This is a genomic window from Ectothiorhodosinus mongolicus (assembly GCF_022406875.1).
Taxonomy (GTDB): domain Bacteria; phylum Pseudomonadota; class Gammaproteobacteria; order Ectothiorhodospirales; family Ectothiorhodospiraceae; genus Ectothiorhodospira; species Ectothiorhodospira mongolica.
In genome coordinates, this window is the sequence record NZ_CP023018.1 from 1597967 (window position 1) to 1711644 (window position 113678).

Sequence of the window (113678 nt, forward strand, 5' to 3'; positions counted from 1 at the left end):
GGTATTTAAAGACGTGATGATTTACGAGTCTTTGCCACAAACCTTTGTCGGTCTGCGGACCGCCATCTCGTTGGCCTTAGTGGTGATTATCGTCGCGGAGATGTTCATCGGGTCTAGCGATGGTCTGGGTCGTCGGATTATCGATGCCCAGCAAGTCTATGACCTACGCGAAATGTACGCCTCCATCATCGCCACCGGCGTGATGGGGTACTCCCTAAATCTTCTTTTCATCGCTGTAGAGCGACGTGTTGTTCGCTGGATTAACTGATTTCCCAACCCGAATCTGAACGAGGAAAACATCATGAAATTCGCCTTCCTGAAAAAGACATTCGCCGCCTCGGCGCTCGCCGCTCTGATGGCATTACCCGTGCAGGTCAATGCCCAACAGCTGGAGAGAGTCACAGCCTCATGGTTGCCGATTATGCAAACCATGGCCTTTTACGTGGCACTCGAAGAGGGGCTATTCGAGAAAGCCGGCATCGATATCAACCCGGTACGTTTCCAAAACCCCAACCAAATCATCGACTCACTGGTTTCTGGTCAAGCAGACTTTGGCCCTCCGGGCGCTGCTGCTGGTATCACCGTATTGGCCGAATCACGCTTTCCCGGCACCTTCAAAGTATTTGGTCTGCAGGGCGGCTCCATCAAATACGGCTTTGATAATGATGCTTTGATCGTTGGCACCAACTCCGAGATCCAGAACTTCGCCGATCTGCGCGGTAAGTCGATTGGCACAATCCCCGGAGTACAGTGGCGCACCATCACCAGCCACATTCTTCGCCAAAACGGCCTAGAGCCAGGACGTGATGTGCGCTTATCGGAAATCGCGGTGCCTCAGCAGTTCGCTGCGGTGGCCAGTGGCGCGGTGGATGCAACGCTTTCGCTTGAGCCGGTCGGGTCCATCACCGATAACAGCGATGACGTGCGTAAGGCGATGAACAACCCCGTTGCTCAGTTTATCTCCGATCCGTTCTACTCCGGAGCGGCGATTTTAACCACGGACTTCATCAGAAATCGTCCTGAGGTGGCCCGCAGAGTGGTTGAGGTGTTGGATGAGGCCACGCGCCTAGCGAACGAGAACTTCGATCATTATCGGCCGATCATTGCCAAGTACACGGCGGTTCGTCCGGAACAGGCAGAGTTCGTTGCACAGCCCTACCTGCGCGCATGGTCCGAGCTCAATGACGAGGATCTGAATTCCTATCAGGCATTCGTGGATGTGTTTCATTCCGAGGGCGTTTTGTCCGAGCGCATGGATATTCGCAACCTCATTCTGACGCCCGAAGATTTCCAATAAGTCGTTTGTTACCGACCCAGAGGTATTGATCATGATCCCATCGCAACCCTCATTTCGCGCCGCTGTGGTGCAAACGCTTGCCAGCTTGGGTGATGTACAAGAAAACATCCGCCTGCTGGAGCATTACACCCTTGAAGCCAAGCGCCAAGGCGCCAAGCTCATCGTCTTCCCAGAGTGCATGAACAGCGGTTATCTGTTTGACGATATCGCCCATGCAAGGCAGATCGCTGAGCCTTTGGATGGCCCATTTGCCACTGCCATGCAACGGCTTTGTCGTGAGCATGATCTCTACATCGCCAGCGGATTCACCGAGCTGGGTGAGAATGCCAAGATCTATAACTCGGGTCTTTTCTATGGGCCCGATGGCCAGCTGCTGTTGCATTACCAAAAACAATTTCTCGCCACCCACGATCAGAACTGGTTTGATTGCGGCATCAAGGGCAATCCAGTGGTTGAGACTCCTTTGGGGAATATTGGGCTGCTTATCTGCTTTGACGGACGTATTCCGGAGATCGCTCGCAGCATCGCCTTACAAGGAGCGGATGTGGTGTTGGATATGGCAAATTTCTTCGCCATGGATCAGGCCGATCTTTGGGTGCCGGCGCGCGCCATGGAAAATGGTATCTGGATTGTCGCTGCCACCAAGGCGGGGGTGGAGCGCAGTATCCACTACCCAGGCGGCAGCATGATCGTGGCCCCCGATGGGGATGTGAAAGCCTATGTGCCCAAGGAGACCCATGGTGTGGTGTCGTGGACGATTGATGTGGCTGCCGCCAGAGACAAGCGATGGCTGGCTGGCGGTGATCGGTTTGCAGACCGCGCCCCTGAGACCTATGGCTGTTTGACCAAGGCGTTTGAGAACACGCCCTTGGCGGCCATTCTTGAGCAGCCACTGATTCCCGAGAAGGCCACGACTAAGCTGGCCGTGGTGCAAGATCATGCCGTGGTGTCAGAGGGCGTTGAATCAGCTCTTGATATGGTGGAACACGCAGCGCGCTTGGGCGCTAAATTGATCGTCACCCCGGCATTTTTTGCCTGCCCTAGCTGGCTTCCTGATGCGCAACAGGCGCGGGATCTGGCCAGTCAGCAGAGCATGCTGCTGCATCAGGCGGCCGGCATTGCACAACGCTGGCAAACGCATATCGTGCTGGATACGGTTGAAGAGCAGGACGGTGCGCTTTACCACACCGCCTTATTGGTGGGCCCCAGCGGCCAGGTTCTCAGCCGTTATCGCCAAGTCCATGTTGAACCCGAGATTCGTGACTGGTGCACGCCGGGTCAAAGCTGGACGGTGACAGAGACTCAGGTGGGCCGCGTTGGCATGATGCTGGGCTACGACGGACGATTCCCCGAGTCCAGCCGTGAGCTGGCATTGCTGGGCGCCGATATCATCGCTTGGCCCACTGCTTTGCGAGAAAAGCGTGAGCGTGATCTGCTCGCGGTGCCTAAGGCCGAAGACAACCGCATCTATTTGGCGATGGCCAATCGTACGGATGCGCCCTTTGCCGGTGGGTCGCTGGTTGTGCCGCCCAACGGTTTTCCACTTTGGGAGCTGGATCAGGTGTCGCCAGTGGTGACGCGTAAAGGCGCGGTGATACCGACGTTCGCCAATCTCGCGCTTAGCCGCCAAAAGTTTATGATTCCTCGCGTCAATATGTTGCGCAACCGCTTGGTAGAGACCTATGAGAGTCTCAGAAGCCAAGCAGCAGCTTAGAAGGGGTCTGCTATGAAGGCTTTTACTCCCGTATCCGAGCGGATTTATAACGCGATTAAGGCGGAGCTTTATCTGCAGCTTAGACCGCTAGAAAAGGTGACCGAGGCCAATCTGAGTGAGCGCTTTGGGGTGAGTCGTATTCCGGTGCGCGAAGCTCTGCAAAGACTGGTTCGCGAGGGCTTTTTGATGGCGCATTTTCGCAGTGGCTACAGCATCGCTATCGCGAGTCAGAGAGAAGTGGATGAGCTCAATGTGCTCCGGGCCCTGTTTGAAGAGCAGGGGGTTTTGGCAGCTACTCGCGGTTCGAAGCCACCTAAGAGTCTGGATGCTTTATGGGAGTTCTGGCGCGACGATAAGAATGGCGACGGTCTCGATCCCATCGGACTCAGCGAAAAAAACCGGGACTTTCACTCGGCAATCGTCGCTCAGACGGGGAATCGCGAAATGGTGCGCCAGCATGGCTTGGTTTTTGATCGGATTGAGGTCGTGCAGCGCTTGGATTTTACCGAGGTGGATCGCGTAGCCATTACCTTTGCTGAGCACCGCCGCATTCTCGAGCACCTGATGCGCGGAGATGGCGCTACGGCATGGGCCGCGCTCAAGCTACACCTTCAAGAGAGTAATGAGCATGTGCGTCAGCTGGCTGAAGTGCTGGCTGCGGAGGCGCAAGCCAATGATGCAATAGCCAGCGTCGCGGGGGGTGATATCCGTGCCATCGGTCCATTAAGGGGGAACCATGAATGAGCCGAGGACCAAGCCGATATCGATATCGCAGCTGCGGGAGGGTTATCGATCAGGGCGTATCACTCCGCGCCAATTTATTTTGTCGTGCGTTGCCCGCATCCGCGAAACCCAAGGCAACCCTATCTGGATTCGCATCTTAAGCGATGAGGAGTTGATTCCCTATTTGGATCAACTGGAATCACGGGGTCAGGAGGATTTGCCGCTCTATGGCATTCCTTTTGCGATTAAGGACAATATTGATCTGGCGGGCATTCCCACGACAGTGGCCTGCCCAGAGTTTGCCTACACACCAACCGAGTCGGCCTTCGTGGTCGAACAGTTGATTGCTGCCGGGGCCATCCCCATGGGGAAAACCAATTTGGATCAGTTTGCCACCGGTCTGGTGGGCACCCGATCACCTTTTGGCGCCTGCGCAAATCCTTTTAATGCTGAGTTTATCGCTGGCGGGTCGAGTTCGGGTTCAGCGGTCGCGGTGGCATTTGGGATGGTGAGCTTTGCGCTGGGCACGGATACAGCGGGATCGGGCCGTGTGCCTGCTGCATTGAATAACATCATTGGTTACAAACCCACTCGAGGTCTATTGAGCAATCGTGGGGTAGTTCCTGCCTGTCGTTCTTTGGACACGATCTCGATTTTCGCGCTCAATATCGATGATGCACGCTTGGTTCATCAATGCGCCGCGCAATGGGACTCACAAGACAGTTATTCTCGATTACCCGCGCACCGAACCCCTTGGGAGCCGCCACTGGGGGATCGATTTACGTTTGGGGTGCCCCCACGACATCAGTGGCAGTTTTTCGATGACAATGGTTGCGATGCCTTGTTTGAACAGAGTATCGCGGCTTTAGAATCTCTGGGTGGCGAAGCGGTCGAGTTGGATTTGTCGCCTTTTTTTGCCGCGGCCAAACTGCTTTATGACGGACCTTGGATTGCAGAGCGCTATTTGGCTATTCAGTCTTTTATTGAGTCCCGTCCCGAGGCGTTACTTCCGGTCACCCGAGATATCATCAACCAAGGTAAACACTATTCCGCCTTGGATGTATTCCATGCGCAGTATGAGTTGGAGGATTTACGCCGCCACAGCGCTTCTGTTTTTACTGAGTTGGATTTTGTGTTAACGCCAACCATTGGCGGTGCAGTGCGCCTTAGTGAGGTTTACGAAAATCCCATCCAGCAGAATGATCGCCTGGGTCAATACAATAATTTCGCGAATTTGCTGGATCTTTGTGCAGTGACTGTGCCCGTTGGATTCAACAGCCATGGCCTGTCTTTTGGCGTCAATCTTTTCTCATCTGCGCTTCGCGACGGTCAGGTGCTGCAGGTGGCTGATGGCTTGCATCGTCTTTTGGCTAAGCGCTTTGGTGTGGGTTATGAAGCCTGCTGGGAGGCTCCGCAAGCGCGTGTTGATTCGAGTGCTTGGGTGAGGGTGATCGTGTGCGGGGCCCACATGAGTGGTCTACCTTTGAATGCTCAGCTCACTGAGCGTGGGGGACGTTTGGAGCGAAAAACAAAAACCGCCGCCCAATACAAACTCTATGTCATTAAGGGGCGCGATCTTGATCGCCCTGGACTATTGCAGGTAGCTGAAGGTGGTTGTTCCATTTCTGTTGAGGTTTGGAATCTACCGATCAGTTGCTTTGGATCATTTGTAGCGCAGATCAAAAAGCCGCTGGGCATCGGTTCTGTGGCCTTAGACGATGGTAGCGTTTACCCAGGTTTCCTTTGTGAATCCTATGCCACTGAAGGTTCTCAGGAAATCAGTCATCTTGGTGGTTGGCGTGAATACCTTTCGTTTACCAATGATGCGAAGGGCTGTTTGCTCGATTAGCGATTCCCTTTGCATTTGCATGGTCATCATCATGGTTAGGGAAATCCGTGATCTTGAGGGGAGGTATGTATGTCTAAATCTATTACGAGTCTCAGTGCAAAAGAGCTATTTGAACTGGCTAGGCGGCGCGAGGGCGAGGAGCGGGAAAGAAAGCAGATTGAGAATAGACGGACTATTCAGAGTTTAAGGATGCAACGTAAAGCCCTAGTCAAACAAAATACCAAGGCGCTCAAACAGCTACAAAAACAGCAGGACTTGGCGCTGCGTGAGATTGATCAGCAAATGGCTGCGCTATCTCGTTCGGCGCGCAGCATCGGCAGTATTTCAGGCGGCCGAGACGAGCCATCTACCCAAAAAGTTATGGACTATCTCAGTACGGTTCCAGAGGCCAGCTCAAAGGAGCTCAAGGCAGCGCTAGAGGAACGCGCCGCGAGCGTTCCACACCTCGCGCAGACCCTCGCTTACCTCGTGCGCCAAGGTCGCGTCGAAAGAGTACGCCGCGGCATCTATCGCCGCACCCCCTAAAAATGGGGACGGATTTATTTTTTTAGTGAAAAAATAAATCCGTCCCCATTTTTGTCCCATTTTTGGTATGGATCAGGTATTTGCGGTATTCTGCAACCTACTTTTAGTGAGGCTGCCATGAAATTCCTACTGTTTGCATTCGTTGCTTTGAGTCTTGCGCTGAATACTGGGTGCAGTGAAGAACCGACCGTTAACGAGGTCGTCCGAGTGGCGGTTGCCCCAGCCTCGCCTCCCAACCTCTATATTGACGCCGGGCAAATCACCGGACTGGACTTGGACATCTTCCAAGCCTATTGCGCCTCCCGTGGCTGCAAGCTAGAGATCACCACCTACTCATGGCAGGGCATGCTGGATTCGGTGGTCAATGGCCAGGCGGATGTGGCGTTTTCAGGTATCTCGATCACTGAAGCGCGCTCACAAATTATGGAATTCTCGGTGCCTTATATGGAGAACACCTGGAATCTGGTGAGCATGATTGAGCGCGGCATCGACTTTAGGGACAACCTTGAGGAGATGAAGCAATACAGCCTGGGTTATCCGCGGGGTATGGCTTACACCGATTTTATCGCTAGTGAGTTGGAGCCTGCCGGCATCTACGCGCTCAGCCAAGTGCGCAAGTACCCAAATTACAACCTCGTATTGGCTGATCTGCAAAATGGCAATCTGGATCTGGCGTTTCTTGATGGCACGGTGGCGTTTGTCTCCGCTAAGACTCTGCCGATTCAAGACAGCTATGTATTCAGCGGGTTTGATCACTTCGGCTTTGCCTTCCCCAAAGGTTCCACCCTGCGTGCCGACTTCGACGACTTTCTCACCAACACCTTGGGTGAGGCAGGCTTGCAGGAAATCATCAGCAGCTGGATGAACTAAGAAAAGGGGTACGACCCCAAATGGGGTCATATCCCTATGCACTAAAGATTGCTTGACCCTTTAGGGGTTTAGCTATAGATTCCGGCGATGTCAGAAGTTCAAGAAGCCCGAGCGCAGGGCATGTCTTTAGGGTTCTCGTGTGCCTCATCTCGCTGGGCGGCGATGGTTATTTCCGCTACTCTGATGCTTTTCGGCGGGTTGATATATATCACCTACCGCGACCACAGCCTGCTGATGTTCCGCTGGTTTGACGTGCTCGGTGTTGACGCTTGGGTTGCCGGTCTCGGAGACCAGATTCTGAATCTTTATTCCCCGCCAAATGCTTGGTTCGTCTATTCCCTGCCTAATCTTCTTTGGCTGATCTCCGGCGTACTGCTGTTTGAGGCGATTTGGGGACGCATCGCATCACGACAGAAAGTCATTTGGGTGAGCGCCTTTTGCATGGTGGCGATCGGCGCGGAGTTATTGCAGTGGGTGAACATCGTTCCTGGAACATTCGATGTGCATGATTTATGGCCAATGGTGCTGGTGTACTTGGCTTATTTGGCGGTAGTGAAATGGGGGCAAAAGCTTTGAAACGTATTAACAATTATGGCGGCAATCGCATCAAACATCTCTTGTCAGTTGCTGCGTTGGTAGTGTTATTGGTATTCGCGGCGGGTAGCTCAGATGAAGAGACCACGGGCAACTCCAATCTCTATTCGGGACAAACCTATAATGCTGCAGAAAACCCAAGAACGTGGACCAATCCAATTCAAGGCGGCCAGAACTTTTTCAATATTAACGCTCGGGACTCCGGCGAGTCACGCCTGACTTTGTATATATCGAGTCGGAACTGTGACAACGTCACGGCCGTTTGGGGATTTGCCGTCAGGACGGTAGAAGAGGTGTACAACATTAATGGGCAAAACGTTCGAGTCAAGCCCTCAACCGTTAAGTTGCTCGACTTGTACTTCCTCGAGGCAGTGACCAGCGAGGGTAATCGCTACGTGCTGGATACCATGATGAATAATCCGCGCGTCGTGATCACCGATGAATCCGGACGCTCTTCCACCATCGATACTGCTGGCATCAATGAAGCACATCGCTCCATTGTCTTGTTCTGCCGTAATGCGGCTGAGCGCAAGGCGGGCGCGTTGTAATTTAAGAGATGGGGTACGACCCCATTCGTTTTATGAGGGTACATATGATGAGTCAGGCTGTGAATGTTGTGCGACAGGCCAAGCGCCTGGGGTGGGTGGTGATGGTCTCTCTGGCATTGGCAGCCTCGATGCTTATGCCCGTCAGTGCCAATACGGATGAGGTGGGAGAGGGTTTGTTCGTGGTTGAGCCGGCCCGCGTACCTTTTCATGAGAAGCGCTCAGCATCGTCGTTAACTCAGTTCAGGCATTGCGAAGGACTAGTCAATGCCTCGCTGATTACCTCGTTTCACCAGCTCTTGAGTAGCCTTTCAACCAATTTGGGCATCCAGCCGCCGATGCAAGCACCCTGTCATTACACCACCGGGTATCTTGAGATTTTTGGTTCGCGCGTGGATACCTACGGGTGGCGCTATTACATCAACCAACAATCGATGAATGACTGCGTTTACCGCGATCACTGCACGGATTTTCGCAGTGTGAATGTGATGGTTAAGGGTGGTGAGTTGAAATTCCAGATGATGGTGACGAATCTCGATCGCAGACTCACGGAGTATATGTGTATCGATACCCGGGGTAATCTGACTCAGGGGCATTGCGAGTAGACCGAAGGGGTACGACCCCAATTGGGGTCGTACCCCATTTTTTTTTGCTAATCTCCGTTGCATGATCGACAAAGAGACGCGGTTGGGGGTTGAAGGGCGCCCGCCCAAGCTGATGCTGCTGGTCAACGGCATGCAGCATGCCGTGCTGATTTTGGGCATTGGCTTGGCTATGCCGATTTTGGTGTTGTCACATTCTGGATTATCGGAGCAGCAAGCGGGACATCTGCTGAGCTTGTCCATGATCGCCGTGGCGCTTTCGACGCTGCTGTTGATTCAGGCCAGAACCATCATAGGTTCGGGCTATCTCATTCCCGCGGTTTACACCGCCGCTTATTTGCCGCCATGTATCGCAGCAATGCAGCACGGTGGGCCGGCATTGGTGATGGGCATGCTGATGTTTGGCGGTGTGCTGCAGATGGCGATCGCGCCTTTGATTTTTCGTCTGCGTGCCTATTTGCCCACCGAGATTGGCGGCTTAGCGGTGGTCATGATTGGCGTGACCTTGGGTAGCTTGGGGATTCATATGCTGCTAGAGACTCAAGCGCCCGTGGGGCTTGAGGCGCCGCCGGGGTATTTATTGTTGCTCGGCTTGGTCACCTTATTTTTGATGATGGGGTTAAGTGTTTGGGGTAAAGGAAGCTGGCGCTATTACTGCTCACTCTGGGGGATATTGCTGGGTGTGGTTACGGCAATGTCCTTGGGACTCATCGACTGGCGTGAGGAAATGGGTCACATTGTCACCCAAGGATTTGCTTTCCCGCAGCCACTGTTGCACTGGCCGCAGTTTAGCTGGCATTTGGCCCCAGCCTTCGCGGTGGGGGCTTTAATTTGTGTGATGCGCGGTATGGGCGACATGATCGCCGCGCAGAAAGTGGAAAAGCCGCAGTGGGTACGCCCAGATTATGCGCGCATCCGCGGCGGGTTATTGGCTGACGGGATGGGTAATTTTTTGGCCGGCTTGCTGGGCAGTCCCTCCGGCCTGAATACATCCTCGGGGAACGTGGGCCTCGCTGCAGCAACGGGTATTACCGCGCGCCGCATGGGTTATGGCATCGCCGCTTTCTTGGTGCTGATTGCCCTATTGCCGGGAGTTGCGCAGTTTTTTCTGCATACGCCGCGGCCGATTTTTGGTGCCGTCCTGTTGTTTTCCTCGGCGCTGATTATCTTTAATGGCATGCGGGTGATTTTTTCCCGGCTTTTGGATGCGCGGCGCATGCTGACTTTGGGCGTTCCGCTGGTGGTCGGGCTGAACTTTGATTGGTTGCAGCTACATGCCAATCCAGTGATCGAGCCCGTCACCCGCATCTTTAATTCGGGTGTGATGCTCGCGTTGGTGCTGGCTTTGTTGCTGAATTTCTTGTTTCGCATCGGCATTACCCAGCGCATGGAATGGCAAACCAGCCCTCAGCTACTGAAATGGCAGGACACCCAGGCGCGCCTAAAAACTCAGGGAGGGCAGTGGGGTTTGCGGGTGGATGTCATGGAGCGCGCATTAAAGGCCATTCATGAGGTGGTCGAGGCATTGGCGCAAAACTCTGGCCCTCAAGTGCCCGTGACCATCGAGGTGGCTTTTGATCAGGTGGAGCTGCGTGTGCGCGTGCATTATCAAGGTCAGCCTTTGCCTATGGTGGCCAATGTCGAAATGGATGCCGAGGAACTGATGACCCTAGATGAGCGTCAAACTGAGGAGCGGCTGCGTGCTGCCATGCTCTTAAGGCTGGCGGACCGGGTGCAGCAATCCACCTTCGATGGGGGCAGGCAATGCCTGGAATTGCTTTTCGATCACTGACTTTGGGGGCCCTGGCGCTGACCTTAGTGCCGTTGGTGCTCGTCCAGGCGGGTTGCACGGCGTGGCGTTTGGGCGAAGCAGCGCAATTGTCACGCAGCAGTGTGGCGCTGCAACACCACCCAGAGAATCCTACTTTGCGCCTATTGTTGGTGGGCGATAGCACGGGAGTGGGGACCGGTGCGGACAGCCCGCAGGGCAGTGTGGCGGGTTATCTGGCTGCCGATTATCCCTTGTTGCATATCGATAACCGGGCGCGCGATGGTGCGCGCTTTGCGCAGGTGGTGCAGCAGCTGGCAGCTCAAGAGTCTGCCGGGCAGCGCTATGATTTAGTGCTGATCATGGCCGGCGGCAATGATGTCATTCGTGGCACGCGCGCGGAGTTGTTGACGCGCCAGATCGATACGACCTTGGCTATCGCCGGACGCCTGGCTGCTGAGGTGGTGGTCTTGCCGCCTGGGAATGTCGGCAATGCACCCTTTTTCTTTGCGCCGCTGCGCGGGGTGATGACTCGACGCTCGGAGAATTTCCATGTCTTAATGGAGACCCTAACCGAGCAACATAGCGTCGGCTATGTGCGGCTATTTTTATCTCGCGAGGAAGATCCCTTCGTGACGGATGTGGACCTGAACGCCGCCGATGGCCTGCATCCCAGCGCCGCTGGATATGCCCTCTGGTATCAAGAGCTGCTTGATCAAACCCAGTGGCGCGAGCGTCTAAGCCCTGCCGCTTTGTAAGACTCTTCTGTATGATGGCGGGTTTTTATAACCCCAATATCTGCAGTAGATTAAGCAAGAGGTGACCCCATGGCCGTAGCGCTCAGCGACAAGCTGGAACCCATTTACCAAGAAGTGTTGCAGCGCAATTCTGGGGAGACGGAATTCCATCAGGCGGTGCATGAGGTGCTGGAAAGCCTGGGTCCAGTGATCGTCAAATACCCGGAAGTCGCTGATCGCAAGATCATTCAGCTTTTGTGTGAACCCGAGCGGCAGATCGTGTTTCGCGTGCCTTGGCAGGATGATCAGGGCCGCACACAAATCAACCGCGCTTTTCGGGTCGAGTTCAACAGCGCCTTGGGTCCTTACAAGGGCGGTATGCGCTTTCACCCCTCGGTGTACCTAGGGATCATTAAGTTTCTGGGATTTGAGCAGATTCTCAAAAATGCACTCACCGGTATGCCTATCGGCGGCGGTAAGGGCGGCAGTGATTTTGATCCCAAGGGTCGCTCTGATGCCGAGATGATGCGCTTTTGTCAGAGCCTGATGACTGAGTTGTATCGCTATTTGGGTGAACATACAGACGTGCCCGCGGGCGATATTGGTGTGGGGCAGCGCGAGATCGGCTATCTGTTTGGACAGTACAAGCGCATCACCAACCGCTATGAATCCGGCGTGCTCACTGGAAAAGGGCTAGATTGGGGCGGTAGTCGAGCGCGGACCGAGGCCACGGGGTTTGGTACGGTGTTTTTCACCGAAGAAATGCTTAAGGTGCGCGGCGATAGTCTAGAGGGCAAGACCTGCGTGGTATCCGGTTCGGGCAATGTGGCGATTTACGCCATGCAAAAAGCCACCTCATTAGGTGCCAAGGTGGTTGCTTGTTCCGATTCGAATGGCATCATTCACGACAAGCAAGGCATCGATGTGGATTTGGTCAAGCGCATCAAAGAAATCGATCGTGCCCGCATCAGTGTCTATGCCGATGAAAAACCCTCGGCCAGCTATCAAGCCAATGGCAATATTTGGGAGATCCCCTGTCATGTGGCCCTGCCTTGCGCCACCCAAAACGAACTCAATGGCCGTGATGCTAAGGCGTTGGTGGGCAATGGCTGCATTGCGGTGGCTGAAGGCGCGAACATGCCCTCAACCCCCGAAGCCGTGCGCCTCTTTTTGGAGGCAGGCGTGGCATTCGGTCCGGGCAAGGCGGCTAATGCTGGCGGTGTGGCCACCAGCGCCTTGGAGATGCAGCAAAACGCCAGCCGCGATTCCTGGAGTTTTGAACACACGGAACAGCGCCTGCACCAAATCATGGTGGGGATCCATCAGACCTGTCATGACACGGCCGAGGAGTTTGGTTGCCCCGGTAACTATGTCACGGGTGCGAACATCGCTGGGTTCTTGAAAGTCAGCCGGGCCATGTTGGCCATGGGCGTGGTCTAACAGATCCGCGCGCCGCCATGCGGGTTATGGGGCGCTTAAGAGATCACAGCGGCGCAGAGTAGCTGCTGACTGACGACATCGGCCATCAGCTTTAAGCCGCTATCGCGGGTGTCACGGACCTGCACAGCGCCCGCCACCTGTGCATCAATGCCGTCCTCCGGGTCTAGGCTGACTTTGGCTCCGGGCTGCTGTTCCAGCCATTGTGGGTAATAGTCGCAACAGGGATGCCCAGGCCGGATGGCGATATAGGCGATGCGCGACTCCACCAGATCTTGGAAAAAGTGCGAGCCGTAGGAGAGATCCGGCATCAGCTGATCGCCGAGTTCCGCGACTTCGACCAGCGCTGTCATGCGGCTGATGTCCGAGAAGCGAATGGGTACGCCCAGTGATGGTGTGCTACTGCCCCAGCGACCCGGCCCAATCAGTAGGGTGGGGCAGTCTTGGGCGCTGGCATATTGCGCATTAAGCCGACCGATGAGGCGGGCCACGGCATATTTTCGGGACAAGTCCAAAGCGGCATAACGCTGGCCATCAACGCGAATCACTCGAGCGATGGGCTGTTCGATGTTGCCGCCCATGAACTGGCCTCGGGTGGCCATGAGCTGATGTTTGCTGGCCACGTTTTGGGGTAGTTGGGGGGCTTTTTGCTGCCCCAGTGTTTGCAGCGGGCGGCACTGCACGAGATTGAGACGTATGGCGCCATCAGCATCAATATGCACCGTGAATTCCACATCCACCGGGTATTTATAGGCCTGTTCTAGGCTGCTGAGTAGGCGCCGCATTAAGGGCACAAACTCGCTGTCATTCAACAGCTTGGCGAAATCCAAATGCCAAATCAGCGGGCCGCCTTGTTGGCGAGAGGCGACGCTGGCTTGGGTATCCAGGCTGCCCAGCCAGTTGAGCGGCGTCTCAAGCCCCGGAGCTACGGGCAGTAACTCCCGTAAAGACAGGCTGACCAGCGAATTGCGCTCGACATCCAAAGCATCAAGCAGGTGTTGGCTATAACGCCGGGCTTCTTCGGCGTCGCTATAGGGTCGGCGCGTCGGCGCATCCAGCGGGATGATGGCGGCGTGATCGCCGTCTTGTCGGTCCACGGCGCGGGTCCCCAAACCCATCACCAGGCGCAGCATACCCGCGGCGGGATTTAGATCAGGGTGCCATGCAAAAATATTGCGCGACACCGCCACCCCCGCCGCATCGGGCAGGTAATAGCGATCTTGGTAGCTGCCGTTGACTCGCTGGATCAGCAAGGCCATGGGCTCCTCGCACTCGGCAAGGCCCCGGGCATCGCGATAGCTCAGGGCATCGGCGCTAACGCTACTGGCATAGACCTGCAAAATCGCCTGCTCTAGCGCCGCCAGACGTTCTTCGGGTGGGCCTTGATTAACCAAAAACAGGCTGTCGTACTTACCCGCAAACGCATTGCCAAAGCCATCTTCCAGTAGGCTGCTAGAGCGCACGAGGATGGGATACTGGCCAAAATAATCTAAGACTCTGGGAAGCGCTTGGCGCACGCCCTCTGGCAAAGTGCCGGCACAAATGGCGGCGTGTAGCCGCGCCCCTGCGCTATGAAAATGCTCGTGCTGGCGGTGCTGCATCAATAAATGCCATAGCCGGTTGTGAACGATAAAGGCATAAAATGCATCGGTGCCGAGAAAGAAAGCATCCTCGGGGGCCAGATGCTGATCCCAAAGCGCCTGATCTTGGACAATCAAGATACGCCGCGCGAGCAGCATGCCAACCGCTTTGCCACCGATAAATCCACTACCGATCATGCGCGCCCGAATCGCCAACAGGTCCGCTAGGCGAAAATGCTGTTGCGCCAGGCTTTGAATACGCTCATCGCGTCCTAAGAGCATGCGGCACAGGCGCTCGATTAAGGGTTGATGCGCGTCCTCCGGTTCTTCGCTGGCGACTTGCTGGGCTTCCAGAAACAGCGCGTCCCAGTAGTCCAATTGGCGCATGGGCGCATCCATGACGGTTAAGCCCATAGCCGCTTGGGTGCGGGTGACTGCGCTGCTGTCGGTAATCGGAATCAGCTGCTCGCCTTGCTGCTCATGCGGTAAAAACATGGTCGGGGATCGGCGCTGATCGGCCTTGACCGGTTGGATGTGACAGCCACCGGCATGGCGGCGCACATCGATTAAGACCTGAGTGGTACGGCGAATGCGCGAGATTGTGTCATGGGAATGGCGCCTGGCCAACAGCGCAAAATAAGCCACTGTGTCCAGTTCGTACAGATAAGGACAGACCACCTCAAACAAGTAACCCACCATGCGATCGGTGGCCCAATCTGACAATAAATCCGAGAGGCAGTCGAAGACGTAAAAGGCGCCTCGGCCATGCCGGGTGATGAGTTCATAGACGTGGGCGGTGAAAGTCTCAAAGCCTTGCAGCGCATCGAGTTCGACTAAGGTGACGCCCTCTGCTGCGGTGAGTAGCGGCCTGTGGGCACCAAAGCGGATATAGAGGATTTGTCGACCACTGTGCTTGGCGGCCTCGACAAAGGCGCTGACATGGCGTTGATAATCCTCGAGATCATCGACGCGCCACACCACATTATCGCCAATGCGCAGATCATCAATGATCCCATCAAGGGCAAGAATTCCGGTGGAAACACGACATGCGTCAGTTTTACGCTGCATCAAGGCACCTGCTTGGTTCAACCGAGTCCAGAGCATGGCTATGATGGCATAATAAATCTCCCATAAGTGATGGGGTCATCAGGCAGAGCACACAGCCCCAAAAATGCTTTCAGAGGTGCGACATGGCTTTAATTAACTGCCCTGAATGTGATCGCGAGGTCTCAGACAAGGCACCAACCTGTCCCGGGTGCGGCGTGCCCATTGCTGCGCATTTTGCCGAAGCAGAACCCACTGATAAAACGCGGCCACAACAGCCCCAGGCCGATCCCGTCACCACCGAAGAAGTCGATGAGGAATGGCTTAGAGGCGAACAGGAGTACCTGGCGTTTACCGATCGGGTACAAATTCAGCGGATTTTGTCCGTGCTTTTATTCTTCGGTGGCTTGACTCTGGGCATGGGCATGAAGGCCTGGATGGGCGACGATGTGTCTGGACGTCCATTGGTTTACACCGTGGCAGACTGGATGGTTTATCTGGGGATTGTATGGCTGGTGGTGAACGAGCTGCGCAATCTTTGGTACCACCGCAAGTTCAGCGCATAAAGCCAAATCGCTGCCACCAACCGGCCTGCTGCCGCAGGTTAAGGGGAATTTCATGAATAACAGCTGTCCGCCGGATTGTGGCACGCCCCCCGATGGGGAAGGCAGTGTGCAGGTCCATCTAGACCCCAATGTTGATATTGGCAAGGCCCGCGTGTTTGCGATTTACGGCAAAGGCGGTATCGGCAAAAGCACTACATCCTCAAACCTCTCGGCAGCTTTTTCCAAGCTGGGTAAGCGAGTCCTGCAGATTGGCTGCGATCCCAAACATGACTCCACCTTCACGCTGACCAAGCGCATGGTGCCCACGGTCATCGATGTTCTGGAATCCGTGGATTTTCACGAAGAAGAGCTGCGCTCCGATGATTTTGTGTTTGAGGGATATAACGGCGTTTTGTGTGTCGAGGCCGGCGGCCCACCCGCAGGCACTGGCTGTGGGGGGTATGTGGTCGGCCAGACGGTGAAGTTGCTGAAACAGCATCATCTCTTGGAAGACACGGATATCGTGATTTTTGATGTGTTGGGCGATGTGGTTTGCGGTGGTTTTGCTGCGCCTTTGCAACATGCCCAGCAGGCTTTGATCGTTACCGCCAATGACTTTGACTCGATTTTTGCTTTGAACCGCATTGCTGCGGCGATTGAGGCCAAAGCCAAGAATTATCAGGTGCGTATTGGTGGGGTGATTGCTAATCGCAGTGTGGATACCGATGAAATCGATCGCTTCAACAGCGCTGTGGGTATTGATCGCTTGGCGCATTTCCCGATGTTGGATGTGATTCGTCGCAGCCGCTTAAAGAAATGTACCGTGTTTGAAATGGAAGGTGATGACGAGCTGGAGATTGCGCAAAAAGAATACATGCATCTGGCCCAGCAGCTGCTTGATGGTGTGCCTTCGCAGCGCGCCAACCCCATGAAAGACCGCGATATTTTTGATTTCCTAGGTTTTGAATAACAGCAAGATGCAGTGGGGCAATTGGGAGGGGGCATGAGATCATCCAGGGGCTCAAAGGCCTTCATGGAAATCCTAAAACGTTTGGGGCCGGTGGTACTGCCCTTTGCCGATGCGGCGACACGCGAGTTGCCGCTGGCACGTCTTTTGCGGCTATCGATGTTCCAGATATCGGTGGGCATGTCTATGGTGATGCTCACTGGCACGCTCAACCGCGTGATGGTGGTCGAACAGGGCGTCTCCGCCTGGATTGTGGCGCTGATGGTCTCCCTGCCTTTGGTGTTTGCCCCCTTCAGAGCTCTTTTGGGGCATCGTTCGGATTCACATCGTTCGGCATTTGGTTGGCGCCGCGTGCCTTATCTTTGGATGGGGACACTGCTGCAGTTTGCCGGCTTTGCCATTATGCCGTTTGCCTTGTTGCTGCTCGCTGATGGTGGGGTCGGACCCCAATTCGTGGGCCCCATGGCGGCGGCGGCTTCGTTCTTATTGGTGGGGGCGGGCTTGCATACGGTGCAAACCGCAGGTTTAGCGCTGGCGACTGATCTGGCCGCGCCCGAACAGCGACCCCGAGTCGTGGCTCTTTTGTACGTGATTTTGCTGCTGGGTATGGTGGCCTCATCATCTTTGTTTGGCTTTTTACTCATCGATTTCAGTGCCGAGCGCCTCATCCAAGTCTTGCAGGGTGTGGCGGTGGCAACAGTGGCCATCAACTTATTTGCCTTGTGGAAGCAGGAGGCTATTAATAATGTGCGCGCCAAAGCCCGACACATTAAAGGTATCCCCTTCATGGAAGCCTGGCGCTCATTCGCTCAAGGCTCACAAATTCGACGCTTACTGGTGGTGATCGGTCTGGGGACCGCTGGGTTTAATATGCAGGATATTTTGCTTGAGCCCTATGGCGGCGAGATTTTGGGAATGTCAGTAGCAGCCACCACCACGCTTACGGCTTTATGGGCGATGGGTATGTTAATGGCGTTCTCGCTGGCGGCGGTCTTATTGACCCGTGGCGCTGATCCTTATCGCATTGGTGGGGTGGGTGCACTGTTGGGTGTGTTCGCGTTTGTGATCGTGGTCTTGGCTGTGCCCATGCAGTCCGTGTTGGTGTTTCGTATTGGCACCGGGCTAATTGGGTTTGGGGCAGGATTGTTTGCTGTATCCACCTTGTTGGCCATGATGTCGTTTGCGCGCAATGAACAAAGCGGCATTGCCGTGGGTGCTTGGGGCGCTGTGCAAGCCACAGCAGCTGGCGCGGCAATTGCCATAGGTGGCGCATTGCGGGACATTGTTACTGCTCTGGGGAATCGCGGCTTACTCATGGACTCTTTGTCCACGCCGGCCTCAGGTTATTTGGTGGTGTATTACCTCGAGATCATCTTGCTCTTGGCTGCGCTGATTGCCTTTCTGCCCTTGATCCGTCAGGGAGGCCCTAGGCATCGCACTGAAGAGCGTTTCGGTATGCCCGATTTCCCCAATGCCTGAGGCTTTCGCCCGGTAAATCTGACCTGCGTCAGAAAAACCACAAGGTGTGTGTGGCATTCACCACAGGCTTCGTTACACTAAGTCCATACAGGTTTTCGGGGAATAGTTTATACCCTCGAAGTGCCTGAGAAGGCAGAGCGAATCCCCAGGGGGGGAGTTACACGGTTAACTGATGTACGTCACACAAAATTGAGGGTAAGTGGCCTACATTGACAACCATAGAATCTTTAACAAGAGGGTATTTCGATGAGCGAGTACAGACCTACAAAGCCGAGCAACCCCAGAGACGATTGGAAGCTGTGGTTGGTTGTGAACCCCGGTACTTGGCTGATGCCAATCCTGATGACCGTCCTGGTTGTAGCTCTTGCGGTGCACGCATTTGTTTACAGCAATGACGACTACAACCCGCTGCGTGCCGAAGGCAGCTTCTCACAGACCAAGTAACGGAGGATTCAGTCAATGAACGAGAACAGCATCTCCGGTTTGACCGAAGAACAAGCCAAGGATTTCCACGAGCAGTTCAAAACCACCTTCACGGTATTCGTGGTTTTAGCCGCAGTAGCACACTTCTTAGTGTTCATGTGGAGACCTTTCTACTAAGATTCACACCGTTGCTTCGGTAACGTGTTGAAAAGGGGCGGCTTTAACCGCCCCTTTTTTGTGGGCGTGTTACAATCCGCGACTTTCCCAATCCCCATTAAGGCCGAGTTATGTTGGAGCTCAATCCTCTGTTCAATAAGGTGTCTGACCTGAAAGGGCGTGTCGAAGCCCTGAGGGGGTATCTTTGACTTTGAGGCCAAGCGTGAGCGCCTTGAAGAAGTCAGCCGCGAACTAGAAGACCCCAATATTTGGAATGATCCCGACAAAGCTCAAACCTTGGGTCGCGAGCGCTCGCAGCTAGAACAAGTGGTCGGTGGTCTGCAAAAAATCGGCGGCGGATTGGTGGATGCCGATGATTTGTTAGAGTTGGCGCGCGACGAACAGGATGAAGACACGGCCAATTCTATCGCTGCGGATCTTGAGGCCTATGAAAAACAAGTGGCCGAACTCGAATTTCAGCGCATGTTCTCGGGTGAGATGGATGCCCAGCCCGCCTTCTTAGAAATTCAGTCTGGCTCCGGTGGTACCGAGGCTCAGGACTGGGCAGAGATGTTACTGCGCATGTACCTGCGTTGGGGCGAGCGGCGCGGTTTCAAAACTGAATTGATGGAAGCGTCTGCCGGTGAAGTAGCCGGCATCAAAAGTGCTACCGTGCGTTTTGAAGGCCCTTATGCCTTTGGTTGGTTGCGTACCGAAAGTGGCGTGCATCGATTGGTGCGTAAGTCACCCTTTGATTCTGGTAATCGCCGCCACACCTCGTTTAGCTCGGTGTTTGTCTCCCCCGAGGTGGATGACAACATCGATATCGACATCAATCCCGCCGATTTGCGCATTGATGTGTATCGAGCCAGTGGCGCCGGTGGTCAGCACGTGAATAAAACCGAGTCAGCCGTGCGTATTACCCACGTACCCACGGGTGTGGTGACCGCCTGCCAAAATGGCCGCTCGCAACACAAGAACAAAGACATGGCGATGAACCAGCTCAAAGCCAAGCTTTATGAGCTGGAGCTGCAAAAACGCAATGCCGAAAAACAAGCGATGGAAGACAGTAAAGCCGATATTGGCTGGGGCAGTCAGATCCGCTCCTATGTGTTGGATCAGTCGCGCATCAAGGATCTACGTACCGGCGTGGAAGTGGGCAACACTCAGGCCGTCTTGGACGGCGATTTGGATGAATTTATAGAAGCCAGCTTAAAAAGTGGGCTTTAGAGATAGCTACCGATGAATGAAACCAGCCCACCCGATGAAAACAAACTGATGGCTCAGCGTCGCGAAAAATTGCAGCGTCTGCGAGATAACGGCATCGCCTTTCCCAATGATTTTCGCCGCAATGTGATGGCCGGGCATTTACATGCCGAATATGACCACCACGAGCGCGAATACTTTGATGAGCAGACGATTCGTGTCTCGGTCGCCGGGCGCTTGATGGCCAAGCGGGTGATGGGTAAGGCCAGCTTTAGCAAACTGCGCGATATGTCGGGTGAGATTCAGATTTTCGTGCAGCGCGATTGCCTTCCCGAAGGGCACTATGCCGAGTACAAGAGCTGGGATATGGGCGATATCTTGGGAGCAGAAGGCCGCTTATTCAAAACCCAAACAGGTGAGCTCAGTGTCGAGGTGGATACCCTCCGGCTTCTAACCAAGTCTCTCCGGCCGCTCCCAGAGAAGTTTCATGGCCTTTCCGATACCGAGACCCGCTACCGTCAGCGCTATTTGGATTTGATCATGAACGAGCCGGTGCGCGATGTGTTTCGCACCCGCACCCGTATCATCCAAATCCTGCGTGATGAGCTCAATGCGCGCGGCTTTTTGGAAGTGGAAACCCCGATGATGCAGGCTATCCCCGGTGGCGCCACCGCTCGGCCTTTCGCCACGCATCATAATGCCTTGGACATGCAGCTGTTTTTGCGCATTGCCCCCGAGCTGTATTTAAAGCGTTTGGTGGTGGGCGGTTTTGAGAAGGTCTATGAGATTAACCGCAATTTCCGTAACGAGGGTTTATCCACCCGCCATAATCCCGAGTTCACGATGGTTGAGTTTTATGAGGCGTATGTCACCCATCATGAATTGATGGATTTAACCGAAGCCTTGATGCGTACTTTGGCTGAGCAAATTCTGGGCACGACCCAGGTGCCTTATCAGGGTGAGGTGTATGACTTTGGCAAGTCCTTCGCCAGAATGAGTGTGCGCGAGAGTATTTTGGCGTTTAACCCGCAGGTCGAGGATTTTCAGCTCGAGGATTTCGATGCCACCCGCGGCATTGCTGAGAAAATGGGCATCCCTATCAAGCCCAGCTACGGTCGCGGCAAGCTATGGATTGAGATATTTGAGAAAACGGTGGAACACCAACTCAAAGATCCCACCTTTATCACCGCCTATCCTACGGAAGTATCTCCGCTGGCGCGGCGCAATGATCAAGATCCCTTTGTCACCGATCGCTTTGAGTTTTTTGTTGGCGGTCGGGAAATTGCCAATGGCTTTTCCGAGCTCAATGACTATGAGGATCAAGCAGAGCGTTTTCGTCGTCAGGTGCAGGAGAAAGAAGCAGGGGACGAGGAAGCCATGCATTTTGATGCCGACTATTTGCGTGCTTTGGAACATGGGATGCCGCCCACCGCGGGTGAAGGAATCGGTATTGACCGCCTGGTCATGTTGTTAACCGATTCACCCTCCATCCGCGATGTTCTGCTGTTCCCGCACATGCGTCCCGAGTAACGCTTGTTGGCTTAGTTGCCGTTGGCGCGCGGTGCGGCGCTGAGCAGTTCCTCGCTGGCTTGACCGGCATAGGCTGCAAAGTTGTCATGGAACAATCCCGCTAAGCGTTGTGCCATGGCATCGTAAGCCGCCTTGTCCTTCCAAGTATTGGAGGGGATCAGCACCTCATCGGGCACATTCGGGCAGGTCAACGGCACATCAAACCCAAAGATCGGGTCGGCCTGCATCGCTGAGCGTTTCAAACTGCCATCATGAATGGCATCCAAGATGGCGCGGGTATGGGCAATGCTCATGCGCTCGCCCTCACCGTAGGCCCCCCCCGTCCAACCGGTGTTGACCAACCAGACATCGACGTTATGTTCACGGATGCGTTTGGCCAGCAACTCGGCATAAACCGTCGGATGCCAGACCAAAAACGGCGCCCCAAAACAAGCTGAGAATGTAGCTTCGGGTTCGGTCACACCCATCTCAGTACCGGCGACTTTGGCCGTGTAGCCGCTGATGAAGTGGTACATGGCCTGCGCTGGACCTAAGCGGCTAACCGGTGGCAATACGCTAAACGCATCGCAGGTCAGGAAAATAATGTTTTTCGGATGGCCGCCCATGCAGGGAAGTTTGCTGTTGGGAATGAACTCCACCGGATAAGAGCAACGGGTGTTCTCGGTGAGATCGCCATCGGTGTAGTCCACCTCGCGGGTCTTTGCATCAAAGCCGACGTTCTCTAACACCGAACCAAAGCGAATCGCATTGTAAATTTCCGGTTCGGCTTCAGCATCCAGATTAATGGCCTTGGCGTAACAGCCGCCCTCAATATTGAACACCCCCTGATCGGTCCAGCAATGTTCATCATCACCGATTAGGAGGCGATGAGGGTCGGCCGATAAGGTAGTTTTCCCGGTGCCGGATAAGCCAAAAAAGACGCTCACATCGCCCTTTTGACCTTCATTGGCAGAGCAATGCATCGACAAGACATTCTGCTTGGGCATCAGATAGTTCATGATGGTGAATACGCCTTTTTTCATCTCGCCGGCGTATTCAGTACCTAAGATGACGAATTCACCGCGGGTGAAACACAGACTGACGCTGGTGGTGTTGCTGACGCCGAGAATGCTGGTGTCAGCCGGTGTGCAGCCAGCATTGAAGATGACGTAATCTGGTTCGCCGAACTCCGATAGTTCCTCAGCAGTGGGACGTATCAACATGTTGTGCATGAACAGTGCATGGTAAGGGCGCTCGCAAATCACGCGAATGCGGATGCGGTAGCGCGGATCCCAGCCGGCAAAACCGTCGACCACATAAAGGCGATCGAGGGTGTTAAGGTAGTCCACGGCTTGCTTGCGCAGAGCATCAAAACTGGCGGATTCCAGACCCACATTGACTGAGCCCCACCAGACATCGTCATTGATATTGGCATTTTGGACCACGCGCTTGTCTTTTGGGCTGCGGCCGGTCTTGGCACCAGATCGGGCAATTAATGCGCCACTTGAGGCGATTGCCGAGTGTTTTTCGCGGCTGATAGACTCTTCATACAAAACAGCGGGTGCGGCATTGCGCAGCACGTCGGTTACTTGGATACCGTGCTGATTCAGGTTAAAGCTCATGGGTTTCCCTGTTACTGTGTCATCAAATCATGAAGATTAGTAAGTTGTGCAAAGCAATACAACCGCTTTGATGACATTAACGCGTCATCTTTCCGATTCAAGTCAAAATAAACCTAGGCAGCCCTCATATTGTTAACACAAAACTTTAAAATGATGGGGTCTTAATGCGCTATCGTTCCGATTATGCCTACTCTGATCAGGCTGTGAATTGGCGCATTTTGCTCAGCCTCGTGCCCTATCTGATGGAGTTTCGTGGCCGGGTTTTGCTGGCATTGGGGTTTTTGGTGCTGGCCAAACTGGCCAATGTCTTGGTGCCGGTGGCACTGAAATATATTGTGGATCATTTTGAGACGGGGACGCAGGCGCTGGCCATTGCTGTGCCACTGCTGCTCCTGCTGGGCTATGGGGCTTTGCGTTTTGCCACGGTGTTTTTCTCGGAGATGCGCGACGCCGTATTTGCACGGGTAGCAGAGCGGGCAATGCGGCGTGTCTCATTGCGGGTGTTTCGTCACCTCCATGAGATGGATTTGGGGTTTCATTTGTCGCGGCGCACGGGCGGTTTGGCGCGTGATATCGAGCGCGGGACCTCCGGTATCAGTTTTTTGCTGCGCTTCATGGTGTTTAACATTCTGCCCACGCTTCTTGAGATCGCTTTGGTGGCGGTCATCCTCATGGTGGTGTTGAGCCCCTCGTTTGCTGTGGTGATGGTCGCTGCTGTCGCCATTTATGTGGTGTTTTCCGTGTGGGTGACTGAGTGGCGTAACCGTTTCGTCCGGGCGGCGAATCGGTTCGATAATCGGTCTAATACGCGCGCGGTGGATAGCCTGCTGAACTACGAAACCGTCAAATACTTTGGCAATGAACGCTTTGAGGCCGAACGCTATGACCAGGACTTGGCGTCCTGGGAACAAGCGCGCATGCAAAATAAACTCTCATTGGCGGCGCTCAATTCGGGTCAGGCTTTGATTATCGCTGCAGCCATTACCGCCATGATGATTCTGGCGGCCGCGCGGGTTAGTGCCGGACAAATGACCATCGGCGATTTGGTGATGGTGAATGCCTACATGATTCAGCTATTCATTCCGCTAAATTTTTTGGGCTTTGTTTATCGCGAGATCCGCGAATCGCTGATCAATATCGAACGCCTGTTCCATCTCATGGATCAGCCCGCTAAAGTGGTCGATGCAGACCATGCCAAGCCGTTAAACCCTGGGCCGGGCGAGATTCGCTTCGAGAATATCGCCTTTGCCTACAACCCTGATCGACCCATCATCGAGGAGGTCAGTTTGACGGTGGCCGCGGGTAAGAAGCTGGCTTTAGTGGGGCCCAGTGGTGCAGGTAAATCGACCATCGCGCGTCTGTTGTTTCGCTTTTATGATGTGGATGCCGGGCAAATTTGGGTGCATGGCCAGGACATTCGCGAGGTAACTCAAGAGAGCCTGCGAGCGGCCATTGGCGTCGTGCCACAGGACACCGTGCTGTTTAACGATAGTATTTTTTACAATATCGCCTATGGACGTCCTAGCGCTTCGCGCGCTGAGGTTGAGCGCGCTGCACATCTGGCCCATTTGGATGATTTTATCGCACGTCTGCCGCAGGGCTATGAGACGGTGGTGGGGGAGCGTGGCCTGAAGCTCTCAGGCGGCGAAAAACAGCGCATCGCGATTGCTCGCGTGTTGCTCAAGGATCCACCAATATTGATTCTGGATGAGGCCACTTCATCGCTGGATACTCAAGCTGAGCAGGCCATTATGTCCGCCTTGCAGGAGGTGGCAGCCTCACGCACCACTCTGGCTATTGCTCATCGGCTGTCAACAGTGCAGGACGCTGATGAGATCGTGGTGATGGATCATGGCCGCGTCCATGAACGCGGCACTCATGATCAGTTACTGGCTAAACGCGGACTTTACTTTCAGTTATGGCAGGGTCAGCGGGCTGCCAATCAGGCTGACGGTGTTCCACAGTGACTATGGTATAAATGCCGCCACGCACGTTCCAATCTGCGGTGAGTCGCATGAATCTGGGATTTGTTGCGGCGACCAGATCATCCAAAATGCGATTGGTCATGGCTTCATGAAAGCCGCCTTCCTCACGGAATGACCAGATATAAAGTTTCAGGGATTTGAGTTCGACGCACAGCTGATCCGGGACATATTCCAAATGTAGCTCGGCAAAGTCAGGCTGGCCCGTTTTGGGGCACAAGCAGGTGAATTCGGGCAAGCGCATGCGGATGATATAATCGCGCTCAGCATTCGGGTTGGGGAAGGTTTCGAGTTGACGGGAAGGCTCAGTCGACATGCGGTTTCAGTTCTCGTTGGGTTGGGGGATATGGATTTAACACAGCGCAGTGTAACGCTTTTTGCGAGTTTTGCAGTGCCTAACGAATATGGCATGGCTGCATGCGCCTGAGCCGTATCAAGCTGGCTGGGTTCAAGTCCTTCGTGGATCCGACCACGTTGGATTTGCCCAGTAATTTGGTGGGCATTGTCGGCCCCAATGGCTGTGGCAAGTCCAACACCATCGATGCGGTACGCTGGGTGATGGGAGAGTCTTCGGCCAAGCATTTGCGTGGCGATTCCATGGAAGATGTCATCTTCAGTGGCTCTTCATCGCGTAAGCCCGTGGGCCAAGCATCCATTGAACTGGTGTTTGACAACAGCAGCGGCAAGCTCGGCGGCGCCTACGCGCAATACGCCGAGATTGCGGTTAAGCGACGTGTCAGCCGCGATGGACAATCTCAGTATTTTCTCAATGGTGCCCGCTGTCGCCGCCGCGACATCACCGATATCTTTCTAGGTACCGGCCTTGGCCCACGCAGTTATGCCATTATTGAACAGGGCATGATCTCGCGGCTGATTGAGGCGCGTCCGGAAGACCTGCGCATTTATTTGGAAGAGGCCGCGGGTATCTCCAAGTATCGAGAGCGTCGGCGCGAGACAGAAAATCGCATTCGCCATGCGCGTGAAAATTTAGAGCGCTTGGAAGACGTGCGGGAAGAAGTGGCCAAACAGCTGCGGCACTTGGAAAAACAGGCCGAGGTTGCCGATAAGTATAAAAAGCTGCGCGAAGAGGAGCGTCAGGCCAAGGGTGAGTTACTGGTTTTGAGGCTTAAAGCTTTGCAAGAAGAGGCCGCGCGGCGCGAGGCAGAAGTCAATGAACAAACCTTGGCGCTAGAGCAGGCGATCGCCGAGCAGCGCCATGTCGAGGCGGGCTTGGAAAGCCAACGGCAAAGCCTGAGTCAGGCCAATGAGACGCTGAACATGGTGCAAGGTCATTACTACAAGCTTGGCGCCGATATCTCCGCGACCGAACAATCGATTCGCATGCAAACGGAATTGTCAGCGCGGCGCACTCAAGAGCGTGAGGAAGCCCGTGCCAGCCTCAGCAGTATCGATGCGCATTTACAAGAGGATCAACAGCGACTGGAATCTTTAAGCCAAGAGCTGGCCAAGCTGCAACCGGAACAAGAGCAGCATTTCCAGCGACTAGAGGCAGTTAAAGCAGCCTTGCAATCAGCCGAAGAGGCCATGGCAGCGTGGCAGCAGCGCTGGGATGTATTTACCCAACAGGCGGCTGAACCTGCGCAAACCGCCCAGGTACAAGGCGCGCGCATGGAATACCTAGAGCGCCAACTACAAAGCCTGAAACAGCGCAATGAACGCCTCAGTCAAGAAGCGCAGACCTTGGGTCAGGGCGATTTGGAACCGGCGATTTATGAGCGTCAGCAGGCCTTAAAGGCAGCCCAAGCAGAGCACCAAAAAGCCGAGTCAAAGCTGCAGGCAGCCGGCGAGTTAGTGGCCCAACGACGTGATGAGCAACAGCAAAAAACCCAAGCCCTGGAAGAACAGCGTCGTGAGCTGCAGGTCAGTCAGGGACGCTTGTCTTCTTTAGAGGCGCTGCAGCAGGCGGCTTTGGGCAAAGAAACTGGAGCCTTGGGATCCTGGTTACAAGCCAAACAGCTGGATGGCGCTGCGCGTTTGGGCGAGACCTTGGATGTTGAGTCGGGTTGGGAGTCTGCGGTGGAAACTGTACTCGGCCCATATTTGGAAGCCTTATGTGTTGATCAGCTTGGCGATGCCTTAAGCGCAGATCCTGATGCCTTACCCGAGGCCAATGTTACGTTATTGCTGGCCGGCCAGTCCAAAGACTCAGCTTCGTCACCCGCCCACTCCTTAGCGGCTAAGGTGCGCAGCCCGCATCGCCTCAGCCACCTGCTGGCGGGTATTCGCTGTGTCGATAGTTTGGCTGAAGCCATGGGCTGGCAGGGGCGCCTGGGTGCAGGCGAGTCAGTGATCACGCCGCAGGGGATTTGGCTCGGTCAGCATTGGGTGCGTATCACCCGGCAAAAAGACAGCCGCAGTGGCACTTTGGCGCGCGAAAAAGAGATCCGCAGCCTGAAAACTCATATCCAACAGCTACAAGCCAAAGTGGAGCAGGGGCAAGATGAGCTTGATCAAAACCGCGCCCAGCAACAACAGGCGGAGCAAGATGTTGAGGCGCAGCAGAATGCGGTAAACACCCACTATCGGCAGGTCAGCGAACTCAGTTCGGAACTGCAAAGCCTGAAAGCGCGCTCTGAACAACTGCGCAGCCGCCGCAGCCAAATCGAGGCCGAGCAGGCCGAGCTGGCGGAGCAGCGTGCTCAGGAAACCCAAGCCTTAAAATCCGCCACCAGTGAGCGTAATACGGCTTTGACCTTGATGGAACAGTTCAGTCTTGAGCGCAGCCAACTGGAGAGCGAGCGCGAACAATTGCGCACTGAGCTTAATCAGCAGCGTCAAGTAATGCAGGCTCAGCGCGATCGTCAGCATGAGGTGGCTTTGCGCATCCAGTCCTTACAAACCGGGATGCAGGGCACTGAGGCTGGGATCGGTCGTATGCAAGCGCAGCGCGAGCAGCTACAAGGGCAATTAGAGCGTCTTGAAGCGGCGATTCTCGAGGCAGGTGAGCCCTTGCAAGACCTCCAGGCGCAGTTGCAGGAGCAAGTAGCAGCGCGCGCTGGTATGGAAGATGAGTTGTTGGCCGCGCGTCAGGGGGTAGAAACCCTGGAGGGGCAACTCCGTGAGGCTGACCAAAAACGACTGCAGTTAGAGCAGCAAGCCTCGACAATCCGCTCCCGAGCCGATGAAAAACGCATGGCTTGGCAGGAAGTGAATGTGCGTCATCAGACGGGCCGCGAGCAATTGCTGGAGATGGCGCTGGATTATGACACTTTGCTGGAAGGGCTTGAGGCGTCCGCTTCGGCCGATGAGTGGCAAGCGCGGGTAGACGGGTTAGCCCAGCGCATTCAGCGCTTAGGCCCCATCAATCTGGCCGCCATCGATGAGTTTAAAGAGCACAGTGAGCGTAAAGCCTATTTGGATGCGCAACATGATGATCTCATCTCGGCATTAGAGACTTTGGAGCAGGCGATTGCGCGCATTGATCGGGAAACCCGCAGTCGTTTTCAGGAGACCTTCGATTTGGTTAACACCCAGCTGGGTGAAAAATTCCCACGCCTATTTGGCGGCGGCCACGCGCACTTGGAAATGACCGGGGACGATTTATTGACCACGGGCGTGGCGGTGATGGCGCGGCCCCCCGGCAAGCGTTTGACAACCATTCACTTGATGTCCGGCGGTGAGAAAGCTTTAACTGCCGTGGCTATGGTGTTTGCGATATTTGAACTCAATCCTGCGCCATTTTGTATGCTGGATGAGGTCGATGCACCGTTGGATGAAGCCAATGTGGGGCGCTTTTGTGCTCTGGTTAAAGATATGTCGCAAAGTGTGCAATTCATCTATATCACTCACAATAAGACCACCATGGAAATGGCCGATCAGCTCATTGGTGTCACCATGCGTGAACCGGGTGTGTCGCGGCTGGTGACAGTCGATGTGGATGAAGCGGCCAAGATGGCGACGGCCTGAGTCTGGGAGATCGATTAAATGGATATGTTGCGCTGGATATTGTTGATACTGGGTGTGGCAATCTTGGTGGGTATCTATCTTTCGGGACGGATGCAAAAACGCCGTTTGCCGCGCCAGCGCCTGGATGATTTGCCGGAAGATGAGTTGCTTGAGCAAATCCATATTCGGGCTGACAGCCGCTCCCCTTCGGTGGTGAAGACAGAGCCTGTGGAGCCTGCTCAGGTCACTCCCTTGGGTTATCAACAGGACGCTGCAGCACCACCTTCAGATCCGCTGGAGTCATTCGTGAAACCACAGGAGCCGCCTCGGGATTATGTGGGCGCCGATGAGTTTGAGGCGTTTGAGCCAGAGCCGGACTCAGCATCGGCAAAAAAATCCAGCTGGCTGCAAAAACCGGAATTGCCAAAAAAGCCTGAATGGCTCAAGAAGCCGGATTGGTCGCAAAAGCCCGAATGGTTGCGCAAGCCTAAGTGGCTTGACTTGGGTGGGTCGGATGCTCAAAAGGCCGAGCGTGCCTCTGAAGCTGAGAAACCTACAGAAGAAAAGATTCTCATTCTGCATGTCGTTGCTCCCCAGGAAAAACCTTTTTTGGGCGTGCAAATCCAAACAGCGTTTCAAGAAGTCGGGCTGGAGCATGGGGCTATGTCGATATACCACCGTATGCACACACCCAATCATCAGCCCGAAATCTTATTCAGCGTGGCCAATATGATTCAGCCGGGCACCTTTGACCCGGAGCAGATGAACGAGTTTAAGACCCCGGGAGTCTCCTTTTTTCTGCGCCTTCCCGGGCCCGATGAGCCGGTTCAGGCTTTTGAGCGCATGCTCGATTGTGCCGAGCGTCTGGCGCAAAGACTGGGCGGCCAAGTTTTGGATGCCTCGCGCAGTGCCATGACCCGTCAGGGTCGCGAACATGCGTGTGAAGAAATTCGCCGCTGGCGTTTGCGCGCCAACCTGCAGCGTCGATGAATCTATCGCAGGATGACATGGAGCTGGCCCTGGAGCGCGTACAAACCCTGCGCCAGCAGCTTGAGCACCACGATTATCGCTACTACGTCTTGGATGATCCGGAAATACCGGATGCGTCTTATGATGCTTTGATGCAGGAGCTTAGAGCTCTTGAGGCGGAGCATCCTGAGTGGGTGACTCTCGATTCACCAACGCAGCGGGTCAGTGGTACACCGCTGCAGGCTTTCTCCAGTGTGACCCACAAAAAGCCCATGCTGTCTTTGGATAATGCTTTTGAAGAAGCGGATCTTGTGGCCTTTGATCGCCGTGTGCGCGAGCGCTTAGATCATCCCGATGAATTGGAATATGCGGTGGAGCCCAAGCTCGATGGGCTGGCCGTGAGTCTTATTTATGAAGAGGGCGTACTGGTTCAGGCCGCGACCCGAGGTGATGGGGCTACCGGTGAGGATATCACTGCCAATATTCGCACGGTGCGCAGCATCCCCTTGAAGCTTAGTGGGCATGGCCATCCCAAGCTCATGGAGGTTCGCGGCGAGGTGTATATGGAAAAGGCGCGGTTTGAAGCCCTGAATGATCGCGCCCGCGCCGAGGGTAGCAAGGTGTTTGTGAATCCGCGTAATGCGGCGGCGGGGAGTTTGCGCCAGCTTGATCCGCAGGTTACGGCAAGTCGGCCTTTGGCGTTTTTTGCTTATGGTGTCGGGGATGTGCAGCCGCCTCTGGCGCAGCCCACCCACAGTGCCGTGTTAGATCAATTGGCCGCTTGGGGTATGCGTGTTTGCGCTCAGCGTGATGTGGTGACCGGCAGCGCCGGGCTTTTGGATTATTACGGGCGTGTCCAGCGTCAGCGCGATGCGCTGGCCTATGAGATTGATGGCGTGGTCTACAAGGTCAATAGTCTGCGTTTGCAATCTGAGCTAGGTTTCGTCTCGCGCGCGCCGCGCTGGGCGATTGCGCATAAATACCCAGCGCAGGAACAACTCACGGTGCTGCGCGATGTGGAGTTTCAGGTCGGGCGCACGGGCGCGATTACGCCGGTGGCAAGGTTAGAGCCCGTGTTCGTGGGCGGGGTGACGGTGAGTAATGCCACCTTGCACAATATGGATGAGGTGCTGCGCAAGGATGTGCGCATCGGTGACACGGTGATTGTGCGCCGCGCCGGTGATGTGATTCCGGAGGTGGCGGCAGTGGTATTGGCGCAGCGCCCCGCCGGCGCCCGCGAGATCGTGTTGCCCAGTGCGTGCCCGATTTGCGGGTCAGATATTACGCGTGCCGAGGGTGAGGCGGTGGCGCGCTGCTCTGGGGGGCTTTATTGCGCAGCGCAGCGCCGTGAGGCCATTAAGCATTTTGCGTCAAGGCGCGCCATGGATATTGAAGGCTTAGGCGATAAGCTGGTCGAACAGCTGGTGGATGCGGGCCTGGTCGATCATGTCGATGACTTATATCGACTTGAGGTTTCCTCATTGGCAGCACTAGATCGTATGGGCGAGAAGTCCGCGCAAAACCTCATACAGGCCTTAGATAAGAGTCGCCAAACCACTCTGGCTCGATTTATTTTCGCCCTTGGGATCCGCGAAGTGGGTGAGGCAACCGCGCGGAATTTGGCGGCCCATTTCGGATCGTTGGATGCCCTGTTAGCGGCTAGTGAAGAGGATCTTCTCGCGGTAGCGGATGTGGGCCCTATTGTCGCTGGTCACATCGCAGCGTTTTTCCAGCAGCCGCATAATCGAGAAGTCATCGATGCATTGCGTGAGCGTGGTGTTATTTGGGAGGAGCGGGATGCTGCTACGCTCAGCTCAGAAGCCCAAGTGCTGAGCGGCAAAACCTATGTATTGACCGGAAGTTTAAGCAGCATGACTCGTGATGAGGCTGGCGAGCGATTAAGGGCTCTAGGCGCCAAAGTCTCAGGCAGCGTATCGAAACAAACGACCGCGGTCATTGCTGGAGAGGCAGCGGGGTCGAAGCTACAAAAAGCAGAGTCTTTGGGCGTGCCGATTTTGGACGAAGCCGCTTTGCTGAGCTTATTGGGCGACTAGGCGCTACCAATCTAGTTCGGCGTCGCTATCGTTTTCGTCAAAGACATCTTGGATTTGTCGCTTTAAAGCGCGTTTTTCTAAATAACGCTCCAGCGAGCGCCGCGCTGTGACGGCATTGGGTTTGTTGGAATCCTTCCAATCAAAGCCTTCATCTTCTTCATCTTGAAGCAGGTCTCGGACACTGGCCATGACTGCAATTCTCCACGCGACGGGTTTATAAGGCGCCTTATAAACCCTGTAGGGAAAACTGCAACCAGAATTTTTTTATCGCAGGAGTTAAGTCTTTTTAATAACCTGACAAAAATCAGGATGATCGCTTTGTTCCCAGCTTGGGTCTCGCTTTGAAACCGCTTTTCGGGCCGCCGCCGGGCTTGAATCCACCGCTGCCCTTGGGGCCGCTACGGGCTTTGAAACCACTTCCGGGTTTGCCGCCACCATCAGATCTGAAACTGCTGCCACTCTTGGGTCCGCCGCCGCCAGGCTTGAACCCACCGCTGCCTTTTGGGCCGCCGCGCGCTTTGAAACCACCTTCGGTTTTGAAACTGCCGCGCATAGGCTTATTGCGACCCGATGAGCTGCCACCGCCTGTGATGGGCTCCATGCCGAGTTTTTGTCCACAGACCCAGACTTTCTTTAGGTGATTCACTAAAGCTGAATCCAGACCCTCGGGGAGATCCACCGTAGAGTGGTCGTCGCGGATCTGGATACGGCCGATATGCTGGCTGTCGATACCGATTTCGTTGGCAATGGCGCCCACTAGGTTAGCGGGTTTGAGACCATGCGCGCGGCCGACATCGACGCGGAATGTGCGCATGCCGGCTTCAGCTTGGTGAGAGTCATCTCGGGCGCCTCGCTTGCTACGGCCGGGTCCTGCGGCGCGCTCGCGTGGTTCACGCCGCCCGGCTTTGGGTAGGGGCTCACGCGCGGGTTCGGGAGCATTTTCGTCCATCAATAAAGGCTTATCGCCTTGCGCCATAAAGGCGAGTGCCGCAGCGACTTTGAGCGGGTCGGCATCATGTTCATGCACATACTCCGCAACGATGTCCTGAAAGAACTCTAAGGATTCACTGCCCAGCACATCGGCGATCTGTTGGCGAAAGCGCTGAATGCGTCGCTCATTTACATCGCGTGCGGTGGGCATGTGCATGGGCTCGATGGGTTGGCGAGTGGCGCGTTCAATCGCTTGCAGCATGCGCTGTTCGCGCGGTGCCACGAAGAGAATGGCTTCGCCCTGGCGGCCGGCACGACCGGTGCGGCCGATGCGATGCACATAGGACTCGGTGTCGTGGGGAATGTCGTAGTTGACCACATGGCTGATGCGTTCGACATCGAGACCGCGCGCCACCACATCGGTGGCCACAACGATGTCTAATTGGCCGCGCTTGAGGCGATCAACGGTGCGTTCGCGCAGGTTCTGCGGAATGTCGCCATTAAGTGGTTCGCAGGCATGGCCGCGAGCGGCGAGTTTTTCTGCCAGTTCCACGGTTTCGGTCTTGGTGCGCACGAAGACCAACATCGCATCGAAAGTTTCATGTTCCAACAGGCGTGTGAGTGCGTCGAGCTTGTGTAGCCCGCTGACTCGCCAGTAGCGCTGGCGAATCGTTGATGCCGTGGTGGTCTTGGCTTGAATGCGCACCTCATGCGGCGATTTCAGATGCTTGCGCGCGACTTTACGAATGACATCGGGCATGGTGGCTGAGAAAAGGGCCAGCTGACAGGTTTGCGGGACCTGCTGCAAAACCCACTCGACATCATCGATGAAGCCCATGCGCAGCATTTCGTCGGCCTCGTCCAGCACCAACGCCGTCAGACCTTCGAGCTTAAGCGTGCCGCGGCGCATGTGATCCATAACTCGCCCCGGTGTGCCCACAATGACCTGTACCCCGCGTTTTAACTGGCGCAATTGGATGCCATAGGCCTGGCCACCATAAATTGGCAGGATGTGAAAATCCGGCAAGAACCGCGCATAGGTTTCAAAAGCCTCGGCTACCTGAATAGCCAGCTCTCGCGTGGGTGCCAGCACTAAGATCTGTGGCGCTTGATACTGAGTGTTTAGGCGGGCCAGCAAGGGTAGGGCGAAAGCGGCCGTCTTCCCCGTCCCGGTTTGCGCCTGACCTAAGAGGTCTCGACCCTCCATCAGTGCCGGGATGCATTGGGCTTGAATGGGGGTGGGCTGTTCGTAACCGGTTTGATCCAGTGCTTGAAGCAGGGACGACGGCAAGCCCAGCGCAGCAAAAGCGGCCGGGGAGGAAGTAGGGGAGTTCAAGGTAGGGGTCCTGTCTTCGGGCAAATACAAATGTGCCACGAGTATAGCATGAAGCGGCTCTAGCATCATGTATGATGCTTTTGAGATGAGTCAGGTGAAACGCGGATGACCGGTTTGTACCAAGACGCTTTTTTGCGCGAGCTGCAAGAAGGTGTCACAACCATTATGGGTGGTTGGGGGATTCCGGCTGATGCGCAAATCCAGCTGCTGGAGATTTCCGAGAACGCCACTTTTTTGGCAAGCGCGCCCGGTGATGGTCAACGTTGGGTTTTGCGTGTCTATCGGCCAGGCTATCGAAGTATTCCTGAAATACGATCTGAACTTCATTGGATTCAGTTGCTGCGCGCAGAAGAGATTATTCGCACGCCGGCAGTGTTGCCATCGATGGATGGCGGCTATGATCACCTGAGTTTCCTCTCAAGCAGCGCCGGTCCGCTAGCTGTGGCCTGTTTTGAATATGTCTACGGCCGCGCGCCCACGCTTGAGGATGATCAGGTGGCTTTATTGCGCCAGATTGGTGGGATTAGCGCACGCCTTCAGGAGCATGTGCGGCGCTGGCAGCCACCACCCGGGTTTACGCGCAAACTCTGGGATTTCCAAACCATGTTGGGTAGGCAAGCCTATTGGGGTGATTGGCGCTGCGCCCTGGGCTTGGATGCACGGGGCAAGCGGCTTTTAGAGGAAGCGGTTCTCTGGATTTTTGATCGTATTCAGCGCTATGGGCAATCGTCAGATCGCTTCGGATTGATTCATGGAGATTTACGTGCCGCTAATTTATTGATGGATGCTGAGGGGCTGCAAGTCATTGATTTTGACGACAGTGGTTTGTCTTGGTTTGGGATGGATTTTGCCGGTGCCATCAGCTTCATTGAAACCGAAGTGGATATTCCGCTTTTGCAAGAGGCATTTCTTGATGGTTATCGACAAATCCGTCAACTACAGCGCGAAGATGTATACATGCTACCTGTGTTTGTTTTGGCACGACGTTTGCAGCTCACCGCATGGGTTGCCTCGCATCACGAGACCCCAACAGCAAAGGCCCTGGGTGAACAGTTCACTCAGGGCACCATTTATCTTGCTGATTCTTTGATGGCTCACCGTAGCTAAACCAGCGTCGCCGATTATCATTGAAAACCTATTGTACGGAGCGATAAATTCCGCGACCGACTTGTTCTATTTTTCCTTGACGCTTCAAATAGCCAAGGGTTTGATGCACGTTGGAGAATACCAGGCCCATAGCCTCTGCCTCAGCCTTTACAGCGCGGGCAGTGGTCTCTCCCACTGTGTTTATAATCTTCAAAATTGTATCCGTCTGCTGGCCTTTCGGGCTGCGACCGTTACTGCCGCTGTTACCGCTATTACCGCGTTTGCGCGGCGCCCGCCCGGTGAGGTCGGCAATGCGACTATCCAGACTGGCCAATTCAGCGTTTTGAGCCTGTTGAAGTTGTCTCAAAGCCTTTCGGTGGCTGTTTAGCAGGCTGCGCCGCTCGGCACGCAGAGCTTTAATTTCTCGCTGACGATCTGTACGCGTGCGCTCCCACTCTTCCTGTTCGCGACGTTTGGCCATTTCATAAAGTTCTTTTGCACTCAGCGTTTCTATTGGTTTATCCATAACAACGTCCTTTTTTCTTAAAAATTTTTAATGACTATACGATAGTCAAACTTTCCAGTTCAAGGGCCCACCATAATAATTCCCCTTTAAAAAACAAAAGACTAGGTTTGATATTCTTAAATAAACTGTACTTTCGGGGCGCTAAGATGCGTCGCGGGTTGTGACGCGCTATGATGTGAAGCTGTCGAAATGAGAGGACGAGTGATGAAAAGTCGTTTCATGGCATGGCCAGCGAGACTTTTTGCTCTTGTGGTGGCCTCAGTTAATCTCGCAGCGGCAGGGCCGCTCAGCGGTTTCTACGATTTTTTAGATACACAGCCGACGCCTGAGGCCTTTGAAGAGGCGTATCCACATATTTGGCTTATTCTGCCGGGCGATTTTCAAACCCGTGAGTTCTGCACGAATTCTTATCGCTTCTTCGCTGAACTGGATGATGCCGGGCGCATTGTCGGCGGAGATCTTGAATAGCTCCCGTAAAAAAAGGCCTAGCGCTTGTGATTCGCTAAGCCTTTGATTTTATTGGCGCGCCCGGAAGGATTCGAACCTCCGACCGCCTGGTTCGTAGCCAGGTACTCTATCCAGCTGAGCTACGGGCGCGTGAATAAGACGCGAATTATGGGCAAGCCAAGCGCTCGCGTCAATCCACTTATGTCCCCAAACGGGGTACGACCCCAAACGGGGTACGACCCCAAAATGGGGTCGTACCCCGTTTGGGGTCGTACCCCACGGGTTAGGCATCGCTTACTGAGCAGCACCTCGCGCGGCTGCCAGCCAAGCATCAACCTGATCGCGGTTGTCTGCGATCCACTCCTGCACCAAGGGTCGTACCTGCCGATCGGTGAGATCCTCATCAGCCATGCGCTGATCGACCGCACTAATCCACAGAAGCGGCAAAGACACCTGGCGGAACAGCTCGGCCGCAGCCGGGTTATCACTGAGGAAATCGTTATTGGCAACGACTTGGATATCAGCAGCGACAAAACCCATCTCGATGGGATCAGTCACCGCGCCAGTGACGCCCTCAGAGCGTTCGGCCTCTTCTTCAACAATGCCCGGGGCGTTAACCCACATGACATCCTCTCCCGGCGTTAGAGACAACAACCAGGCACTCGGGCCCCAAGTGTAGTAAAGCGTGGGCTCACCCGAATCGATGCGCGCCATCACTTCCGCAAAATTAGCGGAATAGCCGGCATCGACATGGTTGATGACATCATGTAGCTCGAACTTATCCAGCATGGCATTGATGCCTTCATGACAGCCCCAGCCGGGTGGGCACCCAAAAAGATCAGCCTTGCCATCACCTGTCGCATCAAAGGCGGCGCGCACTTCATCACGGCGGAAATCATCGATGCCGGTGATGCTGTACTGCTCTACGGAAGCCACATCCACTAAATAGCCTTGAACGCCACAAGAGGGGCAATGGGGATCAAAGATCGTCGCCACATCACCAAAGTTGTCTGGAAGCTGCGGGTTGTGAATAGGGAACCAGCCATTGGGCCAGTAATGCGCGTCACCCTCGGAAATCGCCAGGTAGGCGACGGGGTTGGACAGTGCCACCGGATTGCCGACGTTATAGCCCAGTTCCTCTAACAGCTCGACGAAAACCCAACTTACCGGAACCGCTCCTGTCCAGGTGGCAACGGCTGGTTGGACATTAACACCGGCACCGGGCTCATCATGATGCCCTGCCGCCAATGCGGACTGCCCAAGGCCTCCGGCTAAGGCTAGAGATCCAGCCAGCGCTAGGCTTAAACGGGTTTTTTTCATCGCAGATACAGACATCAGATAGCAACCTCCTTAAATCGGTTTGCAGTGGGGATTAATCGGATTTGTACTTCACACCCGGAGCCTTATCCCCGAGGCCCTGGGTGATACGGTCAAGCACCATAGCCAACAAAACAATGCCGATGCCGCCGACAAATGCTTGGCCAATATTGAGGCGTTCCAGACCCGCATAGACTTCTAAGCCCAGCCCGCCAGCGCCGATGATCGCAGCGATCACTACCATTGATAGCGAAAGCATGATGGTCTGATTGAGTCCGGCCATGATGGTTGGCAAAGCCAGCGGAAACTGAACTTTCCACAGTGTTTGACTGCGGGTCGAGCCAAACGCAGAGGCTGCCTCAATAAATTCGGGATTGACGTTGCGAATGCCTAGGTAGGTCAGGCGGATAATGGGGGGCATCGCGAAGATGATGGTGGCGATCAGGCCAGGCACATTGCCGATGCTAAACAGCATCACAGCAGGAACGAGATAGACAAAAGGCGGGGTGGTTTGCATGATATCTAATATCGGTCGCATCACGGTATAAAAGCGCTCGCTGCGCGAGCCTATGATGCCAAGCGGTAGACCAATCACGATGCAAAAGAATACCGCTGTCACCACCAATGAGAGGGTGATGATCATCTCATCCCAGACCCCCAAAAAGCCGATAAACGCCAGCGACCCAGCGGCGAATACCCCAACGCGCCAGGAAGATGACCACCAACCCAAAGCCAATGTCAGCAGCAAAAAAATGCCCGGCGGAATCACCGAAAGCATCCATTGCACGCTGTTCATCACGTTTTGTACTGGCGGGCTGATCCAAGTGCGCGAAAAACCGCGGAATGTCGAAACAATCCAGCTCACTGCATCGGTAATCCATTGCCTTATTGGCAGGTCGATGAAGGCGAAAGGGTCATTAATCAGGGCGCGCAGGAACTCTAAGAACTCAGTCATGCCGCACCCGCTCGCTTCAGGTCCTCGTCGCGATAGCCACGTTTTTCGAGGATGCCGTTGATCCACTGAGCATCACTGATCACGCCATGGATGCGGTCTTCATCGCCGGTCACCACGACCGGTCGAGTGGAGTGCAGTCGTGCACGCAGAAGATCCCGCAGCACCGTATCCGCCGAGCAGGTGAGTAAGACCTGATGACGTTGTTCTGGCGGCGGCGGGCTCTCGGTGATGACCTCATTGAGCGGTCGGATGCGCAGCGCTTGCTCGCCCTGTTCGACACGGGTTAGACGATTGTTGGCATCGCGACGATAGCGCAAATCCGGTTGCCCCGGCACGCTAAACCAGCCAGCGTCGGAACCGTCTAGTTTCATGATGGCATCGCTGTTGAGCGGCAGAGCAATGGTTCCGGCGGTGATGACCTTGGTTGGATCTGCATGCTCAACAAACTTAGCCACGTACTCTGTTAGTGGGTTCACCAGAATCTCTTCCGGGCTGCCAATTTGCACAATGCGGCCCTCTTCCATAATGGCAATGTGATCGCCAATGCGCATGGCTTCGTCCAAATCATGGGTGATAAATAAAATCGTGCGGTTGAGCTCACGCTGAATCCGCCGCAGTTCCTCTTGCATATCGACTTTAATCAGCGGATCGAGCGCTGAGAACGGCTCATCCATTAACAACACACCGGCCTCGGTCGCCAAGGCGCGAGCCAGACCGACACGTTGTTGCATACCGCCCGAGAGTTCTGAGGGGTGGCTGTCGCCCCATGGGCCCAAGCCGACCATCTCTAAGACTTTCTGCGCGGACTGTTGCCGCTGATTGCGTTCACACCCTTGTATCTCTAGCCCATAGGCTGCGTTGTCCAATACCGTGCGGTGGGGGAGCAGGGCGAAGTGCTGGAAAACCATGCTGAGGTGGCGGCGGCGCGCATCGCGCAGTCCTGTCTCATCCAGCGCGGTGATGTCAATCTCGCCCTGGTCGGGGTCTTTCAAAATAATGCGACCGGCGGTTGGATCAATCAGCCGGTTAATGCAGCGAATCAAGGTCGACTTGCCGCATCCTGACAAACCCATGATGGCAAACACTTCGCCGGGCTCGATATCAAAGCTGGCGTTGTTGACGCCGACAGTCTGCCCCGTGAGATCTCGAATCTCGTTCTTGGATTTGTTTTGTTGCAGAAGGGGCAGAGCAGATTCGGGCTCAGGTCCAAAGACCTTGGTGACGTTTTCTGCTCGTATCAAAACCAATCAATCCCATTTGCCTGACCAATCGTCAGTCTATGTGCCTGTTCAGAATTACTCTGTTTTTACCATAACATGCATTTTTTACTTGGAGTCAACACCTGCAGTGGTGTATCACCGATAAATTCGCTCGGGTATACACTAGCCAATAATATTGAGAAATAACCGCAGGCCAAGCCCCAGAAACACCGCGGCGGCGAGATAGTGTAGGAAGCTTTTTAGTCCTGAATTTTGAGCCAACAGCTGCCCCAAATACCCCGAAAAATAGCCAAGTGCGCCAAAGATCATTGCCCCCTGAAGCATAAATGCCAAGCCCAGCAGCGCCATTTGCCAGGGGATATGGCCTTGCTCAGCAACCACGAACTGAGGCAGGAAAGCTAAAAAGAAAATCATCACCTTGGGATTAATGGCGTTAGCGACCACGCCTTTGACGAATAGAGCGAGGGCGCTGTCAGGCATGACTGATAGAAAGCCTTCAGCATGGTCTCGTGCATGCCGTAGCGATTGCATGCCCAGCCAAATGAGATAAGCAGCACCTATAAGGGTCAGCAGCGCAAAACTTTTGGGTGAGGCGGCAACTAAAGCGCTCACGCCCAGCGTCGCCAACAGAGTATGGATTAAGCAACCCGAAACACAGCCCAGACCAAAAGCGACTCCGGCGCGCCTTCCTTGAGACATGCCAAGGCTCAGTACCATGAGATTGTCGGGCCCTGGAGCCAGCGTCAAGACGATGGCAGCGATGAGGAAAGGCAGGAGTTGATCAACGCCGAGCATGGCCAAAGCATAACCAGTTTTCATTCTATGCAGCAGGCTGGTATTCCAAACAGCACTCTTTAGAGGGTCTGGTTATAACCAAATTTTCGCTATTTTCATTCACAATGCGCCAAGGTTGTGCACATGCCCTCACTCAACACTCTGAAATAGGCCAATTTACCGAAAAAATCGATTTCTCGGTCTGATGAATGCTTTATAAGTTAATGAAAAATATGAACAAAGTGGATATTGGTCAATATTTCACCAACATGACACGGATCAAGACCTGACAAGGCTTTGCGCCCATTTCTCGGCGACTTTCCACAAGCTTATCCACAGGTTCTGTGGAAAACTCAAGCAAAGGGGTACGACCCCAATGGGGTCGTACCCCGGTTGAGGTTAGTGGCAGCCGGGGCCGGAGAGGCGGCTGCGCCCACCGGTCAGAGGAGTTACTTGGATTCGCGTGCTGATGCGCTCTTTGAGCATCGCCACGTGAGAGATCACGCCGATCAGCTTGCCGTCCTGCTGAAGATTGGCCAGCGTCTCTAGCGCCACGTCCAGTGCATCCTCATCCAGAGTGCCAAAACCCTCATCAAGAAACAGCGAATCCACGCGCACTCGGCTGCTTGCCATCTGCGATAACCCCAAGGCCAAGGCCAGACTCACAATGAAGCTCTCCCCGCCGGACAGGTTCTTGGTGGAGCGAATCTCGCCTGCTTGGTAGTTGTCTACTACGTTCAGCTCCAGTGGAGCTTGCTCGCTACGGGTAAGAAGGTATCGGTCGGTCATCTTCATCAGCTGGCGGTTGGCATGCCCAATCATCACTTCGAAAGTGAGCCCTTGGGCAAAATTGCGGTATTTCTTGCCATCGGCAGAGCCAATCAGTTCATGCAGCGTATGCCAACGCAGGTATTCTTTTTGTTGAGCCTCAATCTGCGCCTGTTTATCAGCGCGCTGTGATTTGGCGTTGGTGTTATTTTCCCATTGCACTCTGAGCCGCGCCAGTGTCTCGCGCACCTCCAACAGGCCCCGTTCCAAGCGCTGATATTCCGGTTCCAGCTCGCTGAGGCTTTGAGCCGTTTTTGGTTTCGCCATTTGCTCCTCAAGACGGCTCTGACGTTCTGCGCGTCGGGTATTGAGCTCGGTCTGACGCTGTTCCAAAGAACGGGCCTGGGCGACCAGCAAATCGCGCTGCTCTGGCGCAAGACGAGCGCGCAGAAAATCCACCTCCGATGCAAAAGCCTTCGACGCCAGAAGCTGAGAAAAACCGGTTTCCTGTTCCAATAACCGCGGTGCAAAAGTTTCGATGTCCCGATGGAATTCGGCCAGGCGGCTCTGCGACTGCTGCCATTGTTGCTGTTGTTCTCCATAAAGTTCTCGAGCCTTTTTCTCGGCACTCTCTGCTATCGAGACAGCTTGCTGTAATTGTTTTTCATAAGCCTCGGGCGATTGCTCACCGAACAAATCGCGGCGCTGAGTCCCGAGCGTATCCCGATCTTTTATCAAAGACTCGTATTCCATTTGCTTTTGCTTCAATGAGTCCTGTTGTGATTGCCATAAGGCATCCAAACGGGCGAGCTCGCGTTGGTGATTAACCCGTCCCTGAAGCAACTCATTCCTTTGTTGTTGCGCCTTTTGCCAGCCTCGGCAACGCCCCTGCAGTTCCTCAATCAAAGCAGTTGGATCGGCGCCGAGCTCAAGCGGCTTATCAAAAGGCGCCAATATGGCAGCGGCTCGATCATGCTGTGCACTCAAGTCTTTCTGTCGCTGCAGTAATTGCATGTCACACTGCTGCAGGTGTTGTTCTAGGACCGCCTGCTGCTGCGCTGCTGAGACCAACGCCGTTTCGGCTTTAGAGACTGCCTGCTGCGCCGCGCGCTCGGCCTCATCATGTTGGCGAAGCAAGCCCTGTTGATCCTCTACGGCGGTAATTACCCGCTCTAAGGATTGGATTTTCTCTTCAGTTTCATTGGCCACTGGCACTCCGACCTCAGCGAAAGGATGTTCCGTGGCACCGCAAAGCGGGCAGGGCTTACCTTGCTCCAATAAGCCACGTTGCGCCTCTAAATCTGCGATACGTGAGAGCAGCGCCATTTCCCGCAGTAGGCCCTCTTTTTCACGACGATAATCCGCCAAGGCCCGATCCCCCAACAACTGCTTTAAGTCGATCTGTGCCTGTTGATGGGCTTGTGCCGCCCTTTGCAGCGCCTGCTGAGCACTATCCCGCCGCTGCTGGGCCTCGTCATGGTGCTTTGTTGCTTGCTGCAAATCTTTCAGCAAACCCAGTTGGTGCTTCTCCGTATTCGCGCACTCGATTTGTTGTCGCTCCAGCGCCCGCAGTTGTTCCTCGATCCCGCTGAGTCCTCCAATCAGTGACTCATCGATTCGATGCTCGGAAAGGTATTGATCTGCCTTGGCTATATTCGCCTCGATACGGTCACATTGCTCCGCCTCCCGACTCTTAAGAGCCTGCAACTTAGCCAGTTGCTCGCGAGTGCTCTGACAGGCGATCTCAGCGCGCTGCACGCCGGTGTCTCGATCGCGCAGCTGAGTATCTAGGGCGCGCACCTGGGTCAGTAGCGGCCAGGCCTTGCGCAGGTTCTCCTGAGCGCCAGCCGTATGTGTCTCAGCGTTTGCCAAAGCTTGCGCCGCCGCCTGCCTATGCTTCTCTAAAGCTGGCATGGCTTGGTGCAATTCATTCAATTGCCGCTCTAATTTGGCTTGTTGTTCGCGACTGCTTAAAAGGCGTGCATAGTCCGCCTCAAGCGGCGCAGCGGCCAGGGCTTGCTCAAGCCGCTTTGCCTCGGGGGCAAAGGCTTGGCGATCGGTTTTTAGCTTCTGTGCATCTGTTTTGAGATCATCAAGATCCTTTCTCAGACGGGCCACGGTATTGAGCCAATCGATGCTTTCTTTAAGTGCCGTGCAATCTCCATTTAGCACGAACTCGGAGGCCTGATGCTCCTGAATAGCCGCGTCCAGTGCCGCCTCTTGTTCGGGATCAAGCAGGCCAATCGCCGCCATCTCGTGATGCAATGAATTGAGTATCGAGCTTTCAGAGCGGTGACGCTCATGCACGGCTTTTGAGATCTCGCTGTAGATTTCCGTGCCCGTGATTTGCTCCAAAATCGGCGCGCGCTCATCGGCATTGGCCTGTAAAAACCGCGCGAAATGACCCTGAGCCAACAGCATTGAGCGAGTGAAACGCTGAAAATCCATGCCGGTGACCGCCTCTAGTTTTTGCGTCACGGTGCTGAGCTTGTTCTCTAAAACCTGATCCGTATCGGCGTCCACGATCTCATGGCGCGGCGCCTGCAGTTCACCATCAGGCTTTTTGCGGGCCCGATGCTGTGCCCAATGGCAGCAATAGTGTCCGTGGGCGCTGACAAAACTGACCTCGGCGAAGCACTCCCCCGTCTGTCGCGACATGATCTCATTGCCACTGGCAGTGATGCGGCCGAGACGCGGCGTGCTGCCATAAAGCGCCAGACAAAGCGCATCCAGTAGCGTTGACTTACCCGCGCCCGTAGGCCCCGTAATGGCAAAAATGCCATCCGCGGTAAAAGCCGGATCATTGAAATCGATAGCCCACTCACCGACCAGCGAGTTCAGATTTTTAAAACGCAGTGAGAGGATGCGCATGGCCGCCTAAACCCGAGCACGGTCATCGTCGGCTTCAGCCACCGACTCAAGAATTTCTCGATAAGCCTGCAATAGCTCTGGCCGCTGCGCCTCGGGTACCTCGTGGGCCTCCAGACAGCGCACAAAAACCTGTGCCATGTCGAGCTCTTCAAGGGTCTCTTCGGTCACACTCGGTGATAGCACCTGCTGGATCAAGCGTTGATTGCGCACCCGCAGAACCTCCAGAGGTGAACCCTCGATCAAGGCATCGATGCGCTCGCGCAGGTCGGTAATGATCTCCTTACCGGTGTAGTTCACCTCAAGCCAGCACGAGCTGGGCTTTGCCAGCTGCGCACGAATGCCCTGTTCAATGGTCGCCCAGTCGCCACTCAACGTGGCCAGCGCTTGGAACAACGGCACTGAAATGGGCTCCACGCTCAGCTGCCGCCCTTCGCATCGCAGCTTGAGTACGATCTTCTCCTGTAGCGCCTCGCCAAACCCCATGGGTATCGGTGAGCCGCTGTAACGAACCCTGTCGCCTCCGCCCACCCGCTGCGGCACATGCAAATGCCCCAGAGCGACATAGTCAAGACACGGCGGAAAGACCTCGGCCGTGACATGCGCCAAAGAGCCCACATACAAATCCCGGACACCGTCATCGCTAGTGGTTTTGCCGCCGGCGGTGAACAAATGGCCCATGCCGACGATCGGCACATCGACACCCAGATCCGCGCGCTGTACTTCAGCACAGGAGGCCACCTCGGCATAGTGACCGGCGATGCCTTCAATCAGCTTGCGCCCTTTATCTTCGATGCTTTCCCCCGGCTGCGCCTCACGGATATCACGGTCGCGCAAATAGGGAACAGCGCAGACGATCAATTCAGGCTGTCCCTTGGCATCGCGCAGCACCCGCACCTCATCAGCCGGATCGGCGGTTTTGCTGCCAATCACATGCACATCAAAGGCCTGCAGCAGGTCCTGCGGGGCGTTGAGAAAGCTGGGTGAGTCGTGATTGCCGCCGATAATCACCACATGCCGACAAGCGGTGGTTTTTATCTGACCCAGAAAGCGGTAGTAGAGCTCCTGCACCCGGTTACTCGGTGTGCTGGTATCAAACACATCACCCGCCACCAACAGCACATGAATCTCCTGGCGGGCAATCGTCTCCACCAGCCAAGACAAAAATGCCGCGAACTCCTCATCCCGGCGACGTCCATACAAAGCGCGCCCCAAATGCCAGTCCGCGGTATGCAACACATTCAGGGGTACGACCCCCGCGCCCCCCATTGTGGGGTTGTACCCCATTTGTTCAGTCACCTCACACCACCCCCAAAATCCAGCCCTCTAGCTCAGCGATAGCCGCTTCCTGCGCATCCCGAAACTCGGGATTGAGCAATAAGGGCAGGCTACCCGCGGCATCTAACCGGCGCAACTCAGCCGCCACCGCGTATGCATCATGCTGATCAGGGGTCCGATCCTCACGCGGATATCGTCCGCTCCATGAGGACGGGTACACCTCCAACACCGCGGATCGGCCGCTGGGAATAGACCAGCCATCAAAGGGCCAGAAGTGAAGTTGCTGCCCCAGTTGTGCCCGCAAATAACGCAGCCAAGGCAAGCCGGCATGGGTGGATTTAGCGACCGAGCCGGGCACATCGAAATGAAATACCGACTTGGCGCCGACGCGCGTCTCGGTGATACGCCGCCAGCGAGCATTGCCAACCCGCGCCAAGCCATTGCCCACGACACCATCACGAATGAAATCCACGCAAGTCCATGGCTCATCAGTGGGCCAATGCCGACAAAAATCCTCTAAGAAAACCGGCCAGTTCAGCGGCAAGTGATGCGCTTCAAAATAGCGCAGCGGAAAGGAAAAACCGTGATCAATACCCACCAGCGTCGGCACATCCTCCGCCAAGCGCTCGGCCAGCCAAGCCGCTAACCCGCGCCGGGTCCAGTACTTGCGAGGGCTGGGAGGAGGCGGGATTTCCACGGGCATCGATTCACGATCGGCCACATACACGCGCAGCCCCTTAAGACTGCATTCCACCGATCGCGCGCCGGAATAATCGATACCGATATAACGCTTGAAAAGAGGAGGGTTAGTCACCATTGGGTGAGTTTAACCACTGGACAGATCGCTGCAATGACTTAACGGTTACTCTAGGAGCGAGCTCGTGTGTTCAAAACTGCTTCCTCAAATGCTTTTCGTCTTTCCATTATCGACGCGGAGTAGCGGCCATTTCGAGGTGTTAGGGCAAGATAATGGGCTAAAATCAAATCAGCCCTCAACCTCTTGTATGTTCTCAGAAAGGGTGAGACATGCTGCAGGAGATGAAACGCTTGCCGATTATAAATCGCATAAGTGTATCCAGGGGAATGTGCGGCACTATATGTGCGTTTGGTTGTGATTTTACCAGCAGCCAACGTCTCAAGAATATATTCCAGTAACGGACGCTCCGTGCTGCTGATCGAAACTGACAATTGGCGGTTTTCACCGCGGTGTTTCCGAACCAGCGTGATGGTGCCTTCACCGTCAATCACTCCCGCGATATAAGCGGCGTCTATTTTACTGAGCGTCATATTCATGATGGCAATCATAAAAAAACCCTGGCCTTGTGAGCCAGGGTTTCCGACGAATGGTGGAGGCGGCGGGACAGCTGGTTCCCCATCTTTCGATGAGGGCTGGACTATACCTTCATCCTGTCGCCAGGATGCGGGGCGTGTTATCCGCAGCGATGATTGGCTGCGAATCCTAGTGCCGGCTCTGTGTTTTCACACTCAGCCGGTCTATGAGTCTCTACAGGGCAGGCCTGAGGTTAGCCCTCTTCCTACCCCTCGGTGTTGCCGTGGCGGGTTACCCCCGCTTTAGGGTCCACCGATGTGAGCCCCGTTTTCACTTTACCCTTACGGGCAAAGGCGACCATTGTGTTAATCGAACCCGCGTCCGAGAATCCTACGCCATCGGTACTACATGCTTAGTTCGTCTTTTCAGTTAACGCCTTGGTCTCCGACGAACAGGATACCGCAGCGCGAGCCCGATCAGTTTTAGCGGTTAAGACCCGGGCAGGTCCGCTCCGCGAGCTTGTATTAATGACCTCTGAGTGAAACCTACAAGCAAATCCCGTCAGAGGCTAACCGTTTCTTAGGCGGCTAGAGCGTAGTTGTCGTCGTTGGCAACTATAACGTAACAGCATTTTTTGCGAGGTAAGCTGTATCCTCGGCATGCACCTCAGGTTTCGCAACCCCCGTCGAAGCCAGGTCGCCCCCAAGTACTAACTCAGACAGGATACGCCAAGATCAGTTCCCTGTCATTTGGAGTTGTATTATGGACCTGAATTGACACGAAAGCGTTTGCGGGGTGAAAATTGGGATCATGAAGACTCTAGGTGCTGCACTTGCCTCTCGGCGCGAACGCCAGACAAAGCACTGTAATCAGTGTGGCAACCTATTTTTGGGTTTGAAGATATCGCGCTACTGCTCTGAGGCCTGTCGGCAGCGTGCTAAATACCACCGCTCCAAACAGGTGATGCGTCAAACACCTTTGTCGCGCACGCTAGGATTGAGCCGTGCCTATGACTGGAGCAACAAGCAAATTCCCGAGGAGGTTTTTCTGTTGCGCGTGCTGCAAGGCGTTGAACTGATCGATATCGCCAAATGTGTCCGAGTATACGGTGCAGATTGCATGCAGATAATTCTTGATCGCATAGATGACCCACTGACCCGCAACATCGCTGGCCGCAAGTTGCGTAATGCCATCGAAGCAATAGAGCATATTGATGCTGCGGCTTGATGCTCTGCCCGAAGACACTCGGCGTGTATTTGGGTACTGTCGCACCCATAGTGCTCTAGAGTCATTAGGTTTAGCTCTTTTCGGTGGAACGGCCCTGTCGCTCTTGCTTGGGCATCGCCAGAGTGAAGACTTAGACTTTTTCAGCTTTGAATCCAGTCTACCGATTGATGGAATCAGTGCATTTCTCACATCCTGCCGCAAAGACAATATGGAGGTGCACAATATCCTCGATACTGTGCGAATTTCTCAGGCGCGCATTAATGGCATTCGATTAGAAGATTACATTCAGGAATATCAGATCGATGGAGTGCGGGTCAGTTTTGCGGCCATGACTCGAGGCGGCGACTCGCGCCGCACGTATTTTGCGAATGCGCCCATGCTTTCGGGAACTCAGTCGGTATTCCAAATCCCTACGTTACAGACTTTATTTGAATCCAAGGCGCTGACACTCCGAGACCGTGTCACATCCAGAGATTTGTTCGATCTCATGGTTCTGATACGGGATCATGGCTGCACCATCGAACAGCTTTTGGACGCAATTGTTCGCATTGATCATATTGAATTGAGTCAGGCATCAGCAGTTCTGGAAATTCTGCTAGGTCATGTCCCGGTCGATGCCGATGACCCTGGATTTTATTCCATTAGACTCAACACAAGCCTTGATGGCATTTATGCTTTTTTTAAAACGCAGATAGATGCCTACGAACAAGCTGTCGTGATTAGGGAGCTAGGTTCCAAGAGCGAATAAAGCTCCCCGGGTTTCGCACTGCAAGCCGCGGGCGCAATGCAGTATCATGGCGGCTTTCTGCTGGTTGTTGGTAAGGACCTCTTCATGTTGCGTTTATCCGGCGCTGCCGCGCTCTCTGAATTCCGTTTGCAGCGGCTCGCAAAATCCCTAAAAGGGGTCGTACCCCATCTGGAAAGGGTGGACGCAACGCAGCGGTTTTTCGTGCAGACCCGGCATGTGCCAACTGAGGCCGAGCAGAAGCAGATTCAGGCGCTGTTAGAAGCCATGCCGCTGCCGACTGATGCCGAGACCGGGGAGACGCAGATTCTGGTGGTGCCGCGCATCGGCACGGTCTCGCCATGGTCTACCAAAGCCACGGACATCGCCCGCCACTGCGGCTTGGGCGGCGTGGTCGAGCGTATCGAGCAAGGCATCGCCTATGCCCTGAAAACCGAAAGCCCGCTTAGCGCACAAGAACGAGAGGCAATTCTGTCGCTGCTGCACGATCGCATGACGCAAACCGTGCTCACCCAAAGCGCAGATGCCGAAGGCTTATTCGCGCACCACGAAGCGGCCCCAGTGCGCCGCATCCCCTTGGGCGATGATCCGGAAGCCGCGCTGCGCGCCATCAATGCCGAGCTGGGACTGGCGCTGGCAGAAGATGAAATCACCTACCTGGCCGAGGCCTACCAGACCCTGAAGCGCGACCCCACCGATGTGGAGCTGATGATGTTCGCCCAAGCCAACTCCGAGCATTGTCGCCACAAGATCTTTAATGCCGACTGGGTGATTGACGGTCAAACGCGCGATTACTCGCTGTTCGCCATGATTCGCCACACCCATGAAATCTCCCCCGAGGGCGTCTTGTCAGCCTACAAAGACAATGCCTCGGTGATCGCCGGACATACAGGTTATCGGCTGATGCCGGATCCGCTGACCGGAGAATATCAACCCCAAAAACTCGACCTGCCCATTCTCATGAAGGTCGAGACCCATAACCATCCCACGGCGATATCGCCATTTCCGGGTGCCGCCACCGGCTCGGGCGGCGAGATTCGCGATGAGGGCGCCACCGGTCGCGGCTCCAAACCCAAGGCAGGACTCACCGGCTTTTCGGTATCCAACCTGCGCATCCCCGGCTTTGAGCAACCTTGGGAGACTGACTTTGGTAAACCCGGGCGCATTGAATCCGCCTTGCACATTATGCTCGACGGGCCGATTGGCGCCGCGGCCTTTAATAATGAGTTTGGTCGTCCTGCATTGGCCGGTTATTTCCGCACTTTGGAGCTGCAAGCCCCCGGGCCACATGGCCTCGAGCTCAAGGGCTATCACAAGCCCATCATGATTGCTGGCGGAGTAGGGAGCCTACGCGCTGAACACATCGCCAAAAATGATCTTCCTGAAGGCACGCCCGTGGTGGTGCTGGGCGGTCCCGCAATGTTGATTGGCTTGGGCGGAGGTGCTGCCTCTTCGATGGCCAGTGGCGAAAGCGCCGAGCGCTTGGACTTTGCCTCGGTGCAGCGCGGTAACCCGGAGATGCAGCGCCGCTGTCAGGAAGTCATCGACCGCTGCACAGCGCTGGGAGAGAACAATCCTATTCTCTCTATCCATGATGTCGGTGCTGGCGGCTTGTCTAATGCCGTGCCGGAGATTTTGAATGATGCGGGGCGCGGTGGCAGTATCGAACTGCGCACCATCCCCAGTGATGAGCCCGGGCTCTCACCCATGGAGCTGTGGTGCAATGAAGCGCAAGAGCGCTATGTCTTGGCCATTGATGCCGCGCGGCTGGACTCATTCACGGCTTTGTGTGAACGCGAGCGCGCTCCTTTTGCCGTGATTGGCACGGCCACAGCGGACCGTCAGTTACTGGTGGGTGATGCTCAGTTCGGTAACAACCCCGTGGATCTGCCCATGGAAGTGCTGCTAGGTAAGCCGCCCAAGATGCTGCGCGATGTTCGGCATTTAACCTTTACCAAGCCTGAGCTGGACACCACCGATCTCTCGCTCAAGGAGGCGGTAAAGCGCGTATTACAGCTGCCCTCTGTGGCCTCCAAGTCTTTTCTGATTACCATCGGCGATCGTAGTGTGACCGGTCTCGTGGCTCGGGATCAGATGGTGGGGCCCTGGCAGGTGCCGGTTGCCGATGTGGCGGTCACCGCGACTGACTTTGAAGGCGATACCGGTGAGGCCATGGCCATGGGTGAGCGCAGCCCGATTGCCTTAGTGCATGCACCAGCTTCAGGGCGCATGGCCATTGGTGAGGCCATGACCAATATCGCTGCAGCCGCGATCGAAAATCTCTCCGACATCAAACTCTCCGCCAACTGGATGGCGGCCACCGGCCATCCCGGTGAGGATGCTGCCCTGTTTGCCACGGTGGAAGCCGTGGGGCGTGAGCTGTGTCCGCGCTTGGGGCTTTGTATTCCGGTGGGCAAAGATTCCCTGTCGATGCGCACGGTGTGGGAAAGCCCCGAGGGATCTGAGGGCGAGCAAGTGATGACCTCGCCGCTGTCGCTGATCATCTCGGCTTTTGCCCCGGTGAGCGATGTGCGCCAGACATTGACGCCACAGCTGCGTACTGACTGTGGTGACAGCGATTTAATCTTCATCGATTTGGGTAAAGGCAAGCAGCGATTGGCGGGCTCGGCCCTGGCCCAAGTGCTCAGCCAAGTGGGTCATCACGCCCCCGATTTAGACGATCCCGACATGTTGATGCGCTTTTTCGCAGCGATTCAGGCGCTGCGACAAGAGGGCTTTTTGCTGGCCTATCATGACCGCAGTGATGGCGGTCTACTCACAACATTAAGCGAAATGGCTTTTGCCGGGCGCTGTGGCATGCGAGTGCAGCTCGATACCCTGGGCGATGATCCCCTGGCGGCACTATTCAATGAAGAGCTAGGCGCCGTTATTCAAGTCGCGCACAACCATACCGATGAAGTGCTCAGTATGCTTGCCGGCTGGGAATTATCGCATCACAGCCATGTGTTGGGATCAGTCACCGCTGCACAAGATCTGGCGTTTTACCTCGACAACTCGCTGCTTTTGAGTGCCAGCCGCGGCGAACTGGAATCGCTGTGGGCGGAGACCAGCTATCGCATGCAAGCCCTGCGCGATGATCCCGATTGTGCTCGCGAGGCCTTCGAAGCGATCAGACGTGCCGATGATCCCGGACTTAACGTCCAGCTGAGCTTTGAAATGAATGAGGATATCGCAGCGCCCATGATTGCCAGCGGGCGGCGGCCGCGGGTGGCGATTTTGCGCGAGCAGGGCGTGAATGGACAAATTGAGATGGCTGCGGCATTTCATCGCGCCGGCTTTGCCCCGGTGGACGTGCACATGACCGATTTATTAGAGGGTAGGGTCGATCTCAAGGACTTCCAAGGCCTGGCGGCGTGTGGCGGCTTTTCTTATGGCGATGTGCTGGGCGCGGGCAGTGGCTGGGCGCGCAGTATTCTATTCAATGCACAATTATCGGATGCCTTTGCGGCCTTTTTTGCGCGCCAGGACAGCTTTGCTTTGGGCGTGTGTAATGGCTGCCAAATGCTTTCCCAGCTCAAGTCCATGATTCCCGGGGCTGAGCATTGGCCGCGTTTTATGCGCAATCGCAGCGAGCAATTTGAGGCGCGACTGTCGATGGTTGAGGTACTCGATAGCCCGTCGATTTTGCTCTCTGGGATGGCTGGCTCGCGCATGCCCATCGCGGTGGCTCATGGCGAGGGCAGAGCGGTGTTTGCTGACGCAGACCAGGAACTGGCTCAGCAGGAGCAAATACTCGCGCTGCGCTATGTGGATAATCACGGCACACCAGCCACGCGCTATCCCGAAAACCCCAATGGCTCGCCCGAAGGAATCACCGGCCTGACCACCCGAGATGGCCGCGTCACCATCATGATGCCGCATCCCGAGCGGGTATTTCGCGCGCTGCAACACAGCTGGCATCCCGATGAATGGGGCGAGGATGGGCCTTGGATGCGGTTGTTCCGTAACGCCCGGGTCTGGTTACAGTGAGTGCAGCACCGATTTATTCGGTGATTATCCCGGCTTGGAACGAAGCCGGCTGGATTGAGAAAAGCCTAGAGGCGGTGTTTGCCGCTTGTCATGCCCAGCCCGAATCCTTTGAAGTCATTGTGGTGGACAACAACTCCAGCGATGACACGGCAGAGCTGGCCCGCGCTGCCGGCGCCAAGGTGGTGTTCGAGCCTCATCAGCAGATTGCCCGGGCGCGCAATGCTGGTGCCCAGGCCGCCCAAGGACAATGGCTGATCTTCGTTGATGCCGATACCTGGCCAGAGGCCGCGCTGATCCGCGCAACACTGGATCAGCTGGCCAGTGGCGCCGTGTCTGGCGGCGGCGCGCAAGTGGATTTTGATGATCTGCCGCTGGCGATATACCGTCTGGGCCTGCGCTTGTGGAACTTTGCATCCTATTATGGCGGGGTGGCCGCTGGCTGTTATTTGTTTTGCCAAGCCGCTGCGCTTAAGGAGATCGGCGGCTTTAGTGAGAAGGTCTATGCTGGGGAGGAGGCTTTCTTCTCACGGGGCATTCGCCGTTGGGGCAAAGCGCGGGGCCTCAAATTTCACATCATCCGCAGCCCCAAGGTGCTAACCTCAGGGCGGAAAACGCAATGGTTCGCCCCTTGGCAGCATGTCATGGTCGCCTTGACGGTGCTGCTGATGCCGTTTGTGATCCGCTCCAAGCGGCTGAGCTGGTTTTGGTATCGGCGGCCACCACAATAATCGGCTATGACAATGGCGACCTCTGTCAGGCGCTAGCTAAACAGCGGTGTTACGACTTTTGTCGCGGCTCGGGCCCATAGGGGCTATTGCGGGTTTGATCGTGCGCCACCATGCGGTAGTGCACAAAAGCCTCGACATCATCAAAGTGCATAAACGGGTTGCCCGCTGCCTGCTCGCCCATGGTGGAGTTCTCGTGGATGCCATAGTTATGGCCGGGGTGGATGCGCACATGCGGTTTGAGCTCTTTTTGAAGCCGCATCAAGCTGGCATGCATCGCCCGAGGATCACCGCCATTGAGATCGCAACGTCCGCAGCCATAGACAAACACCGTGTCCCCAGCGATCAAGTCATCGCCCAGGTCATAGCAGGTCGAACCCGGCGTATGTCCCGGCGTGTGGATCACGCGAATGCGCGTCTGACCCAGCAGGATCTCATCGCCATCTTCGTGCAGGACGCTCCCCTCTGGGGTCTGACCCCAAAATTCGGCTTCTGCGCGCAGCACATGCACCTCGGGTGAGAGCCGCTCCACCGCCTGAGATAGGGCATTGATGTGATCGCCGTGGCTGTGGGTCAGGAGGACATGGGTGATGGTGAGTCCATGGTCTTGACACAGGCCGATCAAGCGATCCAAATCCCAAGCAGGATCAATCAGTGCCGCACTATGGGTCGCCACGTCCTCAATCACATAAAGGAAATTGTCCATCGGCCCAAGCTTGAGCGAATGGACCCGATAGGATCCTGCGGTATTCATTAGCCTTTCTCCTCCAGAAGATGCCTCTTTTCGGGCTGCGTATGCCTCTTTGGGCACTACATAAAAATGGCCCCGTTTGGGGCCATTTGCAAGGCTAATTAATTAAAGGCTTCGCCGGGCTTGATGCCCGCCTTTTTAAGAATCATCGCCAGCGGACAAAAACCTGTGAAGGCGGACTGCAGCAGGTTAAAGCCCACAAAGGCCGTCAACAGCAACCAGTAAGAGCTCAGAAAAGACAACAACAGGCTGGCCAGAATCACCGTGCCGGCAAAAGCCATCACTACTCGATCGATCGTCATCACATCACCCTCATCCGTATTAAGTAGTGCTAATATACGGGTTCGCTCAGCGCTTCTCAATAGGCACATAGACGCGGGTGTCGGCGCCCGTGTAAAGCTGACGCGGCCGACCGATGCGCGATTCGGGATCCTGCATCATCTCATTCCAGTGTGCATTCCAGCCCACAATCCGCGCCAGAGCGAAGATCGCGGTGAACATATTCAGCGGAATGCCCATCGCTTTGAGAATAATGCCCGAGTAAAAATCCACGTTCGGGTAAAGCTTGCGCTCTTTGAAATAATCGTCTTCTGTGGCGTAGCGCTCTAACTCCATGGCCACTTCGAACATCGGCTCGTTCTCACTACCCATCTGTGCCAGCAGTTCATGACACATCTTGCGGATGATGCGTGCGCGCGGATCGTAGTTCTTGTAAACCCGGTGACCAAAGCCCATCAGGCGATAGCTGTCATCCTTGTCTTTGGCGCGATTCACGAAGTGTTCCACCGACTGGCCGCTTTCGACGATGTCCTCAAGCATGCGCACGACTTTTTCGTTGGCGCCGCCATGCAAGGGTCCCCATAGTGAGGCAATGCCGGCCGAGACCGCTGCATAGGGGTTGGCCTCCGAGCTGCCCGATAGGCGCACGGTGGAGGTCGATGCGTTCTGCTCGTGATCGGCATGCAGAATCAAAATCAGATCCAGCGCCTTGGCAAAGACCGGGTTAGGCTCGTAGCGCTCGGTGGGCATGCCAAACATCATGCGTAGGAAGTTCTCGGAATAGCTCAGCTCGTTATCCGGATAGATAAACGGCTGACCCATGGCGTATTTATATGACCAAGCGGCCAAGGTCGGCATTTTCGAGATCATGCGGTGCGCGGCAATCTCGCGATGTTTGGGGTTATGCACATCCATCTCATCATGGAAGAACGCCGAGAGCGCACCGAACACACCAACCATGATGGCCATGGGGTGAGCATCATGGCGAAAGCCGTCGTAAAAGCGGCGCACGGCCTGATGCGGTACTGAATGTTGCTGGATAATACGTTGGAAGTTCTGCAGTTGCGTGGCGGTAGGCAGCTCGCCGTAAAAAAGCAGATAGCAGGTCTCAAGATACGTGCTGTGTTCCGCCAATTCTTCGATGGGATAGCCGCGGTACATGAGGATGCCTTCATCGCCATCGATATAGGTGATATCGCTGCGGCAGCTGGCGGTGGACATAAAGCCCGGGTCATAAGTGAAATAGCCCAATTCTTTCGACAAGGGCCGGATATCAACGGTGGCCGGTCCGATGGTGCCTTCTAGTACCGGCAACTCCACCTGCTTGCCGGTAGCGTTGTCAATGACCGTAACAGTACGGTTGGTCATGGCAAGTCCTCATGTTCACGTATCAACAAGAGGCCATACTTTATTGCGATGCAGCACACAAGTCCAGCCACACCAAATCAAAAACGGGGACAGTCCCCATTTTTGGGGTCGTACCCCATTTTTCAGTCGGCCAGCTCGATAATGGCGGAGATGATGTCATTCATGGAGATGAGGCCCACCAGTTCGTTGCCATGCAGAACGGCCACGCGGCGAATCCCCAGCTGTACCATCAGCCGAGCGACAAACTTCACCTCCATCATCTCGGGAACGCTAATGATCGGGCGGATGCAGATGTCGTACACATTAATAAGGTCAATATCACCCTCTTCAGCAACAATCGTGCGCAGAATATTGGTGTAGGTGATCAGCCCATAAGCATCGGTGTCGTGGACTTTTTCAACGACCAAGGATTTGACATCGCGGCGGCGCATCTCGCGCATCGCTTCACGAATCGTCGCGGTCGGTGCGATGCTCGCCACATCGCGAATCATAATGTCTTTAACTAACATGGTTTAAATTCTCCGAGAGCATGACAGGCTCTATATTTCGTCTTTAATGCGTTCTTCAAACTGCTGTATCTGGCCCAAATCGATACCCGCGATGTGCTCAAGCGGGACCGTAAAAACAATTCCTTCACTGTGCTCACGTAATTTCAGCTGATCGCGCAAAGCTTTCATCACCGATAAGGACAGCTTTTTCTCAAGGATGAAAATCAACACCGATTGCGCACCCTCATAAGTCAGGCCAAAGAATGTTTTCTTCTCCGCCGCGCCAATGCCGCGCGCATCCATGATGGTGACGCCTGCAGCGCCGGCCTCACGCGCCACATCAATGGCTTTCTCTTCGAATTTCTCGGATAAAATCGCTACTAACACAGAGAATTTCATGTGGTTTGCTGCCTCCAACGGCCCATGAATTCAACGGCGATAGCATAGAGCATCACCGTAATGATCGGAAAGATCGAAGCAAAGGCAATCAGCCCAAAGCCATCGATCAGCACATTTCGACCTTCTATATGGGTGGCAAGGCCTATGCCTAGGGCTGTGACCAAAGGTACAGTGACCTCCGAAGTCGTCACCCCGCCCAGGTCATAGGCCAAAGCGACGATGTATTTCGGCGCCAAAGCAGTCAAAACGATGACCACGGCATAGCCCCCCATAATGTAATAATGAATCGAGTCGCCGGTGATGATCCGGTGCACGCCAATGGTGATACCGATCGCCACGCCCGCGGCCACCAACAAGCGAATCGTGTTGCCATCTAATCGCCCCTTGGCTGCTTCTTCGGCCTTCTGGCCAATGGCGATCAGCGCCGGCTCGGCCATGGTCGTGGCAAAGCCAATACAAAAGGCAAACACGTAAATCCACAACACCGCATCCAGGGCAATGAGCTGCTCAGCCATGGATCGTCCAATCGGGAATAGCCCCAATTTCAAGCCCACCACGAAGGCGTAGAGACCAAAGATCACCAGCACGAACCCGCCCACAACCTTTTGCACATGCGCTAAGTGGCGGCGAATCACCAAGTACTGAAAAACCAAAATAACGCCAATAATGGGCAGCACATCGCGAAACATCAGCAACAAATCGCGCAACATGCCCAACACAATGCTGCCGCCCACGGGGTCGATAAACCCATCGCCGGCATTCGTTTCCAGCATCGATGCTGGAGGTGCCGCCACTGCACCCCCGGAAAAGACGATAATGCCGTAGAGCTGCACCACGATCATCGGCACCATCACGGCCAAAGCCACCAGCCCAAACCCATGCGTCAGGGCATTGCGCCCGCGAATCGAGACCGCTAGGCCAATACCCAAAGCCGCGATTAAAGGGACGGTAACGATATTGGTGGTGACCCCGCCCGAATCATAGGCCAGGCCAACGATCTCAGCCGGTGCGAAAAACGTGATGGTGACCACCAACAGATAGCCGATGATCATGTACCAGTGCAGGCTATGCCCCAGCGCGATACGAATAACACCAATGGCAACCACCACTCCCACCGACAGCGCTACCAGAAGGCGCAGCACCCAGCCATTGATTTGTCCGGCGCTGATCAGCTCCGCTTGTTGAGCGACGGCAATCAAAGCCGGCTCGGCGATCACTGCCGAAAAGCCCAAACAAAAGCCGAACAACATCAGCCAAAACAGCGAGCCTTTCTTCGCAAACTCATTCGAGAGATTGCGGCCGATGGGGAAGATACCCATCTCAAGGCCCTGCAAAAACAGAGCCACGCCAATCACCACAATCCCTAGGCCAATCACAATCGGCAGCCAGCCCTCAGGCACCTGGCGCATCACCAGCAGCTGGAACACCCCCACTACGAGAATAATCGGCATCAGGTTGCGCAATGAATGCAGCAACAGCCGATAAAACTCTCGTAACGTATCACCCATGGATCAGAGTCTAAAACAAATGGGGTCAGACCCCAATTGGGGTCCGACCCCATTTTCTGGCCCCCTGTAGTGGATTCGAACCACCGACCTACGGTTTAGGAAACCGTTGCTCTATCCTGCTGAGCTAACAGGGGATGTGCGCAGCATACTACCGCTTAAAGGGTCGGTAAAAGTGCGCACAGGCACCGCTCGCCCCAAGATCGCCCCTAGTTCACTGCCCAGCCCATTTGCTTTATTGTTGTCGGGTTATTGGCTCAGGGGATATACGCATGAAAGTGCTGGTCACAGGCACCGCCGGTTTTATCGGATCGGCATTAGCCAAGCGGCTATTGGCGCGAGGCGATGAGGTCATCGGCATCGATAACCTCAATGACTATTACGATGTGAACTTGAAAAAAGCCCGCCTGGCGCGCATTGCCGAGCACCCGAGCTTCACTGATGTGCGCATCGATATCGCCGATCGCGCCGCCATGGAAGCGGTTTTCGCAGACCACAAGCCCGATCGCGTCGTGAACCTCGCCGCCCAAGCCGGCGTGCGGTACTCCCTCATCAATCCCCATGCCTATGTCGAGACCAATCTGGTCGGCTTTATGAACATTCTCGAGGGCTGTCGCCACCACGACGTCGAACACTTGGTCTACGCCTCATCGAGCTCGGTTTATGGCGCCAATACCGCCATGCCGTTCAGCGTCCATGACAACGTCGATCATCCCATGAGTCTTTATGCCGCCAGCAAAAAGGCCAATGAACTCATGGCGCATACCTACAGCTCGCTGTATGGCCTGCCGACCACCGGTCTGAGATTTTTTACCGTTTACGGACCCTGGGGGCGGCCGGATATGGCGCTCTTCCTATTTACTCGTAATATGCTCGAAGGCCAGCCCATCGACGTCTTTAACTATGGCAAGCATCGCCGCGATTTCACCTACATCGATGACATTGTCGAGGGCGTGATGCGCACCTTGGATCATGTGGCCACGCCCAACCCTGATTGGTCAGGAGAGGCACCCGATTCAGCCACCAGTTTCGCGCCGTATCGCTTGTACAACATCGGCAACAACCAGCCGGTGGATCTGATGCACTACATTGAAGTGTTGGAGGACTGCTTGGGCGTTAAGGCCGAGAAAAATCTGTTGCCCCTACAGCCTGGTGATGTGCCTGACACCTATGCCGATGTGGCTGACCTCGTCAAAGACGTTGATTACCAGCCCGCCACACCCGTAGAGCAGGGCGTCGCTGAATTCGTTCGCTGGTACCGCGACTTTTACAAAGTCTGATATACGCTATGAAACCCAGTATGGAGACTCAGTGTCAGGCTTGAGAATACACGTTAGATACACGATAATAGATATTCAAAATATATATTAAAGGGGTGTCCAATGAGACAATCCGTTCCAATCAACATGAAAGCCGAGCCCGAGCTTCGCAATCTGATTGACCGAGCCGCCAAGCTCACGCATCGCAATCGCACGGAGTTTGTCTTGGAGGCGGCGGCGCAACGGGCCCAAGAGGTGATTCTCGATCAAACCTTGATCACGCTAGATCCGGATCGGTTTCAGAAATTCATCGATGCACTGGATGCACCTCCAGCGAGCAATCCTAGGCTGCGTCGCGTATTGCATGCGAAGGCGCCTTGGGAGTGATATGCCCGCCACAACCGCTGAGCGAGCAACACATTACCGATGATTTTTATTGTGGCCATGCATCCCTCAATCAATGGTTAAAAAAGCGCGCCCCCAAAGCGGCGCGCATTGGACACTCAGCACGGACTTTCGTGGTGTGCGACCAAGACCAAAGGGTGCTCGCGTACTATGCCCTCGCATCGGGGTCTGTTAATCGGGAAGATGTGCCCAACAAAGTCGCGCGCAACACGCCTGATCCGGTACCCGTCGTGTTACTCGCTCGATTGGCTGTGGACCAAAGTATGGCGGGTCGGGGGATGGGTCGCGGCCTGCTTAAAGACGCATTTTTACGCGTTTATTCGGCTGCCGAACAGATTGGCATTCGGGCTATTCTGGTACATGCGATTGATGAACAAGCGCGATCATTTTATGTAAAACACGGTTTTTACGATTCTCCCACCCACGAGTTGACGCTGATGTTGACCATCAGTGAGATCGAGAAGGAATGGATATCTAGCCCATGACGACTGAGCAAAAACTGGCCTGTTTTAAGGCCTACGATATCCGCGGCCGCGTGCCCGAAGAACTCAACCCCGAGGTGGCCGAGGCCATTGGCCGCGCCTATGCGGCAGTCGTGCAGCCTCAGGGCCCGGTTGCCATCGGCTGGGACATCCGCCTTAGCAGCCCCGAACTAGCCCAAGCCCTGACCCGAGGATTGAACGCCTCAGGAGTGGACACCCAAACCCTAGGCCAATGCGGCACCGAAATGATCTACCACGCCGCCTCGCAATCCGGCATGGGCGGCGGCATCATGGTCACCGCCAGCCACAATCCCATGGACTACAACGGCATGAAGCTGGTGCGTGACCAGGCGATTCCCTTGAGCGGCGACAGCGGCCTACCCGAGATGGAGCGGCGGGTGCGCGAAAACGATCTGCCACCGCCGACCGTCCATCCCGGAACCAACACCGCGGTCGATGTGCTGCACTCCTACGTCCAACGGATTCTGGGTTTTATCGAAGTGCCCCAATTAAAGCCGCTGCATCTGGTGGTCAACGCCGGTAATGGCGCTGCCGGGCCGGTGTTCGACGCCCTCGCGGAGCACTTGCCGTTTCGCATCACCCGCGTGCACCACGAACCCGATGGCCATTTCCCCAACGGCATCCCCAACCCGTTGCTGCCCGAAAATCGCAGCGCCACCGCCGAGGCCGTGCAACAGCATGGCGCGGATATGGGCATTGCTTGGGATGGAGATTTCGATCGCTGCTTTTTCTTTGATGAACGCGGCGCATTTATTGAAGGCTACTACATGGTCGGCCTGCTGGCGGCACAGATCCTCGCCAAACACCCCGGTGGTCGCGTGATTCACGATACGCGCCTGACCTGGAATACCCGAGACATGGCGCGCCAGGCGGGCGGTGTACCCATCATGGGCCGCACCGGTCACGCCTTTATGAAGGACCTCATGCGCAGCGATGATGCGCTGTACGCTGGCGAGATGTCAGCCCACCACTATTTCCGCGATTTTGCGTGCTGCGACAGCGGCATGATCCCCTGGCTACTGATTGCCGAGGCGATGAGTGTGACCGGTCAGCCCCTGTCCGCATTGGTTGAAGCGCGGATCAGCGCCTACCCCTGCAGTGGCGAGATCAATTTCCCGGTGCGCGATGTGGCCGCCGCCATTGGCCATATCGCCGATCACTACGCCCAGCTGCGTCCCATGATCGACACCACTGATGGCATCAGCATGGACTTCGATCTGTGGCGATTTAACCTGCGCGGCTCCAACACCGAGCCTATGCTGCGCCTCAATGTGGAGAGTCGTGGCGACGCAGCCCTCATGCAACAGCGTACCCAGGAAATCAGCGACCTGATCGCCGCCTTCGCTCAATAGCGCTAGGCAGGCAAACGCGGCCTAAGAAAGCCCTCAGTAACGCTCAATCGTGGCGCGCTGACGCAGCAGTTCCAGTTCGCTCTGCAAAGCCCGATTAGCAAGAATCTGTTGCAGCGCCTCAATCACTTCCTCAAATGCCGGAAGATCCAAGGCGCGCGTCTCCTGAAGCTCGATCACATGCCAACCAAAGCGGCTTTGCACCGGTTCCGCAGTCACCTGGCCCGGGGAAAGCTGCGCCAAAGCCTCGGCGAATTCGGTGACCATCATATCCAGCTGAAACCAACCCAAATCACCACCCCGATCGGCGGTGGTATCGGTTGAGTGCTCGCCCGCTAAGGCCACAAAGTCCGCCCCAGCGCCCAGTTGCGCAATCAGTTCCGCCGCCAGATCCGCATCATCCACCAAAATATGCCGCGCCCGAAACTCCTCATCCCCGGCCGCGGCAATCTGCGCTTCATACTCGGCACGTAGAGCCGTCTCAGTGAAATCCTGCTCATCCATAAACCGCTGCACATAATGATTCGCCAGCACGTTGGTGCGCAGCTGGTCCAGCTGCCGCTGAATCTCCAGATCCTCATCCAGCCCGCGCCGCTCAGCGGCCTGACGCAGTAAGACCATATCGATCAGTTCTTCCAGCGCATCATCGCGACTCACCCGCGCCATAGGCCCCTGGCGCGCAATCAAGTCCTCCACCGCCCAGCGACTAATCACTGCGTCATTGACCTTAGCGACTTGCGGCCCAGGATCGGTAAACGCAGCCGTATCGTTATTGCCACAGCCCATCAGGCTGAGCGCCAGAGCGCTCACCACTCCACCCAAAATGAGCCCAAGCGGCCAGCGTTTCATGAAGGAAACACCTGTTTAAACGGCTTCACGCTGACCTGCGCATAAACCCCAGCGGCCACATAGGGATCAGCATCCGCCCAGTCCTGCGCGGCTTTGAGGCTGGCAAACTCGGCGACCACCAAGCTGCCGGTAAATCCCGCCTCGCCGGGGTCATTGCTATCGATGGCCGGATGTGGGCCGGCCAAGACCAACCGTCCCTCGTTTTGTAAAGCCTCCAGCCGCGCCAGATGCGCCGGGCGCACCGACTGGCGCAGTGGGAGGCTGTCAGCCACGTCTTGACTGATGATGGCGTATAGCATGAAGTGAATCCCTAACCATAAAACCCATGGAGGTCTCGTAGATTAGCGCAGCTAGGCGCTGGGATACAAAGCGGATTTCCACGCAGTGGCCGCCTTGCGGTCTGATACAATGGGAATCGATCAAAAAGATGCCTGATAACCCATGAGCAAAGTGCTGCACATCCATCCGCAAAACCCCCAAGCCCGGCTGATCGAGCAGGCCGCGGCGGTGGTGCGCGATGGCGGGGTCATCGCGTACCCCACGGATTCCTGCTATGCCTTGGGCTGCGCCATCGACAATAAGACCGGAATGGAAACCATTCGGCGGCTGCGGCGCCTGGATGACAACTATCATCTCACCCTGGTGTGCCGTGATCTGTCGGAAATCGCCCTCTATGCCAAGGTCGGCAATAGCGCCTATCGACTGCTGAAGTCTCTGACCCCTGGCCCTTATGCCTTTTTATTAAAAGCCACGCATGAGGTACCGCGGCGCATTCAACATGCCAAGCGCAAGACCATCGGCCTGCGCATCCCCGCCCATCCCATCGTCCAACAGCTGATCGAAGCCTTAGGTCAGCCGTTAATGAGTAGCACGCTGCAATTGCCCGGCGACGATATGCCGCTGAACGACATCTACGACATCGAAGAGCGCCTCGGCGGGCAAATTGACTTAATGATCGACGGCGGCCCCTGCGGCGGCGAGCCCACCACCGTGATCGATCTGGAAAGTGACACGCCGGTGCTGGTGCGCCAGGGTCTGGGCCCGGTACCACCTGGGATGCTGGAGTAAGTCGGTCGCCATGGAGAATCTGCTCCAAGTCATCGCCATCTGGGCTTTGCCGGTGTTGTTTGCCATCACCTTGCATGAGGCCGCCCATGGCTGGGCCGCCAAACAACTGGGGGATCCCACGGCGAAGATGCTCGGCCGTTTAACCCTCAACCCCATCAAACACGTCGATCCGGTGGGCACTATTCTCGTGCCGGCCGGTCTGCTGGCCTTTAGTCTATTAACCCCGGCGCCGCCCTTTGTGTTTGGTTGGGCCAAGCCCGTGCCGGTGAACACCCGCAACCTACAAAAACCCCGCCGCGACATGGCGGTGGTGGCCATTGCCGGGCCGCTGTCGAACCTATTGATGGCCTTTTTCTGGGCGCTGATGATTAAGCTGGGTCTGAGTCTACAAGGGACCTTCGATTGGGTGGCCGTGCCTTTGGTCTACATGGGTGTGGCCGGTATCAGTATCAATATCCTGTTGATGGTACTGAATATGATGCCCGTACCGCCGCTGGATGGCGGGCGCGTCTTATCGGGTTTTCTGCGCGGCCGGATTGCCTATAATTATGATCGTCTTGAACCCTATGGACTGGTGATAGTGGTGGTTTTGTTGATTACCGGCGTGCTCGGCGCCATCCTATTCCCCATCTATGGCTGGTTTGTGGAGCTGATCCAAACGCTGTTTGCGCTGCCCAGTTGGCGCTGAATCGATTATGCATAACACCATTGAGGTCGCCTTTTGAGTTCCCTGCCTACCCAAAGCCAGCGCGTGTTATCCGGCATGCGCCCCACCGGTCGTCTGCATCTGGGGCATTACCACGGCGTTTTAAAAAACTGGGTGGAGCTGCAACATGCCTACGAATGTTTTTACTTCGTCGCCGATTGGCATGCCCTGACCACCCATTACGAAGACCCAAGCGTCATCGGTAGCAGTGTCTGGGATATGGTGGTCGACTGGTTGGCCGCCGGCGTCTCACCCGGCTCAGCGCGCATTTTTATTCAATCTCGCGTCCCCGAACATGCGGAGCTGCATCTGCTGTTATCGATGATCACGCCCTTGGGCTGGCTGGAGCGCGTGCCCACTTTCAAAGATCAGCAAGAAAAGCTCAAAGAAATGGATCTCGCCACCTATGGCTTTCTCGGCTATCCCTTACTGCAAAGCGCCGATGTGCTGATTTACAAAGCCGGGCTGGTGCCGGTGGGTGAGGATCAAGTCTCACATTTGGAAGTTACCCGGGAAATCGCCCGCCGCTTTAATCATCTTTATGGCACGGAACCGGATTTCGAGAATCTCGCCGAAGCTGCCGCCGATAAAATGGGTAAGAAAAATGCCCGGCTGTATCGCGATCTGCGCCGCCGTTATCAAGAAAAAGGTGAGGATGAAGCACTGGATATCGCGCGCGCGCTGCTCGAAACCCAACAAAATATCTCGCTGGGCGATCGCGAGCGCTTGTTTGGCTATCTCGAGGGTGGTGGGCGCATCATCCTGCCCGAACCTCATCCTTTGCTGACCAAGGCCTCGAAAATGCCAGGCTTAGACGGCCAGAAAATGTCCAAGTCCTATGGCAATACGATTGCCCTGCGCGATGAGCCGGTCGTGGTCGAGAAAAAGCTGCGCACCATGCCCACCGATCCAGCGCGCGTGCGGCGTACCGATCCCGGTGACCCCGGCAAATGCCCGGTGTGGCAGCTGCATGAGGTTTATACCGATGAGAGTACCCACCAGTGGGTGCAAGAGGGCTGCCGCAGCGCCGGTATCGGCTGTTTGGAGTGTAAGCAGCCGGTGATCGACGCCGTGCTCGCCGAGCTGGCGCCCATGCAAGAGCGCGCCCGCGATTACGAACAAGACCCGAATTTGGTGCGCTCGGTGGTGGCAGAGGGCTGCGAAGCGGCTCGTGATGTCGCCCGCGATACCTTGGATGAAGTGCGCCGCGCCATGGGTCTGGCTTACCGATGAGCGAGGCCATTGCCGATAACGCCGAGGTCGATATCGCTGAGTGGGTGCAGCGCGTCTCGGTGCGCGGTGAGCCCTTAGCCAAAGTCCCCCAAGATCTTTATATCCCGCCGGATGCCCTAGAGGTCTTTTTGGAGACCTTCGAGGGTCCGCTGGATCTGCTGTTGTATCTGATTAAAAAACAAAACCTCGACATCCTCGATATCCCCATCGCCGAGATCACCAAACAGTACATGCAATACATCGAGTTGATGCGCGAGATGCGGTGGGAGCTCGCCGCCGAGTATTTGTTGATGGCGGCGATGCTCGCGGAAATCAAATCCCGCATGTTGCTGCCGCGCCCCGCCAGTATCGACGAAGAGGATGACCCGCGCGCGGATTTGGTGCGGCGCCTGCAGGAATATGAACGCTATCGTCAGGCAGCCGAGGACATCGACCAGCTGCCGCGTCTGGAGCGCGAAATCTTCCCACTGCATATCGAACCGCCGCCCTTAGAGATCACACCGCCGTTGCCGGATGTGGAGCTGGAGGCGTTGCTGCGCGCTTTGCGTGAGGTGCTTGCCAAAGCCGAGATGTTCACCCACCACCATATTCAAAGAGAGCCGCTGTCGGTGCGCGAGCGCATGAGCCGCATCCTTGAGGCGGTCAACAGCCAAGAGCATGTGCCATTTTTGAGCTTATTCACCGTCGAAGAGGGACGCCGCGGGGTGGTGGTGACCTTCCTTGCCATCTTGGAGTTGGTCAAAGAACACATTATCGAGTGCATCCAAGCCGATAGCTATGCACCCCTGTATTTAAGAGCGGCGGCGGCATGAACGACGAGCAACTGATGCGGATTTTAGAGGCAGCCCTGATGGTCTCGGCCGATCCCTTATCGATCGAGGGCATGGAGCGCTTGTTCGCCGACCACGAGCGGCCCACTCGCGCACAAATCAAGGCCGCCCTGCAACACCTCGAGGCGCAATGCGCCGAGCGTGGCTATGAGCTCAAAGCCGTGGGCAGCGGTTGGCGCTTTCAAGCCAAAGCTGATCTAGCGCCGTGGATCGCGCGTTTGTTCGAGGAAAAACCGCCGCGCTATGGCCGCGCGCTGTTAGAGACTTTGGCGCTGATTGCCTATCGCCAGCCCATCACCCGCGCCGAAATCGAAGAGGTACGCGGTGTGGCGGTGAGTACGCAAATTATTCGTACGCTTAGTGACCGCGAGTGGGTGCGCGTCATTGGCCATAAGGAATTGCCGGGCCGCCCAGCGCTCTATGGCACAACCCGCCAGTTCCTGGATTATTTCAATCTGCAATCGCTGGATGAGTTGCCCAGCCTCGCCGAGCTCACCGATCTGGATAAACTGCTGAGCAGTGAACAACAGCTCGAGTTGGTCGAAGCAGAGGCAGAGACCGCCGCCGTTGGCGACCAAGCCGAGAGCTCAGCGCTGGCGGGCGAGTCCGAAGCTGAAGCCGAAGCCGAAGCAGACGATCAGGGCGATACTGAGCTCCGCCGCGATGAGTGAGCGTCTACAAAAACTCTTGGCGCATGCCGGCCTGGGTTCGCGGCGCGAAATCGAAACCTGGATCGCCGCCGGCGAGGTCAGCGTCAACGGCCAAGTTGCCAAGCTTGGCGATCAAGCCAGCCCCACCGATGTGATTATGGTGCGCGGCAAGCTGGTGTCTTCAGCGGCGCCCGAAGTGGCGCGGGTAATTGCCTATCATAAGCCTGAAGGTGAGGTCTGTACGCGCTCCGACCCCGAGGGCCGCGATACCGTTTTCACCCATCTGCCGGTATTGCGCCAAGGTCGCTGGGTGGCCGTGGGGCGCCTGGATTTGAATACCTCAGGGCTGTTGTTGTTCACCACCGACGGCGAACTGGCGAATCGCTTAATGCACCCCTCCCAAGAGCTAGAACGCGAATATGCTGTGCGCGTTCTTGGAGAGGTGACACCGGCGCAACTCCAAGCCATGCAACAAGGCGTTACCCTGGAGGACGGCATCGCTGCGTTTGATCGCATCACCCCAGCCGGCGGCAGCGGCGCCAATCAATGGTTTCATGTGGTGTTAAGAGAAGGCCGCAATCGTGAAGTGCGGCGACTTTGGGAAAGTCAGGAGCTCATGGTCAGCCGGCTCATGCGCCTACGTTACGGACCCATTAGTCTGGGAACGGGTCTGCACTCCGGGCGTTGGCGAGAGCTTGAGCCCGCCGAGATGAAACAGCTGTATGCCGCTGCGGGCTTGAAATGGCAGCGCCCGGCTAAACCCACGCGGGTGATCCGCCCGCCGCGCAGCCGTCGCCGCTCGGATTAGGCGCTAGGCGTCGCGGGGTAAGGCACTAGGGCGTCGCGGGGTTAGGTACTGGCCTGCAACTCGATATTCTGGCCGGTGGTCTTGCCGGCATCGGGCCCCAAGAAATACACATACGGCGCAACCATGGTCTCGGGTTCGGGGTTTTGTGCCGGATCCTCGCCTGGGTAATGGCTGACCCGCAGCGGTGTGCGCATCGGTCCTGTGTCCACGCCATTGACCCGAATCCAGCGCTTGCCGCTGTGCTCATGAGCGAGAATATCCATGAGGGCATGCAGGCCCGCCTTGGCGACGCCAAATGCCCCCCAATAGGCTTTGCGGCAAGACTGCGTGGAGAAGACGATGCTCGGGTCTGGGGCTTTAAGCAGCAGCGGCAACAGCGCGTGGTTCAGCAAAAACGGTGCATGCAGATTTGTCGTGATGACCTTGGCCCAAAGCTCTAAATCGTAGTGCTCAATCGGCGTTAACGCGCCCACCCACGCGGCATTGTTCACCAGGCCATCGAGGCGGCCAAACTCAGCCTCAAGATTATCGCGCAGATCTTCATAATCCTTAGCCGTGGCGCCTTCTAAGTTCATGGGATAAATCGCCGGTTGCGGCCCACCGGCGGCTTCGATGGCGTCATAGACGGCTTCCAGCGGCTTCATGCTTTTATCCAACAGCACCACGGTCGCGCCCAGCCGTGCACAGCGTTTAGCCAGCGCTGCGCCCAGACCGCTGCCGGCACCGGTGATCAAAATCACGCGGTCTTTGAGAAGCTCAGGGGCGGCTTGATAGTTCAGTAAATCCTGTGGCGACATGCCCGTTCCTTCACGCAGATGACAATATTTGGCGTGCACATTCTACGCCACTTCGCACTGCGCCTTCGAGCGTGGCCGGCAGGCCCGTATCGGTGTAATCGCCAGCCAGCCAAAGACCGGGCAGGGCAGTGTGGTTACCAGGCCGCAGTGCTTCGCTCGCCACACTGGCACAGAAAGTCGCCTGCTTTTCGCGCACCACGCGCTGCCACAGCGGTGCAGGCCACTGCGGATAATGTTGACGCAGCTCCTGATCCACCGCCGTGGCCAAAGCCTCATTATCCAGCGCTAGGTGCGATCCATTGCCCGAGATCACCACCGCCATCACCCCGGGATGGCCGCTAAAGCGCCGATCAAATACCCACTGCCCGATACCGCCCAACAGACCTTGCATGGGCATGGGTAAGCGCACCTGGCGCGGATAGCGTAGGTACACTGTACAAATCGGTTCCGTCCCCAAGCTGGCCAGATTGTCACGCAGGGGCTGGAGCGACGGCACATCCGGTAACAAGCGCGCACTTTCGGCGTGTCCCGTGGCCATGATCACCGCTTGCGCCATAAGGCTTTGACGCTGACGCAGCTGAATATGCATCCCTTCTGCCTGAGGACCAATTGAGATCACCCGTTGATTGTGATGCAGCGGGCAACCTTGACGCGCCAGCCAGCTAGCCGCCGGTTCTGGAAAGACCGAGCCCAGATCAGCGCGCGGCACCAATAAATCGCTATGGCTGCGATGGCCGGTAAAAGCGCCTTGCAGTACGTTGAAAAAAACGCGAGCGGAGGCGATCTCTGCATGGGTATTCATCACCGCCAAACACAGCGGTATCCACAATTCCTGAATCAGCCGAGGCGGTTGTTGAAGATCCTCTAGCCACTGCAGCACACTGTGCTGCGCATCGGGCGGCGTTTGTAGCATGCGCCGCATACCCGGCAGAGCCTGGCTTTTCTCACGCCAGCTCAGGCCACGCGCAGTCATCAGCGCCGCCAATAAATGCCACGGCGCCGGCAAATAAGCGCTAGAAAGGCTGAGTCGGGAGCCATCCCCGCGCAAACTCACCAAATCCAAGGGCGCCCGGCGCAGCACTTCGGGTTCCTTTACCTCAATGTGTCGGAGCAGTTCTAAGGTGGTGGTATAGGCACCCATCAGCAGGTGCTGGCCGTTATCCAGGTTCAGGCCCTCCAAACGCGCGCGTCTGGCGCGACCACCGGGTTGTGGTGCGGCTTCAAATAGCTCAACGGGTGCACCCGCACGCACCAAGGTAATGGCCGCCGCTAGGCCTGCCCAGCCCGTACCGATAATGGCGATAGGCGCGGTCATCAGACCTTTTTTAAAGCCTTGGTATGGCGTTTTTCGCTGCGCACCGTGCGCCAAGCGATCCATAGCTTGCGCAGCGGTGTCAGTGCCACGCGCCGCTCCAGCACATGAAAGCCATCGGCTTCGATCTCATCCAAAAGCGTTTGATAAATCGCCGCCATGATGATGCCGCTGCGCTGCGTGTGGCGATCAACAGCCGGCAGATGCGAGAAGGCTCGGCGGTAATAGTCCCGGGCTCGCTCGGCTTGAAAAGCAAACAAGGCCTGCAGTCGCTCCGAGGTTTGCGCGCGCTGCAACTCCATGGGGTCAATCTCGAAGCGCTTGAGTTCATCCAAAGGAATATAGATCCGCCCGCGGCGCGCATCTTCCAGCACATCGCGCAGGATATTGGTGAGCTGGAAGGCCATGCCCAAATCATGTGCATAGCGGGCGGTGCGGTGGTCTTCATAGCCAAAGATCTGTGCCGACATTAGGCCCACCACCGAGGCGACGCGATAACAATACAAAGACAGCTCAGTGAAGCTGGGATAGGCGTCATAATCCAAATCCATTTGCATGCCATCGATAATCTCGCGGAACTGCTCCTCAGGCAGATCAAAGGTCTTAATGCACGGCGCTAGGGCTTTGCACACCGGATGGTCCGGCTCGCCGGCATACATCTTGCCCACTTGCTCACGCCACCAATCCAGTTTGACGCGGGCGACAGCCGGTTCACGGCATTCATCCACCACATCATCCACTTCCCGACAAAACGCATACAAAGCGGTAATCGCCCGGCGCCGCTCAGGTGGCAGGAACAAAAAGCTGTAATAAAAGCTTGAGCCGCTGGCGGCTGCTTTTTTCTGGCAGTATTCATCCGGTGTCATGCGCGCCAACCTACCACAATCAGCCCCCAGAGCGGCCCTTCGGCCACACGCTATCGGCAGCGATGCGCAGATAATCCTTGCTGGATAAGCGCGGTCGGGAGAATAAATCTCCCTCTTGGCGTCGCAGTAACCACAGCACCCGCGCACCGGCGTTGATGATAAAACGAATTTCTAAGCCCAAGCGGCCGCTGAGCTCGCGACCCAAGGGCGCACCGCTGCGCAATAGCTTATCGGCGCGCTGATACTGAAACTGCATGAGCGCGCGCATCGCCCCATCACTGCGTCGCTCAGCCAGATGCGCCTCGGTCACGGCAAAGCGCTGCATCTCATCTTGGGGCAAATAGATCCGCCCCATCTCCTCATAGTCTTGCGCCAGATCCTGATAGAAATTGATCAGCTGCAAACTGCTGCATACCGCATCGGATAAAGCCAGCTTGCGCGCCTCGGCCTTGCCGCCCAAATGCAGCAGCAAACGCCCAATCGGATTGGCAGAACAGCGGCAGTACTGCATTAACTCGCCAAAATCCGCGTAGCGCTTGTGCGTCACATCTTGGCGAAAGGCCGTGAGTAAATCATGAAACAGGCTGACCGGCAGGGCGTAACGCGACATCGCGTCAGCCAAAGCCACAAAGGTCGCATCCTCGGGGTCCGCTCTACCCGCGGCCGCCTCATCAATGGCCTGGGCCATGGCATCCAGCCCCGCCAAGCGCTGCGCATCACTGAGCTCGCCCTCATCCGCCCAATCATCGCTGCGCCGCGCGAAACTGTAGATGGCCGCCACCGGGGCGCGCAGGGCGGAAGGCAGCAGCCTCGAAGCCACCGGAAAGTTCTCATAATGCCGGTTGGCCTCATGTAGGCAGTGCTGGTAGGCCTGTTGTGGGGTAAAAACCGCTGCGTGCATGACAAATGATTGTCGAGAATCAGATGAGCGGCAGTCTAGCACGCGCTCTGCTTCATGACCTTTGTGTTTTTCAGGCTTTTGGGGGAACATTAGCCGCTCGAGTGAGCAACGATAAAGATTCTCTTATGGCCTTGAGTTTTCCGTTTTCCGCCATTGTCGGCCAAGAAGAAATGAAGCTGGCCATTTTGATTTCGGCCATTGATCCGAGCATTGGCGGTGTCTTGGTGTTTGGTGATCGCGGCACCGGTAAATCCACCACCGTGCGCGCTCTGGCGGCTTTGCTGCCACCCATGGAAGCGGTCACCGGCTGTCCCTATGGCTGTGCCCCCGACAAAATGGCTGGGCTATGCGATGCCTGCACCGCTAGCGACAAACCCAAAACCCGCCAGGTGCCGGTGCCCGTGGTCGATATGCCCTTGGGCGTCACGGAAGATCGCGTGGTCGGTGCCTTAGACCTGGAAAAAGCCTTGACCCAAGGCGAGAAGGCCTTTGAGCCGGGTTTGTTGGCGCGCGCGCACCGTGGCTTTTTGTACATCGATGAGGTCAACCTGTTGGAAGACCATCTGGTGGACCTGCTCTTGGACGTCGCCGCCTCCGGCGAAAATGTCGTCGAGCGCGAGGGGCTGAGTATTCGTCACCCGGCGCGCTTTGTACTGATCGGTAGCGGTAACCCCGAAGAAGGCGAGCTGCGCCCGCAGCTATTGGACCGCTTTGGCCTATCGGTGGAGATTCGCACGCCCGAGGATTTGCCGACCCGCATTGACGTGGTCAAGCGCCGCGACGAGTTCGAAAAAGACCCCGAGGCCTTTACCAAGAAGTACCAGCGTCATGATGCCAAACTGCGCAAGCAGCTGATTGCCGGTCGGGCCTTGCTGCCTGAGGTGAAGGTGCCCGATGCCCTGCTTGAGCGTGCGGCGACCCTGTGTCTGAGTCTGGGTACCGATGGTCTGCGCGGTGAGCTCACCTTGATCCGCGCCAGCCGTGCCCTGGCGGCGTTTGAGGGCGATAAAGTGGTCACGGACGATCATCTCAAGCGCGTGGCCCCACCGGCTTTGCGGCATCGCCTGCGCCGCAATGTCTTGGATGATGCCGGCTCTTCTACCCGCGTCGCGCGTGCCATCGAGGAGATGTTCGGCGCATGAGTAAAGAGCCGGTCCCGGAGTTCGGGCCCTGGACTCTGGCGAGTATCGCTGCCGGTTTATTCGCGGTGGATCCGACTGGTTTGGGCGGCGTGTCTTTGCATGCCCATGCCGGCCCGGTGCGCGATACCTGGACGCAGCAACTGCGCGATCTCTTGCCGCCTGAAGACCCGCTGCGGCGCATGCCTTTGAACATCGCCGACGGTCGCCTGCTAGGCGGCTTAGATTTGGCGGCGACCTTGCGTGCGGGTCGTCCTGTGGCCGAGCAGGGCCTGCTTGCGGAATGTGATGGCGGGGTGGTGATTGCTGCCATGGCCGAGCGTCTCACCCCCTCGGCTGCTGGGCGTATCGCCGCGGTCATGGACAACCACGAAGTGCTGCTTGAGCGCGATGGACTGGGTCTGCGCCTGCCAGCGCGCTTTGGCTTGGTGGCATTGGACGAATCGATGAATGAGGAAGAAGCCGTGCCCAAGGCGCTGCTGGATCGCCTGGCGTTTTTACTGGATCTGGAGCCAGTGGCGCGCAGCGATACGCATGCTTCTTTGTGGTCATTAGAGCAGGTGCGGGCGGCGAGAGAAAAGCTCCCAGAGGTCTCGGTCGATGAAGAGCTGCTGAAGGTGTTATGCGGCACGGCCTTGGCCTTGGGCGTGTATTCACTGCGTATTCCGCTGCTGGCGCTGCGGGCGGCGCGCGCCGCTGCCGCCCTAGATGGTCGCAGCGCGGCCACCGAGGAAGATGCCGCCTTGGCGGCGCGTTTGGTATTGGCGCCGCGGGCCACGCGCTTGCCCGCCATGGAAGAAGAGGCTGAGCCCGAGCCGCCACCACCCGAAGAGCCGCCCCCCGAACAGGATCAGGCTGAGGATCAAGAACAGCAGGACCCCGCCGATCTCGATAAACCCCTAGAGGATCGGGTATTGGATGCCGCCAAAGCGGCGCTGCCTGCAGGCTTGCTGGCGCAGCTGCAGGCCGGTCTGGGCAGCCGCTCGCGCTCCCAATCCTCGGGCAAAGCCGGCGCCCTGCAACAGGGCAATAAGCGTGGCCGGCCGATTGGGACACGCCGCGGCGAACTTAAATCCGGCGCTCGCCTGAATGTGATCGAAACCCTGCGCGCCGCCGCGCCTTGGCAGCCGATTCGCCGTGCCCAAGCCTTGGCCGCCGAAGAGGGCGCTGAACGCAAAGGCCCGCGGGTGCATGTGCGCCGCGATGATTTTCGGATTCAGCGGTTCAAACAGCGCAGTGAGACCACGACGATTTTTGCTGTGGACGCCTCGGGCTCCGCCGCCCTGCATCGCCTCGCCGAAGCCAAGGGCGCGGTGGAGTTACTGCTGGCCGATTGTTATGTGCGGCGTGATCGGGTGGGTTTGATTGCCTTTCGTGGTCAGGGCAGCGATTTATTGCTGCCACCGACGCGTTCGCTGGTGCGTGCCAAGCGCGGTCTGGCGGCGCTGCCCGGTGGCGGTGGCACGCCGCTGGCCAATGCCATTGATGCGGTGCGCGAGCTGGCTGAATCGGTAAAACGCCGCGGTGAAACCCCGGTGGCCGTGTTTCTCACCGATGGTCGCGCCAATATTGCGCGGGATGGCAGTACCGGTCGCCAACAAGCCACCGAGGATGCGCTGTCTGCCGCTCGCGAGCTGGCACTCACCGGCATCAAAACCATCTTGGTCGATACCTCGCCGCGGCCCCAGTCGACCGCCCGAGAGTTGGCGATGGCGATGCAGGCGCGCTATTTACCGCTGCCGCATGCCGATGCGCAGACCCTGTCCACCGCCGTGCAAAGCGCGGCCGCATGAATGCCATTTTGAAAGGCCTGAACTGGGACATTCACGGGCACGATTGGCCCAATCGCGATTTCAGCCAGTTTATCGAGGCCGGCGGCGTGCACTGGCATGTACAAATCATGGGCCAAGGGCCGGTGATCTTGCTATTGCACGGTACGGGCGCTGCCAGCCACAGCTGGCGCGATCTGGCGCCGCTATTGGCCGAGCGCTTCACCGTGATAGCCCCGGATTTACCCGGTCAAGGATTCTCGCGTCCCACGCAGGCGGGCAGCCGAGTGCACAGCTTGCCGGGTATGGCGCAGGCCATCAAAGCCCTGTTAAACGCGCTGGGGCAATCGCCCGCCATGTTGGTCGGCCATTCCGCTGGAGCGGCGATTGCTGCGCGCCTGTGTCTGGATAAAAGCGTCCAGCCGCAGCTGTTGGTGAGTTTAAACGGCGTGATGCTACCGCTGCCGGGACCGATGAGTGGGTTGTTCTCGGCCTCAGCGCGGGTTTTATCGATGTTGCCCATGGTGCCTGAGGTGTTTGCTTGGCGCGCCACCGACCGCAAAACCGTCGATCAGCTCTTGGCGGGCACCGGCTCCCAGCTCGATGAGCGCGGCCGCGCGCTCTATGGGCGTTTGGTGCGCCAGCCCGGGCATGTGGCCGGGACGCTGCGCATGATGCATCACTGGAATCTCGATCCCTTAGCCAAAGACTTACCGAAGCTGAGTGTGCCCTTGGTACAGCTGGTGGCCAGTCAAGATCGCATGGTGCCGCCGGATGAGGCGGCGAGAGTGGCGCAGATCCTACCTCAGGCGCGGCGTCTGGATCTGCCCGGCCTGGGCCATCTGGCGCACGAAGAGCATCCGCAGCTATTGGCCGGCATTTTCTGTGATGAGGCGCAAAGCCATGGCATTTTTCCGGCAAAACCTGAGCCGGATCGGGTTCGGTGAGACCCCGGACTGCTACACTGTGGGTTAAAGCCTACACATTTTGGGGTTAAGCATGTCAGCGGTTCTCGCCAGCGACCTACCCGGCACCACAAGCCAAGACGAAAGACCTCATGCCATTGTGATCGGCAGCGGTTTTGGCGGTTTGGCGGCGGCCATTCGTTTGGGCAGTCGCGGCTACCGCGTCACCGTGCTGGAAAAACGCGATGCCCCCGGGGGCCGCGCCTACGTATTCCACCAAGATGGTTTTCAGTTCGACGCTGGCCCCACGATTATCACCGCTCCGTTCGTGCTCGAAGAGCTCTGGCAGCTGTGCGGCAAGCGCATGGATGACGACATCGATTTGCGCGCCATGGATCCGTTTTATCAGATCCGCTTCCATGATGGCGAAATCTTCAATTACTGGTCCGGCGTGGATGCGGTGCGTGAAGAAATCCGGCGTTTCGCGCCCGAAGATCTGGATGGTTACGACGCCTATATGAAGGCCAGCGAGGCCAACTACCGCGTCGGTTTTGAGAAGCTGGGGCATGTCGCGTTTAACTCTGTGGCCGATATGGCCAAGGTGGTGCCGGAGCTCGTGATGCTGCGCGCTGACCGTAGCGTTTATGCCCTAGTCTCCAAATACATCAAGAACGAGCGGCTGCGTCAGGTGCTGAGTTTTCATCCCCTGCTGGTTGGCGGTAATCCATTTCGCGCCAGCTCGGCCTATTCATTGATTTCCTACTTGGAACGGGCCTTTGGCGTGCATTCAGCCATGGGCGGAACAGGCGCGATTGTGCGCGCCTTGGTTAAGCTGATCGAAGGGCAGGGCAGTGCGGTGGTGTGTGACGCGGGCGTCGCACAAATTATGGTGAAAGACGGCCGCGCCTGTGGTGTGCGTCTAGATAATGGTGAGGTGATTGCGGCCGATGTGGTGGTCTCCAATGCCGACTCCGCCACCACCTACCAAAAGCTGTTATCCGAAACCCCGCGTCAGCGCTGGACCGATGCCAAAGTGGCCAAGGCCCGCTACTCAATGAGCCTGATGGTTTGGTATTTCGGCACCAAGAAGCGCTATGAGGATATCCCGCACCACATGATCATCCTCGGGCCGCGCTACAAAGCCCTGCTCAAGGATATTTTTGATCGCAAGGTGCTCGCCGAGGATTTCAGCCTGTATCTGCATCGCCCCACCGCGACCGATCCCTCGCTGGCGCCTCCGGGTTGTGACACGTTTTATGTGTTATCGCCCGTGCCGCACCAACAAAGCGGTATCGACTGGGCGCAGCAGGCCGAGCCTTATCGCCAGCGCATTGAACAGCATTTGTCCAAGCACATCCTGCCGGATCTGGAGAATCAGGTGATCAGCTCGCGCCTGATCACCCCTCAGTATTTCGAAAATGAGCTCTCGTCTTATCAGGGCGCAGCGTTTGGTATGGAGCCGATTTTGACGCAAAGCGCTTGGTTCCGTCCGCATAACCAAAGCGAAGAAGTCGAGAATCTCTATCTGGTAGGCGCCGGAACACATCCAGGCGCAGGCTTGCCGGGTGTGATTTCATCGGCTCGCGTATTAGACAGTGTGGTCCCCGATCCGCAAGTCTTTAGGCAGGGTGCATGAACCGTTTCCCACCCGCCAAACTGCCTTATACCCGCGCCAAAGATCTGGCCGAGTGTCGCTCGCTGCTGTGTGATGGTTCGCGCTCGTTCTATGCCGCATCATTGTTTTTGCCGCGCCAGCTCTCTGAGCCGGCCACCGCGCTTTATGCGTTTTGCCGTCTAGCCGATGACGCGATTGATGAAGATCCTGAAGGGGATGGTCTGCAGCGCATGCAGGCACGGCTGGATGCCATTTATGCCGGGGAGCCTGAAAATAGCGCCGCCGATCGCGCTTTGATGCGAGTGGTGCAACGTTTCGAGATTCCGCGCGCCTTGCCCCAAGCGCTTTTGGAAGGCTTTGAGTGGGATACCGGTGGGCGCATGTATGCCACGGGTGAGGAACTGGAAGACTATGCCGCGCGCGTGGCGGGGACGGTGGGGGCGATGATGACCTTGCTGATGGGCGTGCGCAGTCCCGATTCGCTGGCGCGAGCCTGTGATATGGGCGTGGCCATGCAACTCACCAATATCGCTCGCGATGTGGGCGAAGATGCCCATCGGGGGCGTTTGTATCTGCCTTTGAACTGGATGCAGGAAGCCGGTATCGATCCAGATGCGTTTTTGGCCAATCCAGTCTTTACGCCGGAGTTGGGCTCGGTGATAAAACGGCTGTTACAGGAAGCCCACCGACTCTATGAGCGCGGCGCGGTAGGGATTCAAACCCTGCCTCCGGCTTATCGTCCCGGCATTACGGCGGCGATGGTGCTTTACTCCGAGATCGGCCGCGAGGTTGAGCGCAATGGCTATGACTCGGTGAGTCGCCGAGCCGTGGTGCCGCCCTCACGCAAGGTGATGGCGCTGACCCGCATGATGCGCCGCTTCAATCGCGAGCAGCTGCGCATCATGGGCCGCATGTTGGGCGAAGCCCCCTCTGCCGCCAATCGCTTCCTAGTGCGCGCCGTGCAAGACCAAAAACCCAGCAGCCCCAGCATCCGCCCCACGGCGCTGGCCATGGGCCGCGTCGAGCACCGCATCATGTGGCTGCACAACCTCTTCCAGCGCCTCGACCAAAAAAAATAAAAATGGGGACAGACCCCTTTTTAGTAAAAATGGGGACAGACCCCTTTTTTAGAAGCGCGGCATGCGGAAGGGCAGCATCAGCTGCACGATGGGGTGAGCGAAGCGAGTGAGGCTGAGGCTCTCGTGGAAGGCGAGGGCGGGCTCGCCATGGATTCTCTGCTTGAGCAGCGAGCGCGTATAGAAGGGCGTATCCTCGAGCGTTTCGACGATCTCGACGCTATGAACATCGCCGCGGGTGCCGCGTGGGGCTCGCCAGATGCGCCCGGGGGGAAGGGCCTGCGGCGCAGGCGCCTCGATCGGAGTGCAGCGTCCCTGAGCGTCATAACGCAAGGCCAGCAAGCCCTGACTGTCATCGCGCCGCAGCGATTCATACAAAATCACCGTATCGTCATTGGGCATCATGGCGCGCGACCAGTCCCAATAAGTAAACCCCGCCTCCAGCGGCTCACTGCCGATGTTACTGTCGAAATAGCCGCGCCCCCGCCAATGCAAATCGGGGCTGGATAAATCGACCTGCACATCCGCCGCCGGCGCAATCGGCCGCCATTGGTGCCTGCCCAAAGCATCTAAGTCATAGCTATCCGTGGTCAATGCCCGTGGCGTTAAGGTGATGCTGCCGCGCAAACGGCTAGGAATCGGCGCCGTGATCTCATTCACCTCAATATGCAACGAACGGCCATCCCAGCGCAGGCTGCTCGGGCCGATATTCAGATGCTCCGCATCGCGCATCAGGCGATTCTGGCCCCGCTCCGTCATCGCCCAGCGTTTGCCGCCCTTGCCATACAGCGCCACATTCACCGCACAATGCTGCTCGGGCACGGCACGCCCGCGGCGCCGCTGCCAAGCGTAATAAGGGGAAAACACACTGCCCACAAAGGCAATCAGCGTAATGCCGCGACTCCCATCATCGCTCAGCGCATCCAAATACCACCACAAATAGCCGCCGGGATTTACCGCCTCGCTGAAGTCAGGTCCTGCAGCACCGCCGCCGCCGCCAAGCGACCCGAGAGACTGGCCATCGGCACGCCCGCTCCCGGGTGCACGCTGCCCCCCGCCAGATACAGGCCCGGCATCTGACTGCGCGCCCCCGGTCGGCGGAAGCTCGCTTGCCATCCATGCGTGGCTTGACCATACAGCCCGCCGCCGGACGCCGGGAACAGATGCTCGAAGTGCGCCGGCGTCGTCATCACCCCAGCCTCCGTATCCAGATTCAGCTGCAGTCCACAACGGGCCAACAGCTTTTGCGCGCTGCTGCGGCATTGGCTTACCTCCGATTCATCAAAGGCCCGCTGATCACCGCGGGCCGGGGCATTGACCAAGCATAGCAGTCGCTCCGAGCCATCAGGCGGATCCGAATCAATATCCGCGCGATCTTGAGCGCAGATATAAATCGTGGGCTCCGCAGGCAACGCGCCGCGCGCAAAAATCGCCTCAAACTCAGCCGCATAATCGCCATTAAAAAACACATTGTGGCGCAGCAGCGGAAAACCCTGGGTGCGCGTATTTAATGTCCAAGTAATGGCCGACAGCGAGCGCTGATCAGGTTGAGGCTGCGGCACGCTAGTCCTCAAAGAAGCACCATAATGCCCGGCGGCTAACGCCGCATAGTCGGTATTACTGATTACCGCATCGGCCTCCAGACGCTCGCCATTATCCAGCAGCACACCGCAGGCCCGACCGCCTTTCACCAAGATCTCTTGAACAGCCACGCCCGAGTGCAGCCGCGCCCCACGAGCTTGAGCCAGCTTGGCCAAAGCCTCGGGAATACGCGCCATGCCGCCATCCACCATCCACACGCCCTCTTGCTCGACATGCGCAATCAACATCAAAGTCGCCGGCGCCAAAAAAGGCGAAGACCCACAATAGGTGGCATAACGCCCAAACAGCTGCTGCAAACGCGGATCCTTAAAATACTTTCCCAAAGCCCGCCACAAGCTGGCAAAGGGCGTGATGTGCATCAGGCCGCGCGGATCCTCACGCGTCACACGACTGATCAGCTGCGTCAGGCTGGGTCGGCTGTCGCGCATAAAAGACGTATCCAAAGCCTGATAGGTTTTTTGCGCCTGACGACAAAAGGCCACATAACGATCGGCCTCAGCGCCCCCGGCAAAGGCAGCAATGGCCTCATGTGAGCGCTGCATGTCCGCATACAAATCCAGTCGCTGCTCAGCATCCCAAGCATGCCGCGCCAAAATCTGCATCGGCGCCAGGCTTAAGTGGTCCTCAAGACGCTCCCCCACAGCGCTAAACAAAGCCTCAAAGATCCAGCGCATAGTGAACACCGTCGGTCCTGCATCGATTTTGGCGTCACCCACCGCCACTTCACGCAGCTTGCCACCCGGCGCACCCGCCTTATCAACGATATGCACTTCTAGCCCTTGGTGGGCCAGCTCCAAGCCGGCGGTCAAACCGCCCATGCCCGCGCCAATAATTACGATGCGTTGTGCACTCAATGCTGTTCTCCAAACTCATGATCCAGGTCTTTGACTGGCTCTTGACCTTCTGCCTAATCTGCGACTCATAAGCCATTTAAGCCCAAGATGGGTAAGCGAGACCAGCACATGAAGGTTCAAGAACGCATCGAAACCGCGTTGGATCAATTTCTGGCGCGTGGGGAATCCTCGGTGGCACCGCCGCGTCTGCAAGAGGCGATTCGCTATTCGGTATTTCCCGGCGGCGCCCGCGTGCGCCCACAATTGGTGCTGGCGGTGGCCGCCGCCTGCGGCGATGATGCGCCCGAGGTCAGTGACGCCGCTGCCGTGGCCATTGAAATGATGCATTGCGCTTCCTTAGTGCATGACGATCTGCCGTGTTTTGATGGCTCAGAGCTGCGCCGCGGCAAGCCCTCGGTGCATGCCGCCTTTGGTGAACGCCTTGCGGTCTTAGGCGGCGATGCCCTCATCGTATCGGCCTTTGATGCGCTGAATCAGGAAGCCAGCGCGCATCCCACCCGCTTGGTGGCTTTGCTGAATATTCTGGCTCAGGGCGTCGGCGTGCCCTCTGGAATCATCGCCGGCCAAGCCTGGGAGTGTGAGGACCACATCGATTTAGCGCAGTATCAGCGTGCCAAGACTGGTGCGTTGTTCGCTGCGGCGACCATGGCTGGCGCTGCTGCTGCAGGCGTGGCACATGAGCCCTGGCGCGAGCTCGGCGATAAGCTGGGCGAAGCCTTCCAAGTGGCCGATGACCTAAGAGACGCGGTCTCCAACCCCGAGGATCTGGGCAAGCCGGTGGGCCAAGACGAAGCCTTGGGCCGACCCAATGTGGTCGCGGCTAGAGGCATTAAAGGCGCGGTGAGCTATCTCAAGGAGCTCTTGGCAGAGGCCATGGCCTCTGTGCCCGCCTGTCCGGGTGAGGAGGCCTTGCGCGAGCTGTTGATGAAACAGGCCGCTCAGTTCCTGCCGCGCGAACTGGCGCAGGAAGCGGCCTGAATACCCGTCCATGAGCCTCAGCAGCGTCCGATCTCGCCTAGAACAACTTCTCAGGCCGCTGCGCCGCCCGTGGTTCATTTGGCGTAACCAAATCCTTGGTAGCCCGGATTTTCAGCGCTGGGCCGCGGCTTTTCCCTTAACCCGACCCATTGCTCAAAGACGCGCCCGCCGCGTCTTTGACCTGGTGGCAGGGTTTGTCTATGCCCAAATCCTACAGGCCTGCGTGCAAACCCAGTTGCTGGAGCACTTAAAAGCTGAGGGCCCCAAAACGCTGGAGCAGCTCTTGCCCCTGTTGGCCATGCCCGAGGCTGAAGCGCGCCTGCTGGTCAAAGCCGCAGTCTCCCTAGGGCTGGTGGATGAGGACGGGCGCGGCTGTTACATGCTCGGCCCCCAAGGCGCAGAAATGCTCGCCAATCCCGGCATTGCTGCCATGGTGCGCCATCACCAAATGCTTTATGCCGATCTGCTCGATCCGCTGAAACTGCTGCGCGGTGAAGCGCCGCAAACCCAGCTCAATCGTTACTGGGCCTATGCCACAGGGGGCGGTGAGGGCGTCACAAAACCCGAGGCCGTGCGCGAATACACCGAGTTGATGTCGGTCTCTCAAGAGCGCGTCGCCGAAGAGATTCTTGATGCCTTTAAACCCGAAGGGGTATCGTGCTGGATGGACTTGGGCGGCGGTAACGCCACATTTTTATCCGCAGTGGCGCGCCGCCATTCGCAGCTTTCGCTGCGACTCTTTGATTTGCCGCCGGTGGCTGAAGCCGCCCGTGAGCGCCTGCAACACCTGGGTCTGGCCGATCGTATCCAGACCTATGGCGGCAATTTCTTCACCGATACCTTGCCCGAAGGCGCGGATTTAATTTCCCTAGTGCGGGTGGTTCACGACCACAACGACGAGGATATTCGCCAGCTCTTGGCCCGCGTGCGCCAGGTCTTACCGGAGCAGGGCGCCTTGCTGTTGGCTGAGCCCATGTCCGGTACCTCAGGGGCCGAGCCCATCGGCGATGCCTATTTTGGGTTTTATCTCTACGCCATGGGCCGGGGCCGGCCGCGTACCGCCGATGAACTGCGCGCCATGCTCAGCGAAGCCGGATTCTCGCGAATCCAGCTATTGCCCAACCGCACACCCTTACTCACCCGGGTCATGATCGCCCGACCCTAGGGTGTCACGCTTACCGATGGAAAAATTCTATGTCGCTTGAAGCCACCGCCGTTGTTTTTGAACAACCCGAACAACTGAGCCTGCGCCGCTTGGTATTGAACCAGCCGGGCCCCGCCGATGTGCGAGTCGATATTCACTATGCCGGCATCAGCACCGGTACCGAGCGGCTGTTGTGGACCGGCAAGATGCCGCCGTTCCCCGGCATGGGCTATCCCTTAGTGCCAGGCTATGAATCGGTCGGCGTGATTCTCGAAGCCGGCCCAGAATCCGGGCGACAGGTCGGCGAGAGGGTATTCGTCCCTGGCGCTTCTTGTTACGGCGAGGTGCGCGGACTGTTCGGTGGCTCAGCCTCTCAGGTGGTGGTGCCTGGCGCCAAAGTCGTACCCATTAGCGAGGATTTAGGAGAGCAGGGCGCTTTGCTGGCGCTGGCGGCCACGGCTTATCACGCGGTCTTTCAGGGCAAAGCCCCTGAGACCCTGGCGCCAGAGGCTCTGCCGGATCTGATTGTCGGGCATGGCGTATTGGGTCGCTTAGTGGCGCGTGTTGTTGCTGCCGTGGGTAAGCCGCCGACCGTGTGGGAATTGGACAGCGAACGTGCCAAGGGCGCCATGGGTTACGAGGTGGTGCATCCCGATGCCGATGCGCGCCGCGATTATCGCTGCATCGTCGATGTCAGCGGCGACTCCAAAATTCTCGATACCTTGATCGCCCGCCTGGGTCGTGGCGGTGAAGTCGTGCTCGCGGGTTTTTACAGTCAGCCGCTGAGCTTTGTATTCCCGCCGGCCTTCATGCGTGAGGCGCGTCTGCGCTGCGCCGCCGAATGGGTTGCTGGAGATCTGATCGAAATCAAGGGGCTTTTAGAGTCGGACAGGCTATGCTTGGATCAGTTAATTACCCACCGTTTTCCCGCCGCCCAGGCGGATGAGGCTTATCGCATCGCATTTGGCGACCCTCAGTGCCTGAAGATGATCCTCGACTGGAGGGATATGCAATGAGTCAGGAAGCCATACCCGAAAAGACTTCGGAGAAAGAAACCCAGATTATCGCCATCTACGGTAAGGGCGGTATTGGCAAAAGTTTCACCCTTGCCAATCTGTCCTACATGATGGCCCAACAAGGCAAGCGTGTGCTGTTGATCGGTTGCGATCCCAAGAGTGACACCACCTCGCTGCTGTTCGGCGGCAAGGCTTGCCCCACCATTATCGACACCGCCGCGGCGAAAAAAGCGGCTGGTGAAGACGTCAAAATCAGCGATGTCTGTTTTAAGCGCGATGGCGTGTTTGCCATGGAGCTGGGTGGCCCTGAAGTGGGCCGTGGTTGTGGCGGGCGCGGCATTATTCATGGTTTCGAAACCCTGGAGAAACTCGGTTTCCATGAATGGGGCTTTGACTATGTGCTACTCGACTTCCTCGGCGATGTGGTCTGCGGCGGCTTTGGTTTGCCAATCGCCCGCGATCTCTGCCAGAAGGTCATTGTCGTCGGCTCCAATGACCTGCAATCCCTCTACGTAGTGAATAACGTCTGCTCCGCCGTCGAGTACTTCCGGCGCTTGGGCGGCAATGTCGGTGTCGCTGGACTGGTGATCAACAAAGACGATGGTACCGGTGAGGCGGCGGCCTTCGCTGAGGCGGCTGGCGTCCCCATTCTCGCCTCGATTCCCGCACATGAAGACATCCGCCGCAAGAGCGCCAATTATCAGATTATCGGCCGCCCCGATGGCGAATGGGGTCCCTTGTTTGGACAGCTGGCTGAAGCCGTGGCTACCGCGCCGCCATTGCACCCGACACCATTAACCCAAGACGACCTGCTGGGCTTGTTCTCTGCCGACGCCGTGGGCCGCGATGTCGTGCTGCTGCCGGCCAGTCTTGAGGATATGCATGGCGGCACGATCGTTAGCAAGCCCTCGCTTGAGGTGGTGTATGACGACATCTGAGCCTGCCTCGAGTGGCTGCGCCAGCGGGCCGCATGATCGCCCGCAAAGTATGTGCCCGGCCTTTGGTTCGCTGCGTGTCGGACTGCGCATGCGACGTACGGCCACGGTGCTCTCAGGCTCAGCCTGCTGTGTCTATGGCCTAAGCTTCACCTCACATTTCTATGGCGCCAGGCGCACGGTGCACTATGTACCGTTCGACTCAGAGACCTTGGTCACTGGCAAGTTGTTTGAAGATATCCGCGAGGCGGTGCATCAGCTCGCCGATCCTGAAAAAAACGATGTCGTGGTGGTTATTAACCTCTGCGTGCCATCAGCCTCAGGCGTGCCACTGCGCCTATTGCCTAAGGAAATCAATGGCGTGCGCATCATTGGCATCGATGTGCCTGGATTTGGGGTGCCCACGCACGCCGAAGCCAAAGACGTCCTGGCCGGCGCGATGCTCGGCTACGCCCGTCATGAGGCCGAGCAAGGGCCGGTGGCAGCGCCACGCGAAGGACGCCAAGACAAACCCACGGTAACGCTGTTGGGTGAGATGTTTCCCGCCGACCCCATGACCATAGCGGCTTTACTAGAACCCTTGGGTCTGGCCAATGGGCCGGTGGTACCCACCCGTGAATGGCGCGAGCTTTATGGCGCTTTGGATTGTGCCGTAACCGCAGCCATTCATCCGTTTTATACCCAGTGCGTGCGCGAGTTGGAATTGGCCGGTCGTCCTATTGTCGGCTCGGCGCCGGTGGGTTACGACGGCACGGCGCACTGGCTGGAGGCCATTGGTCAAGCGGCCAATGTGCCCACGAAAAAGATTGACGAGGCCAAAAACCGCTTTTTGCCGGCGATTAAGGGCGCACTCAGCGCCGTACCCATCAAGGGGCGAATTACTTTGTCCGGGTATGAAGGCTCTGAGCTCTTGGTGGCGCGTCTGTTGATTGAAAGCGGCGCAGATGTGCCCTATGTCGGTACCGCCTGTCCAAAAACCCCATGGTCGCAAGTCGACCGAGAATGGTTGGAAGCCAAGGGTGTGCGCGTGAACTATCGCGCCACCTTGGAAGAAGACATCGCTGCCATCGATGAGTATGGCCCCGATTTAGCCATCGGTACCACACCCGTGGTGCAAGAAGCCAAACAGCGCGCCTTGCCCGGTCTGTATTTCACCAATTTGATCTCGGCGCGGCCTTTGATGGGCCCAGCCGGCGCCGGCTCACTCGGTCAGGTAATCAATGCGGCTCTGGCCAATAAAGTGCGTTTTGATCGCATGAAAGGCTTTTTTGGCGACATCGGCCAAGGTCCCAGCGCGGGCATTTGGCAAGAAGTCCCTCAAGACCGCCCCGAGTTTCGCAAGAAACAGCGGCGCTCAATCCCCATTAAATCAATTACCGGCGAGGTGCTTTGATGCTGGTTCTGGATCTGGATCGCGCCGGGGGCTACTGGGGCGCCATCTATGTGTTTACCGCCATCAAAGGCCTACAGGTGGTGATCGATGGCCCGGTAGGCTGTGAAAACCTGCCGGTCACTTCGGTGCTGCATTACACCGATGCTTTGCCGCCGCATGAGCTGCCGATTGTGGTCACCGGTTTGGGCGAAGAAGAGCTGGGTCAACATGGCACAGAAGGCGCCATGCGGCGCGCCCATCGTGCCCTAGATCCAGAACTGCCAGCGGTGGTGGTCACCGGTTCGATTGCTGAGATGATTGGCGGTGGCGTAACCCCCGAAGGCACGAATATCCAACGCTTTTTGCCGCGCACTATCGACGAGGACCAATGGCAATGCGCCGATCGGGCCCTGAAATGGCTTTGGACCGAGTATGGCAGCAAGAAAGTACCCGCGCTCAAAGCCCGCAAAGAGGGTGAGAAGCCCAAGGTCAACATCATTGGCCCCTGTTATGGCAATTTCAACATGCCCTCGGATTTGGCCGAAATTCAGCGTCTGATCGAAGGGGTGGGTGCTGAAGTGAATATGATCTTCCCGCTGGGCAGTCATTTAGCCGATGTGCCCAAGCTGGCTGATGCCGAGGTTAATGTCTGCATGTACCGGGAATTTGGCCGGCAATTATGCGAAACCTTGGAGCGCCCTTATCTGCAGGCGCCGATGGGCCTGCACAGCACCACCGCGTTTTTAGAATCGCTGGGAGAGTTGCTGGGACTGGATCCGCAGCCCTTCATTGAAAAAGAAAAACACACCACCATCAAGCCGTTGTGGGACTTGTGGCGCTCAGTCACTCAAGACTTTTTCACCACGGCCAGCTTCGGCATTGTCGCTACAGACACTTATGCCCGTGGCATTCGCAACTTTTTGGAAGAAGACCTGGGTATGCCCTGTCATTTTGCTTTCTCGCGTACGGCTGGCACCAAGCCGGATAATGCCGCGGTGCGCCAAGCGATTCATGAAAAGACGCCCTTGGTGTTGTTCGGAAGTTATAACGAGCGCATGTATTTATCGGAAATCGGCGGCCGCGCCATGTATATCCCTGTGTCTTTCCCAGGAGCGATTGTGCGGCGCCATACGGGCACCCCTTTTATGGGCTATGCCGGCGCTACTTATCTGCTTCAAGAAGTCTGTAACGCCCTGTTCGACATGTTATTCCATATCCTGCCTCTGGGTTCGGAGCTGGATAAGGTCGAGGCCACGCCCTCGCGTCAGCACCAAGAGCTGGCCTGGGATGAGGCCGCGCGTGCCGCTTTAGACCAACTCGTTGCCCGCTATCCCGTAGTGGCACAAATCTCGGCGGCTAAGCACTGGCGAGATACCATCGAAGGCGCTGCGCGCAAAGCTGGTGAGGATCGAGTCACCCTCGAGCGGGTCTCACAAACCCAAGCGTAAGCCGCGCACTTACGGCCGCCACTCGGCCGAAATAACCCCAATGTTCATAGAAGTTTTGACCTAGGACACAACTTTGTGGGGTAGGTTCCATGGAGGGGAATTTCTTCGCGTATTGTTATGTCTGGCGCTGGCGATTCCGTCGTCTGTGTACTGCACAGGTAACGGATTCGGTCATGACTGAAGTTCCCGGCCATGCCCGCGTCAGTAAGCCACAGCAGCAATATCGCTGTGGTAACCGGAATCGCGTCTTAAACAGCGCGGTATTTGCCAATCAAGGCTCAATTGGAGGGTAGTTAGATGGTTGACGAGACGAGAGGTTCGCTCTCAGGCCTGAATGAAGACGAAGCCATGGAATTCCACGGTGTTTTCATGACCAGCATGCTGGGCTTCGTCGCTGTTGCGGCAGTGGCTCACGTCCTGGCGTGGATGTGGCGTCCTTGGGGTATGTAAGAACAGGCCCTAAGCCTGCTTCATTCTTTGTCTGAATTTTAAGTTTTTACTTTTATAGGAGATTTCAACATGTGGCGTGTTTGGCTGCTGTTCGATCCTCGCAGAGCTTTAGTTGCTCTGTTTTCTTTCCTCGCCGTGCTGGCGCTGTTGATTCACTTCATCTTGCTGAGCACCGATCGTTTCAACTGGATGACGTCCGCGTCTGCAGTGGAAACTTCAGTGCAGGCTCAGATCGGCGAATCAACACTGGTCTAAGCGAGCTTTACCCCGGGTTACCGGGTGGTGTGTGACACGTTAGTCAGCATCGCCCGGTCAGCCCGATTAGCGTTTAAAACCAGCGCGTTGTTCGTAAGGGTTGAGGCCGGGAATACCCGGCCAACGCCTTCTGACCGGAGGTTCTTGGTATGTCCATGCTGAGCTTTGAAAAACGATACCGCGTTCGCGGCGGTAACCTAATTGGGGGCGATCTATTTGATTTTTGGGTCGGTCCATTTTATGTCGGCTTTTTTGGTGTAACGACGGCATTTTTTGCCCTGCTCGGCACCTTGCTGATTATCTATGGCGCTGCCATGGGACCCACCTGGAACATCTGGCAGATTAATATCGCTCCACCGGATTTAAGTTACGGTCTGGCTCTAGCGCCTATGATGGAAGGCGGCCTATGGCAGATGATTACAGTCTGTGCCATCGGCGCTTTTGGATCCTGGGTTCTGCGTCAGGTAGAAATCAGCAACAAACTGGGTATGGGTTATCACATTCCCATTGCCTTTGGTGTGGCGGTATTCGCTTACATCACCCTCGTCGTGATTCGCCCAATTTTGTTGGGTGCATGGGGTCACGGATTCCCCTACGGCATTTTTAGTCACCTCGACTGGGTGTCGAATACGGGTTATCAGTTCCTGCACTTCCACTACAACCCAGCCCATATGCTGGCGATCACCTTCTTCTTCACCACGGCTCTGGCTTTGTCATTGCACGGTGCTCTAATCCTGTCGGCAACCAATCCGCCTAAGGGTGAGGCCGTGAAAACGCCGGAATATGAAGACACCTTTTTCCGCGATGCCATTGGTTACTCCATCGGCGCGCTGGGCATCCACCGCCTCGGCTTGTTCCTGGCACTCAGTGCGGGTTTTTGGAGCGCCGTGTGTATCGTCATCAGCGGTCCCTTCTGGACACGCAGCTGGCCGGAATGGTGGAACTGGTGGCTTGAATTGCCGATCTGGGCCTAACGCGAGGAATTGATCATGTTTGAGTATCAAAATATTTTTAACCGCGTTCAGGTGCAGGCGGCTCCGGAAGCCGGTCCGCCGATCGAGAACCCCAACGAGCGAATCGGTAAGGGCTTTCTGGTTCACCTTTTTGGACGCGTCGGTAACGCCCAGGTCGGCCCGATTTATCTGGGTTATCTGGGGATTCTGGCCATTCTCTCAGGTTTGGTTGCTTTCCTGATCATCGGCTTCAACTTCTGGGCTTCGGTGAATTGGGATCCGGTGCAGTTTGTCCGTCAACTCTTCTGGTTAGCGCTTGAGCCGCCTCAGGCTCAGTATGGCCTAGGTATCCCGCCGCTGGCCGAAGGTGGCTGGTGGTTGATGGCCGGTTTCTTCTTGACCGCTTCACTGCTGCTCTGGTGGTTGCGTATGTACCGCCGCGCTCGCGCCCTGAAAATGGGTACGCATGTGGCCTGGGCTTTCGCCTCCGCGATCTTCCTGTTCCTGACCTTGGGCTTTTTCCGCCCGATCCTGATGGGTGACTGGTCGGAAGCCGTGCCTTTTGGCATCTTCCCCCACCTCGACTGGACCACGGCGTTCTCGCTTAAGTACGGTAACTTGTACTACAACCCGTTCCATGCTTTATCGATCGCTTTCCTGTATGGCTCAGCTCTGCTGTTTGCTATGCACGGCGCCACCATCCTGGCCTTGGGCCGTTATGGCGGTGAGCGTGAAATCGAGCAGATTACCGACCGCGGTACGGCCGCGGAGCGTGCTCAGCTCTTCTGGCGCTGGACCATGGGCTTTAATGCCACAATGGAATCCATTCACCGCTGGGGCTGGTGGTTCGCGGTGTTGGTGCCATTCACGGGTGCTATCGGCATTCTGTTGACGGGTACGGTGGTGGACAACTGGTACATGTGGGCCATTCACCATGGTGTGGCTCCGCCTTATCCGATCGTTCATCCTGATGTTGTTGATCCGCTCCTGATGCAGGGGGTGAGCCAATGAAAACCATGACGCAAAAATCCGTTCTTATTGCTGCAGTCGCTGGCTCAGCCCTCTTGATCAGCGGTTGTGAGCCGCCGATCGGCATCGAAACTGACCAGAAGGGCTATCGTGGCCTAGGTTTGGAACAGGTGCAAAAGCGCTATCTCGAAGAGCGCAAACGCGCTGACATGACCATTCCAGCCGTTCAGCCTCCGGCAGCTTCTGCGGGCCCTCGCGCCGGTGACATCTATCAGAACGTGCAGGTGCTTGGAGATCTGAGTATCGGTGAGTTCAACCGTCTGATGAATGCCATCACCGAGTGGGTGTCTCCTGAAGCCGGCTGTAACTACTGTCACGTGACGGGCAATTTCGCTGACGACAACATCTATACCAAGGTGGTGTCACGGCGCATGCTGGAGATGACGAAAATCATCAACACGGACTGGAATGTCCACGTCGCTGATACCGGTGTGACTTGTTATACCTGTCATATGGGTGAGCCGGTGCCGCAGAACATCTGGTTCGAGGATCCGGGTCCCAGGCAGGCAGGCGGTCTGGCCGCGCTGCGTATGGGTCAGAACCTGGCGAGTCCGAACCTTGCCTCCACCTCGCTACCCAATGATGTCTTCAGTGCCTTCTTCGAAGACAATCCGCGGGAGATCCGGGTGACGCCGACGACGATGTTGCCGGAAGGCAGTAATCCGACCAACGTCATGGATGCAGAGTGGAGCTACGGTCTGATGATTCATATGTCGACGGCCTTGGGTGCTAACTGCACGACCTGTCACAACACCAATAACTTCCCCTCTTGGGAACACAGCCCGCCGCAGCGCGTGACCGCCTGGCACGGTATCCAGATGGTGCGCTCGCTGAATGTGGACTTTCTTAACCCGCTGCAACCGGTTTATCCGGACAGCCAGCTGGGCCCACTGGGTGATGCGCCTAAGGCCAACTGTGCGACCTGCCACAATGGTCTGCAGTTGCCCTTGGATCAAGCTCAGATGCTCGCTGACTATCCTGAGCTGAATCGGGTGCAGGTGCGTGGCATGAATGCCGCCGCACCAGAAGCAGCCCCGGCTTATGCGCCGGAGCCCGCTCCTGAGGGTGAAGAACCGTCGGTTATTGAGCCTGAAGCGGAAAGCGAAGTCAGCGCGGCAACTAATGCCAACTCAGCTGGCAGCTAAGTGCTGGTTTAAGCCAACCGCTTGAAGTTAGACTGGGGACTCGCAAGAGTCCCCTTTTTTATGCCAAACCAGTGATGACCGAACCCACTCCTCAAAACGCTGCAGACGTCGCACCCGCCTTTTCCAGCACCCGCTCGGGCTTGCTGGCGGTGGCCTCGGTCATTGTGATCCTTGCCGGCTTTAAGGCCATCAGCGGCATTATTACGCCTTTCTTGCTGGGGGCGTTTTTGGCGATTATTTGTGCGCCGCCGCTGGTGTGGATGCAACAAAGGCGCGTGCCCGGTGCATTGGCGGTGCTGATTCTTTTTAGCTTGGTGGGCTTAGGGTTTTTTCTGCTTTTTCTCGCACTTAAAGATGCCGCTGAGTCCCTCGCGACTCAGGCACCGATGTATCAAGCGCGTCTGGCGCAGTTGATCGACGAGGCACGGGCTTGGTTAGATGGGCTAGGCTTGCCCATTGATGTGGCTTTGTTGGAAATCCCCATCCCTAGTCCCGCAACGATTACCGGCTTGGCCGGTACCGTGGCCGGCGGCCTGGGTGCTTTCACCGCTAGTACCTTTTTGGTGCTGCTGGCTTTCATTTTCTTTTTGCTCGAAGAGCGCGTCTTGCCCGAGAAACTTCAGGCCGCTTTCCCGACGCGACGCCGAGATCGAGTGCGCATCCGCCGCTTTTTACGCTCGGTCTACCAATATCTTTTGATCAAGACCGCCGCATCGGTGTTAACCGGTGTATTGGTCGGTGCGGGCTTGTTTTTCATTGGCGTGGATTTTGCCTTGCTCTGGGGCATTCTCGCTGGCTTGCTGAATTTTATTCCCACCATTGGTTCGATTATTGCCGCGGTGCCAGCGGTACTGATTGCATTGCTGGGCTTAGAGCCTAGTCAAGTATTGCTGGTGATAGGGCTTTATGGGGCTGTCAATCTGTTGGTCGGTAATGTCCTAGAGCCGCGATTTATGGGCAGCGGTCTGGGACTTTCCCCTCTAGTGGTATTAGTCTCTTTGCTGCTTTGGGGCTTTATTTTCGGTCCTGTGGGGATGCTTTTGTCGATCCCGCTGACCATGATTGCCAAGCTTGCGCTCGAAGCCCATCGCGATACCCGATGGTTGGGTATTTTGATGAGTAATGAGGTGCGAAAACGCGGTTCTTAAGCGGCTTTGCGCTCGGGTTCAGGGCGCAGGATGCTCAACATATCCGCAACCGCCTGAATACGCTTATCAAGATCCGGCAGGGGCTGGGTGAAGCGCAGCTTGGTGGGGCCATCGAGGGCATAGCGCGTCGGCGCTGTCTGTAATAGCTGAATGACGCTTTGTGCATCCACCGGGGGCTGGTCTTGGAAAATCAGCCGGCCTCCCGCAGCGCCCATTTCCAGCTTACGCACCCCCAAGGGCGCTAGCTGCTGGCGCAGGCGCGCTGAAGCCATGAGATGTTTAGCGGGAGGCGGCAGCAGGCCAAAGCGATCAATCAACTCCACCTCCAGCTCGCGCAGGCCATCTTCATCGACACAAGCCGAGATACGCTTATAAAGAATCAAGCGTACGTGCACATCGGGAACGTAATCTTCCGGAAGTAGGGCGGGTAGGCCGAGCTCAACCTCGGTACTGTCACTGCCCATACGCGAAAGATCAGGCAGTTGACCGCTTTGTAGCGCCTTAACGGCTCGCTCCAATAAATCGTTATACAGGCTAAAGCCCACTTCTTGGATTTGTCCGCTTTGCTCTTCACCCAAAAGCTCACCGGCGCCGCGAATCTCTAAATCATGGCTAGCCAAGGTAAAGCCCACGCCGAGCTCACCTAAAGACTCAATCGCCTCCAGACGTTTGACCGCATCTTTGGTCATGGCCGAGGGGTGTGGCGTCAGTAAATAAGCATAAGCGCGGTGATGACTGCGGCCAACGCGACCGCGCAGCTGATGCAGCTGCGACAGGCCCAGCTTATCGGCGCGATCCATAATAATGGTATTGGCCGTAGGCACATCAATACCGGACTCGATAATGGTGGTACATACAAGGATATTGAAGCGTCGGTGATAAAAATCCAGCATCACCCGCTCCAGGTCCTTCTCGCGCATTTGTCCGTGGGCAATCCCAATACGTGCCTCAGGCATGAGCTCGGCCAACTGCCGGGCACGCCGCTCAATGCTTTGCACTTCATTGTGCAGAAAATAGACTTGCCCGCCGCGGCGCATCTCGCGCCAGCAAGCCTCCTGCACCAAGGCATCACTGTCTTGCGAAACAAAGGTTTTGATGGCCAGGCGCTCACCCGGCGGCGTGGCGATAATCGATAAATCGCGCAGACCCGCCAAGGCCATGTTCAGCGTCCGTGGGATGGGTGTAGCGGTTAAGGTCAATAAGTCCACTTCGGCGCGCAATGCCTTGAGTTTTTCCTTATGGCGCACACCAAAGCGCTGCTCTTCATCGATGATCACCAAGCCTAAGTTTTTAAACTCAAGCATGCCCTGTATGAGCTTATGGGTGCCGATGACGATATCCACCTTGCCCTCAGCCAAGCCCTGCATCACGACTTTTTGTTCTTTGGCGCTACCAAAACGCGATAAGGACTCAATGCGCACCGGCCAATCGGCAAAGCGATCGCGGAAATTCTGTTCATGTTGCTGCGCCAGTAGCGTGGTGGGCACCAAGACCGCCACCTGACTGCCGCCTTGCACCGCGACAAAGGCGGCGCGCATCGCCACCTCAGTTTTGCCAAAGCCCACATCTCCGCAGACCACGCGATCCATGGGCTGTGTACTTTGCATGTCGGCAATGACAGCGCGAATCGCTTCGGCTTGATCCGGCGTCTCTTCAAACGGGAAAGCTTCGGTAAAGGCCTGGTAGTCGTGTTCGCTGAGGGCATGGGCATGACCTTGGCGCGCCGCGCGTCGGGCATGAATTTCCAATAACTCGGCGGCCACATCATGGGCTTTTTCCGCGGCTTTGCGCCGTGCTTTGCTCCATTGCTCGCTGCCCAGTTTATGCAGCGGCGCATGTTCGGGATCAGACCCGGTATAGCGGCTAATGAGATGTAAAGCGCTCACCGGCACATACAGTTTGTCACCGCCGGCGTATTCCAACATCAAGTATTCCGTGACCTGGCCGCCGGTACTCAGGGTATTCAAGCCCAGATAACGTCCCACGCCATGTTCTTCATGAACCACCGGGGCGCTGGGATGTAAATCCGTGAGATTGCGCACAATCGCATCGGCATCGCGTGTGGGTTTTTTCTGGCGTCGCTCCTGCCGTGCTTTCTGCCCGAACAGTTCCGCCTCGGTGATCACGGCCAGTTCTTTCTCGGGCAGATGAAAGCCGCTTTCTAAAGGCCCGATACAAAGACCCAGAGAGGCATCGCTGGCGATAAAGTCCGCCCAATGCTCGAAAACTTGCGGCCGCAGTTCTTGTTCGCGCAGGGTATCCAGCAATACCTCACGACGTCCGGCGGTCTCAGCCAAAAGCAGGCAGCGACCTTTGAGGGTGTTGAGAAAATCCCTCAAGCCGGCTGCCGACTGCGCATCGCGACCCTGTAATTGCACCTCAGGCAGGGCCTTGGATTTCTTGCCCATCAGGCGGCCACGCTGGGCCTTAGCGCGGTTTTGATAATCCCCTGGGTTTAGATACAAAGCCTCAGGCGGCAACAGCGGTCGCTCCGGATCATAGCGACGCTGCTCGTAGCGTGCTTCTAACTGCTCGTAAAACTGCTTGGCGGCGCTACCGACATCACCGATTTCGTAGATCTCCAGGTTTGCCGGCAAGTGGTCAAACAGGGTCTCTACCTGCTCGAAAAACAGCGGCAGATAATACTCGATGCCAGAAGGGGCTTGGCCCTGGCTGACCTCGCGATAAATCACGCTGACATTAGGGTCGCCAGCCAGCTGATCTCGGTAATTGGCACGAAAGCGTTTGATACTGGCTTCATTGAGTGGGAACTCATGTGCAGGCAGAAGCCGAACGGCCTCTATATGACTCAGCGATCGCTGAGTTTGCGGATCGAACAAGCGAATGGTTTCGATTTCATCATCGAGAAGATCGATGCGCAGTGGCTGTTCGCTGCCCATGGGCCAGACATCCAATAACGCACCGCGCACCGCGAACTCGCCATGCGCTTGCACCTGCGAGACGCTTTGATAGCCAGCGGCGGTGAATTGCGCCAGCAAGGTGTCGCGGTCTAAACGCTCGCCAACGCTGAGGTTTAAACATTCACTGGCCAACCAGCTGCGTGGCGGCAGGCGCAGTAAAGCAGTGCTGATAGGCAGCACCAGTGCGCCGCGCTTAAGCTCAGGCAGCGCATACAGGGTTTTTAGGCGCTGCGAAATGATGTCCTCATGAGGCGAGAACACATCATAGGGTAGGGTTTCCCAGTCGGGCAGCGAGAGCACCGGTAACTGGGGATCATTCAGAAAAAACCGCAGCGCATCTCTGAGCCGCTCCGCGGCTTGTGCCCCATCCGTGATGAAGACACAAACCCCTTGGGCAGACTGCAGCTGCTGCGCTGCGGCTAGAAAACCGGCGGACCCCGGTGCTGGCGATGACGTCATGCGATTACGGGCCCACCCACAGCAGGCTTACTCCTTTTCGGTGGTGCTGAAATTAAACAGGGTATATGCCGGGCAAAAGCGAATAAAGCCGGTGGCAATAGGGATTAATCCCAGCCAACCCCAGTTGGTTTGCGGGCCGATAAACACCAGGGAGATCAAGCCCAGGCCGACAACAATGCGAATTAAGCGATCAGTACCACCAACATTAGCATTCATGGCAACGGCTCCTGCGAATAATGAGTAAGCCTTAATATTAACACCCTCTGATCAGGTGGGTGGTTTGATCTATATCATCAGGTGTCCTGGCGCGCATCCAGATAGCGTTGGTTTAAGTCGCTATAAGCATCAATGCGCCGATCGCGCAAGAACGGCCAAATACGGCGCACTTGTTCGCTGCGCGCCAAGGAGATGTCGGTGACGATAATGGCCTCGTCATCACTGGGCGCTTGCGCCAGCATTTCGCCTTGCGGTCCACACACAAAGCTACTGCCCCAAAACAGGCTCCCGCCGCTGCTGTCGGAAGGATCGGCTTCAAAGCCCACGCGATTACACACCAAAGTATGCAGACCATTGGCAATGGCATGACCGCGTTGCACGGTGATCCAGGCCTCACGCTGACGTTGCTGTTCCACGTCGGTATCGCTGGGGTCCCAGCCGATGGCCGTGGGATAAATCAGCAGCTCCGCGCCCGCCATCGCCATCAAGCGCGCCGCTTCGGGAAACCACTGATCCCAACACACCAAGACGCCCAGGCGGCCGATACTGGTTTGGATGGGCTGGAATCCTAAGTCTCCGGGCGTAAAGTAAAACTTCTCGTAATAGCCCGGATCGTCCGGGATGTGCATCTTGCGATAAATCCCGGCGATGCTGCCGTCACTCTCTAAAACCACCGCTGTATTGTGATAAAGCCCCGGTGCGCGCCGCTCAAAAAGCGAGGCGACAATGACAATGCCATGCTGCAATGCTTTCTTGGAAAGAATTTCTGTAGTCGGGCCCGGAATCGGCTCGGCCAGATCGAAAATATGCGGATCCTCGGTCTGACAAAAATACGGGCCGGTATGCAATTCCTGCAACACCACCAAGCGCACTTCTTGCTCAGCAGCGCGATCGATGGCTTTCAGAGTTTTATCCAGATTAGCGTGAATATCATCGCTGTTTTGTTGCTGGATCAGCGCAGTACGCATGTCTCACACCATAGCGATCGGTGAAGATGGTGCCGGGAGCGAGAATCGAACTCGCACTCCCTCGCGGGAACCGGATTTTGAGTCCGGCGCGTCTACCAGTTCCGCCATCCCGGCTTGAATGGGGCCGGCAAGTATAGCGCCTACGTTGCGGGAGTCCAAGCACGTAAAGCGAGTTTTTCGGGTAAACTGCTCCCATGCCTTTTAAGGGCTCGCCCGGAAGGCAGGTGGCGTCGGGTAACCCGAGTTCGGAGCATGCATGGATATTTCAATCAACGAAGAGTCAGGCGCGCGGGTGGTACACATCAGTGGCCGCGTCGACAGCAGCACCTCGCCTCAGTTAGATCAGGCCCTGAAAGAGTGTTTCGCTGGTGATTCACAGAGTCCTTTGGTATTGGACTTTGCCGAGGTCAGTTTCCTCTCCAGTGCTGGGCTTCGCATCTTACTGCTGGCTGCCAAGGCCGCCCGGCAGCAACACTTGAATCTGGCTATTTGCAGTCTGATTCCGCCGATTCAAGAGATATTCGAGATGAGCGGCTTTATGGGCATTATGGATGTGCACGCCGATAGACAACAGGCGCTAACCGCCTTGGCTGGTTCTAAAAGCTCATGAGTCGCAAGGGTTCCAGCTTGTACATCTCGGCGCCCGTGAATGCGCTGGTCGAGGGTTTGTATCGTGAGGACACCCTGGTGCGCGATATCCTCGAGCAAGGTGATTTTGGCATCGGCACCTTCAATGATCTGGATGGTGAGATGGTGGTCGTCGATGGGCGGGTCTATCAACTGCGAGCCGATGGCCTATCTCATGATGTGCCCGATGAGGCGCGCACGCCGTTCGCCTGTGTGACTTTTTTCCGTCCCTATAGTTTTGAGGATCTCGATCAGCCGCTGGATTATGCCCAGCTCATCGATATCTTGGATCGTATGGTGCCCTCTAAAAATATGCTCTATGCCATTCGCCTCGAGGGTCATTTTGACTATGTGCGCACCCGATCGGTGCCCCGTCAAGACGCCTACAAGCCGCTGGTGGAAGTCACGCGAGAGCAACCCGAGTTCGAGTTCGAGAACGTCCGCGGCACCATGGTGGGGTTTTGGACGCCGGATTTTCTCAGTTCAGTGGCCGTGCCCGGCTATCACCTGCATTTTCTCACTGAAGATTGCCAGCGCGGCGGTCATTTACTGACCTGTAAGCCGCATGGCATCCGCGTCTCCTTGCAGCATATGCCGAATATTCAATTAGGCCTGCCGATGACATTGGATTATCTGACCCAAGGTTTTGACCGCGATATCCAAGCCGACCTCAATGAGGCTGAGCACTGATCCATCCCCATGCAGCTCAGTGATTTTGTTTATGACCTACCGGCGGAGCTGATCGCCCAGCATCCACCGGAAAAGCGCGGTGACTCGCGGCTACTGTGCCTAGAGGGTGAGGACGGCGCGCTAGCCGATCGCCATATCCGCGATCTGCCGCGGCTGCTTAACGCCGGGGACCTCTTGGTCGTCAACAACACCTCGGTCATCCCAGCGCGGCTGCATGGCGTTAAACAAGCCAGTGGTGGGCGGGTCGAAGTCCTGGTTGAGCGCCTGCTGGGGCCTTTTGAGGCATTGGCTCATGTACGTGCCAGTAAGTCGCCAGCCGCCGGCACCCAGCTGCTGTTGGAGGACGTGATCGAGGCAGAAGTCACCGGTCGCGAGGGCGACCTTTTTGCGCTGTGCTTTAAGGACTCGGTGCTAGATTTGCTCGATACCCATGGGCACATGCCTTTGCCGCCTTATATCGCGCGCGATGATGCACCCGCCGATCGCCAGCGTTATCAGACGGTATATGCCAAAGAGCCGGGTGCGATTGCCGCACCTACAGCGGGATTACATTTTGATGATGCGCTCATGCAGGCGGTTAAGAACCAGGGTGTTGAAGTTGCAGAGGTGACCCTGCATGTCGGCGCCGGAACCTTCCAGCCGGTGCGCGTCACCGATATTGCCCAGCATGTGATGCACAGCGAGTGGCTGCGTGTCACCGAGTCCGTGTGTGCGCAAGTGCGTGCCTGCAAGGCCCGCGGCAATAGAGTGGTGGCCGTGGGAACCACCAGCGTGCGCAGCCTTGAAACGGCAGCGCAAAGCGGTGAGATCATGGCCTTTGAAGGCGAAACCCAGTTATTCATCACCCCCGGCTATCGTTTCCAGGTGGTCGATGCGCTGCTCACCAATTTTCATTTACCGGAATCCACGCTCCTCATGTTAGTCAGCGCTTTTGCGGGGCGTGAGCAGGTACTGGCGGCTTATGCGCATGCGGTAGCGCAGCGCTATCGGTTTTTCAGTTACGGGGATGCTATGTGGCTTACCCCACACAAATCAGCGACACCACAGCATGAAATTTAATCTTCAAACCCAAGATGGCGCGGCGCGGCGCGGCCAGCTGCAATTCGCTCGCGGCGTGGTGGATACCCCCGCCTTTATGCCGGTGGGGACCTACGGTACGGTCAAAGGCATGACGCCCGAGGAGCTCCAAGACCTCGGCGCGCAAATCATCTTGGGCAATACCTTTCATCTCATGCTGCGCCCCGGTACGGAAGTGATTAAAGCCCATGGCGACTTGCATGACTTCATGCATTGGCAAGGCCCCATTTTGACTGATTCTGGTGGTTTTCAAGTCTTTTCTCTGCAAGATCTCCGCAAGTTAACCGAAGAAGGCGCCAAGTTTCGATCGCCTGTGGACGGCTCACCGATCATGCTCACGCCCGAGTTGTCGATGCAGGTACAGCGTGATTTGGGATCCGATATCGTGATGATCTTCGATGAATGCACGCCCTATCCGGCCACTCATGGAGAGGCGCGCGAGTCCATGCAGCTTTCCCTGCGCTGGGCCGAGCGCTCGAAGACCGCTCATGGTGATAACCCGTCGGCCCTGTTTGGCATTGTTCAGGGCGGCATGTACGAGGATTTGCGGCGCGAGTCGTTGCAGGGACTCACCCAGATCGGCTTTGATGGCTACGCCATTGGCGGTCTGTCGGTGGGTGAACCCGAAGACGAAAGGCATCTCGTGTTGGATGCGCTGATGCCGCATATGCCAGCCCAGGCGCCCCGCTATCTCATGGGGGTGGGACGTCCTGAGGATATCGTTGAGGCTGTGCGCCGCGGCGTGGATATGTTTGATTGCGTGATTCCCACGCGCAATGCTCGCAACGGATTTTTGTATACGAGTACCGGTGTTATGAGAATTCGCAACGCACGCTTTCGCGAAGATACAGCGCCGATAGACAAGGACTGTGGATGCTATACCTGCCGCCATTACTCCCGCGCTTATTTGAAACACCTGGATCGCTGCAATGAAATTCTCGCCAGCCGTCTGGCGACAATTCATAACCTTTATTATTACCAGCAGTTGATGCGGGAAATCCGCGCGGCAATCACCGAACAGCGCTTTGAGGATTGGGTGAAAAGCTTCTACGCCAAGCGCGCGCAAACGCCGCCGTCTATGCCATAATGCCCGCTTTTCTCACGGAGGCTGGCATGAACTTTCTGATTTCTGACGCCTATGCTCAGCAAGGCGGCGCCGCCGGCGGCGGTTTCATCGAATTTTTGATCATGATTGTGATCTTCTTCGCGATTATGTACTTCCTCATCATTCGTCCGCAGAGCAAGCGCGCCAAAGAGCACAAGTCCATGGTCGATGCCCTGTCCAAGGGTGATGAAATCGTCACCAATGGCGGTTTGGTGGGTAAGGTCACACAAGTGCATGAGAACTTCATCAAGGTGGAAATCTCTGAGGGTTTGCAAGTGGGCGTCCAGCGTCAGTCTGTGGCCACCGTGCTGCCCAAGGGCACGATGAAGGACATCTAAAGCGCCGTAATGAATCGTTATCCTGCCTGGAAATATCTGCTGATTATCGCAGCGGTCGTCTTCGGCCTGCTGTATGCCTTGCCGAATCTGTACCCCGAGGACCCGGTGGTGCAAGTGGCGCATCCCATTGCCGAAGTGGTGGATGCCGATACGCAGTTGCAGATTCGCGGCATTCTCGAGGGCCGTGGCGTCGAAGCCAAGGCCTATGAGTTTGATGGCGCCCAGTTTCAGGTGCGCTTTGAAACCACCGACGAACAGCTGCGCGCCGCCGATATCTTGCGCACCGCCATGGGGGATTTATCCATTGGCCTGAATCTAGCGCCGGCAACGCCCGGTTGGCTAGCAGCGATCAATGCCCGGCCCATGGCCTTGGGTCTGGATTTGCGGGGCGGCGTCCACTTTCTTATGGAAGTCGATATGGATGCCGTGGGCGATAATATCGCTGAGCGCTACGCCAGTGAGTTCCGTACGATTTTGCGTGAGGAAACCACCCGCTATCTAACGATCGAGCGCGATGGTCAAACAGTGTTGGCTCGCTTTGATGATGCGCAGCGGCGTGATGAGGCCTTGAATGTGGTGCGTCGCGAATACCGCGGTGATCTGGATTTTGCCACGCGTCAGGCCGGACCGGTTTATTTGATTGTCGCTAACATCAGTCGCGACCAAATGGATATTCAGCGGCGCCTAGCGGTGCAGCAAAACATCACCACCCTGCGCAACCGCGTCGATGAATTGGGTGTGGCCGAACCGGTGATTCAACAGCAAGGGGAGAACCGTATCGTCGTGCAACTCCCCGGTGTTCAGGATACCGCTCGCGCCAAAGAGATTTTGGGTGCCACGGCAACCTTGGAGTTTCGGTTGGTCGATGAGGGCAATGATCCCTTCGAAGCCCAAGCGACCGGGCGCGTGCCCGCCAACTCGCGGTTGTATTTCGAGCGCGATGGCTCGCCGGTATTGCTGCAGCGGCGCGTCATGCTCACCGGTGATTACATCAATGACGCCACCTCCGGTATTGCCCAAGACTCGGGTGGCCCCGCGGTCTTTATCAATCTAGATGCTCAAGGGGCGCGTATTTTTAGCCGCGTCACCGGTGAGAATATCGGGCGCCTCATGGGCACGGTGTTCATCGAAACCGCCACCGAAACCGTGGAGCGTGATGGCGAAATGGTGCGCCAAACCACGCGCACGGAAGAGGTGATTAACGTCGCCCGTATTCAGGATCAATTGGGTCGGCGTTTTCAGATCACGGGATTGGACAGCACCCGTGAAGCCCGCAATCTGGCCTTGCTGCTGCGTGCCGGGGCGTTGGCCGCGCCCATGAGTATTATTGAGGAACGCACGGTGGGTCCCAGTCTTGGTCGCGATAACATCGAACGCGGCTTTAACTCCGTGGTGATCGGCTTTATTTTGGTCTTGTTGTTTATGGCGATTTATTACCGAATCTTCGGAGTGGTTGCCAATGTCGCCTTGGCGCTGAATCTGGTGTTGATCATCGCCATTCTCTCGTTGTTGCAAGCGACGCTCACCCTGCCGGGTATTGCCGGTATCGTCTTGACCGTGGGTATGGCGGTGGATGCCAACGTGCTGATTTTTGAGCGTATTCGTGAAGAGCTGCGCAATGGGAATTCACCCCAGGCAGCGATTCAAGGAGGCTATGCGAACGCGCTCTCCACCATTGTGGATGCCAACATCACGACCTTGATCGCGGCTTTGGTGCTGTTCCTATTTGGTACCGGGCCCATCAAAGGCTTTGCCATCACCTTGTCGATTGGCATTCTCGTGTCCATGTTCACCGCGCTCGTGGTGACCCGCGGTATGATTAACCTGATCTACGGGCGCCGCCGGCGTCTGCAGAAACTGGCGATTTGAGGCAAGTCCCATGCAACTGAACTTTGCCAATGCCAATATCAACTTCCTGGGTCAGCGTCGCATCGCGATGGTGATCTCAGGCCTATTACTGCTGGCCTCGGTGTTGTTTCTGATCTTTCGCGGGCTGAACTTTGGCATCGACTTCACCGGCGGTACTTTGGTGGAAGTGGGTTATCCCGAGCCAGTGGCTTTAGAAGAGGTCCGCGACCAATTGGAAGAGGGCGGTTACGGCCGCGCTACGGTGCAATACTTCGGTACTTCCCGCGATGTGTTGATTCGTTTAGCGCCGCGTGAGGGTCAAAATACCGCTGATCTATCCGAGGGTGTGTTGCGTGTGTTGCGTTCTGGCGGTCCTGAGGGCGTGGAACTGCGCCGTGTCGAATTTGTCGGTCCCCAGGTGGGCGAAGAGCTGCGCGAAAAAGGCGGTCTGGCCATGATCTATGCGCTGTTTGGTATTTTGATCTATGTGGCCTTGCGCTTTGAATGGCGCTTTTCTTTGGGTTCGGTAGCGGCTTTGGTGCATGACGTGGTTATCACTTTGGGCATTTTCTCGGCGCTTTGGTTGGAGTTTGATTTGGCAGTGCTGGCAGCCATTTTGGCGGTGATCGGCTACTCGTTGAACGACACCATTGTGGTCTATGACCGCATTCGCGAGAACTTCCGCAAGCTGCGCAAAGACGCCGCTGAGACGGTCATGAATAAGTCGGTGAATCAGGTTTTGGCACGCACCATCGTCACCAGTGCCACGACCTTGTTGGTGTTGCTGTGTTTGTATTTTCTAGGCGGCGCGGTGATTCAAAACTTCGCCCTAGCGCTGATCATCGGCGTGATCGTCGGTACCTACTCATCGATCTACGTGGCGGCAGCGGCGGCCTTGATGCTGGGTGTCGACCGCAAAGTCTTGCTGCCGGTGAAGAAAGAAGGCGAAGAGTTCGACAGCCTGCCTTAGTGCGGCGGGCTTATTTCCGCGCACTCAGGCGTTTGCGGCGGGTTTGGCTCCCGAGATCAGGCGGTCTTGTTAATCAGCGGATGCAGTCGCTGCAACATGCCCTTGAAGACTTTCGGGCTGGCGGCAACGATGTTGCCACTCTCCAAGAAGCGTTCGCCGCCACTTAAATCGCCCACCAAGCCACCGGCCTCTTGTACGATTAAGGCGCCAGCAGCGATGTCCCATTGATTGAGATCGCTTTCCCAAAAGCCATCCAGACGTCCACAGGCCACATAGGCCAAATCTAAAGAAGCAGCCCCGGCACGGCGCACCCCCGCAGTGCCTGGCAACAGCGCGCGTAAGGCCTCAATAAAGAAATCCAGATCATGATGGGCGCGAAACGGAATGCCGGTGCCCAGCAATACCCCATTGAGATCTTTGCGGTCGCTGACGCGAATGCGACGGTTATTGAGCATCGCGCCGCCGCCACGGCTGGCGGTGAACAGTTCTTCTTTGATCGGATCGTAGATCACCGCCTGCTCAAGACGCTTGCCCTGCTTAAGCGCAATCGATACGGCGTATTGCGGGATGCCGTGAATAAAATTGGTCGTGCCATCCAGCGGATCGATAACCCAGGTGAATTCACTCTCAGAGTCACTGGCCCCGCTTTCCTCCGCCAAAAACCCATGATCCGGATAGGCGCGGCGCAAGATGCGAATGATTTCTTCTTCGGCGGCCTGGTCGACTTGGGTGACAAAGTCATTGGCGTCTTTTTGTTGCACGCTTACCATATCGAGTCGATTGGCGCTGCGGGCGATAATGGATCCGGCGGCGCGCGCGGCTTTAATGGCGGTGTTGAGATACGGATGCATGCAAGATTTCCGAAAACAGGCAAACTTAAGATGGCGAACGATACACAAGACGCAAGCACTTTAGAAGCGGCTCGGGCTTTGGGCTCGGTGCGCATGGTGCTGTTAAACACCACCCATCCGGGCAATATCGGTGCCACCGCACGCGCCATGAAGAATATGGGCTTGAGCGATTTGCGTTTGGTGGCACCCGTACATTTCCCGCATGCTGATGCCACCGCTAGGGCATCGGGGGCGGACGATTTACTGGCGCAAGCCGTGGTTAGTGACACATTGGATGCCGCAGTCGCTGAGTGCCATCGGGTGTTTGGCTGCAGTGCGCGTCAACGCAGCTTGCGCTGGCCACAGCTGACTCCGCGCGAAGCCGCTGAACAGCTGATTGCCGCCACGGCTGAAGGACCCGTGGCCTTGCTGTTCGGGCAGGAGCGCATCGGTCTGACCAATGAAGAAATGGACGCCTGCCAGGCCTTGGTGACCATCCCCACAGATCCGGCTTATAGCTCGCTGAACATCGCCGCAGCTTTGCAGGTCATGGCTTATGAACTGCGCTTGGCGGCGCTGGCCAATTCGCCGCTACCACCATTGGAGCTGGACCTACCTTTGGGTGAGGCTTGGGCGCGACAGGAAGATGTCGAGCGCTTTTACGAGCATCTCCAGCGGGTGCTCATCGATCTGGATTTTCTCGATACTGAGAACCCTCGGCACTTGATGCGTCGGCTGCGGCGCCTGTTCTCCCGAACCCGATTAAGCGCCAATGAAGTAGCTATTTTGCGCGGCATGCTCACCGCCATACAACAATCCCGCTAGGTGAATTCGTCTCGTTGGCTATCGCGGTAGTACAATGCCAAGCACTGGCCAGAGTAGAAGACGGAATTCAATCTGATGTTCGAGCGATTGCGAGAAGATATTCGCTGCGTTTTTGATCGCGACCCCGCGGCGCGCCACCGCTTTGAGGTGGTAACGACTTATCCTGGGGTGCACGCGCTCATCCTGCATCGTTTGGCACATGCCTTATGGGGCATGGGGTTGCGGTGGGTGGCGCGTTTGTTGGCCTATTTCAGCCGCTGGCTCACCGGTATCGAGATTCATCCTGGCGCCACGATTGGCCGGCGGTTTTTTATCGATCATGGCATGGGTGTGGTGATTGGCGAGACCGCGCAGATTGGCGATGACTGCACGCTCTATCATGGCGTGACTTTAGGCGGCACCAGTTGGGAGAAGGGCAAGCGTCATCCCACATTGGGTAATAACGTCGTGGTTGGCGCCGGTGCGAAAATCCTCGGGCCCTTACACATTGGCAATAATGCCCGCGTCGGCTCCAATGCCGTGGTGCTCAAGGACATCCCCGCTGGCGCCACCGTAGTCGGCATTCCCGGGCGTATTACCGCGCTCGAGGGGGGCGAGGCTGCCGGGCTGGATGCGCCAGGTGCCGCCGGCAGTTTTAATGCCTATGGCACGACCGAAAACATGCCCGATCCCGTGGCGCTGGCGATTAATCGCATCCTCGATCATTTGCATACGCTGGATCATCGCATGGATGAAAACAGCCACGCGCTCAAAACCTTAGGGGCGCAAGTGGATGACACGACGATTCACGAGTTGGCGGCTGAGGAATTGGGAGACTTGGGGCTGGCCAATCAGCCTCGGCAAAACCCCGGCACCGGCACGGATAATTCTTGACTATTTTGATCGGAAATTGTTACAATACCCAGACAAATTTTAGGGAGTTAGCGTCATGAGACTGACCACAAAAGGTCGCTACGCGGTAACCGCCATGCTGGATCTGGCCATTCATAATGATCAGGGTCCGATCTCCTTGGCAGATATTTCTACGCGGCAGTGCATCTCACTGTCCTACCTAGAGCAGTTATTTGCTCGCCTTCGCAAACAGGGTTTGGTGTCGAGTACGCGTGGTCCTGGGGGCGGCTACACCCTGAGTCGTCCGCCGGCCGAGCTAGCTATCGCCGATGTCATTTCAGCCGTTGATGAAAAATTGGATACACGCCGTTGTGGCGGTGCTGAGGACTGCCAGAACGAAGAGCGTTGTCTCACCCATGAACTCTGGAGTGACTTAAGTGACCGCATCCACACCTTTTTAGCGAATATCACTCTCGAAGACGTGATGAAAAGCAGCGGAGTTCAAGAAGTCGCTGAACGTCAGCGCCGTCGCGTCGAAGAAGTCGTCAGTTTTCGTCGCGGTCGCGGTGGGTCCTTAATGACCCATTGAAACAGCCCTAAGCGAACATAAATTCAGCATTAAGCCCTATTCAGGATCAGGAGACACCAGTGAGTATCAAGTTACCGATTTATTTGGACTATTCCTCGACCACGCCGATGGACGAGCGTGTGGCCAAGAAGATGAGTGAGTATTTGACGGTGGATGGATTGTTTGGCAATCCGGCCTCGCGCTCACACAAGTTTGGCTGGGAGTCTGAGGCGGCGGTCGAGGAGGCGCGTGAAGAGGTGGCTGCGTTGGTGAACGCGGATCCGCGCGAGATTATTTGGACCAGTGGTGCCACCGAAGCCAACAACCTGGCGATCAAAGGCGCTGCGCACTTCTACCATAAGAAGGGCCGTCATATTGTGACCGTTAAGACCGAACACAAAGCGGTGTTGGACTCCACGCGCCAACTCGAGCGCGAAGGCTATGAAGTGACCTACCTGGATCCTGAGCCCAATGGTCTGGTGGATCTGGCTAAGCTTGAGGCGGCGCTGCGCGATGACACGATCTTGGTGTCGATCATGCATGTGAACAATGAGATCGGCGTGATCCAAGACCTGAACGCCATTGGCACCTTGACCCGCTCCAAAGGGATTATCTTTCATGTCGATGGGGCGCAGTCCACCGGTAAGGTGGTGATTGATCTTGAGAAGCTGCCGGTAGACCTGATGAGCTTTTCGGCGCACAAGACCTATGGCCCCAAAGGCATTGGTGCTTTGTATGTACGTAGAAAGCCCCGCGTTCGCCTAGAAGCGCAGATGCACGGCGGCGGCCATGAGCGCGGTTTGCGCTCGGGCACCTTGGCCACCCACCAGATCGTTGGTATGGGCGAGGCTTTCCGCATTGCCCGTGAAGAGATGGGCACGGAGATGGAGCGCGTCAGAAGTCTGCGCGATCGTCTGTGGAATGGCCTTAAGGATATGGACGAGGTCTACCTCAATGGCGACTTGGAACAGCGCGTTGCTGGTGCTTTGAACGTCTCGTTCAACTTTGTCGAAGGCGAGAGCCTGATCATGGCGCTCAAGGATATCGCCGTATCCTCGGGCTCGGCCTGTACCAGTGCCAGTCTTGAGCCCTCATACGTGCTGCGCGCCTTGGGCCGTGATGATGAGCTGGCACACAGCTCGATTCGCTTCTCCATTGGCCGCTACACCACGGCTGAAGAGATTGACTACACCATTGATCTGGTACGCGGCGCCGTCGAGAAGCTGCGTGAGCTGTCCCCGCTGTGGGAGATGCACCAGGAAGGCATCGACCTCAAAACCGTAGAGTGGGTCGCCCACTAACCCCCCAAATGGGGTCAGACCCCACCAAAAACGCACAAATGGGGTACGACCCCACAAACCCGAAGAGGAGAACCAAGACATGGCATACAGTAACAAGGTGTTGGACCATTACGAGAACCCGCGCAATGTGGGAGCGATGGACAAGAACGATGCGAGCGTGGGCACTGGTATGGTGGGCGCCCCGGCTTGTGGTGATGTGATGAAGCTGCAGATTCGGGTGAGCGAGGCGGGCGTGATTGAAGATGCCAAGTTCAAGACCTATGGCTGTGGTTCGGCGATTGCCAGTTCCAGCTTGCTGACTGAGTGGGTCAAGGGTAAGACCTTGGACGAAGCCGGCAGCATCAAGAACACGCAGATTGCTGAAGAGCTGGCTTTGCCGCCGGTGAAGATCCACTGTTCGGTCTTAGCCGAAGACGCGATCAAGGCTGCCATCGACGACTACCGCAAGAAAAACGGCACAGCCGTCAGCGAAGTCGCCTAACGTAAAAATGGGGTCAGACCCCATTTGGGGTCTGACCCCCAACCAACGGGGTACGACCCCATTCGGGGTCGTACCCCTAAAAAAGGGGTCTGTCCCCGTTTTTACCCAGTCTTCCAAAGGAGGCATCATGGCAATAGCAATGACCGAAACTGCTGCGAACCGCGTCCGCACCTTCTTGGATGAGCGCGGCAAAGGGATTGGCTTGCGTCTGGGTGTACGCACCACAGGCTGCTCGGGTATGGCCTACGTCATGGAATTCGCCGACGAGCTTGAAGAAGGCGACACAGTGTTCGAGGACAAGGGCGTTAAGCTGATCATCAATCCGCGCAGCTTGGTGTACCTCGATGGCACTGAACTGGATTACACCAAGGAAGGCTTAAACGAAGGTTTTAAGTTCAATAACCCGAACGAAAAATCACGCTGCGGCTGTGGTGAAAGTTTCGGGATATGAGTTCGCAGTTGGACTTCTCGCGCAGTTATTTCGCGCTGTTCGGGCTGCCCGAACAATTCGCGGTCGATCAGGCCGCGCTTGCAACGGCCTATCGCCAGCTTCAGTCCGAACTGCATCCGGACCGCTTTGCCAGTGCAGCGGATGACCAGCGGCGCCTAGCCGTGCAGGGCGCGACGCATGTGAATGAGGCCTACGCGACGCTCAAAGATGAAGGACGGCGCGCGCGCTATTTGTTGTCGCTAGCGGGCGTAGAGATTGATGACGAAAAAGACACGACCCACGATATGGAATTCCTCATGGATCAAATGGCGCTGCGCGAAGCCCTCGACGAATTGCCCCAAGCAGCCGACCCCGTTCAGGCATTAGAACAGCTCGAAAAGGACATCAAAAACCGTTACCGCGGACTGTTGGATGGTTTCGTTGCCGCCTGGGAACAACAGGCGTGGGATGAGGCCCGCGAACGGGTGCTACAAATTCGATTTTTTGAAAGGCTGCGCGAGCAATTGGCGCATCAGGCGGAAGTCATCGATGACTCACTCATGAGCTAGAGCGAAAAATGTCTTTACTCCAGATTTCTGAACCGGGATTGTCCACAGCGCCACACCAGCACCGTCTGGCTGTGGGCATTGATTTGGGCACGACCAATTCACTGGTAGCCAGCGTACGCAGCGGCATGGCTGACTGCCTAGCGGATGAGAACGGCCGATCCCTGGTGCCTTCGGTGGTGCATTTTGCCCCCAATGGCGACGTCATCGTCGGCCATGAAGCCAAAACCTCAGCCGCCACCGACCCGCTCAACACCATCGCTTCAATCAAACGCCTGATGGGGCGGGGCATCGCTGACCTTAAAACCGTAGCCGGTCATGTACCTTATGCCTTTGCCGCCGATGAGGGCGGAATGCCGCGCCTACAAACCCGCGCGGGCGATCTCACCCCAGTGGAAATTTCCGCAGAAATTCTTCAATCGCTCAAGGCACGCGCCGAAGAGGCATTGGGCGGCGAGCTCGCCGGTGGCGTGATCACCGTGCCAGCCTACTTCGATGACGCACAGCGCCAAGCCACCAAAGACGCCGCCCGCATCGCTGGCCTAAACGTTTACCGCTTATTGAATGAGCCGACGGCTGCCGCCATTGCCTATGGGCTGGATCAAGGGCAGGAAGGCGTGATTGCCGTCTACGACCTCGGCGGTGGCACCTTTGACGTGTCGATCTTGCGCCTCAACAAGGGCGTGTTCGAAGTCCTGGCCACCGGCGGTGATAGCGCCTTGGGCGGCGATGATTTTGATCGAGCCATAGCCAGCTGGATGATGCAGCAGGCAGGCCTTGATGCCGACACAGGCCACCAGCGTATGCGCCAACTGATGCTCGAAGCCTGTGCTCTCAAAGAGCGATTAAGCGATGTCGATGAAGCCCCATGGCAACTGGCCTTGGATGACGGCAGCGTCTACCAAGACACGCTAGGCTTAACCCAGCTGCATGAGCTGCTGGACCCGTTGATCAGTAAAACCCTAGCCACCTGTCGGCGTGCCCTGCGTGATGCCGGGATCGATCGCGAAGAAGTCATCGACGTGGTCATGGTCGGTGGATCGACGCGCGTGCCGCGGGTGCGTGAGCGTGTGGCCGAGTTCTTCGAGCGCGCACCCAGGATTGATATCGACCCGGATAAGGTGGTCGCCATCGGCGCCAGCTTGCAAGCCGACATACTGGCCGGCAACAAGCCCGGCGATGAGATGCTGTTGTTGGATGTCATCCCCCTGTCCTTAGGCATGGAGACCATGGGCGGCTTGGTGGAACACATTATTCCGCGCAACACGACCATCCCCGTAGCCCGCGCCCAGGAGTTCACCACCTTCAAAGATGGGCAAAATGCCATGGCACTGCACATCGTGCAGGGCGAACGCGATTTGGTCGACCATAACCGCTCATTGGCCCGGTTCACGCTATCCGGTATTCCGCCGATGGTCGCCGGTGCCGCGCGCGTGCGGGTCACCTATCAAGTCGATGCCGATGGCCTGTTGAATGTCACCGCCCAAGAAATCGTCAGTGGTGTGCAGTCCAGCATTGAGGTCAAGCCGTCTTATGGGCTCACCGATGCGGAAATCGAGACCATGCTCACCGATTCCCGCAGTCATGCTCTCGACGATATGCAGTTGCGCCGTCTGCGTGAACAACAAGTCGAGGCAGAACGCGTGCTCGAAGCCTTACGCTCAGCGCTCAAAGCGGATGGCCGTCTGCTCTCTAATGAGGAACATGCGGCGATCGAGCAGGCCCGGAATCATCTCGCACAAGTGGCCAGCGGTGATGATCATCTGGCCATCGAAGCAGCGATCAAGGCTGTCGAGAGTGAGAGTGAGGCTTTTGTGGCTCGACGCATGAACAGCAGCATCAGTCAGGCGATGTCCGGACGCCGCGTTGAAGAATTCGATTAACCCTTGGAGTGATAAACCCGCTATGCCAAAAATCATTTTTCTCCCCCACGAAGAGATGTGCCCTGAGGGTGCGGTGATCGACGTTGAGCCTGGTACCACCGTGTGTGACGCTGCCTTGGCCCACCACATCGATATCGAACATGCTTGCGAGAAATCCTGTGCCTGTACCACCTGTCACGTGTATGTGCGTGAGGGTTTTGAGTCACTGGAGCATCCCACCGAGACCGAAGAGGACTTGCTGGACAAAGCTTGGGGCCTAGAGCCGGATTCACGCCTGTCCTGCCAAGCAGTGGTCACGGATACCGATCTGGTGGTGGAAATCCCCAAATACACCATCAATCAGGTCTCGGAACATCACTAAGAGGACGCCATCATGGGACTGAAATGGGTCGATAGCCTAGAAATCGCCATCGCGCTGGACGAAGAACATCCCGACGTCGATCCGCGCAGCATTAATTTTGTGGAGCTGCGTGAATGGGTGATGGCGCTGCCGGAATTTGATGATGCGCCCGATCGCAGCGGTGAACGAATTCTCGAGGCCATTCAATTGGCTTGGATGGAAGAGCGCCAGTAGGCCAGAGCCAGATTGGGGTGCTCTATTCCCCGTCCGCTGAAACCATTAAACTACGCCGCTTATCCGGCCACCGGCTTTTTGCCGCGTGGCTGGGCTATGATTGAAACACACACACTTGGAGTATTGCATGGCTGTTGAACGCACCCTTTCCATCATTAAGCCCGACGCGGTGGCTAAAAATGTCATCGGCGAGATCTATAGCCGCTTCGAAAAAGGCGGCTTGCGCATTGTCGCCGCCCGCATGATGCAGCTCAGCCGTGAACAAGCCGAGGGTTTTTACGCCGTGCACCGCGAGCGCCCCTTCTTCAAAGACCTCGTCGACTTCATGATTTCCGGCCCAGTGGTGGTCCAAGTCTTGGAAGGCGAGAATGCCATTGCCCGCAACCGCGAGCTGATGGGTGCCACCAACCCCAAGGAAGCCGCAGCAGGCACGATCCGTGCAGATTTCGCGGACAGCATTGATGCCAATGCCGTGCATGGCTCCGACGGTCCCGACACCGCCCGCGAAGAAATCGCTTACTTTTTCAAGCCTGAAGAAGTCTGCGCCCGAGGCTAAACATGAGTCATCACCCGCGCGATAACTTACTGGGCATGAGTCGTGAAGCGCTCACGGCCTGGTTTGTCGCGCGCGGTGAAAAGCCTTTTCGCGCCGTGCAGGTACTCAAATGGGTACATCAGCGCGGCGTCACCGATTTCGATGCGATGACCGACTTGTCCAAAGCCGCACGTGCGATGCTCACTGAACAAGCCTGTATCGACGTACCCGAAATCGCGCTGGAACAAAATGCCAAAGACGGCACGCGTAAGTGGTTGTTGCGCCTGGAAGACGGCAATTGTATCGAAACCGTCTTCATCCCCGAGGATGGTCGTGGCACGTTATGTGTCTCTTCTCAGGTAGGCTGTGCTTTGGACTGTAGTTTCTGTTCCACAGCGCGCCAAGGCTTTAACCGTAACCTCAGCAGCGCGGAAATCATTGGCCAATTACACGTCGCGCGCCAAGTGCTGCAGCCTGAAGAGGGAAAAAGTCGTGTGGTCAGCAATGTCGTGATGATGGGCATGGGCGAGCCATTGCTGAATTTCGAACCCGTGGTGGATGCCATGTCGCTGATGCTCGAAGACAATGCGTATGGCTTGAGCCGTCGCCGTGTCACCCTGAGTACCTCGGGCATTGTACCGGCCATTGATGAGCTCAGAGAACGCTTGCCAGTGTCGCTGGCGCTGAGTCTACATGCACCGGATGATGAATTACGTAATGAACTGGTGCCCATCAACCGCAAATACCCTTTGCAAGTCTTGCTGGATGCCTGTCGCCGCTATGCCGGCGCCGGCGGCCACCATGACCGCATCACCATGGAATATGTGATGCTTGATGGCGTCAACGACTCGCCCGAGCAGGCAAGAGCGCTGGCGAAAATCCTCTCGGATATTCCCTGCAAAGTAAACCTC

Annotated in this window: 108 protein-coding genes, 3 tRNA genes and 1 other RNA gene (2 of these 112 running past the window's edge); 76 read left to right on the forward strand and 36 right to left on the reverse strand. The window is 56.6% G+C overall.

The features are described 5' to 3' along the window. The 13 genes from CKX93_RS07800 to gdhA all read left to right on the forward strand — a co-directional run. On the forward strand, positions 1-268 hold the 3' end of the coding sequence (locus CKX93_RS07800; RefSeq protein ID WP_084178713.1) for an ABC transporter permease. Its footprint begins 578 nt before the window's first position; 268 of the gene's 846 nt are visible here — the last part of the coding sequence; its start codon lies beyond the left edge, outside the window; the stop codon is at positions 266-268. 33 nt (positions 269-301) lie between these two features. After that, the gene (locus CKX93_RS07805; RefSeq protein ID WP_200799837.1) at positions 302-1297 is read left to right on the forward strand and encodes an ABC transporter substrate-binding protein; all 996 of its coding nucleotides are present in this window, start codon (positions 302-304) and stop codon (positions 1295-1297) included. A gap of 31 nt (positions 1298-1328) precedes the next feature. Continuing rightward, entirely contained in the window at positions 1329-3011 is a 1683-nt protein-coding gene (locus tag CKX93_RS07810; protein ID WP_076756143.1) for a carbon-nitrogen hydrolase family protein, read from the forward strand. A gap of 12 nt (positions 3012-3023) precedes the next feature. Beyond that, entirely contained in the window at positions 3024-3755 is a 732-nt protein-coding gene (locus CKX93_RS07815) for a GntR family transcriptional regulator (protein WP_076756144.1), read from the forward strand. Beyond that, positions 3748-5583: an allophanate hydrolase gene (gene atzF / locus CKX93_RS07820; protein WP_076756145.1), complete on the forward strand. Its 1836-nt coding sequence runs from the start codon at positions 3748-3750 to the stop codon at positions 5581-5583. Before CKX93_RS07815 ends, atzF begins: the two co-directional genes overlap by 8 nt. Positions 5584-5772: 189 nt before the next feature. Continuing rightward, on the forward strand, positions 5773-6108 hold the full coding sequence (locus CKX93_RS07825; protein WP_084178714.1) for a type IV toxin-antitoxin system AbiEi family antitoxin domain-containing protein: 336 nt from the start codon (positions 5773-5775) through the stop codon (positions 6106-6108). A gap of 117 nt (positions 6109-6225) precedes the next feature. Then, on the forward strand, positions 6226-6978 hold the full coding sequence (locus tag CKX93_RS07830; RefSeq protein WP_076756147.1) for a transporter substrate-binding domain-containing protein: 753 nt from the start codon (positions 6226-6228) through the stop codon (positions 6976-6978). An 87-nt stretch (positions 6979-7065) separates the two neighbouring features. Continuing rightward, positions 7066-7554, forward strand: a complete 489-nt coding sequence (locus CKX93_RS07835; RefSeq protein ID WP_076756148.1) for a hypothetical protein — start codon at positions 7066-7068, stop codon at positions 7552-7554. Continuing rightward, positions 7551-8120, forward strand: coding sequence for a hypothetical protein (locus CKX93_RS07840; protein ID WP_143339968.1), 570 nt, complete (start codon positions 7551-7553; stop codon positions 8118-8120). The genes CKX93_RS07835 and CKX93_RS07840 overlap by 4 nt, the downstream gene beginning before the upstream one ends. A 44-nt stretch (positions 8121-8164) precedes the next feature. Next, positions 8165-8722 carry a hypothetical protein gene (locus tag CKX93_RS07845; RefSeq protein WP_076756150.1) on the forward strand — a complete coding sequence of 186 codons (558 nt, stop codon included), beginning with the start codon at positions 8165-8167 and terminating at the stop codon, positions 8720-8722. 61 nt (positions 8723-8783) lie between these two features. Next, complete coding sequence (locus CKX93_RS07850; RefSeq protein ID WP_076756151.1) at positions 8784-10511, forward strand: uracil-xanthine permease family protein; 1728 nt, start codon at positions 8784-8786, stop codon at positions 10509-10511. After that, the gene (locus CKX93_RS07855) at positions 10484-11245 is read left to right on the forward strand and encodes a GDSL-type esterase/lipase family protein (RefSeq protein ID WP_084178715.1); all 762 of its coding nucleotides are present in this window, start codon (positions 10484-10486) and stop codon (positions 11243-11245) included. The genes CKX93_RS07850 and CKX93_RS07855 overlap by 28 nt, the downstream gene beginning before the upstream one ends. A 69-nt stretch (positions 11246-11314) precedes the next feature. Next, positions 11315-12664: an NADP-specific glutamate dehydrogenase gene (gene gdhA, locus CKX93_RS07860; RefSeq protein ID WP_076756152.1), complete on the forward strand. Its 1350-nt coding sequence runs from the start codon at positions 11315-11317 to the stop codon at positions 12662-12664. Between the two features lie 35 nt (positions 12665-12699). On the opposite strand, the gene CKX93_RS07865 is transcribed toward gdhA, so the two are convergent. Continuing rightward, entirely contained in the window at positions 12700-15309 is a 2610-nt protein-coding gene (locus tag CKX93_RS07865; RefSeq protein ID WP_076756258.1) for a PEP/pyruvate-binding domain-containing protein, read from the reverse strand. A gap of 122 nt (positions 15310-15431) precedes the next feature. Between CKX93_RS07865 and CKX93_RS07870 the strand changes: the two genes are divergently transcribed. From CKX93_RS07870 to lysS, 7 genes are all read left to right on the forward strand, one after another. Continuing rightward, complete coding sequence (locus tag CKX93_RS07870) at positions 15432-15851, forward strand: hypothetical protein (protein ID WP_076756153.1); 420 nt, start codon at positions 15432-15434, stop codon at positions 15849-15851. A gap of 52 nt (positions 15852-15903) precedes the next feature. Next, on the forward strand, positions 15904-16800 hold the full coding sequence (gene bchL / locus CKX93_RS07875) for a ferredoxin:protochlorophyllide reductase (ATP-dependent) iron-sulfur ATP-binding protein (RefSeq protein WP_076756154.1): 897 nt from the start codon (positions 15904-15906) through the stop codon (positions 16798-16800). Positions 16801-16833: 33 nt separating this feature from the next. Further along, entirely contained in the window at positions 16834-18276 is a 1443-nt protein-coding gene (locus CKX93_RS07880) for a BCD family MFS transporter (RefSeq protein ID WP_076756155.1), read from the forward strand. 246 nt (positions 18277-18522) lie between these two features. Then, a complete protein-coding gene (pufA, locus tag CKX93_RS07885) occupies positions 18523-18720 on the forward strand; it encodes a light-harvesting antenna LH1, alpha subunit (RefSeq protein ID WP_076756156.1) in 198 nt (65 codons plus the stop codon). 15 nt (positions 18721-18735) lie between these two features. After that, a complete protein-coding gene (pufB, locus tag CKX93_RS07890; RefSeq protein WP_076756157.1) occupies positions 18736-18876 on the forward strand; it encodes a light-harvesting antenna LH1, beta subunit in 141 nt (46 codons plus the stop codon). A gap of 110 nt (positions 18877-18986) precedes the next feature. Next, positions 18987-20085, forward strand: a protein-coding gene (prfB, locus tag CKX93_RS07895) for a peptide chain release factor 2 (protein ID WP_143339969.1) whose coding sequence is annotated in 2 segments (ribosomal slippage) — positions 18987-19061 and positions 19063-20085 — 1098 coding nt in all. Because the reading frame shifts where the segments join, the coding sequence is not laid out codon by codon here. 12 nt (positions 20086-20097) lie between these two features. After that, positions 20098-21591, forward strand: coding sequence for a lysine--tRNA ligase (gene lysS, locus CKX93_RS07900; RefSeq protein WP_076756159.1), 1494 nt, complete (start codon positions 20098-20100; stop codon positions 21589-21591). An 11-nt stretch (positions 21592-21602) separates the two neighbouring features. Here lysS and pckA read toward each other — a convergent pair whose 3' ends face one another. After that, on the reverse strand, positions 21603-23192 hold the full coding sequence (gene pckA, locus CKX93_RS07905) for a phosphoenolpyruvate carboxykinase (ATP) (RefSeq protein ID WP_076756160.1): 1590 nt from the start codon (positions 23190-23192) through the stop codon (positions 21603-21605). Between the two features lie 164 nt (positions 23193-23356). Here pckA and CKX93_RS07910 point away from each other — a divergent pair, with 164 nt between their 5' ends. Further along, on the forward strand, positions 23357-25159 hold the full coding sequence (locus tag CKX93_RS07910; RefSeq protein ID WP_076756161.1) for an ABCB family ABC transporter ATP-binding protein/permease: 1803 nt from the start codon (positions 23357-23359) through the stop codon (positions 25157-25159). Here CKX93_RS07910 and queF read toward each other — a convergent pair. Further along, entirely contained in the window at positions 25086-25490 is a 405-nt protein-coding gene (gene queF, locus CKX93_RS07915) for a preQ(1) synthase (RefSeq protein ID WP_076756162.1), read from the reverse strand. The two genes, CKX93_RS07910 and queF, sit on opposite strands and share 74 nt — an antisense overlap. 101 nt (positions 25491-25591) lie before the next feature. On the opposite strand from queF, the gene smc reads away from it, so the two are divergent. From smc to ligA, 3 genes are read left to right on the forward strand one after another with little or no spacing between them, the layout of a single operon-like run. Next, a complete protein-coding gene (smc, locus tag CKX93_RS07920; RefSeq protein WP_076756163.1) occupies positions 25592-29101 on the forward strand; it encodes a chromosome segregation protein SMC in 3510 nt (1169 codons plus the stop codon). A gap of 18 nt (positions 29102-29119) precedes the next feature. Beyond that, on the forward strand, positions 29120-30070 hold the full coding sequence (gene zipA, locus CKX93_RS07925; protein WP_076756164.1) for a cell division protein ZipA: 951 nt from the start codon (positions 29120-29122) through the stop codon (positions 30068-30070). Beyond that, positions 30067-32103 carry an NAD-dependent DNA ligase LigA gene (gene ligA, locus CKX93_RS07930; protein WP_420828604.1) on the forward strand — a complete coding sequence of 679 codons (2037 nt, stop codon included), beginning with the start codon at positions 30067-30069 and terminating at the stop codon, positions 32101-32103. Before zipA ends, ligA begins: the two co-directional genes overlap by 4 nt. 3 nt (positions 32104-32106) lie before the next feature. On the opposite strand, the gene CKX93_RS07935 is transcribed toward ligA, so the two are convergent. After that, on the reverse strand, positions 32107-32292 hold the full coding sequence (locus tag CKX93_RS07935) for a PA3496 family putative envelope integrity protein (protein WP_076756165.1): 186 nt from the start codon (positions 32290-32292) through the stop codon (positions 32107-32109). A gap of 115 nt (positions 32293-32407) precedes the next feature. After that, a complete protein-coding gene (locus CKX93_RS07940; protein ID WP_084178728.1) occupies positions 32408-34369 on the reverse strand; it encodes a DEAD/DEAH box helicase in 1962 nt (653 codons plus the stop codon). A 105-nt stretch (positions 34370-34474) separates the two neighbouring features. On the opposite strand from CKX93_RS07940, the gene CKX93_RS07945 reads away from it, so the two are divergent. Next, positions 34475-35476, forward strand: coding sequence for a phosphotransferase enzyme family protein (locus CKX93_RS07945; RefSeq protein ID WP_076756166.1), 1002 nt, complete (start codon positions 34475-34477; stop codon positions 35474-35476). A gap of 28 nt (positions 35477-35504) precedes the next feature. Here CKX93_RS07945 and CKX93_RS07950 read toward each other — a convergent pair whose 3' ends face one another. Next, the gene (locus CKX93_RS07950; RefSeq protein ID WP_076756167.1) at positions 35505-35981 is read right to left on the reverse strand and encodes a hypothetical protein; all 477 of its coding nucleotides are present in this window, start codon (positions 35979-35981) and stop codon (positions 35505-35507) included. A gap of 204 nt (positions 35982-36185) precedes the next feature. Here CKX93_RS07950 and CKX93_RS07955 point away from each other — a divergent pair, with 204 nt between their 5' ends. Continuing rightward, entirely contained in the window at positions 36186-36449 is a 264-nt protein-coding gene (locus CKX93_RS07955; protein ID WP_084178716.1) for a hypothetical protein, read from the forward strand. Between the two features lie 52 nt (positions 36450-36501). Here the strand turns inward: CKX93_RS07955 and CKX93_RS07960 are convergent. The 10 genes from CKX93_RS07960 to ssrA all read right to left on the reverse strand — a co-directional run bounded on the left by CKX93_RS07960 (position 36502) and on the right by ssrA (position 47574). Beyond that, positions 36502-36578, reverse strand: a tRNA-Arg gene (locus CKX93_RS07960). A 144-nt stretch (positions 36579-36722) separates the two neighbouring features. After that, a complete protein-coding gene (gene proX, locus CKX93_RS07965) occupies positions 36723-37763 on the reverse strand; it encodes a glycine betaine/L-proline ABC transporter substrate-binding protein ProX (RefSeq protein WP_084178717.1) in 1041 nt (346 codons plus the stop codon). 37 nt (positions 37764-37800) lie between these two features. Further along, positions 37801-38700, reverse strand: a complete 900-nt coding sequence (locus CKX93_RS07970; RefSeq protein WP_084178718.1) for an ABC transporter permease — start codon at positions 38698-38700, stop codon at positions 37801-37803. Further along, entirely contained in the window at positions 38697-39941 is a 1245-nt protein-coding gene (locus CKX93_RS07975) for a quaternary amine ABC transporter ATP-binding protein (protein WP_200799838.1), read from the reverse strand. Before CKX93_RS07975 ends, CKX93_RS07970 begins: the two co-directional genes overlap by 4 nt. Before the next feature lie 141 nt (positions 39942-40082). Then, positions 40083-40739 (reverse strand): LysE family translocator, encoded by a 657-nt coding sequence (locus CKX93_RS07980; RefSeq protein ID WP_200799839.1) that lies wholly within the window; start codon positions 40737-40739, stop codon positions 40083-40085. 354 nt (positions 40740-41093) lie between these two features. Continuing rightward, a complete protein-coding gene (locus CKX93_RS07985) occupies positions 41094-44333 on the reverse strand; it encodes an AAA family ATPase (protein ID WP_076756171.1) in 3240 nt (1079 codons plus the stop codon). Positions 44334-44339: 6 nt separating this feature from the next. After that, the gene (locus CKX93_RS07990) at positions 44340-45629 is read right to left on the reverse strand and encodes an exonuclease SbcCD subunit D C-terminal domain-containing protein (protein WP_234982851.1); all 1290 of its coding nucleotides are present in this window, start codon (positions 45627-45629) and stop codon (positions 44340-44342) included. Position 45630: 1 nt separating this feature from the next. Then, positions 45631-46425: a hypothetical protein gene (locus CKX93_RS07995; RefSeq protein ID WP_076756172.1), complete on the reverse strand. Its 795-nt coding sequence runs from the start codon at positions 46423-46425 to the stop codon at positions 45631-45633. A 50-nt stretch (positions 46426-46475) separates the two neighbouring features. Continuing rightward, on the reverse strand, positions 46476-46901 hold the full coding sequence (locus CKX93_RS08000; RefSeq protein WP_234982852.1) for an LAGLIDADG family homing endonuclease: 426 nt from the start codon (positions 46899-46901) through the stop codon (positions 46476-46478). 343 nt (positions 46902-47244) lie between these two features. Then, positions 47245-47574: a transfer-messenger RNA gene (gene ssrA / locus CKX93_RS08005) on the reverse strand. Positions 47575-47688: 114 nt separating this feature from the next. On the opposite strand from ssrA, the gene CKX93_RS08010 reads away from it, so the two are divergent. The 4 genes from CKX93_RS08010 to CKX93_RS08025 all read left to right on the forward strand — a co-directional run bounded on the left by CKX93_RS08010 (position 47689) and on the right by CKX93_RS08025 (position 53568). Further along, a complete protein-coding gene (locus CKX93_RS08010) occupies positions 47689-48105 on the forward strand; it encodes a hypothetical protein (RefSeq protein ID WP_076756173.1) in 417 nt (138 codons plus the stop codon). Further along, positions 48092-48853 (forward strand): nucleotidyl transferase AbiEii/AbiGii toxin family protein, encoded by a 762-nt coding sequence (locus CKX93_RS08015; protein ID WP_076756174.1) that lies wholly within the window; start codon positions 48092-48094, stop codon positions 48851-48853. The genes CKX93_RS08010 and CKX93_RS08015 overlap by 14 nt, the downstream gene beginning before the upstream one ends. A gap of 84 nt (positions 48854-48937) precedes the next feature. Then, positions 48938-52840: a phosphoribosylformylglycinamidine synthase gene (gene purL / locus CKX93_RS08020; protein ID WP_076756264.1), complete on the forward strand. Its 3903-nt coding sequence runs from the start codon at positions 48938-48940 to the stop codon at positions 52838-52840. Continuing rightward, positions 52837-53568 carry a glycosyltransferase gene (locus CKX93_RS08025; RefSeq protein WP_076756175.1) on the forward strand — a complete coding sequence of 244 codons (732 nt, stop codon included), beginning with the start codon at positions 52837-52839 and terminating at the stop codon, positions 53566-53568. The genes purL and CKX93_RS08025 overlap by 4 nt, the downstream gene beginning before the upstream one ends. A 49-nt stretch (positions 53569-53617) precedes the next feature. Here the strand turns inward: CKX93_RS08025 and CKX93_RS08030 are convergent, their stop codons facing one another. The 7 genes from CKX93_RS08030 to CKX93_RS08060 form a co-directional block, all read right to left on the reverse strand. Then, on the reverse strand, positions 53618-54319 hold the full coding sequence (locus CKX93_RS08030) for an MBL fold metallo-hydrolase (protein WP_076756176.1): 702 nt from the start codon (positions 54317-54319) through the stop codon (positions 53618-53620). 98 nt (positions 54320-54417) lie between these two features. Continuing rightward, positions 54418-54618: a YgaP family membrane protein gene (locus CKX93_RS08035; RefSeq protein WP_076756177.1), complete on the reverse strand. Its 201-nt coding sequence runs from the start codon at positions 54616-54618 to the stop codon at positions 54418-54420. 46 nt (positions 54619-54664) lie between these two features. After that, the gene (locus CKX93_RS08040; RefSeq protein ID WP_076756178.1) at positions 54665-55963 is read right to left on the reverse strand and encodes a citrate synthase; all 1299 of its coding nucleotides are present in this window, start codon (positions 55961-55963) and stop codon (positions 54665-54667) included. Between the two features lie 122 nt (positions 55964-56085). Beyond that, on the reverse strand, positions 56086-56472 hold the full coding sequence (locus CKX93_RS08045; protein WP_076756179.1) for a CBS domain-containing protein: 387 nt from the start codon (positions 56470-56472) through the stop codon (positions 56086-56088). Positions 56473-56502: 30 nt separating this feature from the next. Beyond that, positions 56503-56850 (reverse strand): P-II family nitrogen regulator, encoded by a 348-nt coding sequence (locus CKX93_RS08050; protein WP_076756180.1) that lies wholly within the window; start codon positions 56848-56850, stop codon positions 56503-56505. Next, positions 56847-58358, reverse strand: coding sequence for a DUF1538 domain-containing protein (locus CKX93_RS08055; RefSeq protein ID WP_076756181.1), 1512 nt, complete (start codon positions 58356-58358; stop codon positions 56847-56849). Before CKX93_RS08055 ends, CKX93_RS08050 begins: the two co-directional genes overlap by 4 nt. A 57-nt stretch (positions 58359-58415) precedes the next feature. After that, positions 58416-58492: transfer RNA gene (locus tag CKX93_RS08060), tRNA-Arg, on the reverse strand. A 135-nt stretch (positions 58493-58627) separates the two neighbouring features. On the opposite strand from CKX93_RS08060, the gene CKX93_RS08065 reads away from it, so the two are divergent. From CKX93_RS08065 to CKX93_RS08080, 4 genes are all read left to right on the forward strand, one after another. Beyond that, positions 58628-59635, forward strand: a complete 1008-nt coding sequence (locus CKX93_RS08065) for an NAD-dependent epimerase (protein WP_076756182.1) — start codon at positions 58628-58630, stop codon at positions 59633-59635. Between the two features lie 102 nt (positions 59636-59737). Beyond that, positions 59738-60001: a type II toxin-antitoxin system TacA family antitoxin gene (locus CKX93_RS08070; RefSeq protein ID WP_076756183.1), complete on the forward strand. Its 264-nt coding sequence runs from the start codon at positions 59738-59740 to the stop codon at positions 59999-60001. Continuing rightward, on the forward strand, positions 59998-60504 hold the full coding sequence (locus CKX93_RS08075) for a GNAT family N-acetyltransferase (RefSeq protein ID WP_143339976.1): 507 nt from the start codon (positions 59998-60000) through the stop codon (positions 60502-60504). Before CKX93_RS08070 ends, CKX93_RS08075 begins: the two co-directional genes overlap by 4 nt. Continuing rightward, complete coding sequence (locus CKX93_RS08080) at positions 60501-61874, forward strand: phosphohexomutase domain-containing protein (protein WP_076756185.1); 1374 nt, start codon at positions 60501-60503, stop codon at positions 61872-61874. Before CKX93_RS08075 ends, CKX93_RS08080 begins: the two co-directional genes overlap by 4 nt. Positions 61875-61907: 33 nt before the next feature. On the opposite strand, the gene CKX93_RS08085 is transcribed toward CKX93_RS08080, so the two are convergent. Together CKX93_RS08085 and CKX93_RS08090 are read right to left on the reverse strand one after the other, a co-directional pair. Beyond that, positions 61908-62720: a peptidylprolyl isomerase gene (locus tag CKX93_RS08085; RefSeq protein ID WP_076756186.1), complete on the reverse strand. Its 813-nt coding sequence runs from the start codon at positions 62718-62720 to the stop codon at positions 61908-61910. Next, complete coding sequence (locus CKX93_RS08090; protein WP_076756187.1) at positions 62717-63019, reverse strand: YciI family protein; 303 nt, start codon at positions 63017-63019, stop codon at positions 62717-62719. Before CKX93_RS08090 ends, CKX93_RS08085 begins: the two co-directional genes overlap by 4 nt. Before the next feature lie 142 nt (positions 63020-63161). On the opposite strand from CKX93_RS08090, the gene CKX93_RS08095 reads away from it, so the two are divergent. The 6 genes from CKX93_RS08095 to rluB are packed head-to-tail and all read left to right on the forward strand — an operon-like array spanning position 63162 to position 68015. Then, entirely contained in the window at positions 63162-63788 is a 627-nt protein-coding gene (locus CKX93_RS08095) for an L-threonylcarbamoyladenylate synthase (protein ID WP_076756188.1), read from the forward strand. Between the two features lie 10 nt (positions 63789-63798). Then, positions 63799-64476, forward strand: coding sequence for a site-2 protease family protein (locus CKX93_RS08100; protein WP_076756189.1), 678 nt, complete (start codon positions 63799-63801; stop codon positions 64474-64476). 33 nt (positions 64477-64509) lie between these two features. Next, on the forward strand, positions 64510-65727 hold the full coding sequence (locus tag CKX93_RS08105) for a tryptophan--tRNA ligase (RefSeq protein ID WP_076756190.1): 1218 nt from the start codon (positions 64510-64512) through the stop codon (positions 65725-65727). Continuing rightward, positions 65724-66539, forward strand: coding sequence for a segregation and condensation protein A (locus CKX93_RS08110; RefSeq protein WP_076756191.1), 816 nt, complete (start codon positions 65724-65726; stop codon positions 66537-66539). Before CKX93_RS08105 ends, CKX93_RS08110 begins: the two co-directional genes overlap by 4 nt. Further along, a complete protein-coding gene (gene scpB, locus CKX93_RS08115; RefSeq protein ID WP_076756192.1) occupies positions 66536-67228 on the forward strand; it encodes an SMC-Scp complex subunit ScpB in 693 nt (230 codons plus the stop codon). The genes CKX93_RS08110 and scpB overlap by 4 nt, the downstream gene beginning before the upstream one ends. Continuing rightward, the gene (rluB, locus tag CKX93_RS08120; RefSeq protein WP_076756193.1) at positions 67221-68015 is read left to right on the forward strand and encodes a 23S rRNA pseudouridine(2605) synthase RluB; all 795 of its coding nucleotides are present in this window, start codon (positions 67221-67223) and stop codon (positions 68013-68015) included. The genes scpB and rluB overlap by 8 nt, the downstream gene beginning before the upstream one ends. 41 nt (positions 68016-68056) lie before the next feature. Here rluB and CKX93_RS08125 read toward each other — a convergent pair whose 3' ends face one another. The 4 genes from CKX93_RS08125 to hpnC are packed head-to-tail and all read right to left on the reverse strand — an operon-like array spanning position 68057 to position 71891. After that, positions 68057-68812 (reverse strand): SDR family NAD(P)-dependent oxidoreductase, encoded by a 756-nt coding sequence (locus CKX93_RS08125; RefSeq protein ID WP_076756194.1) that lies wholly within the window; start codon positions 68810-68812, stop codon positions 68057-68059. A 10-nt stretch (positions 68813-68822) separates the two neighbouring features. Further along, positions 68823-70127 (reverse strand): hydroxysqualene dehydroxylase HpnE, encoded by a 1305-nt coding sequence (gene hpnE / locus CKX93_RS08130; RefSeq protein ID WP_076756265.1) that lies wholly within the window; start codon positions 70125-70127, stop codon positions 68823-68825. Further along, positions 70127-70990 carry a presqualene diphosphate synthase HpnD gene (hpnD, locus tag CKX93_RS08135; RefSeq protein WP_076756195.1) on the reverse strand — a complete coding sequence of 288 codons (864 nt, stop codon included), beginning with the start codon at positions 70988-70990 and terminating at the stop codon, positions 70127-70129. Before hpnD ends, hpnE begins: the two co-directional genes overlap by 1 nt. 19 nt (positions 70991-71009) lie before the next feature. Next, complete coding sequence (hpnC, locus tag CKX93_RS08140) at positions 71010-71891, reverse strand: squalene synthase HpnC (RefSeq protein WP_076756266.1); 882 nt, start codon at positions 71889-71891, stop codon at positions 71010-71012. A gap of 125 nt (positions 71892-72016) precedes the next feature. On the opposite strand from hpnC, the gene bchI reads away from it, so the two are divergent. The 5 genes from bchI to CKX93_RS08165 are packed head-to-tail and all read left to right on the forward strand — an operon-like array spanning position 72017 to position 78398. Next, positions 72017-73033, forward strand: a complete 1017-nt coding sequence (bchI, locus tag CKX93_RS08145; RefSeq protein WP_076756196.1) for a magnesium chelatase ATPase subunit I — start codon at positions 72017-72019, stop codon at positions 73031-73033. Continuing rightward, a complete protein-coding gene (locus CKX93_RS08150; protein ID WP_076756197.1) occupies positions 73030-74823 on the forward strand; it encodes a magnesium chelatase subunit D in 1794 nt (597 codons plus the stop codon). Before bchI ends, CKX93_RS08150 begins: the two co-directional genes overlap by 4 nt. Beyond that, on the forward strand, positions 74820-75746 hold the full coding sequence (gene bchO, locus CKX93_RS08155) for an alpha/beta fold hydrolase BchO (protein WP_076756198.1): 927 nt from the start codon (positions 74820-74822) through the stop codon (positions 75744-75746). Before CKX93_RS08150 ends, bchO begins: the two co-directional genes overlap by 4 nt. A gap of 52 nt (positions 75747-75798) precedes the next feature. Then, positions 75799-77340 (forward strand): phytoene desaturase, encoded by a 1542-nt coding sequence (locus tag CKX93_RS08160; RefSeq protein WP_076756199.1) that lies wholly within the window; start codon positions 75799-75801, stop codon positions 77338-77340. Next, on the forward strand, positions 77337-78398 hold the full coding sequence (locus tag CKX93_RS08165; protein WP_076756200.1) for a phytoene/squalene synthase family protein: 1062 nt from the start codon (positions 77337-77339) through the stop codon (positions 78396-78398). The genes CKX93_RS08160 and CKX93_RS08165 overlap by 4 nt, the downstream gene beginning before the upstream one ends. Before the next feature lie 48 nt (positions 78399-78446). Here CKX93_RS08165 and CKX93_RS08170 read toward each other — a convergent pair whose 3' ends face one another. Together CKX93_RS08170 and crtD are read right to left on the reverse strand one after the other, a co-directional pair. Next, positions 78447-79271, reverse strand: coding sequence for a carotenoid 1,2-hydratase (locus CKX93_RS08170; RefSeq protein ID WP_338066009.1), 825 nt, complete (start codon positions 79269-79271; stop codon positions 78447-78449). Positions 79272-79348: 77 nt separating this feature from the next. Beyond that, positions 79349-80851 carry a 1-hydroxycarotenoid 3,4-desaturase CrtD gene (gene crtD / locus CKX93_RS08175; RefSeq protein ID WP_076756202.1) on the reverse strand — a complete coding sequence of 501 codons (1503 nt, stop codon included), beginning with the start codon at positions 80849-80851 and terminating at the stop codon, positions 79349-79351. 108 nt (positions 80852-80959) lie between these two features. Here crtD and CKX93_RS08180 point away from each other — a divergent pair, with 108 nt between their 5' ends. From CKX93_RS08180 to CKX93_RS08235, 12 genes are all read left to right on the forward strand, one after another. Then, a complete protein-coding gene (locus tag CKX93_RS08180; RefSeq protein WP_076756203.1) occupies positions 80960-81829 on the forward strand; it encodes a polyprenyl synthetase family protein in 870 nt (289 codons plus the stop codon). 10 nt (positions 81830-81839) lie between these two features. Next, complete coding sequence (locus CKX93_RS08185; protein ID WP_084178719.1) at positions 81840-82994, forward strand: methyltransferase; 1155 nt, start codon at positions 81840-81842, stop codon at positions 82992-82994. A gap of 29 nt (positions 82995-83023) precedes the next feature. Beyond that, entirely contained in the window at positions 83024-83989 is a 966-nt protein-coding gene (bchC, locus tag CKX93_RS08190; protein ID WP_076756204.1) for a chlorophyll synthesis pathway protein BchC, read from the forward strand. After that, complete coding sequence (locus CKX93_RS08195) at positions 83986-84927, forward strand: chlorophyllide a reductase iron protein subunit X (protein ID WP_076756205.1); 942 nt, start codon at positions 83986-83988, stop codon at positions 84925-84927. Before bchC ends, CKX93_RS08195 begins: the two co-directional genes overlap by 4 nt. Further along, the gene (gene bchY, locus CKX93_RS08200) at positions 84914-86317 is read left to right on the forward strand and encodes a chlorophyllide a reductase subunit Y (RefSeq protein ID WP_234982853.1); all 1404 of its coding nucleotides are present in this window, start codon (positions 84914-84916) and stop codon (positions 86315-86317) included. Before CKX93_RS08195 ends, bchY begins: the two co-directional genes overlap by 14 nt. Then, a complete protein-coding gene (bchZ, locus tag CKX93_RS08205) occupies positions 86317-87744 on the forward strand; it encodes a chlorophyllide a reductase subunit Z (protein ID WP_076756207.1) in 1428 nt (475 codons plus the stop codon). The genes bchY and bchZ overlap by 1 nt, the downstream gene beginning before the upstream one ends. Positions 87745-88041: 297 nt before the next feature. Next, positions 88042-88194: a light-harvesting antenna LH1, beta subunit gene (gene pufB / locus CKX93_RS08210; protein ID WP_076756208.1), complete on the forward strand. Its 153-nt coding sequence runs from the start codon at positions 88042-88044 to the stop codon at positions 88192-88194. Positions 88195-88263: 69 nt separating this feature from the next. Next, positions 88264-88449, forward strand: coding sequence for a light-harvesting antenna LH1, alpha subunit (gene pufA / locus CKX93_RS08215; RefSeq protein ID WP_076756209.1), 186 nt, complete (start codon positions 88264-88266; stop codon positions 88447-88449). Positions 88450-88598: 149 nt separating this feature from the next. After that, positions 88599-89423 carry a photosynthetic reaction center subunit L gene (pufL, locus tag CKX93_RS08220; RefSeq protein WP_076756210.1) on the forward strand — a complete coding sequence of 275 codons (825 nt, stop codon included), beginning with the start codon at positions 88599-88601 and terminating at the stop codon, positions 89421-89423. 15 nt (positions 89424-89438) lie between these two features. Then, positions 89439-90413 carry a photosynthetic reaction center subunit M gene (gene pufM / locus CKX93_RS08225; protein ID WP_076756211.1) on the forward strand — a complete coding sequence of 325 codons (975 nt, stop codon included), beginning with the start codon at positions 89439-89441 and terminating at the stop codon, positions 90411-90413. 5 nt (positions 90414-90418) lie between these two features. Continuing rightward, complete coding sequence (pufC, locus tag CKX93_RS08230) at positions 90419-91576, forward strand: photosynthetic reaction center cytochrome PufC (protein WP_240076652.1); 1158 nt, start codon at positions 90419-90421, stop codon at positions 91574-91576. Positions 91577-91650: 74 nt separating this feature from the next. Further along, positions 91651-92724 (forward strand): AI-2E family transporter, encoded by a 1074-nt coding sequence (locus CKX93_RS08235; RefSeq protein ID WP_084178722.1) that lies wholly within the window; start codon positions 91651-91653, stop codon positions 92722-92724. On the opposite strand, the gene mfd is transcribed toward CKX93_RS08235, so the two are convergent. The 4 genes from mfd to CKX93_RS08255 all read right to left on the reverse strand — a co-directional run bounded on the left by mfd (position 92721) and on the right by CKX93_RS08255 (position 97402). Next, positions 92721-96104: a transcription-repair coupling factor gene (mfd, locus tag CKX93_RS08240; RefSeq protein WP_076756212.1), complete on the reverse strand. Its 3384-nt coding sequence runs from the start codon at positions 96102-96104 to the stop codon at positions 92721-92723. The two genes, CKX93_RS08235 and mfd, sit on opposite strands and share 4 nt — an antisense overlap. A 27-nt stretch (positions 96105-96131) precedes the next feature. Then, on the reverse strand, positions 96132-96320 hold the full coding sequence (locus CKX93_RS08245) for a YgaP family membrane protein (protein WP_076756213.1): 189 nt from the start codon (positions 96318-96320) through the stop codon (positions 96132-96134). Positions 96321-96397: 77 nt separating this feature from the next. Beyond that, on the reverse strand, positions 96398-97288 hold the full coding sequence (locus CKX93_RS08250; protein ID WP_076756214.1) for a carbon-nitrogen hydrolase: 891 nt from the start codon (positions 97286-97288) through the stop codon (positions 96398-96400). A 27-nt stretch (positions 97289-97315) separates the two neighbouring features. Next, positions 97316-97402: transfer RNA gene (locus CKX93_RS08255), tRNA-Leu, on the reverse strand. Positions 97403-97544: 142 nt separating this feature from the next. Here CKX93_RS08255 and CKX93_RS08260 point away from each other — a divergent pair. Genes CKX93_RS08260 through secF form a run of 7 tightly spaced genes read left to right on the forward strand, consistent with a single transcriptional unit; the run spans position 97545 to position 103943 of the window. Next, positions 97545-97898, forward strand: coding sequence for an STAS domain-containing protein (locus tag CKX93_RS08260; protein WP_076756215.1), 354 nt, complete (start codon positions 97545-97547; stop codon positions 97896-97898). Beyond that, complete coding sequence (gene budA, locus CKX93_RS08265; protein WP_076756216.1) at positions 97895-98605, forward strand: acetolactate decarboxylase; 711 nt, start codon at positions 97895-97897, stop codon at positions 98603-98605. Before CKX93_RS08260 ends, budA begins: the two co-directional genes overlap by 4 nt. Before the next feature lie 9 nt (positions 98606-98614). Continuing rightward, a complete protein-coding gene (queA, locus tag CKX93_RS08270) occupies positions 98615-99664 on the forward strand; it encodes a tRNA preQ1(34) S-adenosylmethionine ribosyltransferase-isomerase QueA (protein WP_076756217.1) in 1050 nt (349 codons plus the stop codon). Beyond that, positions 99654-100769, forward strand: a complete 1116-nt coding sequence (tgt, locus tag CKX93_RS08275; RefSeq protein ID WP_076756218.1) for a tRNA guanosine(34) transglycosylase Tgt — start codon at positions 99654-99656, stop codon at positions 100767-100769. Before queA ends, tgt begins: the two co-directional genes overlap by 11 nt. A 26-nt stretch (positions 100770-100795) precedes the next feature. Continuing rightward, positions 100796-101125: a preprotein translocase subunit YajC gene (yajC, locus tag CKX93_RS08280; RefSeq protein WP_076756269.1), complete on the forward strand. Its 330-nt coding sequence runs from the start codon at positions 100796-100798 to the stop codon at positions 101123-101125. Between the two features lie 9 nt (positions 101126-101134). Beyond that, entirely contained in the window at positions 101135-102994 is a 1860-nt protein-coding gene (secD, locus tag CKX93_RS08285) for a protein translocase subunit SecD (RefSeq protein ID WP_076756219.1), read from the forward strand. 10 nt (positions 102995-103004) lie between these two features. After that, positions 103005-103943, forward strand: coding sequence for a protein translocase subunit SecF (gene secF / locus CKX93_RS08290; protein ID WP_076756220.1), 939 nt, complete (start codon positions 103005-103007; stop codon positions 103941-103943). Between the two features lie 56 nt (positions 103944-103999). Here secF and CKX93_RS08295 read toward each other — a convergent pair whose 3' ends face one another. Beyond that, on the reverse strand, positions 104000-104794 hold the full coding sequence (locus CKX93_RS08295; protein WP_076756221.1) for an inositol monophosphatase family protein: 795 nt from the start codon (positions 104792-104794) through the stop codon (positions 104000-104002). A gap of 30 nt (positions 104795-104824) precedes the next feature. Here CKX93_RS08295 and CKX93_RS08300 point away from each other — a divergent pair, with 30 nt between their 5' ends. From CKX93_RS08300 to rlmN, 12 genes are all read left to right on the forward strand, one after another. Continuing rightward, positions 104825-105598, forward strand: coding sequence for an RNA methyltransferase (locus tag CKX93_RS08300; protein WP_076756222.1), 774 nt, complete (start codon positions 104825-104827; stop codon positions 105596-105598). 75 nt (positions 105599-105673) lie between these two features. Continuing rightward, positions 105674-106471, forward strand: coding sequence for a serine O-acetyltransferase (gene cysE / locus CKX93_RS08305; RefSeq protein WP_076756223.1), 798 nt, complete (start codon positions 105674-105676; stop codon positions 106469-106471). Positions 106472-106526: 55 nt separating this feature from the next. Then, positions 106527-107018, forward strand: a complete 492-nt coding sequence (locus tag CKX93_RS08310) for an Rrf2 family transcriptional regulator (RefSeq protein WP_076756224.1) — start codon at positions 106527-106529, stop codon at positions 107016-107018. Between the two features lie 65 nt (positions 107019-107083). Beyond that, on the forward strand, positions 107084-108298 hold the full coding sequence (locus CKX93_RS08315; RefSeq protein WP_240076667.1) for an IscS subfamily cysteine desulfurase: 1215 nt from the start codon (positions 107084-107086) through the stop codon (positions 108296-108298). A 79-nt stretch (positions 108299-108377) separates the two neighbouring features. Next, the gene (gene iscU, locus CKX93_RS08320) at positions 108378-108779 is read left to right on the forward strand and encodes a Fe-S cluster assembly scaffold IscU (RefSeq protein WP_240076653.1); all 402 of its coding nucleotides are present in this window, start codon (positions 108378-108380) and stop codon (positions 108777-108779) included. A gap of 127 nt (positions 108780-108906) precedes the next feature. Beyond that, complete coding sequence (gene iscA, locus CKX93_RS08325; RefSeq protein WP_076756293.1) at positions 108907-109230, forward strand: iron-sulfur cluster assembly protein IscA; 324 nt, start codon at positions 108907-108909, stop codon at positions 109228-109230. Next, the gene (gene hscB / locus CKX93_RS08330; RefSeq protein ID WP_076756294.1) at positions 109227-109778 is read left to right on the forward strand and encodes a Fe-S protein assembly co-chaperone HscB; all 552 of its coding nucleotides are present in this window, start codon (positions 109227-109229) and stop codon (positions 109776-109778) included. The genes iscA and hscB overlap by 4 nt, the downstream gene beginning before the upstream one ends. A gap of 8 nt (positions 109779-109786) precedes the next feature. Beyond that, the gene (hscA, locus tag CKX93_RS08335) at positions 109787-111658 is read left to right on the forward strand and encodes a Fe-S protein assembly chaperone HscA (protein WP_076756295.1); all 1872 of its coding nucleotides are present in this window, start codon (positions 109787-109789) and stop codon (positions 111656-111658) included. A gap of 22 nt (positions 111659-111680) precedes the next feature. After that, positions 111681-112019, forward strand: coding sequence for an ISC system 2Fe-2S type ferredoxin (gene fdx / locus CKX93_RS08340; RefSeq protein ID WP_076756296.1), 339 nt, complete (start codon positions 111681-111683; stop codon positions 112017-112019). Between the two features lie 18 nt (positions 112020-112037). Then, on the forward strand, positions 112038-112232 hold the full coding sequence (gene iscX / locus CKX93_RS08345; protein WP_076756316.1) for a Fe-S cluster assembly protein IscX: 195 nt from the start codon (positions 112038-112040) through the stop codon (positions 112230-112232). A 127-nt stretch (positions 112233-112359) separates the two neighbouring features. Further along, positions 112360-112788 carry a nucleoside-diphosphate kinase gene (ndk, locus tag CKX93_RS08350; RefSeq protein WP_076756297.1) on the forward strand — a complete coding sequence of 143 codons (429 nt, stop codon included), beginning with the start codon at positions 112360-112362 and terminating at the stop codon, positions 112786-112788. A gap of 2 nt (positions 112789-112790) precedes the next feature. Continuing rightward, positions 112791-113678 carry the 5' portion of a dual-specificity RNA methyltransferase RlmN gene (rlmN, locus tag CKX93_RS08355; RefSeq protein ID WP_076756298.1) on the forward strand. 231 nt of this gene lie beyond the right edge of the window, so 888 of the gene's 1119 nt are visible here — the first part of the coding sequence; its start codon is at positions 112791-112793; its stop codon lies off the right edge, out of view.

Excerpts from the sequence above, each read along its gene's own strand:
- CKX93_RS07805 (WP_200799837.1), top strand. The coding sequence starts at position 302 with ATGAAATTCGCCTTCCTGAAAAAGACATTCGCCGCCTCGGCGCTCGCC.
- CKX93_RS07810 (WP_076756143.1), top strand. The coding sequence starts at position 1,329 with ATGATCCCATCGCAACCCTCATTTCGCGCCGCTGTGGTGCAAACGCTT.
- CKX93_RS07815 (WP_076756144.1), top strand. The coding sequence starts at position 3,024 with ATGAAGGCTTTTACTCCCGTATCCGAGCGGATTTATAACGCGATTAAG.
- atzF (WP_076756145.1), top strand. The coding sequence starts at position 3,748 with ATGAATGAGCCGAGGACCAAGCCGATATCGATATCGCAGCTGCGGGAG.
- CKX93_RS07825 (WP_084178714.1), top strand. The coding sequence starts at position 5,773 with ATGCAACGTAAAGCCCTAGTCAAACAAAATACCAAGGCGCTCAAACAG.
- CKX93_RS07830 (WP_076756147.1), top strand. The coding sequence starts at position 6,226 with ATGAAATTCCTACTGTTTGCATTCGTTGCTTTGAGTCTTGCGCTGAAT.
- CKX93_RS07835 (WP_076756148.1), top strand. The coding sequence starts at position 7,066 with ATGTCAGAAGTTCAAGAAGCCCGAGCGCAGGGCATGTCTTTAGGGTTC.
- CKX93_RS07845 (WP_076756150.1), top strand. The coding sequence starts at position 8,165 with ATGATGAGTCAGGCTGTGAATGTTGTGCGACAGGCCAAGCGCCTGGGG.
- CKX93_RS07850 (WP_076756151.1), top strand. The coding sequence starts at position 8,784 with ATGATCGACAAAGAGACGCGGTTGGGGGTTGAAGGGCGCCCGCCCAAG.
- CKX93_RS07855 (WP_084178715.1), top strand. The coding sequence starts at position 10,484 with ATGCCTGGAATTGCTTTTCGATCACTGACTTTGGGGGCCCTGGCGCTG.
- gdhA (WP_076756152.1), top strand. The coding sequence starts at position 11,315 with ATGGCCGTAGCGCTCAGCGACAAGCTGGAACCCATTTACCAAGAAGTG.
- CKX93_RS07865 (WP_076756258.1), bottom strand. The coding sequence starts at position 15,309 with ATGCAGCGTAAAACTGACGCATGTCGTGTTTCCACCGGAATTCTTGCC.
- CKX93_RS07870 (WP_076756153.1), top strand. The coding sequence starts at position 15,432 with ATGGCTTTAATTAACTGCCCTGAATGTGATCGCGAGGTCTCAGACAAG.
- bchL (WP_076756154.1), top strand. The coding sequence starts at position 15,904 with ATGAATAACAGCTGTCCGCCGGATTGTGGCACGCCCCCCGATGGGGAA.
- CKX93_RS07880 (WP_076756155.1), top strand. The coding sequence starts at position 16,834 with ATGAGATCATCCAGGGGCTCAAAGGCCTTCATGGAAATCCTAAAACGT.
- pufA (WP_076756156.1), top strand. The coding sequence starts at position 18,523 with ATGAGCGAGTACAGACCTACAAAGCCGAGCAACCCCAGAGACGATTGG.
- pufB (WP_076756157.1), top strand. The coding sequence starts at position 18,736 with ATGAACGAGAACAGCATCTCCGGTTTGACCGAAGAACAAGCCAAGGAT.
- lysS (WP_076756159.1), top strand. The coding sequence starts at position 20,098 with ATGAATGAAACCAGCCCACCCGATGAAAACAAACTGATGGCTCAGCGT.
- pckA (WP_076756160.1), bottom strand. The coding sequence starts at position 23,192 with ATGAGCTTTAACCTGAATCAGCACGGTATCCAAGTAACCGACGTGCTG.
- CKX93_RS07910 (WP_076756161.1), top strand. The coding sequence starts at position 23,357 with ATGCGCTATCGTTCCGATTATGCCTACTCTGATCAGGCTGTGAATTGG.
- queF (WP_076756162.1), bottom strand. The coding sequence starts at position 25,490 with ATGTCGACTGAGCCTTCCCGTCAACTCGAAACCTTCCCCAACCCGAAT.
- smc (WP_076756163.1), top strand. The coding sequence starts at position 25,592 with ATGCGCCTGAGCCGTATCAAGCTGGCTGGGTTCAAGTCCTTCGTGGAT.
- zipA (WP_076756164.1), top strand. The coding sequence starts at position 29,120 with ATGGATATGTTGCGCTGGATATTGTTGATACTGGGTGTGGCAATCTTG.
- ligA (WP_420828604.1), top strand. The coding sequence starts at position 30,067 with ATGAATCTATCGCAGGATGACATGGAGCTGGCCCTGGAGCGCGTACAA.
- CKX93_RS07935 (WP_076756165.1), bottom strand. The coding sequence starts at position 32,292 with ATGGCCAGTGTCCGAGACCTGCTTCAAGATGAAGAAGATGAAGGCTTT.
- CKX93_RS07945 (WP_076756166.1), top strand. The coding sequence starts at position 34,475 with ATGACCGGTTTGTACCAAGACGCTTTTTTGCGCGAGCTGCAAGAAGGT.
- CKX93_RS07950 (WP_076756167.1), bottom strand. The coding sequence starts at position 35,981 with ATGGATAAACCAATAGAAACGCTGAGTGCAAAAGAACTTTATGAAATG.
- CKX93_RS07955 (WP_084178716.1), top strand. The coding sequence starts at position 36,186 with ATGAAAAGTCGTTTCATGGCATGGCCAGCGAGACTTTTTGCTCTTGTG.
- proX (WP_084178717.1), bottom strand. The coding sequence starts at position 37,763 with ATGTCTGTATCTGCGATGAAAAAAACCCGTTTAAGCCTAGCGCTGGCT.
- CKX93_RS07970 (WP_084178718.1), bottom strand. The coding sequence starts at position 38,700 with ATGACTGAGTTCTTAGAGTTCCTGCGCGCCCTGATTAATGACCCTTTC.
- CKX93_RS07980 (WP_200799839.1), bottom strand. The coding sequence starts at position 40,739 with ATGAAAACTGGTTATGCTTTGGCCATGCTCGGCGTTGATCAACTCCTG.
- CKX93_RS07985 (WP_076756171.1), bottom strand. The coding sequence starts at position 44,333 with ATGCGCATCCTCTCACTGCGTTTTAAAAATCTGAACTCGCTGGTCGGT.
- CKX93_RS07995 (WP_076756172.1), bottom strand. The coding sequence starts at position 46,425 with ATGGTGACTAACCCTCCTCTTTTCAAGCGTTATATCGGTATCGATTAT.
- CKX93_RS08000 (WP_234982852.1), bottom strand. The coding sequence starts at position 46,901 with ATGAATATGACGCTCAGTAAAATAGACGCCGCTTATATCGCGGGAGTG.
- CKX93_RS08010 (WP_076756173.1), top strand. The coding sequence starts at position 47,689 with ATGAAGACTCTAGGTGCTGCACTTGCCTCTCGGCGCGAACGCCAGACA.
- CKX93_RS08015 (WP_076756174.1), top strand. The coding sequence starts at position 48,092 with ATGCTGCGGCTTGATGCTCTGCCCGAAGACACTCGGCGTGTATTTGGG.
- purL (WP_076756264.1), top strand. The coding sequence starts at position 48,938 with ATGTTGCGTTTATCCGGCGCTGCCGCGCTCTCTGAATTCCGTTTGCAG.
- CKX93_RS08030 (WP_076756176.1), bottom strand. The coding sequence starts at position 54,319 with ATGAATACCGCAGGATCCTATCGGGTCCATTCGCTCAAGCTTGGGCCG.
- CKX93_RS08035 (WP_076756177.1), bottom strand. The coding sequence starts at position 54,618 with ATGACGATCGATCGAGTAGTGATGGCTTTTGCCGGCACGGTGATTCTG.
- CKX93_RS08040 (WP_076756178.1), bottom strand. The coding sequence starts at position 55,963 with ATGACCAACCGTACTGTTACGGTCATTGACAACGCTACCGGCAAGCAG.
- CKX93_RS08045 (WP_076756179.1), bottom strand. The coding sequence starts at position 56,472 with ATGTTAGTTAAAGACATTATGATTCGCGATGTGGCGAGCATCGCACCG.
- CKX93_RS08050 (WP_076756180.1), bottom strand. The coding sequence starts at position 56,850 with ATGAAATTCTCTGTGTTAGTAGCGATTTTATCCGAGAAATTCGAAGAG.
- CKX93_RS08055 (WP_076756181.1), bottom strand. The coding sequence starts at position 58,358 with ATGGGTGATACGTTACGAGAGTTTTATCGGCTGTTGCTGCATTCATTG.
- CKX93_RS08065 (WP_076756182.1), top strand. The coding sequence starts at position 58,628 with ATGAAAGTGCTGGTCACAGGCACCGCCGGTTTTATCGGATCGGCATTA.
- CKX93_RS08070 (WP_076756183.1), top strand. The coding sequence starts at position 59,738 with ATGAGACAATCCGTTCCAATCAACATGAAAGCCGAGCCCGAGCTTCGC.
- CKX93_RS08080 (WP_076756185.1), top strand. The coding sequence starts at position 60,501 with ATGACGACTGAGCAAAAACTGGCCTGTTTTAAGGCCTACGATATCCGC.
- CKX93_RS08085 (WP_076756186.1), bottom strand. The coding sequence starts at position 62,720 with ATGAAACGCTGGCCGCTTGGGCTCATTTTGGGTGGAGTGGTGAGCGCT.
- CKX93_RS08090 (WP_076756187.1), bottom strand. The coding sequence starts at position 63,019 with ATGCTATACGCCATCATCAGTCAAGACGTGGCTGACAGCCTCCCACTG.
- CKX93_RS08095 (WP_076756188.1), top strand. The coding sequence starts at position 63,162 with ATGAGCAAAGTGCTGCACATCCATCCGCAAAACCCCCAAGCCCGGCTG.
- CKX93_RS08100 (WP_076756189.1), top strand. The coding sequence starts at position 63,799 with ATGGAGAATCTGCTCCAAGTCATCGCCATCTGGGCTTTGCCGGTGTTG.
- CKX93_RS08110 (WP_076756191.1), top strand. The coding sequence starts at position 65,724 with ATGAGCGAGGCCATTGCCGATAACGCCGAGGTCGATATCGCTGAGTGG.
- scpB (WP_076756192.1), top strand. The coding sequence starts at position 66,536 with ATGAACGACGAGCAACTGATGCGGATTTTAGAGGCAGCCCTGATGGTC.
- rluB (WP_076756193.1), top strand. The coding sequence starts at position 67,221 with ATGAGTGAGCGTCTACAAAAACTCTTGGCGCATGCCGGCCTGGGTTCG.
- CKX93_RS08125 (WP_076756194.1), bottom strand. The coding sequence starts at position 68,812 with ATGTCGCCACAGGATTTACTGAACTATCAAGCCGCCCCTGAGCTTCTC.
- hpnE (WP_076756265.1), bottom strand. The coding sequence starts at position 70,127 with ATGACCGCGCCTATCGCCATTATCGGTACGGGCTGGGCAGGCCTAGCG.
- hpnD (WP_076756195.1), bottom strand. The coding sequence starts at position 70,990 with ATGACACCGGATGAATACTGCCAGAAAAAAGCAGCCGCCAGCGGCTCA.
- hpnC (WP_076756266.1), bottom strand. The coding sequence starts at position 71,891 with ATGCACGCAGCGGTTTTTACCCCACAACAGGCCTACCAGCACTGCCTA.
- bchI (WP_076756196.1), top strand. The coding sequence starts at position 72,017 with ATGGCCTTGAGTTTTCCGTTTTCCGCCATTGTCGGCCAAGAAGAAATG.
- CKX93_RS08150 (WP_076756197.1), top strand. The coding sequence starts at position 73,030 with ATGAGTAAAGAGCCGGTCCCGGAGTTCGGGCCCTGGACTCTGGCGAGT.
- bchO (WP_076756198.1), top strand. The coding sequence starts at position 74,820 with ATGAATGCCATTTTGAAAGGCCTGAACTGGGACATTCACGGGCACGAT.
- CKX93_RS08160 (WP_076756199.1), top strand. The coding sequence starts at position 75,799 with ATGTCAGCGGTTCTCGCCAGCGACCTACCCGGCACCACAAGCCAAGAC.
- CKX93_RS08165 (WP_076756200.1), top strand. The coding sequence starts at position 77,337 with ATGAACCGTTTCCCACCCGCCAAACTGCCTTATACCCGCGCCAAAGAT.
- CKX93_RS08180 (WP_076756203.1), top strand. The coding sequence starts at position 80,960 with ATGAAGGTTCAAGAACGCATCGAAACCGCGTTGGATCAATTTCTGGCG.
- CKX93_RS08185 (WP_084178719.1), top strand. The coding sequence starts at position 81,840 with ATGAGCCTCAGCAGCGTCCGATCTCGCCTAGAACAACTTCTCAGGCCG.
- bchC (WP_076756204.1), top strand. The coding sequence starts at position 83,024 with ATGTCGCTTGAAGCCACCGCCGTTGTTTTTGAACAACCCGAACAACTG.
- CKX93_RS08195 (WP_076756205.1), top strand. The coding sequence starts at position 83,986 with ATGAGTCAGGAAGCCATACCCGAAAAGACTTCGGAGAAAGAAACCCAG.
- bchY (WP_234982853.1), top strand. The coding sequence starts at position 84,914 with ATGACGACATCTGAGCCTGCCTCGAGTGGCTGCGCCAGCGGGCCGCAT.
- bchZ (WP_076756207.1), top strand. The coding sequence starts at position 86,317 with ATGCTGGTTCTGGATCTGGATCGCGCCGGGGGCTACTGGGGCGCCATC.
- pufB (WP_076756208.1), top strand. The coding sequence starts at position 88,042 with ATGGTTGACGAGACGAGAGGTTCGCTCTCAGGCCTGAATGAAGACGAA.
- pufA (WP_076756209.1), top strand. The coding sequence starts at position 88,264 with ATGTGGCGTGTTTGGCTGCTGTTCGATCCTCGCAGAGCTTTAGTTGCT.
- pufL (WP_076756210.1), top strand. The coding sequence starts at position 88,599 with ATGTCCATGCTGAGCTTTGAAAAACGATACCGCGTTCGCGGCGGTAAC.
- pufM (WP_076756211.1), top strand. The coding sequence starts at position 89,439 with ATGTTTGAGTATCAAAATATTTTTAACCGCGTTCAGGTGCAGGCGGCT.
- pufC (WP_240076652.1), top strand. The coding sequence starts at position 90,419 with ATGACGCAAAAATCCGTTCTTATTGCTGCAGTCGCTGGCTCAGCCCTC.
- CKX93_RS08235 (WP_084178722.1), top strand. The coding sequence starts at position 91,651 with ATGACCGAACCCACTCCTCAAAACGCTGCAGACGTCGCACCCGCCTTT.
- mfd (WP_076756212.1), bottom strand. The coding sequence starts at position 96,104 with ATGACGTCATCGCCAGCACCGGGGTCCGCCGGTTTTCTAGCCGCAGCG.
- CKX93_RS08245 (WP_076756213.1), bottom strand. The coding sequence starts at position 96,320 with ATGAATGCTAATGTTGGTGGTACTGATCGCTTAATTCGCATTGTTGTC.
- CKX93_RS08250 (WP_076756214.1), bottom strand. The coding sequence starts at position 97,288 with ATGCGTACTGCGCTGATCCAGCAACAAAACAGCGATGATATTCACGCT.
- CKX93_RS08260 (WP_076756215.1), top strand. The coding sequence starts at position 97,545 with ATGGATATTTCAATCAACGAAGAGTCAGGCGCGCGGGTGGTACACATC.
- budA (WP_076756216.1), top strand. The coding sequence starts at position 97,895 with ATGAGTCGCAAGGGTTCCAGCTTGTACATCTCGGCGCCCGTGAATGCG.
- queA (WP_076756217.1), top strand. The coding sequence starts at position 98,615 with ATGCAGCTCAGTGATTTTGTTTATGACCTACCGGCGGAGCTGATCGCC.
- tgt (WP_076756218.1), top strand. The coding sequence starts at position 99,654 with ATGAAATTTAATCTTCAAACCCAAGATGGCGCGGCGCGGCGCGGCCAG.
- yajC (WP_076756269.1), top strand. The coding sequence starts at position 100,796 with ATGAACTTTCTGATTTCTGACGCCTATGCTCAGCAAGGCGGCGCCGCC.
- secD (WP_076756219.1), top strand. The coding sequence starts at position 101,135 with ATGAATCGTTATCCTGCCTGGAAATATCTGCTGATTATCGCAGCGGTC.
- secF (WP_076756220.1), top strand. The coding sequence starts at position 103,005 with ATGCAACTGAACTTTGCCAATGCCAATATCAACTTCCTGGGTCAGCGT.
- CKX93_RS08295 (WP_076756221.1), bottom strand. The coding sequence starts at position 104,794 with ATGCATCCGTATCTCAACACCGCCATTAAAGCCGCGCGCGCCGCCGGA.
- CKX93_RS08300 (WP_076756222.1), top strand. The coding sequence starts at position 104,825 with ATGGCGAACGATACACAAGACGCAAGCACTTTAGAAGCGGCTCGGGCT.
- cysE (WP_076756223.1), top strand. The coding sequence starts at position 105,674 with ATGTTCGAGCGATTGCGAGAAGATATTCGCTGCGTTTTTGATCGCGAC.
- CKX93_RS08310 (WP_076756224.1), top strand. The coding sequence starts at position 106,527 with ATGAGACTGACCACAAAAGGTCGCTACGCGGTAACCGCCATGCTGGAT.
- iscU (WP_240076653.1), top strand. The coding sequence starts at position 108,378 with ATGGCATACAGTAACAAGGTGTTGGACCATTACGAGAACCCGCGCAAT.
- iscA (WP_076756293.1), top strand. The coding sequence starts at position 108,907 with ATGGCAATAGCAATGACCGAAACTGCTGCGAACCGCGTCCGCACCTTC.
- hscB (WP_076756294.1), top strand. The coding sequence starts at position 109,227 with ATGAGTTCGCAGTTGGACTTCTCGCGCAGTTATTTCGCGCTGTTCGGG.
- hscA (WP_076756295.1), top strand. The coding sequence starts at position 109,787 with ATGTCTTTACTCCAGATTTCTGAACCGGGATTGTCCACAGCGCCACAC.
- fdx (WP_076756296.1), top strand. The coding sequence starts at position 111,681 with ATGCCAAAAATCATTTTTCTCCCCCACGAAGAGATGTGCCCTGAGGGT.
- ndk (WP_076756297.1), top strand. The coding sequence starts at position 112,360 with ATGGCTGTTGAACGCACCCTTTCCATCATTAAGCCCGACGCGGTGGCT.